Origin of the sequence: Thermococcus aciditolerans (assembly GCF_008152015.1) — an archaeon.
In the GTDB taxonomy this organism is placed as follows: Archaea; Methanobacteriota_B; Thermococci; order Thermococcales; family Thermococcaceae; genus Thermococcus; species Thermococcus celericrescens.
The window spans coordinates 1-110,831 of record NZ_CP041932.1 but is presented as its reverse complement, the minus strand read 5'-3'; the positions used below and the strand labels follow the sequence as shown (position 1 = coordinate 110,831).

113 protein-coding genes, 3 tRNA genes, 1 pseudogene and 1 CRISPR repeat array (1 of these 118 running past the window's edge) are annotated in these 110,831 nt (G+C 56.1%); of the genes and pseudogenes, 59 read left to right on the top strand and 58 right to left on the bottom strand.

Annotated features, from left to right (window positions below):
- The 3 genes in view from FPV09_RS00575 to FPV09_RS00565 are tightly spaced (each overlapping or abutting the next) and all read right to left on the bottom strand, a layout consistent with a single transcriptional unit that may run on beyond the window.
- Positions 1-736, bottom strand: partial view of a hypothetical protein gene (locus FPV09_RS00575; RefSeq protein WP_148881975.1) — the 5' portion only. It extends 722 nt beyond the left edge of the window; 736 of the gene's 1,458 nt are visible here — the first part of the coding sequence; its start codon is at positions 734-736; its stop codon lies beyond the left edge, outside the window.
- Complete coding sequence (locus FPV09_RS00570) at positions 708-1,793, bottom strand: DUF1611 domain-containing protein (RefSeq protein ID WP_148883569.1); 1,086 nt, start codon at positions 1,791-1,793, stop codon at positions 708-710. Before FPV09_RS00570 ends, FPV09_RS00575 begins: the two co-directional genes overlap by 29 nt.
- The gene (locus FPV09_RS00565) at positions 1,702-2,757 is read right to left on the bottom strand and encodes a pyridoxal-phosphate dependent enzyme (RefSeq protein ID WP_148881974.1); all 1,056 of its coding nucleotides are present in this window, start codon (positions 2,755-2,757) and stop codon (positions 1,702-1,704) included. The genes FPV09_RS00570 and FPV09_RS00565 overlap by 92 nt, the downstream gene beginning before the upstream one ends.
- A 210-nt stretch (positions 2,758-2,967) precedes the next feature.
- On the opposite strand from FPV09_RS00565, the gene FPV09_RS11880 reads away from it, so the two are divergent.
- Together FPV09_RS11880 and FPV09_RS00560 are read left to right on the top strand one after the other, a co-directional pair.
- Entirely contained in the window at positions 2,968-3,129 is a 162-nt protein-coding gene (locus FPV09_RS11880) for a hypothetical protein (RefSeq protein ID WP_168194702.1), read from the top strand.
- Between the two features lie 131 nt (positions 3,130-3,260).
- Positions 3,261-4,397, top strand: coding sequence for an iron-containing alcohol dehydrogenase (locus tag FPV09_RS00560; protein ID WP_148883568.1), 1,137 nt, complete (start codon positions 3,261-3,263; stop codon positions 4,395-4,397).
- A gap of 9 nt (positions 4,398-4,406) precedes the next feature.
- Here FPV09_RS00560 and FPV09_RS00555 read toward each other — a convergent pair whose 3' ends face one another.
- Positions 4,407-5,885, bottom strand: a complete 1,479-nt coding sequence (locus tag FPV09_RS00555; RefSeq protein WP_148883567.1) for an MFS transporter — start codon at positions 5,883-5,885, stop codon at positions 4,407-4,409.
- Between the two features lie 84 nt (positions 5,886-5,969).
- On the opposite strand from FPV09_RS00555, the gene FPV09_RS00550 reads away from it, so the two are divergent.
- Positions 5,970-8,738, top strand: coding sequence for a DEAD/DEAH box helicase (locus tag FPV09_RS00550; RefSeq protein WP_148881973.1), 2,769 nt, complete (start codon positions 5,970-5,972; stop codon positions 8,736-8,738).
- Between the two features lie 59 nt (positions 8,739-8,797).
- Here FPV09_RS00550 and FPV09_RS00545 read toward each other — a convergent pair whose 3' ends face one another.
- A complete protein-coding gene (locus tag FPV09_RS00545; RefSeq protein ID WP_148883566.1) occupies positions 8,798-9,853 on the bottom strand; it encodes a M20/M25/M40 family metallo-hydrolase in 1,056 nt (351 codons plus the stop codon).
- Positions 9,854-10,002: 149 nt separating this feature from the next.
- Between FPV09_RS00545 and FPV09_RS00540 the strand changes: the two genes are divergently transcribed.
- From FPV09_RS00540 to FPV09_RS00525, 4 genes are read left to right on the top strand one after another with little or no spacing between them, the layout of a single operon-like run.
- Entirely contained in the window at positions 10,003-10,722 is a 720-nt protein-coding gene (locus tag FPV09_RS00540) for an MBL fold metallo-hydrolase (protein ID WP_148881972.1), read from the top strand.
- Complete coding sequence (locus FPV09_RS00535) at positions 10,722-10,985, top strand: DUF504 domain-containing protein (RefSeq protein WP_148881971.1); 264 nt, start codon at positions 10,722-10,724, stop codon at positions 10,983-10,985. The genes FPV09_RS00540 and FPV09_RS00535 overlap by 1 nt, the downstream gene beginning before the upstream one ends.
- Entirely contained in the window at positions 10,978-11,736 is a 759-nt protein-coding gene (locus FPV09_RS00530; RefSeq protein WP_148881970.1) for a YchF/TatD family DNA exonuclease, read from the top strand. Before FPV09_RS00535 ends, FPV09_RS00530 begins: the two co-directional genes overlap by 8 nt.
- A gap of 9 nt (positions 11,737-11,745) precedes the next feature.
- Entirely contained in the window at positions 11,746-12,042 is a 297-nt protein-coding gene (locus tag FPV09_RS00525) for a DUF3216 domain-containing protein (RefSeq protein ID WP_058937829.1), read from the top strand.
- A 705-nt stretch (positions 12,043-12,747) separates the two neighbouring features.
- On the opposite strand, the gene FPV09_RS00520 is transcribed toward FPV09_RS00525, so the two are convergent.
- Positions 12,748-14,301, bottom strand: a complete 1,554-nt coding sequence (locus FPV09_RS00520) for a dihydropteroate synthase-like protein (protein WP_148881969.1) — start codon at positions 14,299-14,301, stop codon at positions 12,748-12,750.
- An 87-nt stretch (positions 14,302-14,388) separates the two neighbouring features.
- On the opposite strand from FPV09_RS00520, the gene FPV09_RS00515 reads away from it, so the two are divergent.
- The 5 genes from FPV09_RS00515 to FPV09_RS00495 are packed head-to-tail and all read left to right on the top strand — an operon-like array spanning position 14,389 to position 22,097.
- Positions 14,389-16,059 (top strand): ATP-binding protein, encoded by a 1,671-nt coding sequence (locus tag FPV09_RS00515; RefSeq protein ID WP_148881968.1) that lies wholly within the window; start codon positions 14,389-14,391, stop codon positions 16,057-16,059.
- Positions 16,060-16,074: 15 nt separating this feature from the next.
- Positions 16,075-17,481 (top strand): metallophosphoesterase family protein, encoded by a 1,407-nt coding sequence (locus tag FPV09_RS00510; RefSeq protein WP_148881967.1) that lies wholly within the window; start codon positions 16,075-16,077, stop codon positions 17,479-17,481.
- Positions 17,478-20,141, top strand: a complete 2,664-nt coding sequence (rad50, locus tag FPV09_RS00505; protein WP_148881966.1) for a DNA double-strand break repair ATPase Rad50 — start codon at positions 17,478-17,480, stop codon at positions 20,139-20,141. Before FPV09_RS00510 ends, rad50 begins: the two co-directional genes overlap by 4 nt.
- On the top strand, positions 20,128-21,378 hold the full coding sequence (locus FPV09_RS00500; RefSeq protein ID WP_148881965.1) for a DNA double-strand break repair nuclease NurA: 1,251 nt from the start codon (positions 20,128-20,130) through the stop codon (positions 21,376-21,378). Before rad50 ends, FPV09_RS00500 begins: the two co-directional genes overlap by 14 nt.
- 5 nt (positions 21,379-21,383) lie before the next feature.
- Positions 21,384-22,097: a DUF72 domain-containing protein gene (locus tag FPV09_RS00495; protein WP_148881964.1), complete on the top strand. Its 714-nt coding sequence runs from the start codon at positions 21,384-21,386 to the stop codon at positions 22,095-22,097.
- A 63-nt stretch (positions 22,098-22,160) separates the two neighbouring features.
- On the opposite strand, the gene gyaR is transcribed toward FPV09_RS00495, so the two are convergent.
- Both gyaR and minD read right to left on the bottom strand, forming a co-directional pair.
- Entirely contained in the window at positions 22,161-23,165 is a 1,005-nt protein-coding gene (gene gyaR, locus FPV09_RS00490) for a glyoxylate reductase (RefSeq protein WP_148881963.1), read from the bottom strand.
- A 49-nt stretch (positions 23,166-23,214) separates the two neighbouring features.
- Positions 23,215-23,952 carry a cell division ATPase MinD gene (gene minD / locus FPV09_RS00485; protein WP_058938923.1) on the bottom strand — a complete coding sequence of 246 codons (738 nt, stop codon included), beginning with the start codon at positions 23,950-23,952 and terminating at the stop codon, positions 23,215-23,217.
- An 82-nt stretch (positions 23,953-24,034) separates the two neighbouring features.
- On the opposite strand from minD, the gene FPV09_RS00480 reads away from it, so the two are divergent.
- From FPV09_RS00480 to FPV09_RS00470, 3 genes are all read left to right on the top strand, one after another.
- A complete protein-coding gene (locus tag FPV09_RS00480; protein ID WP_148881962.1) occupies positions 24,035-25,843 on the top strand; it encodes a PINc/VapC family ATPase in 1,809 nt (602 codons plus the stop codon).
- A 46-nt stretch (positions 25,844-25,889) separates the two neighbouring features.
- Positions 25,890-26,123: a hypothetical protein gene (locus FPV09_RS00475; RefSeq protein WP_148881961.1), complete on the top strand. Its 234-nt coding sequence runs from the start codon at positions 25,890-25,892 to the stop codon at positions 26,121-26,123.
- A 103-nt stretch (positions 26,124-26,226) separates the two neighbouring features.
- On the top strand, positions 26,227-26,787 hold the full coding sequence (locus FPV09_RS00470) for a Maf-like protein (protein WP_148881960.1): 561 nt from the start codon (positions 26,227-26,229) through the stop codon (positions 26,785-26,787).
- A 455-nt stretch (positions 26,788-27,242) separates the two neighbouring features.
- Positions 27,243-28,697: direct repeats of the CRISPR family, unit length 30 nt; unit sequence GTTGCAATAAGACTCTGGGAGAATTGAAAG.
- Positions 28,698-28,919: 222 nt separating this feature from the next.
- Here FPV09_RS00470 and FPV09_RS00465 read toward each other — a convergent pair.
- Entirely contained in the window at positions 28,920-29,576 is a 657-nt protein-coding gene (locus FPV09_RS00465) for a PHP domain-containing protein (protein WP_148881959.1), read from the bottom strand.
- Between the two features lie 121 nt (positions 29,577-29,697).
- On the opposite strand from FPV09_RS00465, the gene FPV09_RS00460 reads away from it, so the two are divergent.
- The 6 genes from FPV09_RS00460 (at position 29,698) to FPV09_RS00435 (ending at position 36,460) form a co-directional block, all read left to right on the top strand.
- Positions 29,698-30,129: a cobalamin B12-binding domain-containing protein gene (locus FPV09_RS00460; protein ID WP_148883565.1), complete on the top strand. Its 432-nt coding sequence runs from the start codon at positions 29,698-29,700 to the stop codon at positions 30,127-30,129.
- A 47-nt stretch (positions 30,130-30,176) separates the two neighbouring features.
- The gene (gene meaB / locus FPV09_RS00455) at positions 30,177-31,136 is read left to right on the top strand and encodes a methylmalonyl Co-A mutase-associated GTPase MeaB (RefSeq protein ID WP_148883564.1); all 960 of its coding nucleotides are present in this window, start codon (positions 30,177-30,179) and stop codon (positions 31,134-31,136) included.
- Positions 31,133-31,534 (top strand): methylmalonyl-CoA epimerase, encoded by a 402-nt coding sequence (mce, locus tag FPV09_RS00450; protein WP_058938916.1) that lies wholly within the window; start codon positions 31,133-31,135, stop codon positions 31,532-31,534. The genes meaB and mce overlap by 4 nt, the downstream gene beginning before the upstream one ends.
- Before the next feature lie 174 nt (positions 31,535-31,708).
- Positions 31,709-32,134, top strand: a complete 426-nt coding sequence (locus FPV09_RS00445; RefSeq protein ID WP_058938915.1) for a DUF835 domain-containing protein — start codon at positions 31,709-31,711, stop codon at positions 32,132-32,134.
- 97 nt (positions 32,135-32,231) lie between these two features.
- Positions 32,232-35,798, top strand: a complete 3,567-nt coding sequence (gene smc, locus FPV09_RS00440; RefSeq protein WP_148881958.1) for a chromosome segregation protein SMC — start codon at positions 32,232-32,234, stop codon at positions 35,796-35,798.
- Between the two features lie 5 nt (positions 35,799-35,803).
- Positions 35,804-36,460, top strand: a complete 657-nt coding sequence (locus tag FPV09_RS00435) for a segregation and condensation protein A (RefSeq protein WP_148881957.1) — start codon at positions 35,804-35,806, stop codon at positions 36,458-36,460.
- Between the two features lie 256 nt (positions 36,461-36,716).
- On the opposite strand, the gene FPV09_RS00430 is transcribed toward FPV09_RS00435, so the two are convergent.
- On the bottom strand, positions 36,717-37,148 hold the full coding sequence (locus FPV09_RS00430; protein ID WP_148881956.1) for a hypothetical protein: 432 nt from the start codon (positions 37,146-37,148) through the stop codon (positions 36,717-36,719).
- Positions 37,149-37,271: 123 nt separating this feature from the next.
- Between FPV09_RS00430 and FPV09_RS00425 the strand changes: the two genes are divergently transcribed.
- Positions 37,272-37,700, top strand: coding sequence for a DUF5658 family protein (locus FPV09_RS00425; protein ID WP_210411140.1), 429 nt, complete (start codon positions 37,272-37,274; stop codon positions 37,698-37,700).
- A gap of 3 nt (positions 37,701-37,703) precedes the next feature.
- Positions 37,704-40,049 carry a DEAD/DEAH box helicase gene (locus tag FPV09_RS00420; RefSeq protein WP_148881955.1) on the top strand — a complete coding sequence of 782 codons (2,346 nt, stop codon included), beginning with the start codon at positions 37,704-37,706 and terminating at the stop codon, positions 40,047-40,049.
- A 97-nt stretch (positions 40,050-40,146) separates the two neighbouring features.
- Here FPV09_RS00420 and FPV09_RS00415 read toward each other — a convergent pair whose 3' ends face one another.
- Together FPV09_RS00415 and FPV09_RS00410 are read right to left on the bottom strand one after the other, a co-directional pair.
- Positions 40,147-40,725, bottom strand: coding sequence for a potassium channel family protein (locus tag FPV09_RS00415; protein WP_148881954.1), 579 nt, complete (start codon positions 40,723-40,725; stop codon positions 40,147-40,149).
- Positions 40,718-41,326 (bottom strand): potassium channel family protein, encoded by a 609-nt coding sequence (locus tag FPV09_RS00410; protein WP_058938909.1) that lies wholly within the window; start codon positions 41,324-41,326, stop codon positions 40,718-40,720. The genes FPV09_RS00415 and FPV09_RS00410 overlap by 8 nt, the downstream gene beginning before the upstream one ends.
- A 123-nt stretch (positions 41,327-41,449) precedes the next feature.
- Here FPV09_RS00410 and FPV09_RS00405 point away from each other — a divergent pair, with 123 nt between their 5' ends.
- The 4 genes from FPV09_RS00405 to FPV09_RS00390 all read left to right on the top strand — a co-directional run bounded on the left by FPV09_RS00405 (position 41,450) and on the right by FPV09_RS00390 (position 45,671).
- Positions 41,450-42,643, top strand: a complete 1,194-nt coding sequence (locus FPV09_RS00405; protein ID WP_148883563.1) for a magnesium transporter — start codon at positions 41,450-41,452, stop codon at positions 42,641-42,643.
- Complete coding sequence (locus FPV09_RS00400) at positions 42,644-43,411, top strand: sugar phosphate isomerase/epimerase family protein (protein ID WP_148881953.1); 768 nt, start codon at positions 42,644-42,646, stop codon at positions 43,409-43,411.
- A 103-nt stretch (positions 43,412-43,514) separates the two neighbouring features.
- Positions 43,515-44,933 carry an acetate--CoA ligase family protein gene (locus FPV09_RS00395; RefSeq protein ID WP_148881952.1) on the top strand — a complete coding sequence of 473 codons (1,419 nt, stop codon included), beginning with the start codon at positions 43,515-43,517 and terminating at the stop codon, positions 44,931-44,933.
- Positions 44,934-44,960: 27 nt separating this feature from the next.
- Positions 44,961-45,671 carry an acetate--CoA ligase family protein gene (locus FPV09_RS00390; protein WP_058938905.1) on the top strand — a complete coding sequence of 237 codons (711 nt, stop codon included), beginning with the start codon at positions 44,961-44,963 and terminating at the stop codon, positions 45,669-45,671.
- A 23-nt stretch (positions 45,672-45,694) separates the two neighbouring features.
- On the opposite strand, the gene FPV09_RS00385 is transcribed toward FPV09_RS00390, so the two are convergent.
- The 8 genes from FPV09_RS00385 to FPV09_RS00350 form a co-directional block, all read right to left on the bottom strand.
- On the bottom strand, positions 45,695-46,819 hold the full coding sequence (locus tag FPV09_RS00385) for an MFS transporter (RefSeq protein WP_168194701.1): 1,125 nt from the start codon (positions 46,817-46,819) through the stop codon (positions 45,695-45,697).
- Between the two features lie 37 nt (positions 46,820-46,856).
- Positions 46,857-47,198, bottom strand: a complete 342-nt coding sequence (locus FPV09_RS00380; protein WP_148881950.1) for a hypothetical protein — start codon at positions 47,196-47,198, stop codon at positions 46,857-46,859.
- Positions 47,195-48,013, bottom strand: a complete 819-nt coding sequence (locus tag FPV09_RS00375; RefSeq protein ID WP_148881949.1) for a cysteine synthase family protein — start codon at positions 48,011-48,013, stop codon at positions 47,195-47,197. The genes FPV09_RS00380 and FPV09_RS00375 overlap by 4 nt, the downstream gene beginning before the upstream one ends.
- 160 nt (positions 48,014-48,173) lie before the next feature.
- The gene (locus FPV09_RS00370) at positions 48,174-48,764 is read right to left on the bottom strand and encodes an adenine nucleotide alpha hydrolase family protein (protein ID WP_148881948.1); all 591 of its coding nucleotides are present in this window, start codon (positions 48,762-48,764) and stop codon (positions 48,174-48,176) included.
- Between the two features lie 42 nt (positions 48,765-48,806).
- Positions 48,807-49,361 (bottom strand): DUF998 domain-containing protein, encoded by a 555-nt coding sequence (locus FPV09_RS00365; RefSeq protein WP_148881947.1) that lies wholly within the window; start codon positions 49,359-49,361, stop codon positions 48,807-48,809.
- Positions 49,362-49,370: 9 nt separating this feature from the next.
- On the bottom strand, positions 49,371-50,516 hold the full coding sequence (gene thiI / locus FPV09_RS00360) for a tRNA uracil 4-sulfurtransferase ThiI (RefSeq protein WP_148881946.1): 1,146 nt from the start codon (positions 50,514-50,516) through the stop codon (positions 49,371-49,373).
- 4 nt (positions 50,517-50,520) lie between these two features.
- A complete protein-coding gene (locus FPV09_RS00355) occupies positions 50,521-50,847 on the bottom strand; it encodes a hypothetical protein (protein ID WP_014013658.1) in 327 nt (108 codons plus the stop codon).
- 44 nt (positions 50,848-50,891) lie between these two features.
- Complete coding sequence (locus FPV09_RS00350) at positions 50,892-51,500, bottom strand: nitroreductase family protein (protein ID WP_148881945.1); 609 nt, start codon at positions 51,498-51,500, stop codon at positions 50,892-50,894.
- Positions 51,501-51,595: 95 nt separating this feature from the next.
- On the opposite strand from FPV09_RS00350, the gene FPV09_RS00345 reads away from it, so the two are divergent.
- The 3 genes from FPV09_RS00345 to FPV09_RS00335 all read left to right on the top strand — a co-directional run bounded on the left by FPV09_RS00345 (position 51,596) and on the right by FPV09_RS00335 (position 55,158).
- On the top strand, positions 51,596-52,309 hold the full coding sequence (locus FPV09_RS00345; RefSeq protein WP_148881944.1) for a maleate cis-trans isomerase family protein: 714 nt from the start codon (positions 51,596-51,598) through the stop codon (positions 52,307-52,309).
- A gap of 85 nt (positions 52,310-52,394) precedes the next feature.
- Positions 52,395-53,774, top strand: coding sequence for an ADP-specific phosphofructokinase (gene pfkC / locus FPV09_RS00340; protein ID WP_210411138.1), 1,380 nt, complete (start codon positions 52,395-52,397; stop codon positions 53,772-53,774).
- Positions 53,775-53,841: 67 nt separating this feature from the next.
- Positions 53,842-55,158 (top strand): ATP-binding protein, encoded by a 1,317-nt coding sequence (locus tag FPV09_RS00335; protein ID WP_246112276.1) that lies wholly within the window; start codon positions 53,842-53,844, stop codon positions 55,156-55,158.
- Here the strand turns inward: FPV09_RS00335 and xerA are convergent.
- Entirely contained in the window at positions 55,109-55,951 is an 843-nt protein-coding gene (xerA, locus tag FPV09_RS00330; RefSeq protein ID WP_148881943.1) for a site-specific tyrosine recombinase/integron integrase, read from the bottom strand. The two genes, FPV09_RS00335 and xerA, sit on opposite strands and share 50 nt — an antisense overlap.
- A gap of 1 nt (position 55,952) precedes the next feature.
- The gene (locus FPV09_RS00325; RefSeq protein WP_148883560.1) at positions 55,953-56,849 is read right to left on the bottom strand and encodes a toprim domain-containing protein; all 897 of its coding nucleotides are present in this window, start codon (positions 56,847-56,849) and stop codon (positions 55,953-55,955) included.
- 96 nt (positions 56,850-56,945) lie between these two features.
- On the opposite strand from FPV09_RS00325, the gene FPV09_RS12105 reads away from it, so the two are divergent.
- On the top strand, positions 56,946-57,128 hold the full coding sequence (locus FPV09_RS12105) for a hypothetical protein (RefSeq protein WP_148881942.1): 183 nt from the start codon (positions 56,946-56,948) through the stop codon (positions 57,126-57,128).
- Positions 57,129-57,180: 52 nt separating this feature from the next.
- On the top strand, positions 57,181-57,381 hold the full coding sequence (locus FPV09_RS12100) for a glycosyltransferase (protein WP_148881941.1): 201 nt from the start codon (positions 57,181-57,183) through the stop codon (positions 57,379-57,381).
- Here the strand turns inward: FPV09_RS12100 and sfsA are convergent.
- A complete protein-coding gene (sfsA, locus tag FPV09_RS00310; protein ID WP_148881940.1) occupies positions 57,314-58,018 on the bottom strand; it encodes a DNA/RNA nuclease SfsA in 705 nt (234 codons plus the stop codon). The two genes, FPV09_RS12100 and sfsA, sit on opposite strands and share 68 nt — an antisense overlap.
- A gap of 109 nt (positions 58,019-58,127) precedes the next feature.
- On the opposite strand from sfsA, the gene FPV09_RS00305 reads away from it, so the two are divergent.
- Positions 58,128-59,174 carry a M42 family metallopeptidase gene (locus tag FPV09_RS00305; protein ID WP_148881939.1) on the top strand — a complete coding sequence of 349 codons (1,047 nt, stop codon included), beginning with the start codon at positions 58,128-58,130 and terminating at the stop codon, positions 59,172-59,174.
- A 196-nt stretch (positions 59,175-59,370) separates the two neighbouring features.
- On the opposite strand, the gene FPV09_RS00300 is transcribed toward FPV09_RS00305, so the two are convergent.
- Positions 59,371-59,721, bottom strand: coding sequence for a hypothetical protein (locus FPV09_RS00300; RefSeq protein ID WP_148883559.1), 351 nt, complete (start codon positions 59,719-59,721; stop codon positions 59,371-59,373).
- A 49-nt stretch (positions 59,722-59,770) separates the two neighbouring features.
- Between FPV09_RS00300 and FPV09_RS00295 the strand changes: the two genes are divergently transcribed.
- Positions 59,771-61,678: a helicase C-terminal domain-containing protein gene (locus FPV09_RS00295; RefSeq protein ID WP_148881938.1), complete on the top strand. Its 1,908-nt coding sequence runs from the start codon at positions 59,771-59,773 to the stop codon at positions 61,676-61,678.
- Here FPV09_RS00295 and FPV09_RS00290 read toward each other — a convergent pair.
- From FPV09_RS00290 to FPV09_RS00280, 3 genes are all read right to left on the bottom strand, one after another.
- Positions 61,671-62,033, bottom strand: a complete 363-nt coding sequence (locus FPV09_RS00290) for a hypothetical protein (RefSeq protein WP_148883558.1) — start codon at positions 62,031-62,033, stop codon at positions 61,671-61,673. The genes FPV09_RS00295 and FPV09_RS00290 overlap by 8 nt on opposite strands.
- Before the next feature lie 154 nt (positions 62,034-62,187).
- Positions 62,188-62,275 (bottom strand) — tRNA-Leu (locus tag FPV09_RS00285).
- Positions 62,276-62,319: 44 nt separating this feature from the next.
- Positions 62,320-63,066 carry a DUF835 domain-containing protein gene (locus FPV09_RS00280; RefSeq protein ID WP_148881937.1) on the bottom strand — a complete coding sequence of 249 codons (747 nt, stop codon included), beginning with the start codon at positions 63,064-63,066 and terminating at the stop codon, positions 62,320-62,322.
- A gap of 112 nt (positions 63,067-63,178) precedes the next feature.
- On the opposite strand from FPV09_RS00280, the gene FPV09_RS00275 reads away from it, so the two are divergent.
- A tRNA-Lys gene (locus FPV09_RS00275) sits at positions 63,179-63,256 on the top strand.
- 69 nt (positions 63,257-63,325) lie between these two features.
- A complete protein-coding gene (locus FPV09_RS00270) occupies positions 63,326-64,618 on the top strand; it encodes a DEAD/DEAH box helicase (protein WP_148881936.1) in 1,293 nt (430 codons plus the stop codon).
- 384 nt (positions 64,619-65,002) lie between these two features.
- Here FPV09_RS00270 and FPV09_RS00265 read toward each other — a convergent pair.
- Positions 65,003-65,079: transfer RNA gene (locus tag FPV09_RS00265), tRNA-Val, on the bottom strand.
- A gap of 50 nt (positions 65,080-65,129) precedes the next feature.
- On the opposite strand from FPV09_RS00265, the gene FPV09_RS00260 reads away from it, so the two are divergent.
- Positions 65,130-65,846: a hypothetical protein gene (locus FPV09_RS00260; RefSeq protein WP_246112275.1), complete on the top strand. Its 717-nt coding sequence runs from the start codon at positions 65,130-65,132 to the stop codon at positions 65,844-65,846.
- Between the two features lie 41 nt (positions 65,847-65,887).
- Here the strand turns inward: FPV09_RS00260 and tgtA are convergent, their stop codons facing one another.
- From tgtA to FPV09_RS00240, 4 genes are all read right to left on the bottom strand, one after another.
- A complete protein-coding gene (gene tgtA, locus FPV09_RS00255) occupies positions 65,888-67,627 on the bottom strand; it encodes a tRNA guanosine(15) transglycosylase TgtA (protein ID WP_148881935.1) in 1,740 nt (579 codons plus the stop codon).
- A 41-nt stretch (positions 67,628-67,668) separates the two neighbouring features.
- Positions 67,669-68,577, bottom strand: a complete 909-nt coding sequence (locus FPV09_RS00250) for an inorganic phosphate transporter (protein ID WP_148883556.1) — start codon at positions 68,575-68,577, stop codon at positions 67,669-67,671.
- Between the two features lie 92 nt (positions 68,578-68,669).
- Positions 68,670-69,719, bottom strand: coding sequence for a glycosyltransferase (locus FPV09_RS00245; protein WP_148881934.1), 1,050 nt, complete (start codon positions 69,717-69,719; stop codon positions 68,670-68,672).
- A gap of 112 nt (positions 69,720-69,831) precedes the next feature.
- On the bottom strand, positions 69,832-70,533 hold the full coding sequence (locus FPV09_RS00240; RefSeq protein WP_148881933.1) for an RAD55 family ATPase: 702 nt from the start codon (positions 70,531-70,533) through the stop codon (positions 69,832-69,834).
- Positions 70,534-70,647: 114 nt separating this feature from the next.
- On the opposite strand from FPV09_RS00240, the gene FPV09_RS00235 reads away from it, so the two are divergent.
- Both FPV09_RS00235 and FPV09_RS00230 read left to right on the top strand, forming a co-directional pair.
- On the top strand, positions 70,648-70,944 hold the full coding sequence (locus FPV09_RS00235; RefSeq protein WP_148881932.1) for a hypothetical protein: 297 nt from the start codon (positions 70,648-70,650) through the stop codon (positions 70,942-70,944).
- Positions 70,945-70,999: 55 nt separating this feature from the next.
- The gene (locus FPV09_RS00230) at positions 71,000-71,932 is read left to right on the top strand and encodes an SDR family oxidoreductase (protein WP_148881931.1); all 933 of its coding nucleotides are present in this window, start codon (positions 71,000-71,002) and stop codon (positions 71,930-71,932) included.
- Here the strand turns inward: FPV09_RS00230 and FPV09_RS00225 are convergent.
- Together FPV09_RS00225 and pfdA are read right to left on the bottom strand one after the other, a co-directional pair.
- Positions 71,907-73,592, bottom strand: coding sequence for a DUF2341 domain-containing protein (locus FPV09_RS00225; RefSeq protein ID WP_148881930.1), 1,686 nt, complete (start codon positions 73,590-73,592; stop codon positions 71,907-71,909). The two genes, FPV09_RS00230 and FPV09_RS00225, sit on opposite strands and share 26 nt — an antisense overlap.
- Before the next feature lie 88 nt (positions 73,593-73,680).
- Positions 73,681-74,124 carry a prefoldin subunit alpha gene (gene pfdA / locus FPV09_RS00220; RefSeq protein WP_148881929.1) on the bottom strand — a complete coding sequence of 148 codons (444 nt, stop codon included), beginning with the start codon at positions 74,122-74,124 and terminating at the stop codon, positions 73,681-73,683.
- Positions 74,125-74,412: 288 nt separating this feature from the next.
- On the opposite strand from pfdA, the gene FPV09_RS00215 reads away from it, so the two are divergent.
- From FPV09_RS00215 to FPV09_RS00210, 3 genes are all read left to right on the top strand, one after another.
- Positions 74,413-75,123 carry a TIGR02253 family HAD-type hydrolase gene (locus FPV09_RS00215; RefSeq protein WP_148883555.1) on the top strand — a complete coding sequence of 237 codons (711 nt, stop codon included), beginning with the start codon at positions 74,413-74,415 and terminating at the stop codon, positions 75,121-75,123.
- Positions 75,124-75,376: 253 nt separating this feature from the next.
- The gene (locus FPV09_RS11875; RefSeq protein WP_157065422.1) at positions 75,377-75,547 is read left to right on the top strand and encodes a hypothetical protein; all 171 of its coding nucleotides are present in this window, start codon (positions 75,377-75,379) and stop codon (positions 75,545-75,547) included.
- A complete protein-coding gene (locus FPV09_RS00210) occupies positions 75,544-76,548 on the top strand; it encodes a transposase (protein ID WP_246112274.1) in 1,005 nt (334 codons plus the stop codon). The genes FPV09_RS11875 and FPV09_RS00210 overlap by 4 nt, the downstream gene beginning before the upstream one ends.
- Before the next feature lie 89 nt (positions 76,549-76,637).
- Here FPV09_RS00210 and pgsA read toward each other — a convergent pair whose 3' ends face one another.
- The 3 genes from pgsA to FPV09_RS00195 are packed head-to-tail and all read right to left on the bottom strand — an operon-like array spanning position 76,638 to position 79,354.
- On the bottom strand, positions 76,638-77,204 hold the full coding sequence (gene pgsA / locus FPV09_RS00205; RefSeq protein WP_148881927.1) for an archaetidylinositol phosphate synthase: 567 nt from the start codon (positions 77,202-77,204) through the stop codon (positions 76,638-76,640).
- Positions 77,205-77,213: 9 nt separating this feature from the next.
- Positions 77,214-77,750: a tRNA (cytidine(56)-2'-O)-methyltransferase gene (locus FPV09_RS00200; RefSeq protein ID WP_148881926.1), complete on the bottom strand. Its 537-nt coding sequence runs from the start codon at positions 77,748-77,750 to the stop codon at positions 77,214-77,216.
- Positions 77,747-79,354 (bottom strand): transglutaminase-like domain-containing protein, encoded by a 1,608-nt coding sequence (locus FPV09_RS00195; protein WP_148881925.1) that lies wholly within the window; start codon positions 79,352-79,354, stop codon positions 77,747-77,749. The genes FPV09_RS00200 and FPV09_RS00195 overlap by 4 nt, the downstream gene beginning before the upstream one ends.
- 51 nt (positions 79,355-79,405) lie before the next feature.
- On the opposite strand from FPV09_RS00195, the gene FPV09_RS00190 reads away from it, so the two are divergent.
- From FPV09_RS00190 to FPV09_RS00180, 3 genes are read left to right on the top strand one after another with little or no spacing between them, the layout of a single operon-like run.
- Positions 79,406-80,185: an SAM hydrolase/SAM-dependent halogenase family protein gene (locus FPV09_RS00190; protein ID WP_148883554.1), complete on the top strand. Its 780-nt coding sequence runs from the start codon at positions 79,406-79,408 to the stop codon at positions 80,183-80,185.
- Complete coding sequence (locus FPV09_RS00185; RefSeq protein ID WP_014013529.1) at positions 80,186-80,752, top strand: nicotinamide-nucleotide adenylyltransferase; 567 nt, start codon at positions 80,186-80,188, stop codon at positions 80,750-80,752.
- 9 nt (positions 80,753-80,761) lie between these two features.
- On the top strand, positions 80,762-81,517 hold the full coding sequence (locus tag FPV09_RS00180) for a nucleotidyltransferase domain-containing protein (protein ID WP_148881924.1): 756 nt from the start codon (positions 80,762-80,764) through the stop codon (positions 81,515-81,517).
- On the opposite strand, the gene FPV09_RS00175 is transcribed toward FPV09_RS00180, so the two are convergent.
- The 6 genes from FPV09_RS00175 to FPV09_RS00150 all read right to left on the bottom strand — a co-directional run bounded on the left by FPV09_RS00175 (position 81,501) and on the right by FPV09_RS00150 (position 87,533).
- Complete coding sequence (locus FPV09_RS00175) at positions 81,501-82,694, bottom strand: MFS transporter (RefSeq protein ID WP_148881923.1); 1,194 nt, start codon at positions 82,692-82,694, stop codon at positions 81,501-81,503. The two genes, FPV09_RS00180 and FPV09_RS00175, sit on opposite strands and share 17 nt — an antisense overlap.
- 229 nt (positions 82,695-82,923) lie before the next feature.
- Positions 82,924-83,544 carry a GNAT family N-acetyltransferase gene (locus tag FPV09_RS00170; protein ID WP_148881922.1) on the bottom strand — a complete coding sequence of 207 codons (621 nt, stop codon included), beginning with the start codon at positions 83,542-83,544 and terminating at the stop codon, positions 82,924-82,926.
- Positions 83,545-83,557: 13 nt separating this feature from the next.
- Positions 83,558-84,583 carry an aminopeptidase gene (locus FPV09_RS00165; protein WP_148881921.1) on the bottom strand — a complete coding sequence of 342 codons (1,026 nt, stop codon included), beginning with the start codon at positions 84,581-84,583 and terminating at the stop codon, positions 83,558-83,560.
- A gap of 10 nt (positions 84,584-84,593) precedes the next feature.
- Entirely contained in the window at positions 84,594-85,412 is an 819-nt protein-coding gene (locus tag FPV09_RS00160; RefSeq protein ID WP_148881920.1) for a GNAT family N-acetyltransferase, read from the bottom strand.
- Positions 85,413-85,445: 33 nt separating this feature from the next.
- A complete protein-coding gene (locus tag FPV09_RS00155) occupies positions 85,446-86,318 on the bottom strand; it encodes a hypothetical protein (protein ID WP_148881919.1) in 873 nt (290 codons plus the stop codon).
- A 45-nt stretch (positions 86,319-86,363) separates the two neighbouring features.
- A complete protein-coding gene (locus FPV09_RS00150; RefSeq protein WP_168194700.1) occupies positions 86,364-87,533 on the bottom strand; it encodes an MFS transporter in 1,170 nt (389 codons plus the stop codon).
- A 61-nt stretch (positions 87,534-87,594) separates the two neighbouring features.
- On the opposite strand from FPV09_RS00150, the gene FPV09_RS00145 reads away from it, so the two are divergent.
- Genes FPV09_RS00145 through FPV09_RS00130 form a run of 4 tightly spaced genes read left to right on the top strand, consistent with a single transcriptional unit; the run spans position 87,595 to position 89,383 of the window.
- Entirely contained in the window at positions 87,595-88,206 is a 612-nt protein-coding gene (locus tag FPV09_RS00145; protein WP_148883552.1) for a class I SAM-dependent methyltransferase, read from the top strand.
- Between the two features lie 25 nt (positions 88,207-88,231).
- Positions 88,232-88,672 (top strand): winged helix-turn-helix domain-containing protein, encoded by a 441-nt coding sequence (locus tag FPV09_RS00140; RefSeq protein WP_058937800.1) that lies wholly within the window; start codon positions 88,232-88,234, stop codon positions 88,670-88,672.
- A gap of 10 nt (positions 88,673-88,682) precedes the next feature.
- Positions 88,683-89,171, top strand: a complete 489-nt coding sequence (locus FPV09_RS00135; protein WP_058937801.1) for a hypothetical protein — start codon at positions 88,683-88,685, stop codon at positions 89,169-89,171.
- A 2-nt stretch (positions 89,172-89,173) separates the two neighbouring features.
- The gene (locus FPV09_RS00130; protein ID WP_394343827.1) at positions 89,174-89,383 is read left to right on the top strand and encodes a hypothetical protein; all 210 of its coding nucleotides are present in this window, start codon (positions 89,174-89,176) and stop codon (positions 89,381-89,383) included.
- Between the two features lie 13 nt (positions 89,384-89,396).
- Here the strand turns inward: FPV09_RS00130 and FPV09_RS00125 are convergent, their stop codons facing one another.
- The 3 genes from FPV09_RS00125 to FPV09_RS00115 form a co-directional block, all read right to left on the bottom strand.
- Positions 89,397-91,289, bottom strand: a complete 1,893-nt coding sequence (locus FPV09_RS00125; protein ID WP_148881917.1) for a hypothetical protein — start codon at positions 91,287-91,289, stop codon at positions 89,397-89,399.
- A gap of 156 nt (positions 91,290-91,445) precedes the next feature.
- Positions 91,446-92,012 (bottom strand): GNAT family N-acetyltransferase, encoded by a 567-nt coding sequence (locus FPV09_RS00120; RefSeq protein WP_148881916.1) that lies wholly within the window; start codon positions 92,010-92,012, stop codon positions 91,446-91,448.
- 9 nt (positions 92,013-92,021) lie between these two features.
- Positions 92,022-92,681 (bottom strand): hypothetical protein, encoded by a 660-nt coding sequence (locus FPV09_RS00115; protein ID WP_148881915.1) that lies wholly within the window; start codon positions 92,679-92,681, stop codon positions 92,022-92,024.
- 123 nt (positions 92,682-92,804) lie between these two features.
- Here FPV09_RS00115 and FPV09_RS00110 point away from each other — a divergent pair, with 123 nt between their 5' ends.
- Positions 92,805-93,683, top strand: coding sequence for a M23 family metallopeptidase (locus FPV09_RS00110; protein ID WP_148881914.1), 879 nt, complete (start codon positions 92,805-92,807; stop codon positions 93,681-93,683).
- On the opposite strand, the gene FPV09_RS00105 is transcribed toward FPV09_RS00110, so the two are convergent.
- Together FPV09_RS00105 and FPV09_RS00100 are read right to left on the bottom strand one after the other, a co-directional pair.
- Positions 93,618-94,586, bottom strand: coding sequence for a hypothetical protein (locus FPV09_RS00105; protein WP_148881913.1), 969 nt, complete (start codon positions 94,584-94,586; stop codon positions 93,618-93,620). The genes FPV09_RS00110 and FPV09_RS00105 overlap by 66 nt on opposite strands.
- A 4-nt stretch (positions 94,587-94,590) precedes the next feature.
- Positions 94,591-95,154 (bottom strand): flavodoxin family protein, encoded by a 564-nt coding sequence (locus FPV09_RS00100; RefSeq protein WP_148881912.1) that lies wholly within the window; start codon positions 95,152-95,154, stop codon positions 94,591-94,593.
- Positions 95,155-95,224: 70 nt separating this feature from the next.
- Here FPV09_RS00100 and FPV09_RS00095 point away from each other — a divergent pair, with 70 nt between their 5' ends.
- Genes FPV09_RS00095 through FPV09_RS00080 form a run of 4 tightly spaced genes read left to right on the top strand, consistent with a single transcriptional unit; the run spans position 95,225 to position 99,052 of the window.
- A complete protein-coding gene (locus FPV09_RS00095) occupies positions 95,225-96,553 on the top strand; it encodes a TldD/PmbA family protein (RefSeq protein ID WP_246112354.1) in 1,329 nt (442 codons plus the stop codon).
- Positions 96,554-97,759, top strand: a complete 1,206-nt coding sequence (locus tag FPV09_RS00090; RefSeq protein ID WP_148881910.1) for a TldD/PmbA family protein — start codon at positions 96,554-96,556, stop codon at positions 97,757-97,759.
- Positions 97,756-98,403, top strand: coding sequence for a class I SAM-dependent methyltransferase (locus FPV09_RS00085; protein WP_148881909.1), 648 nt, complete (start codon positions 97,756-97,758; stop codon positions 98,401-98,403). Before FPV09_RS00090 ends, FPV09_RS00085 begins: the two co-directional genes overlap by 4 nt.
- On the top strand, positions 98,372-99,052 hold the full coding sequence (locus FPV09_RS00080) for a carbon-nitrogen hydrolase family protein (RefSeq protein ID WP_148881908.1): 681 nt from the start codon (positions 98,372-98,374) through the stop codon (positions 99,050-99,052). Before FPV09_RS00085 ends, FPV09_RS00080 begins: the two co-directional genes overlap by 32 nt.
- Before the next feature lie 3 nt (positions 99,053-99,055).
- Here the strand turns inward: FPV09_RS00080 and FPV09_RS00075 are convergent, their stop codons facing one another.
- Positions 99,056-99,787, bottom strand: a complete 732-nt coding sequence (locus FPV09_RS00075) for a DUF2202 domain-containing protein (protein ID WP_148881907.1) — start codon at positions 99,785-99,787, stop codon at positions 99,056-99,058.
- Positions 99,788-100,021: 234 nt separating this feature from the next.
- On the opposite strand from FPV09_RS00075, the gene FPV09_RS00070 reads away from it, so the two are divergent.
- Complete coding sequence (locus tag FPV09_RS00070; protein ID WP_148881906.1) at positions 100,022-100,474, top strand: protein-tyrosine phosphatase family protein; 453 nt, start codon at positions 100,022-100,024, stop codon at positions 100,472-100,474.
- Here the strand turns inward: FPV09_RS00070 and FPV09_RS00065 are convergent.
- Positions 100,461-101,024: a nitroreductase family protein gene (locus tag FPV09_RS00065; protein WP_148881905.1), complete on the bottom strand. Its 564-nt coding sequence runs from the start codon at positions 101,022-101,024 to the stop codon at positions 100,461-100,463. The two genes, FPV09_RS00070 and FPV09_RS00065, sit on opposite strands and share 14 nt — an antisense overlap.
- Positions 101,025-101,065: 41 nt before the next feature.
- A pseudogene (locus tag FPV09_RS00060) lies at positions 101,066-101,674 on the bottom strand (MBL fold metallo-hydrolase); the annotation flags it as partial.
- Positions 101,675-101,732: 58 nt separating this feature from the next.
- Here FPV09_RS00060 and FPV09_RS00055 point away from each other — a divergent pair.
- Positions 101,733-102,197 (top strand): Mut7-C RNAse domain-containing protein, encoded by a 465-nt coding sequence (locus FPV09_RS00055; protein ID WP_148881904.1) that lies wholly within the window; start codon positions 101,733-101,735, stop codon positions 102,195-102,197.
- Here FPV09_RS00055 and FPV09_RS00050 read toward each other — a convergent pair.
- The 5 genes from FPV09_RS00050 to FPV09_RS00030 are packed head-to-tail and all read right to left on the bottom strand — an operon-like array spanning position 102,194 to position 107,636.
- The gene (locus tag FPV09_RS00050) at positions 102,194-103,183 is read right to left on the bottom strand and encodes an ABC transporter ATP-binding protein (RefSeq protein WP_148881903.1); all 990 of its coding nucleotides are present in this window, start codon (positions 103,181-103,183) and stop codon (positions 102,194-102,196) included. The two genes, FPV09_RS00055 and FPV09_RS00050, sit on opposite strands and share 4 nt — an antisense overlap.
- Entirely contained in the window at positions 103,180-104,151 is a 972-nt protein-coding gene (locus FPV09_RS00045; protein ID WP_148881902.1) for an ABC transporter ATP-binding protein, read from the bottom strand. The genes FPV09_RS00050 and FPV09_RS00045 overlap by 4 nt, the downstream gene beginning before the upstream one ends.
- Before the next feature lie 5 nt (positions 104,152-104,156).
- Positions 104,157-105,005, bottom strand: coding sequence for an ABC transporter permease (locus tag FPV09_RS00040; protein WP_148881901.1), 849 nt, complete (start codon positions 105,003-105,005; stop codon positions 104,157-104,159).
- Positions 105,006-105,015: 10 nt separating this feature from the next.
- On the bottom strand, positions 105,016-106,035 hold the full coding sequence (locus FPV09_RS00035; protein WP_210411136.1) for an ABC transporter permease: 1,020 nt from the start codon (positions 106,033-106,035) through the stop codon (positions 105,016-105,018).
- A 47-nt stretch (positions 106,036-106,082) separates the two neighbouring features.
- Positions 106,083-107,636: an ABC transporter substrate-binding protein gene (locus FPV09_RS00030; protein ID WP_148881900.1), complete on the bottom strand. Its 1,554-nt coding sequence runs from the start codon at positions 107,634-107,636 to the stop codon at positions 106,083-106,085.
- 130 nt (positions 107,637-107,766) lie between these two features.
- Here FPV09_RS00030 and FPV09_RS00025 point away from each other — a divergent pair, with 130 nt between their 5' ends.
- Positions 107,767-108,474 carry a 6-hydroxymethylpterin diphosphokinase MptE-like protein gene (locus tag FPV09_RS00025; RefSeq protein WP_148881899.1) on the top strand — a complete coding sequence of 236 codons (708 nt, stop codon included), beginning with the start codon at positions 107,767-107,769 and terminating at the stop codon, positions 108,472-108,474.
- Here FPV09_RS00025 and FPV09_RS00020 read toward each other — a convergent pair.
- Positions 108,458-109,285 carry a hypothetical protein gene (locus FPV09_RS00020; protein ID WP_148881898.1) on the bottom strand — a complete coding sequence of 276 codons (828 nt, stop codon included), beginning with the start codon at positions 109,283-109,285 and terminating at the stop codon, positions 108,458-108,460. The genes FPV09_RS00025 and FPV09_RS00020 overlap by 17 nt on opposite strands.
- A gap of 62 nt (positions 109,286-109,347) precedes the next feature.
- Between FPV09_RS00020 and FPV09_RS00015 the strand changes: the two genes are divergently transcribed.
- Together FPV09_RS00015 and mobB are read left to right on the top strand one after the other, a co-directional pair.
- Complete coding sequence (locus tag FPV09_RS00015) at positions 109,348-109,563, top strand: LSm family protein (RefSeq protein WP_058937822.1); 216 nt, start codon at positions 109,348-109,350, stop codon at positions 109,561-109,563.
- A 9-nt stretch (positions 109,564-109,572) separates the two neighbouring features.
- Complete coding sequence (mobB, locus tag FPV09_RS00010) at positions 109,573-110,307, top strand: molybdopterin-guanine dinucleotide biosynthesis protein B (protein WP_148881897.1); 735 nt, start codon at positions 109,573-109,575, stop codon at positions 110,305-110,307.
- Here the strand turns inward: mobB and FPV09_RS00005 are convergent.
- Positions 110,304-110,831: a M67 family metallopeptidase gene (locus tag FPV09_RS00005; RefSeq protein WP_148881896.1), complete on the bottom strand. Its 528-nt coding sequence runs from the start codon at positions 110,829-110,831 to the stop codon at positions 110,304-110,306. The genes mobB and FPV09_RS00005 overlap by 4 nt on opposite strands.

Below are 110,831 nucleotides of genomic sequence, written 5' to 3'. Positions count from 1 at the left end.
CGTAGCCCTCGAAGAAGAAAAGCCGTACAGGATATACCTCAGCCTTCCTCCTCCCGACGCCTTGGAGGATTCCCATGTTGCGCTCGATGAAGGAGTAGAGCCTGTCCGCGTTTCCCCAGACCCTCTTGGTATTCGGTTCGTTTTCCCGGAACCATCTGTACGCCGGAATCGCCACGTGCCAGTGGGGACCTGCCTCGTTGTAGAACGATGGATAAACCTCGCAACCGAGCTCTTTCATCAGGCCGTAGGTGAGCAGGCTCTCCTTCCCACCGCTGAGCATGACTGCGCAGCGCGAATAGTCGGGCTCGAAGTGGACCTCTTCCTCCTCCACACCTTCGGGAACGAGGTTTGCCATGGGCTCGGCCATCTCGGGCTTTATTTCCTTCGGAACGAACTCCAGTTTTAAGAACTCGCTTGGATTAGCTATCCTGTTGACGAAGATATCCCTCGCGGTGATTTCCATGGCGTCCCTGAAGAACCTTAAATCCCTCGGGTCGAGGGTGAATTCAAATCTTATCTCGGGTGTGAAGAGGCCATAGTTTATTGCAGGGACAATGCTCATGAGCTTGGCAAAGGCCTCGACCTTTGGAATCCTTTCCTGATAGGTGTGGATCAATCTGTAACTCCTCTCTTCCCCATCGATGCCGAGAATATAGCGCGCTGAAACGCGCCTCGCCGAGATTCTCGGGCGCTCGATTGCAATGTAGTCAAAGCACTTCAGCTCTGGAAGGCTCACTGACGCTCACCTCCGCCCGGGAGAGGGAAGTTATGAGGCGTGCTATATCCGCGACGCCCTGAACGAGGGGCACGCGCGTCATTATGCCAGTCTCAGCCTCGAGCTTCCTCGCCCACTCGATCGATTCTTCCTCAGTCAACCCCTCGGAGTTTATCGTTATCGCGACGGGCTTCCTTCCGCTGAGGAGCTCTATCAGCTGGACGTAGGTTTCGAGGGGCGGAATCCGGTACTGGGGGAAGTCGTCGAAGGATTCTCTAGCCGGGGCGTGCTGGAGAACTATGAAGTCGGGTCTGGCAGCGGCTATGAGGTCGAAACCACCCGGGAAGGCAGGATGGAGGAGCGAGCCCTCGCCGTGGGTTACTATGACGTCCGGCTTCTCCTCGATCCACGCGCGGTAGAAGACGTCCTCTATAGCGCCAGGAACGAAGTCGTCTATTATGGAGTCGGTCACTATCGCGTACCTGAAGCCCTGCATCCAGCCGGTCTGGCCCATCGCTATGAACTCGCTCTTCAGGCCAAGGCTCTTGAAGGCCTCGTGGAGCATAATCGCGACGGTTCTCTTGCCTATCGCGGCGTCGGTTCCGAGGACGGCGACCTTGATGGCCTTGACCTCCTCGATTTTGCCAGTGAAGGGAATCCGCGTGTTGTAGAAAATCTTGCGGACGTCGATTATCTCGACGCCGTAGCGCCTTGCCAGATGCCTCAGGTAGGGGTCGTCACTGAGGAAGTCATGTAGCCCGTTGACCACACCGAGGCCGTTCTTTATGGCCCCCATCACAATCTTTTTGTAGCTCTCGGGGAGCTTTCCGCCAGGGGTTGCGACGCCTATGATGAGCCACTTGGCAGTTGGATTCTCCGAGAGGGCTTCGTCAAGGGTCGCGTAGATTGGGATTCCCCTTCTCCTCCCGTCGAGAACCTCTCCGGCGTCAAGGCTGGCCAGAGTTGAGTCTATGAGACCCACTATCCTAAACCTCTTGGAATAGCGCACGAGCCCGTGTGCCGTCTTCCCATCGGAGGTCAGATAACGCCCCTCGGTAAGGACGAGTGCCTCTTCCACTATCAACACCTCCGGTAAGCAGGAGCACAAACTTTCCTTTCCTGATCCCAAACTTCACGACAAACTTGACGAGGCCGGCTAGGGTGAGGGCCGAGGCGGGCATGGTTTTCAATCCCGTCGTTAGGTGGAGAACCTCGGAGCACCTCAGGGCGGTGTCATCCGCAAAGCCAAAGACGTAGCCGTTCGAGTTCATCACCGCCAGTAGGGCCGCATCGCGGTCGAAGGAACGCCCCGAAACGAGGGGTTCATTCAGCGCGGTCTCCGCGAAGTCTTCGTTTGAATCGCCGTGGAACCTTCTGAGAACCTCGTTGCCAAAGGCAGTTGTAACACCAATCATCCTCGGTCTGGCTCCACGCTCTTTGAAGCCTTCCCAGAGGCCGGCGAGGGTGGTGCCGTTGCCGAGGGAAACGAAGACCGCATCCGGCTGTACTCTTTTGAGTATCTGTTCCGCCAGCAGGGAATAGGCCGTGAAGTCCACATCGCGTTTGCTTCCGGGATTGGCGTCGTAGACGTTCATCTCAACGGCAAAGCGCCTGCTGGCCTCGACGGCATCCTCGTAAATACCTGAGACCATGATGACCTCGGCGCCGAGAGTCCTCATCTCGGGGAGCCTCTCGAGGGTATAGCCTTCAGGGACGAAAATGTACGCCCTTAGGCCAAAGAGGCGGGCGTAGTGGGCTATCGCGACTCCGTAGTTCCCGCAGGTGCCGACGGTTATTCCGGAGAAGCCTTCCTCGCGAGCCCTCTTCGCGTGGGCCATTGCCAGCCTGTCTTTGTGGGTTCCCGTCGGGTTTATTCCCTCGTACTCAATGTGGATTTCCTTGATTCCGAGGAACTCCTCAAGAAGGGGTGCTCTAAAGAGCCTTCCGAGGCCGCCGGGGGCATCACCTGCCTCCGATTCTCCGGCTAAAGATTCCGTTTTTTTCTTATACTCCCCTGTTGGGGCCGCTTTAAAGGCTTCCATGGCCATGCTCCTCCGAAATCTATGGGAAAGCACCATTGGGTTGGCTAAGGGTATATAAACCTTTCTCCCAGGTAAGGCCGTTTTTCTCGCCTAACTATTTTATCATTCGGTAAAATTTTTAGACAGCCGAATAATTGCCGTGAAAATTGAAAAGAAAAGTTTTTAAGCCCTTTTTCCGGCTATAATCCGCCCTGAAAGGGGGTGGCCCAGATGTATCCGCCCAAGAAGAAGGTCCCGCCAAAGGTTGAGGTCGAGGAAGAGGAAGAAGATTTCGACCCCCTCGATGAGGTGGAGGAGGCCTACGAGGACTTTGACGAATATGATGAAGAGTGGGAAGACGAGGAGGAGTGGGACTGGGACGACGAAGATTGATGTCCCTCCCCATTTATTTTAACACATATTTTTGCCACTTCCTCCAGCAGATGGCCACAGAATTGCATTCTTCAGCAGTCCACTCAGCTAACGTTAAAAGCCCTCCCGCCCAACCTTCATCGGTGGTGGAGATGTTCTGGCTGAAGACAAAACTCATTGAGGGCGAGGGCTCCCTTGGAAAGCTCTCCAAGGAAGTAAGGGGGCACGAGCGCGTTCTTATCCTGGCCTCCCGTTCGATGAAGAGGCACGGCTTCCTGAGCGAGGCCGAGGACTACGTGAAGGAGGCCGGCGCGGAGGTCTTCTCGATAGCCGGTCTTCCGGCGGAACCTAGCGTCGAGGTCATAGAGGAGTTCCTGCCCAAGGTGCGGGAGTTCGAGCCCGACCTTCTCGTGTCCATGGGAGGGGGCAGTGTCATCGACACGACTAAGGCTTTGAAGGTCTTCTACGATGCCCCGGAGCTGAACTTCGAGGAGATAGCCTTCATAGACAGGTTTTCGAGACCAAAGCCGGTTCCGAAGCTGAGGACGAGGCTCATAGCGATACCATCAACCAGCGGAGCGGGAAGCGAGGTTTCCGGGGCGAGCGTTCTGAAGAAGGGCGGAGTCAAATACAACATAGTCACTCCGGAGATAGCGCCCGATGTAGCCATCCTCGACCCCCGGCTGCCGAGGACGATGCCCGCTGAAGTGGCGCGGAACTCGGGCCTTGACGTCCTCGTTCATGGAATAGAGGCATACACAACGAAGGTCGCCAACCCCTTCAGCGACGCCATGGCGATTAAGGCCATAAAGACCGTTTACAGGTGGCTTCCGCTCTCCGTCAGGGGCGACGAGGAGGCGAGGGCGAGGATTCACTACGCGGCGACGATGGCTGGGATAGCCTTTCTCAACGCGCGCCTCGGCCTCTGCCACGCGATGAGCCACAAAGCGGCGTGGATTGGTCCACATGGACTTCTCAACGCGATATTCCTTCCCTACGTGATGGAGTTCAACGCCGAGAGGAGCGACTACGCGAGGAAGCGCTACGCGGAGATAGCCAGGGAGCTGGGCTTCCAGACGGCGAAGGACCTTATCGAAGTTGTGGGGGAGCTCAACGAGATGCTCGGCGTTCCGAGGCTGAGCGAACTGGTCGATGAGAAGACCTTCGTCGAGAGGGTCGAAGAGATGGCCGAAAAAGCATACCGCGACGGACTTGTGGCATTCAATCCAGTCGAGCCAAAGCCGGAGGAGATAAGGGAGCTCTACCTAAGAGCCTACAGGGGAGAATGAAAAAAGAAATCAGCCGACGGTTATTTCCCTTTCTCCCTCGTTCTCCACCTCGTGTATCTTTCCGCCCTTCATGACCTCGACGATGGCTAAGCTAAGCAGGGCGAGGAAGAGGTAGACGAGCGCCGAAGTGCCGAAGAGCACCTCGTAGGCCTTCTCCGTCGGTATCTTGATCGGCACGGGAACCTGGGGAATGTGCACGAGTATGTAGTAGGTGCTCATGACGGTTCCCGCTATGGCCGGTCCCCAGGTCGAGCCGAAGTTCCGGAACAGGCTGTTCGCTCCGGTCGCCACTCCCATGACCCTCGGAGGAACCGAGAACACCAGCACGTTGATGAAGGAGACGTTCATGAGGGTTATTCCGGCCCCGACGACCGTTATGAGGGCCACGAACTGGGTGAGGGAGAGCTGGGTGGCGTACTGGGAGAGCAGAGCCAGGCCTGCACTTGCTGTCAGGGCACCGGTTATGGCTAAAGGCTTCGCACCTATCCTGGGCATCAGTTTGCCGGCCAGGGGAGCTACGACCAGCATCGCAAGGGCCATAGGCGTCATGAGCAGGCCGCTTTCGAGTATTGTCTTGCCGAAGCCGTAGGGCGGCTTCATCTGGAAGATGTAGGTGTTCGCCTGGCTCATCATGGATATTCCAAAGGCCGCGAACATTATGCCGAGGTTCACTATGGCGGGATTTCTGGAGGATATTATGTCAAGCGGAATCAACGGGTTGTCCGCTCTCCTCTCCCAGAGGTAGAGCGCGATGATTCCGATGATTGATACTCCGAAGAGCACAAGCGTCTGCTCCGCCCTCCAGCCGACGTTCGGGGCGCGCGTTACGGCGACGAGAGCTGGCACGACCGCCCAGACTAGGAAGAGCGCCCCCGGCCAGTCGAGCTTTCCGGGGTTCACGTAGCGGCTCTCGCGGAGAACCCTCCAGGCAAGGATGAACATGAAGACTGCAAAAGGTGCCGCTGAATGATACGTCCAGCGCCATCCGAAGTTCTGGGTTACGTACGCGCCAAGGGGAAGCGCGATAACCATACCGACGCCAAACATGGCGCTTATCATCCCCTGAACCTGCGGCACCATCTCGGGCGGGAATTCCTCACGGACGAGGCTGAATGCGAGGGGGAATATGGCCATTCCGAGGCCCTGGATTCCGCGGGAAACGAGAAGCCAGTGAAAGCTCGGTGCAAAGCCGTTGAGCACAACTCCCAGCGTGTAGAAGCCCAGAGCGACCAAAAACATCTTCTTCTTGCCGTACATGTCGCCGAGCTTGCCGAATATGGCCGCGCTCACCGTCCCGACGAGGAGGTAGATGGTCAGCACCCAGCTGACGTCGTTGGGGTTTATTCCAAACTCTCTCTGGATCGTCGGCAGTGCCGGAGTCAGCATCGCCTCTGTGTACATGACGAGCAGTGGGAGAATGATCACGACGAGCATCGCCCTCTTGGCGTAGGCCATGTCGTAGGCTCCGTTCTTCCTCGCGGCTTCCATTGCTATCACCGATGTATCGGACGATATATCGCTTATAAATCTAACGGTGGTTGGGCTTATAAACCACCCCGCTCATTTTTCATCATGCACCCCCTCCTAAGAAAGGTCATCAGGGAGCGCTTCGAAAGGCTCAACGAGGTCCAGACAGGGGCATTCCGCGAGGTTAGTTCGGGGAAGAGCGTTCTGGTCATCGCTCCAACCGGCTCGGGGAAAACCGAAGCGGCCGTTCTGCCCGTCTTCAATGAAATCCTTGAAGAGGGACTTAAACCGATTTCCGCCCTCTACATCGCACCGCTCAAGGCCCTCAACAGGGATCTGCTTGAGAGGCTGGAATGGTGGGGAAAGAAACTTGGAATAACCGTCGAGGTCAGACACGGCGACACCTCAGCCTACAGGAAGGCGAAGCAGACGAGGAATCCCCCTCAGATGCTCATCATAACCCCCGAAACCCTCGGCGTGATTCTGACGGTTAAATCCCTCAGAAAGCACCTCGAAAACGTGAGGTTCATCATCGTCGATGAGATATCCGAGCTGGTCGATAACAAGCGCGGTGCGCAGCTGCTCCTCGGCCTTGAGCGTTTGGCCGAGATTGCAGACTTCAGAAGGATAGGCATGACAGCAACGGTCGGCAACGAGGAGGAAGTGAGGGAATGGTTAGGGGCAGACGTCATAGTGAAGCCGAGCTGGAGGAAGAACTACCGCTTCCATGTTCTCTATCCGAGGCCCGGCGAGAAGGACATGAAGCTCGCCAGGGAGCTGAGCCTTTCCCCTGAGATAGCGGCGAGGCTGAGGCTTCTCTGGGAGATAGTTGAGGAGCACGGGAAGGCGCTCATATTCACCAACACGCGCCAGTTCGCGGAAATCTTGGCCCACCGCCTCAAGGCCTGGGGGAAGCCGGTCGAAGTTCACCACGGCTCGCTTTCGAGGGAGGCACGCATTAAAGCGGAGAGGGCCCTTAAGGAGGGCAGGATCAAGGCCCTAATCTGCACGTCCTCAATGGAGCTGGGCATAGACATAGGCGACGTTGATGTTGTTATTCAGTACATGAGCCCCCGCCAGGTGAACAGGCTCGTCCAGCGCGTCGGTCGGGCCAAGCACCGGATAGGGGAGGTGAGCGAGGGATACATCATAACTTCCAACGTCGAGGACTACCTCCAGAGCCTCGTCATAGCGAAGCACGCCCTCGAAGGCCGCTTTGAGGCGGTCGAGCCGATGGGCGGCCTTGATGTTCTGGCCCACTTCGTTGTCGGCCTGCTCGTCGAGTATAGGAGACTCCCGCGCGAGAGGCCCTACGAGATAGCGAAACGGGCGTATGTTTACCGGGATTTGAGCTGGGAGGACTACCTCGATGTTCTGGCGGTTCTCGAAGATGCTCGGCTGATAGGCTACGACGAGGAAAGCGGCCTGCTCTACCTGAGGAGGGGAGCCTTCCAGTACTACTACGAGAACCTCTCGACGATTCCCGATGAGGTTTCGTGGAGGGTTTTCGACGCCGGAAGCGGGCACGTCATAGGCAGACTCGACGAGAGGTTCGTGATGGACCTGGAGGAGGGCATGGACTTCGTCATGAACGGGCGGAGCTGGATTGTGCTTAAAATCGATGACGAGGCGAGGCTTTTGAAGGTCCGTGAGAGCAAGAGCCTTGAGAGCGCCATACCGAGCTGGGAAGGCGAAATGATTCCCGTTCCATTCAGCGTTGCCCTTGACATAGGCAGGCTGAAGAGGGAGTTGGCTTTTGACTTCAAGAAGGCGAAGGGGCTTTTGGAGGGGGTTGAGTTCAGCGAGGAGGAGCTGAGGAGGGCTTTCGACGAGATCAAAGATGAGTCCTTCTCAACCGACCGCGATATCGTCGTCGAGAGCACGCCCAAGGCACTTGTCATACACGCCGATTTTGGAAACCGGGCCAACGAGGCTCTCGGAAGGCTGGTTCACTCGTTCCTGATTCTGCGCTACGGAAGGGTTTTCTCGGTTCGCTCCCAAGCCCACGCGATAGTCTTCAAAACGCCCTTCCAGCTGAACCCGGAGGAGGTGAAGGGCTACCTCTACGGGGAGCCGGAAAGCCTGGAGTTCATAGTCTCTCGCGCTCTGAGGGATTCACACGCATACCGCTGGCGCATGCTGAACGTGGCGAAGCGGTTTGGGGCTTTGAGGAGGGACGCCAAGATAAGGAGAATCGAGAGGCTCTTCGAGGGTACGGTGGTGGAGAGGGAAACCCTGAGCGAGCTGTACCACGACAAGGTGGACGTGAGAAAGGGAGAACTCGTCCTTGAGATGCTCAAGAGGGGTACGATGAGGGTGAAGACCGAGCTTAGGAGGGAACCCTCGACTTTGGCCAAGCTCAACATGACCGTCGGCGGCGAGTTCCTGCTCTCCGGCGTTCTGGAGAGGGACGAGATACTGGAGCTGTTCAGGAAGAGACTTCTTGAGCACGAGGTCGTTCTGGTCTGCACCAACTGCGGCTGGCACTCGAAGACGAGGGTGATTAGACTGCAGAACGTGGAGCTGAGGCAGTGCCCGCGCTGCGGCTCGAAGATGCTCGCCGTTGCTCACCCAATAGATGCGGAGGAGTTTCTCCCGGTCTTGGAGAAGGTTCGCCATGGAAAGCCGCTGGAGCGGAAGGAGGAGAGAACCTACAGGAAGCTGCTGAAGGCCGCCGACCTCGTGGATTCCTACGGGTTCGAGGCGGTCTTGGCTCTGGCCAGCTACGGAACGGGGCCGGACACGGCGGCAAGAATTTTAGCCCAGTACAAAGGAGATGGCCTGCTCGTCGCCCTAATGGAACGGGAGCGGCAGTTCATAAGGACGAGGCGCTTCTGGGTGGATAAGAAGGAGGAGAAGGAGAGCGAGGAATAGCCCCCAACCAGTAACTGGTGGGGGTCCTCCCTAAAAAGGTTGGCGAGAAAAAGAAAGGCTTACTCGCCCTTCCCGTAAATCTCGTTCAGTGCCTTCAGAAACTCGCTGGCGGTAACGACGTCCCTAACATCGATGTGCTCGTTCTTGGTGTGCGATATGTCGAGGTTGCCCGGGCCGAAGACTATGGTTCTGGTGCCGTTGTACATGAAGTTTATGGCGTCGGTCCAGCTCCTCATTCCGCCGAACTCGTCTATGTCGGTAACGTCCATCGCTTTCTTCGCCAGCTGGACAATCTCCTCGTCGGGTTCAAGCTCGTAGCCGTCCCATATCTCGGTGTATTCGTACTTCAGAGTGTACTCGTCGAATATTGGGTCGAGCAGGTCGAGTATGTCCTCGACTTCCTGGTCCGGCAGGAGCCTCGCCTCAAGCCGGCCGCGGCAGAGGGCAGGGATGAGGTACACAGGGTTGTCGCAGACGAGCTCCTGGATGCCGATGTGGGGATCGAAGTACTTGCCCTTGGCATTGAAGGGCTCGAGCTTCTTCATCTCCTCCAGCATCTTGTAGGTCTCCTCTATGGCGTTGATGCCGCTCTCGGGGCAGGCCCCGTGGGCCTCCTTGCCGTCAACTTCAAAGTAGGCCTCGATGTTGCCGGCGTGGGCAACGTGGACTTCCAGATCGGTCGGCTCCAGAACGACGGCCATCTTGGGCTTGTAGCGCTCCATGAAGAGGGCACTTCCGCGGCCGCCGTGCTCCTCGTCGCTGACGAAGACGATGCCGACGTTGAGTTCCTTCCCTTCCCTGCGGAGGTTCTCGAGCATGAGGAGTATAGCTGCCGCTCCGCCCTTGATGTCGCTCGCTCCGGTTCCGTAGACGATGTTGCCCCTCACGAAGGGCTCCGCGCGAATTGGTATCGTGTCGATGTGAACCTCGTAGAAGAGCTCGGCCTCGGGGTTGACGACGAGGTCGATGATCTGCCCGTCGCTCTCGATATGGACGTCGTAGTCCAGTTTGTGGAGGAACTCCATTATGTGGAGCATTATCCTGTCTTCCTCTCCAGAGGGGGAGGGTATCTTCAAAAGCTGAAGGAGTATCTCCTTCGCGCGCTCGGTTTTCATTTGGGTCACCTAATTCAACCTCCGCGGTTGAGTTTATAAACATCCCCCGCGTAAGTCGATAGGGCGATGAAGAGTTTGACCCCTCCCGACGGGGTTTGCCCTCCGTATGAGGAGGCGGTCCTCCTCGAGCCCCTTTTGGAGGTGAAAGCGTGAGGATAAGCTCCATCGAGGAGTTCCCGAGGGAGCTGGTGCCTGTTGAGATTCCTCCCCACACCACGATGCTGAGGGGTATAGGTTGGGACTCAAACGTCTACCTGGTGAGGGACGGAAGGGAGGCCCTCATAGTGGACACCGGCACCGGCGTTAACTGGCACGTCTACGCCGAAATCTGGGAGAGGGAAGGCCTCCTCAACGGCGTTGAGAGGGTCACGATATTCAACACCCACGAGCACTTCGACCATGTGGGCGGGAACGGGGTACTGAAGGGATGGCTTGAAGGGAAAGGGATCGAGGTGCTCTTCGCCGCCCATGAAACCACAGCAAAAACGGTGGAGAAGGGGGACGACTACGTGATTCTGGCCTATTCCTACGGGAGGAGGTTCGAACCGCAGAAAGTTGACCTCCACCTGAGGGAGGGCGATGCACTCAAAGTCGGCTCCCTGGAGCTTGAGCTGATCCACACGCCCGGCCACACGGCGGGAAGTTCGTGCCTTTACCTGGACGATGGGGAGACGAGGGTAATGTTCACAGGGGACACTGTCTTCAACGGCACGGTTGGCAGGACGGATTTGCCGACCGGAGACGGCTGGGCACTCAGGGAGAGCCTCGAAAGGCTCAGGGATTACGACGTTGACTTCGGCCTCCCTGGACACGGCTGGGTCATAAAGGACTGGGGAGAGAACATCGACGAAATCCTGGGGTGGCTCTGATGCGGAAGGGCTCCGTGAAGGAGGTTCTGGCGAAGCTCAAGTACGACCCCAGGGAGGACGAGGGGGAATACTACGTCATCATAGAGCACCGCGGTGCCTACGGCGATGTCAAGAAAATCCCCGTCGAGATGATAGAGCTCGGTCACGGCTACTTCTTTGTCGGGGACGCCCAGATACCGTACCACCGCATCCTGAGGGTCGTTAGAAAAGATGGGAAGGTAATATGGGAGACCAGAAAGGACAGGAGGGGAGAGAGTGATTGATGCCCACGCCCACTTCGAGTTTTACAAAAAGGACGCACCGAGGATCATAGAGGAGTGTCGGAAGGATCTCGCCGCTGTGGTGGACTCAATCACCGAGTACAGGAAAGCCCACGTCTGGAAGAGCTGGGAGATGCTGAAGCCGTACTTCGGTTTCATCGTTCCCACACTGGGGTACCATCCGAACGAGGCGCGGCGTGGCAATTGGGAGAAGGTGAAGCGGGTTGAGGAGTTCATACTGGACCACAGGGACGAGATAGTGGCGATAGGGGAGATAGGGCTCGACTACCACTACGCGGAAAACGAAAGGCAGCGGGAGAACCAGAGGGCGATATTCAAGCACTTCCTTGAGCTGGCCCTCGAACTGGGGCTTCCCGTGGTGATACACGCCCGCGAGGCCGAAAGGGAGGCCTTTGAGATGGTTCAGCGCGCGGGCGTTAGGGCGTACTTCCACTCCTTCGCGGGAAGCGTTGAGCTGGCGGGGGAGATAGTAGAGAACGAACACCCCATAGGGATAAACACGGGGATAGTTTTCATCCCGGAAGTCAGGGCAGCTGCAGAGGCCCTTGAAATCGAAAATATACTGGTGGAAACGGACGCTCCCTACATGAGTCCCATCAAGGGGGAGAGAAACAGGCCGTGCAACGTCCGCGTTGCCATTGAAGAGGTGGCAAAGCTTAAGGGGCTGGGGTTCGAGGAAGTCGAGAGGGTCACCGAGAGGAACGCGGTGAGGTTCTTCAATTTGAAGCTGTGAGGTGATGGTATGACGATCGATATACCCGAGGTGGCGGAGGTCAGAAGCCTGCTGGAAGAGCTTGGGGAGGGGGCGCTAATAGCGAGGCTCGATTCGTTCGTGGCCCTCAACGAGGGGCTGGAGAGCAAGAAGGGCGAGGACTTCATAAAAGTCTCGATACTCGGCTTCCTGGAGGGCATAACCACAACCCTGATGATGAAATATCCCGGTGACGAGCGCGTGGCGAGGCTCCACGAGCGGGTGCGGGCCAGACGGGCGGAGCTGGATGAGCTCTTCAGGAAGCCGGCGATGCGGAACCTCCAGTGATTCGCTTTCCGTTCTTGCCCCGATGTTTTCTAAACCCGGTTTCAGGTTCGGCCCAAGCCCATTTTACAGAACTCAAAAACTCCTCTCGAAAAATCGGTTCGCCCATAGGGTCGGCGGGTTGGCATCGTCACACGACGAGTACTGTTCTCAAAGCATAGCTGGTTCTGAAACGAGATAAAGACCGCCAGAGTTACCAAGAAGGGCAAGATTCTGTTTCCAAAGCATAAGCTTGTTCTGAAGCTGTCCATTTTTTCGCCCTTTTGGACAATGGAAGGAAGAACGAACTATTATATAAATTTTGTCCCCCGAAAGGCCTTGGAAGAAGAGGATTCTGGGGACGTCTTTGGAACCACAGGGCATTGTAAAACTACCGTTGAAGGCCTCTTAAAGCCCCAACCCCAGAAAACACACAGGATAAACCGTGGAATTCGTGACTGGAGAAAGTCAGAAAAGGGTTTTGGAAAAACGGTCCAATTAGGGATTTTTACTGCACCGCACTCCCCGAAAAACCATCCAAAAGTCAGAAGAACCGGCCAGAGGAGCCCATTCAACTGCCCTCTGAAAACAAGTTTAAAATGCTTTTTGGGTTCAATCCGAGGCCAACAAGGCTCCTCCCCCGTCGAGTTCCCTCGTGGTTCTTTTGTCAAAAGTGTGCATGTAAATACACTTTTATGTAACGATCGTCCATAAAAGAGATGGGTAAAGTTATACAAATTTGTTCCAGTAGAAGTCGGGGAAAAGCTCAACCTCCTGAACGTAGCTCCTCCTCAGTTTCAACGCCGTATAGGCCCTCTCAAGCTCCCGGCCGAGATAGAACGCATGCCTCGGGCTTATCTCAAAGCGCTCAAGAACCGTGTCGATTATCGCGTTCGGTTCGTCGCCGACTATCGTAAGAACGGCCTCGGTTCCCCGGTGGGCGTTCACCCAGATTTTACCTTCCTCGACCCAGACGCGAAAGTAGATGGGTTCAAGTTCAACGGGCCTCTTCTCTGCCTCGACCACCTCTCCAGTCGGTTCAAACCGCCAGGCCGCTGCCCTCTTCTCCTTCAGGAGAAGCAGGTCGAAGCCCAGATCCTTTGGCATCTCAAAGAGGTTCATGTCGATTGCTCTCCTCAGCTCCCTCACAGAACCCCTGGCTTTGGCGCTCGTCTCGGTCGTGAGGAGGAGGTTTATTGAGAGTTCCTTAGAGATTCCGGCAAGGAGGGCGTTCATTCCGACGCTGTCGGCATCGTAGAGTTCAACCACGTTGCCAACGCCGGCCAAAAGAACGTCGTCTGGATTCCTCTCGCGGTAGAGCTGGAAGGCCGTGACTGAGCGCGCCAGATGGGGGACGTGCTCAAGGATTAAGTCGGGAATTACCGTTCCGTAGCCCAAATCGAGGGCCTTCTCCTTGAGGTTTTCCAGGAATTCGACCCTCTCAGCCGGTTTGGCCGGGAAAAAGCCCTTCCTCTGGTTGGTCGGGATTAAAACGACGGGCTTTTCCGTTACAAGCTCCTCAATGTTGCCCTCATCAACGCTCAGGAATAGGTCCGCATAATCAAGGGCTCTCTCGAGCTCCTTCGCGTTGAGGGAGTCGAAGCTTATCGGGACGTCGAAGCCCTCTCTCTTCAGCCTCTCGCGGACTTCTGGAATCAGATCAATGAAATCCAGGTTTGTCTCGCCGGCGACCATGCCAATGTCGATTATATCCGCCCCCTCCCGGAGGTAGTAGAAGGCTTTCTCAACCACACCATCAAGGCCGAGCCTTGGGGCATCCACCACTTCCCCCAGAATCCTCACCGGAAAGTCCCTTCCCGCGGGAAGGTTGCCAATTAGGACGTTCCACGGCCTTTTGAGGGCTTTCTCGATGTAGTGCCGATTCCCCGTTTTGTTCCTGATGTCTTCAACCCTCTTGAGGGCATCGAAGGAGAAGAGCTCGTCAGCCGGAACCCCCTTGCTGAGCTTGAAGCCCTTGCCCAGGGCTTTAAGCGTCTGGGGAAGGTCCATCGCGTTCCTCGGGCCCTTGAAGGCGGGGATTCCGAGTTCGTCCTCGATAAGTCGGGCTGAACCTCGAACGAGGCCAGGGATTAGGATTAGGTCGTAATCCTCACTCTTTATACCGGCCTTTTTTAGATAGCCCGCTATCATCTCGGGAGTCAGGAAGGCGGCAACGCTGACCGGCGTAACGAAGACGTCGCAGCCTTCTCCGTACTTCCTCACGAGGGGTTCCGCGAGCCTGCCCGTAACCAGGAGAATCCTTTCATAGGGGATTTCGCTCATGTTACCAGATAGCACTCGGGGCCTTTTAGGGTTTTGGCCGGCGAAAGGTTTTTGTTCATCCCTCTCCAATCAACTCAGGGTGGTAATATGGTCGGAAACGGTGCCGTTGGAATAGTTTTTGGCGAATCAAGCACGGATCACTTCACGTTCATAGTGAACCCGAGGAACGAGCTGCCCCGCTTCGGGGAATTTCTGGTCGTTAAAAACCGGGACGGTGACGAGGTTTTAGCACTTCTGAAGTCGATTAGAAACATAAACTGGCTGATGGAAGCAGGCAGGGGAAGCTACGATTACGTTGAGAAGACAGTGAACGTATTCTCAAAGGGCGTCCTGGACAAGAGCGAGGCGATCCTGGCGACGGCGAAGGTTCTCGGTGTGCTGAGGAGGCACGACGGTGAGTTTCTGACGAAGCCCGCCCCGAACCGCGTCCCGATAAAGCCAGGCGAGAAGGTCTACCTGGCGAGGGACGAGGACCTCCAGAAAATCTTCTCGGAAGGGCACATACGTCTCGGCAGGCTCATCGCGAGGGAGAACATAGAGGTGGGGCTGGACGCTAACAAACTCGTTTCGAGGCACTTCGCGGTCTTGGCCGTCACTGGTGCAGGAAAGTCCAACACGATAGCGGTTCTCACGAAGGAGCTGGTGAGCAACGTCAACGCCACGGTTGTTATTCTCGACCCCCACGGGGAATACCGGAGGCTGAGCTGGCCCGGCGCGCGCGTGCACCCGATAAAGGCCACGATAGATCCTGGGAGGATAAGGCTCAGCGAGTTCGCCACACTGCTCGGGATAGCTGAAAACGCCAGTCTGCAGAGACGCTTCCTGGGACTGGTTTACAGGACGGTCAGGGAGGAGATGCGGAGGAAAGGACAGGTCGTCGGCGGAATTGCCTTCATCCACGAGATGGAGGACAAGATAGAGGAGTGGATAAGGGTTTACGAGAACACCGACGACAAGATCATCCACTACTACGACGAGAAGGGCATAGAGACGCCGAGGAAAATACAGTCAAGGGACATAGAGGCCCTCATAAGGCTGAAGGACTACCTCAGCGAGCTCAGGGCCAATTTCGGCGAGTTCATAAGCCCCGTCAACGTGCTGAGCGAGATAAGGCCGGGGATGGTGAACGTTATAGACCTCAGCGGAATGGAAGAGGAGCAGATGATAACGCTGGCGAGCTTCGTCCTCCGCGGAATCCTCAAGAACAGGATAGACTACGTTAAGGGCGTCAGAACCAACGACAGGGCCCTCGTCAGGGAGGTTTCCGAGAGGTATCCAGCTTTAACGAGGCCCGTGCTGATCATAGTGGAGGAGGCACACATATTCGCGCCGAGGGGAGAGAAGAACCCCGCAACTCTGTGGCTCGGCAAGATAGCGCGCGAGGGCAGGAAGTTCGGCGTGGGCCTCGGAATAGTGTCGCAGAGGCCGAAGAAGCTGGACGACGACATACTCAGCCAGACGAACACCAAGATAATCCTCAAGCTCGTCGAGCCGAACGACCAGCGCTACGTCCAGCAGGCGAGCGAGCAGATAAGCGAGGATCTGCTGAGCGACATTGCCTCCCTCGGCGTTGGCGAGGCCGTCCTAGTGGGTTACGCGATAACGATCCCGGCGATGGTGAAGATATACAGCTTCGAGAGGGACATGAACGGCCACTACGGCGGCGGGGACATAGACATCGTCGGCGAGTGGCTCGCGGGGAGGGACGAGGAAGAGGAGATAACCGAGGAGGAGGCCATAGAGGCCCTCCCGCTGTGAAGTCGGTGATGAGCCATGAAGTTCGCGCACATCGCTGACGTCCACCTCGGCAGGGAGCAGTTCAACCAGCCCTTCCGCTACGACGACTACCTCAAGGTCTTCAGGGAGTCCATCGAGAAGGCCGTGAAAGCCAGGGTGGACTTCATACTCATCGCCGGCGACCTCTTCCACGTGAGCCGGCCGTCCCCAAGGACGATACGCGACGCGGTTGAGGTCCTTGAGCTCCCGAGGCGGAAGGGAATCCCGGTCTTCGCGATAGAGGGCAACCACGACAAGACCATAAGGGAAACCTCAGTCTTCGACCTCCTTGAGCATCTCGGGCTGATATACACCGTCGGGCTGAAGAGGGAGCCAAGGGAGGGTGAGTTCCAGAGGAGCAGGAAAATAAGTGAAAACCGCTACCTCGTCTGGGGACAGGTCGGGGACGTTGAAATCCACGGCCTCAGGCACAACACCCGCTGGCAGCTCATAAGGCAGGACGGCGCTGTAAACGTTCTCAAGGCACTCTTCAAGGGAAAGAAGGGCATCCTGATGCTCCACCAGGCGGTCGATTACCTCGCAAAGGACACGCCCTACCAGGACGCCTTTGACCTGAAGCTCAACGAGCTTCCCGACGGCTTTTCCTACTACGCCCTCGGCCACATCCACGTGAGGAGGATAGCCGAGACTGGCCAGACGGGCCTGAGCGGGCCTCTGGTCTATCCGGGCTCGCTGGAGAGGACGGAGGTAAGGGAGGCGAGCCATATAATCCGCTATTCTCTGAGGGACAAAAAGCCGAAGGTAATGGAGAGCAGAGAGGGGCCGAAGGGGTTCTACATCGTCGAGGACTTTCAGCCGGAGTTCGTAGAAGTCGATGCGAGGCCGTTCTACTCGATCAGGGTGGAGGGGGATAGCAAGTCCCAGCTCAGGAAGAGGGTTGAGGAGGCCGCCTCGCTCGTCCCGAAGGACGCGATAGCGGTTATAACGCTCGAAGGGACGATTAAGGGCGGGGTGAGCCTGGCCGAGTTCAACGACCTCCTTAAAGATTCGGGGATAAGGTACTACACCTTCAGGAGCAGGGTTGTCGGGGAGACGGTGCTTTCCAAGGAGAGGCTGAGCGAAGAGGAGCTGTTCACAGAATGGGAGAGGGAGCTCCTACTGAACCTGAGGGTCTCCCCGAAGGAGTTCTCCGAGGGGCTCACCGAGTTCGTCTCCTGGCTGATTGGGAGGTACGAGAAGGGAATCCCTGAAAAAGCTCGGAAAGTTCTGGAGACTGAAAGGAAGGAAGGGCCCGGGGAAAAGGTGTCTGAGAGCACCGCCAAGCCAGAGAAGCCCAAACCGGAAAAAGATCGGGAAAAAGAGCCCCCCAAGAAACCCAAACCCGTTTCTAAACCCAAAAACCCATCGAGCCTCGACGCGTGGCTCAGGAGGGGTGGGCAATGAGGATAAGGAGGATAAAGATCAGGAACTTCAGGGCACACGAGATGAGCGAAGTGGAGTTCAGCGACGGCATAAACCTGCTGATAGGCCAGAACGGCGCCGGCAAAAGCTCGATCCTCGAGGCGATTTTCGCGGCCCTCTACATGGGGCACCCGAGCTTCCCGAGGGGCTACCTTCAGGCAAACACCCGCGTCGGCTCGACAGGGGGACTGGGATTAACACTGGAGTTCGAGCACAACGGAAAGAGCTACAGAATCGTCAGGGACTCCAAGAAGAGCGAGCTCCTTGAGGACAGGGAAACGATAGCGGAGAAGAGCTCCGACGTGGCGCGCTGGGTCGAGAGGAACGTCTACCCGATCCAGGTATTCACCAACGCGCTCTACATAAGGCAGGGTGAGATAGAGGGTATAATCACGAACCGCGAGGTAATGGAAAAGGTTCTGCGCAAGGTTCTGGGCATAGAGGACTACGAGAACGCCGAGAGGAACGCGGCGGACGTGATAAGGGAACTCAAGCGGAGGAGGGACTACCTCAGGAAGCTCATCGAGAGAAAGGCCGAGGTGGAGGAGAACCTCCGCGAGGCTCAGGGGCGCTTCTCCGAGACGCTGAGGAGGATAAGCGAGCTCCGGAAGAGAGTTGGAGAACTCGAAGGTGCCTTCAGGAAAGCGGAGGAGGATTACTCGCGCCTCAAGGCCCTGAAGAGTGAGCTTGAGGGGCTGGAGAAGAGGAGGGCAGTCCTGGAGCAGAGGATAAAGGCAGAAAAAGGTAGAATAGAGGATTACAGGGCCCAGATCGAGGAAGTGAAGAGAGAGATAGGAGAACTTGAGGAGAAACTCGCACGCCTCAGAGAGCTCGAGCCCCTCGAAAAGGAGTACCTGAAGCTGAAGTCGCTCCTCTCCCTCAAGGACGAGCTATCAAAGCTTGAAACCGCCGAAGCAAGACTGGCGGAGAAGAGAAAGGCCCTCGAAGAGAGAGCTGCCAGGATCGATGAGGTCTCTGCAAAGATAGCGGAGCTCGAAGGGGAGGAAAAGTCCCTCCGCGAGACCTACGAGGAGCTGAAGAGGAAGAACGGCCTCTACCAGCGCGCCCTCCAGAGGAAGGCCGAGGCGGAGAGGTATCTGAAAGAACTCGAGCGGGCAGGGGTCACCCCCGAGAGCCTGGAAAAGGAGCTAAAAGCTGTCGAGAACGCCAAAGAGGAGCTTGAGAACCTCCGCAAGGAAGTGACCGGGATAAGGGAGGAGATCGCGACTCTCAAAGGACTGAAGGAAAGCCTAACCGAGAACCTCTCGAAGCTGGAAGGCGCCAGGGTCTGCCCGCTGTGCAAGAGGCCCATCGAGGAGCACGACGAGGAGGAGATACGGGCAGAGTACGACGCCGAGATAACCTCCATCGAGAAGAAGCTGAATAGGCTATCAAAGAAGCTCAAAAAGCTCAATGAACGGGAAATCGAGCTCAAGGGAGTTATCAAGAGGGAGTCAAAGCTCATAATGCTGAAGAAGACGGCGGACCTCCTGAGGGAGGTCGAGGAGAAGCTGGCGAAGTACGACCTGGAGGAACTCGAGAAGGCCGCGGAGGAGTTTGAAAAGGCCAAGGCAAGGCTCATCGAGATAAAGAAGGAGCTGAGGTACCTCAGAGAGGAGCTTGAGGAGCTTGAGAAAGCAAAAGACGAGCTGGGGAGGATAGAGAAAAAGCTCCAGGAGATAGGCAGGGAAACGAGGAGGATAATGGAAAGGCTGGAGAACGAGGGCTTCGGCTCGTTCGAGGCTGTCGAGGAAAGGATGAAGGAGCTCGAGCCAGCCTACCGCGAGTACCTCTCGCTCAAGGACGTCCCGGTCCAGCTTGAGAGGACGAAGAAGAAGCTCTCCCTCCTGGAGAGGAGGCTCGATGAGAGCATCGAGGCCCTCAGAAAACTGGAGGGGGAGTTCAGGGAGCTGGGGGCGGAGATGGAAAAACTCTCGCGGGAGTTCTCGGAGGAAGCCTACGCCGAGGCCGAGAAGAGGTACATGGCGACCGCGAGGGAACTTGAGAAAGCCAGGGCGGAGCTCAAGGGCGCTGAAGAGCTGAGGGACGAGGTAATGAAGCTCCTCGACGAGCTGAAGGCAAAGAGGAAGGAGATAGAAGGGGCCGAAAAGGAGCTGGAGACCGTCGAGAAGGCTATGGCAGACATGACCGCGTTCAAGGAGAAGGTGGCGAGGCTCAAGGCCGAGGAGGAACTCAGGGGGCTCGAGGAGGTACAGAAGCTCGCCGGCGAGACCTTCTCGGAGATGACGGAGGGCAAGTACCAGGGGATAAAGCTCAAACGCGAGAAGAAGTTCGGAAAGGAGCGGATAGAGCTGAAGGTGCTCTACGCCGGCAACGAGGTCGGTCTGGAATTCCTGAGCGGTGGGGAGAGAATAGCGCTCGGACTGGCCTTCCGCCTGGCGCTCTCGCTCTACAAGGTGGGGAACCTTGAGCTTCTGATCCTGGACGAGCCCACGCCCTTCCTGGATGAGGAGCGCAGGAAGAAGCTCGTGGAGATAATATCGAGCCAGCTGAGGAAGATACCGCAGGTCATAATCGTTTCCCACGACGAGGAGCTGAAGGACGCGGCGGACTACGTGATAAGGGTCCTGAACGTCGGCGGCAAGAGCCGCGTGGAGGTGGAGAGCATTGGAGCGTATTAGCGATGTTCATATCAAGGAGATCAGGAACTTTCTCCTCAGGAGCCTCAGGGACGTCGAGAGGCTGAGAAGCGCAGTGGCGAAACACTTCTCCTGGAAGCCCCTGCCCGCTCCAAGGGGTGGGAACGTTTACGCGATCGATGGCAGCAGAATGATGAAGCGCCTCAGCGGGGCGATAATCTACGCCGTTTCGGCCTCTGCGATAGGTGAGAGGCTCTACTACTGGAACGATATCGGCATGGTCTTTCCCTACAAGAACGTCGAGGAGAGGGTCAGGATTCATATGGACATTCTGGAGAAGAGAATGGGCGCGATGATGCTCGAACTCGGCGCCGATCTGGTGCTCATGGACGGCACGATAAGCAGCGCCATAATCACACCTCCCACTTACGCATCTTCGACGACGAGGGAACTCTACAGCCGGCACGGAAAGCAGCTCCTCGAAGCGGCCCTGGAGTTCCTTGACTTCCTCGACGAACAGTGGGTTGAGTGGAGGGAGGAGCTGGAGAAAACCGGCGTGCTCAACGGTTTTTCCCTTCCCTCAAGGGGTTGGAACGGGGAGGAGATATTCTCAATGCTTATGAAAAGGGGTGCGAGGAGTATAAGGGAGAGCTTCTGGTGGGTCAACGACAAGGAGGATCTTATAGTCCTCTTCGAGTACCTAGAGTACCTCCACGCACTGGACAGGCTCCTCGGGGGCAGGATAGCGGCGGTAGCTAAGACCTTCTACAAGTCCGACGTCGTTAAGACGGTCAGGGAGAGGGAGAAGGAGAAGCTCAAGGGAGCGCCGATGATAGTCGATACCCCCGTTGTGGCTTCGCTTTCGGACGAGAGCGGCTACCTGGAGTTCAGGTACCTCGAAAAGCCCAAGGAGGCCTTTCCAAAGCTGGTCGTCGATTTGATGCACCACGGAAAGCTCCAGAGCCTCAAGGAAATCCTCATCATGAAGGACGGTAAGATACTCGGAGCCCGGATAAGACCGGCATACGTCCGCTTCGCCGAAAGGGGGCTGATATACCTTCTTGAGGTACCAGAAAGGCAGGACTTCGAGGGAACCCTTGCAAATATCCTCTCCGTCGCAGAGGATGAATACGTCATCCCACTGGAGTACGCCCACCACTCAGTGGTCATCAAAAAGCAGGAGTTCGACGCATACGTGAGCGCGGTGCTGAGCGCGCTGGTGGGAGAGGATGAACGGTTCCTGAGCTTCCTGCGCTACGGGAGGGAGCCGCTGGAGTGAGGGAGATGATACGGGTCGGAACATGCGGCTTCTGCGAGGGCCACGCGAAGTACTACCGCGACTTCGACGCGATAGAGGTGCAGCAAACCTTCTATCGAATTTTAAGGGAACAAACCCTCGAACGCTGGCGGAAGGAAGCTCCAGGGGGCTTCACCTTTGCCATCAAGGCCTTCCAGGGCGTGACGCACCCGCCGAACAGCCCGACGTGGCGCAGGAGCAACGTAAAGCCGGGCAGGGAAGTCGGCCTGCTCAGGCCAACGAGCGAGGTGCTCCACTTCTGGCGTTTGACGCTGAGGGAGGCCGAGATTTTAGGGGCACGTTTTATTTTAATCCAGTTGCCGAGGAGCTTCAGGGAGAGCGAGGAGAGCTTCGCCAACGCGGAGAAGTTCTTTGCGAGGATAGACAGAGGGGGCTTCGAAATAGCTGTTGAGCTCCGCGGCTGGAGCGAGAAGGGAATTAAGCGCTTCGTCAGGGAGTTCGACGTTATAGACGTTACCGACCCGCTCGTGAGGATTCCTCTCCATAACGGGGAGACGAACTACTACCGCCTGCACGGCCGCTACGAGAACGGGAGGATAATCTACAGACACTCCTACGGCGACGGGGAGCTGCAGAAGATAAGGGAAAGGGTTCTCGGCTGGAACCGCGGGGAGGGCTTCGTCTTCTTCAACAACTCGGACATGTGCAGGGACGCGAGGAGGTTCAAGGCCCTCATTTAGGCTCAGCCACGGGTCCAGCTCATCACGGATCAGACGAGGGTGTCGTCCTCATCGCCGGTCGGCTCACTCAAACCCCGGTTCCTTAACTTTCATGACCTCCCGGTTGACCAGCGTGGGCGGAACCTCACCGTTTTTGAAGGCTATGAGGTTCCTGGCCACGAGCTCGGCCATGCCTTCTCTGGCACCATGGGTGGCGCTACCTATGTGAGGGGCCAGAACCACGTTGTCGAGGCTGAAGAGCTCCTCGTGGTAGTACGGCTCCTCCTCGTAGACGTCCAAGCCTGCACCGGCTATCCAGCCCTCCTTGAGCGCCTTTACGAGCGCCTCCGTGTCGACGACCTTGCCCCTCGCTATGTTGACGAGTATCGCGGTGGGCTTCATGAGCTTAAGCTCCCGTTCGCCTATCATGCGGTGGGTCTCCTTCGTCAGCGGGACGGCCAGAACCACGAAGTCGCTCTCGCGCAGGAGCTCGTCGAGGGGCCTGAACTCCGCGTTGAGTTCCTTTTCTACCTCCGGCTTCCTCGCTCTTGAGCTGTAGAGTATCCTCATCCCGAAGCCCCCGGCGCGCCTTGCTATCGCCTGGCCGATTCTCCCGAAGCCGACTATGCCGATGGTCTTTCCGTAAACGTCGTGGCCCAGCAGCATCCTCGGGTGCCAGGCTATACCGCGCTTTTTCCATTCGCCTGAGCGGATGAACCCGTCCGCCTCTATGAGCCTCCTTGCGGCGGCGAGCAGAAGCGTCCAGGCGAAGTCAGCGGTGGCGTTGGTGAGGACGTCGGGGGTATTGGTGACGTATATCCCGCGCCTCGTTGCCTCCTCAACGTCTATGTTGTCGTAGCCGACCGCGTAGTTCGCCACTATCCTCAACCTGGGGGCGCTGTCAAAGACTTCAGCGTCCATCCTCTCGCTCAGCATGGTAACGAGGGCGTCCACGTCGCGAACCTTCTTGAGCAGGACTTCCCTCGGAATCTCGTGCTCGTCCTCCCAGACCTCGACCTCAAAGTGCTCCCTCAGGAGTTCGATGCCGTTTTCGGGAATTGCACGGGTGATGAAGACCTTCGGCCTCACAATCTCACCTCCGCATGGAATTCAGCGAGTTTGAAATGGAACGGATAAATCACACCATCACTTTTGCCTTGAGACCGGCTATCCTGGTTATCCTCTCCGCCAGCTCCATAAATGCCCGGGCACCGGCAGAGTTCGGCCTGTACTCGACGACGGGAATGCCCTCAAGCGTCGCCTCTCTTACCGGTGGGTCCTCCGGGATAACCGCCAGCAGGGGAATCTCCATGACCTCCTCCGCTACGTCGGGCGGGATGTCGTTATCGCTCCTGCCGTAGCGGTTGAGCACGAAGCCCAGAACCACGAGGCCGGCTTTTTTGAGAACCATCCCCACCTTCATCGTGTCCGTGATGCAGGATATCTCGGGGTTCGTGACGAGCAGAACCTCCTCCCCGCTCATCATGGCGTTCATGGCGTCCATCTGGAGCCCCGCGGGGGAGTCGATTATCACGAAGTCAAAACTCTTTTTGAGGGGTTTTATGGTTTCGGGAAGCTTCCTTGGGTCCGCCCGGATGACGTGCTCCCAGTCTATAGAGGCGGGAATAACGTGGACGTTCTCGTAGGTCGTGGCGTATATGGCGTTGTTTATATCCGTCCTGCCGGAGAGGACGTCATGGATCGTCGTGTAAGCGTCATCTATTCCCATAACCAGGCTTAGATTGGCCATGGTTAAATCCGCATCAACGGCACAGACCTTGTATCCCATTTTACCAAGTGCTATGGAGAGATTCGCGGTCGTGGTGGTTTTTCCGGTGCCCCCCTTGCCGGAGGCTATTGAGATAAGCCTTCCCATCGTCCCACCCATCCTATTTTCGGCTAAACCTTTATGAACCTTTAGCCGCAGAGGACGTTGAGAGAGAAAAGGGGTGGGAGAGATGAAAGTATTCGTTGCAGATACGAGCGTTATCGTCGATGGCAGGCTCACGCAGTTCCTTTCGTCGTTTGGCGAGAAGGTCAAGGTTGTCATTCCCGAAGCCGTCATCGCCGAGATAGAGCACCAGGCAAACGAGGGAAAGGCCATAGGCCACGTGGGCCTCGAAGAGCTCAAAAAACTCCGCGAGATGGCGGACAGTGACAGAATCCTCCTCGAGTTCTACGGCGAGAGGCCCGAGCTCTGGCAGATACGGAGGGCGAAGTCCGGCGAGATAGACAGCATGGTTCGTGAGGCCGCACAGGCCCTCGGAGCGACGCTCATCACGGGCGACAGGGTTCAGAGGGACGTGGCCATCGCCAAGGGCATAGACGTGGTCTATCTGACCGCGAAGAAGGAGGTACAGCACCGCCTCGAGGACTTCTTCGATGAGACCACAATGAGCGTTCACCTCAAGGGCGGCATGAGGCCGTTCGCAAAGAAGGGTCGGCCCGGCGAATGGAGGCTCGTGCCCGTCCGCGATGAGGTTCTGAGCGATGGGGAGCTTGAGGAGATAGCGGACGACATAGTGGAGAGGGCTAGGCGCGACCCCGAGAGCTTCATAGAGCTCGACGAACCGGGCGCCACCGTCGTCCAGCTCCGCAACTACAGGATAGTCATCGCCAAGCCGCCCTTTGCGGACAGGATAGAGATAACGGCAGTCAGACCCGTCAGGAAGCTGAGCATCGAGGAGTACGAGCTCAGTGAAAAGCTCCTGGAGAGGCTGGCGGACAAGGCGGAGGGCATACTCATAGCGGGAGCGCCGGGTGAGGGCAAGACGACCTTTGCCCAGGCCCTGGCGGAATGGTACGCGGGCATGGGTAAGATAGTGAAGACCATGGAAAAGCCCCGCGATCTCCAGGTGGGCGAGGAAATCACCCAGTATACGGCCCTGAGCGGCAGGATGGAGCTGACCGGCGATATACTGCTCCTCGTCAGGCCGGACTACACGATATTCGACGAGATGAGGAAGACGAGCGACTTTAAGATCTACGCCGACCTCAGGCTCGCCGGCGTCGGGATGGTCGGTGTCGTCCACGCAACGAAGCCGATAGACGCTGTCCAGAGGTTCATCGGAAGGGTCGAGCTGGGAATGATTCCCCAGATAGTTGACACGGTCCTGTTCATCAAGGCAGGAAGGGTCGCGAAGGTTCTCACGCTGGAGTACCTCGTCAAGGTGCCGAGCGGCATGAGGGAGGAGGACCTCGCCAGGCCCGTCATCGAGGTCCGCGACTTTGAGACCGGCGAGCTCGAGTACGAGATATACACCTACGGCGAGGAGATAAGCGTCGTCCCGGTGAAAAAGGAGGAGAAGGCCCCCGCACTAAAACTCGCGGAGAAGAGGCTCAAGCAGGAGATAAAGAAGTTCCTGCCCGATGTCTATGCGGAGGTCGAGATAGTCAGTCCCCACAAGGCGGTGATCTATGCGGACGAGTTCGACATCCCCGCAATAATCGGAAAGAAGGGCAAGAGAATCACCGAGCTGGAGAAGAGGATAGGGATAAGCATCGACGTCAAGAGCTTCACCGAGCGCGAGGAAGCCAAGCCCAAGGAGAAGCTCCCCGTGGAGATCGAAGAGAAAAAGAAAACCATAGTCCTCCGCGTCTCGCCGGACTACGCGAAGAGGCCGCTCAAGTTCTACGGCGGGGAGCAGTACGTCTTTACAGCAACGCCGAGCAAGAAAGGGCTTGTGAAGGTCAGCAAGAGCACGCCCATAGGCAAGGAACTCAAGAGGCTCCTTGAGGCGGGGATACCCATCTGGGCGACCGCCTGAGTAAACTTTTTATAGTTTGCTTTCTTCTTTTCCATGGTGGTAAGCAGTGGGGGAGAGGTACGACCCCCTTGAAACGCTCGGTGCCGTTTTGAGCGCCCTTGGGCTGGCGGGTATTCTGATAACAGAGGGCCGTGCCCTGGGGCTTGGTCTCCTCGTCATCGCCTTTGGCACCGTCGTCTGGAAAATGGGGGAGATGAGGAGGGAGTTCAACGAGAAGCTCGAATCCCTGAGGACGGAGCTGGAATCCATAAAAGGCCGGGAGGATGCCGTCGATGGCTGATATCTCCACCCGGGGGCGAGATAAAGGCGCTGGAGAGAAAGGTTGAGGGGATGGAGTGAACCCGTCTCGCAAGATTTTTTAACCCTTTCCGGAAGGGAATACCATGCTGGTTCTGGCATCTGCTTCACCGAGGCGGCGGGAGATACTCGCCAGGTTCATACGGGAGTTCGAGGTTATTCCGAGCAATGCGAGCGAGGAGTGCAGCATAGAAAACCCCGCCGAGTACGCGCTCGAGCTGGCGAGGAGGAAAGCCAGGGAAGTGCACGGCCGCGTGGGCGGAACCGTCATAGGCGCCGACACCGTCGTCAGCATAGACGGCCACATCCTCGGCAAACCCGGGAGCAGGAAGGAGGCCTTTGAGATGCTCAGGCTCCTCAGCGGGAGGGTCCACAGGGTCACGACGGGCTACTGCATAATCCACGAGGGCCGGGAGATTTCGGGGGTTGCCGTTACGGAGGTCAAGTTCCGCGAGCTGGACGACGATATCATCGGGGCGTACATCGACACCGGAGAGCCGATGGACAAGGCAGGGGCCTACGGCATACAGGGGAAGGCGGGCCTCTTCGTCGAGTGGATCCGCGGGGACTACTACAACGTCGTCGGCTTCCCGCTTGAGATAATCTGGAAGCTGAGGGAGCTGGGATTTGAGGTCCTATCACGTTGAGGTTTCGCTGTTCTAAGTTTTCTCCGCCATAACTGCTGGAATTTCTGAAAGTTCTTTTCTCCATCCCATGGAAGGCGATTGTTTGGGGCCAAGAACTGTACCCACAGGTTACCATTATCCAACGGCATTATAACGAAATTTTTTCGGAAATTGGAACACAGGCAGCACGGGGGCGGGAACATGCATAGCTCCACCATAATCCGGTCTTTTCTGATTTGTGGATGGTTTGTTTGCCCATTTTAAATTCCAAGCCCTTTGAAGCCAGGGGAAATCCCGTGCACATCTTTGTTCGCCCAAGGATTGCGGCCGTTCCGCCCATCCAATGGCTCCGGGGACTCCTCGGACTGCCAGAATTGAACGCCTGCCGCGGTTCCCCTGGCGGGGATTTCCAGAAAGACTTAAATATTGGAAGCCCCTCAAAGCTTTACTGGGCGAAACTGGGAAAATTCTCGCCTGTTGCAATAAGACTCTGGGAGAATTGAAAGACGTTGCTCATTGGTTCAGCAGTTTACATTGGACTTAGTTGCAATAAGACTCTGGGAGAATTGAAAGCCCTTCTCCTGTAGCAATGTCCAGTCGAACTCAAACGTTGCAATAAGACTCTGGGAGAATTGAAAGCCCTTCTCCTGTAGCAATGTCCAGTCGAACTCAAACGTTGCAATAAGACTCTGGGAGAATTGAAAGGTAATAAAGATACACAGTACGCAAGCGAAGGATCTAGAGTTGCAATAAGACTCTGGGAGAATTGAAAGTCAAGCGGCCGGGTTGGTAACCTGGGCGATACCTATGGTTGCAATAAGACTCTGGGAGAATTGAAAGTCGCCGCCCTCCCCTAAAGCCTGCTTGCGGCGCTTCATGTTGCAATAAGACTCTGGGAGAATTGAAAGAGGTCCTAGAGGTCATGAAGAGTCTAATCGATAAGGGTTGCAATAAGACTCTGGGAGAATTGAAAGTATATAATTCTTACTCCGACGGCAGGAAATGCCATATCGTTGCAATAAGACTCTGGGAGAATTGAAAGCACTACATGAGGAGCTGATGAAGAGGAGAAAGCAGGCGTTGCAATAAGACTCTGGGAGAATTGAAAGATGAGGACTGGCCCGAGCCCAATGGCCCACAGCTTTGGTTGCAATAAGACTCTGGGAGAATTGAAAGCGCTATCGGGGGCATAGAAGAGCACGAGGCCGTCCGTGTTGCAATAAGACTCTGGGAGAATTGAAAGTCATTCCGACCACCTCCGTGTTTTTGAGGGCGGATCTGTTGCAATAAGACTCTGGGAGAATTGAAAGTCATTCCGACCACCTCCGTGTTTTTGAGGGCGGATCTGTTGCAATAAGACTCTGGGAGAATTGAAAGTCATTCCGACCACCTCCGTGTTTTTGAGGGCGGATCTCTATGTCCCCGCCCTCAAGTTGCAATAAGACTCTGGGAGAATTGAAAGTCATATAAATCCACGCCGCGAACTTCTCCAACTGCTGTGTTGCAATAAGACTCTGGGAGAATTGAAAGAGCCTTTTCTAAGCCGAGTTCAACCGCTTCAGCTTTGGTTGCAATAAGACTCTGGGAGAATTGAAAGATTTCGAACCTGGACAAGCTGAAAAGCACAATGTACCGTTGCAATAAGACTCTGGGAGAATTGAAAGTCGAGCATAGCAATCACCAAAGCATATAGTCAAAAAAGTTGCAATAAGACTCTGGGAGAATTGAAAGTACTACGGTGGTTCTAATGGGGAAGCGCACGACGGTGTTGCAATAAGACTCTGGGAGAATTGAAAGTCCGCGAGGAAATAGAGTTCAGCGGGCTGGACTCTGAGTTGCAATAAGACTCTGGGAGAATTGAAAGCAAGCGTGTCATACTTAAACTCAATCACGCGGGCTGGGTTGCAATAAGACTCTGGGAGAATTGAAAGGAGCAGCGCACGGGGAGAAGGAGCGCTTCAGGCCTTGTTACAATAAGACTCTAAGCGAGACTTCATGAGAAAAGCTGATCTGAAACTCAATGGAAGTTTGAGGGGGTGTGGGGGACGGAACGTCCCCCCAGACAATAAGACTCCCAGAGAACCAACGGCTTCGTCTCGCTTTTTCAGGTTGCCGGTGTCACAGGCAGGAAATCCAGTCCAAAAGGCGACGTCTCACAGGAACTCTCCGAACAGCAGGTCTTCCCTCGCCCCGCCCACCTTCTTGAATATCCTCTCGCTCCAAGAAACGCCGCCCACCTCCCTCGGTGAGTGGGCATCGCTCGCGAAGGTGAGCTTTATCCCGCGCCTTATGCATTCACGGATGAAGTCGATGTCCGGTACCCGGTAGCGGGAGCTTATCTCAAAGGCCTTGCCCCTCGCCTCCGCCAGATCGAGTATTTCCTCCAGCTCGTCGGCGGACGGGAAGCCGATGTAGGGGAAGCTGGCTCCGAAGTGGCCGATGATGTCAACGTTGTCGTCTTCGAGGGCGAGCTTCACCAGTTCCACGTATTCCTCCGGCCTATCGAGCCACTCGTGGACGCTCGCTATCACGTAGTCAAGCTTCTCCGCCATGAAGTCCGGGACATCGACGCCCCCTGCAGTTATGTTGCCCTCCACCCCGGCCAGAATCGTCAGCTCCGCGTCCTCGCCCCAGTACCTGACCTCCCTGATGTAGCGGCCGAGGGTTCCGGGTTCGAAGTAGTGGCTATGGTCGGTTATCCCGAGCAGCGCCAGCCCCCTCGCCTCCGCCGCGGCCACGCTGTCGGCTATTGATCCCGTGCCGTCTGAGTAGGCGGTGTGGGTGTGGGCATCGTGGAGAAACTTGAGCATGCTCTATCCTCTCGTGGGGACGTTATAAAGCCTTCTGGACAAAATATCCAACGTAAAGCTTAACCTTGAGTTTTGACAATCTTTAAATACCGCGGGAAACAAAAGTGGGGCGGTGGTGAAAATGGTCGAGCGCTCCAAGGTTAGGGTTCTCGTTGCGAAGCCGGGACTTGACGGTCACGACAGGGGGGCCAAGGTCGTCGCCAGGGCCCTGCGCGATGCCGGTTTTGAGGTCATCTACACTGGAATCAGGCAGACCCCCGAGCAGATAGCCGAGAGCGTTGTTCAGGAGGACGTTGATGTCCTTGGAATAAGCATCCTCTCCGGGGCCCACATGGTTCTCATACCGAAGATACTCAGGCTCCTCGAAGAGCGCGGCCTGAAGATCAACGAGGACGTTCTCGTTATAGCCGGTGGAATAATCCCGCCCGACGACGCGGAACAGCTCGAAAATATGGGTGTAGCTAGGGTTTTTGGCCCCGGCAGTCCGATTGAGGATATAATCGGCTTCATAGACGAGAACGCGCCGAAGCTGAAGAAATTCAGGGAGAACTGAGCAAACTTTATAATTTCTTACCTGGATAATTTGTCCTAGTGGTGGCGATGTTAGACGGTCTCATAGAGAGGATGCTCACCGGCGACAAGCGCGCCACTGCGCGCCTCATAACCCTCGTTGAAAACGATGAGGAAAAGGCGAGGGAGATAATCTCGAAAATCTATCCCCACACGGGCAACGCCTACATCGTTGGCATCACCGGCCCGCCCGGAGCCGGAAAGTCCACCCTTCTGGATAAACTCATCCGCGTTGCGAGGGAGGAAGGCAAGGTCGTCGGCGTTATAGCTATAGACCCCACCTCACCCTTCACCGGCGGCGCCCTTCTCGGAGACAGGATAAGGATGCAGAGGCATTCGACTGACCCGGGCGTCTTCATCAGGAGTATGGCGACGCGCGGCTCCCTCGGGGGCCTTGCCAAGGCCACGGCCGATGCCATCAAGGTCCTCGATGCCTACGGCTGTGATGTGATCTTTGTGGAGACCGTCGGCGTCGGCCAGATTGAGATCGACATCGTTAAGACCGCCGATACGGTCGTCCTCGTCACGGTCCCGGGTCTGGGCGACGACATACAGGCAATAAAGGCCGGACTCATGGAAATAGCCGACGTATTCGTCATCAACAAGGCCGACAAGGAGGGGGCCGATGCCACGTACTTCGAGCTCAACATGATGCTTGACCTTGAGAAGGAGCGCTGGGAGAGACGGGGCTGGCGGCCGCGGATCGTGGAGACGGTCGCGACGACCATGCGGGGAATACGCGACCTCTGGAATGCGATCAGCGAACACAGGGAGTTCCTTGAGAGGAGCGGGGAGATAGAGCGGAAGAGGCAGTTCAGGGCCGAGGAGGAAGTCAAGACGATAGTCTCGGGGAGGATATCAAGGATAGTGGGGGAGAAGCTCGGCGAGGAAGAGATTTCGTCTTTGATAGGGATGGTTGTGAGGCGCGAGATCGACCCGTACTCTGCCGCGGATAGGATACTCGAAAAAGCCCTGGGGGTGAAGGTATGATAAAGAAGATAGACCACGTTGGTATAGCCGTTAAGAACCTGGAAGAGGCCATCAAAGTCTGGGAGGGCCTCGGTCTCAAGGTGGAGGAGATCGAGGAGGTGCCCGACCAGAAGGTGAGGACCGCGATAATCCACGTCGGCGAGAGCAGGATTGAGCTCCTCGAGCCGACCGCTGAGGACTCGCCTATAGCCAAGTTCATCGCCAAGCGCGGTGAGGGAATACACCACATAGCCCTGGGTGTTGATGACATCGAGGGACAGCTTGAGAAGCTCAAGGGGGAGGGTTACAGGCTGATCGATGAACAGCCCAGGATTGGGGCTGGAGGTGCAAGGATAGCCTTCGTTCACCCGAAGGCCGTAACCGGTGTGCTTCTCGAACTGTGTGAGAGAAAAGAGTAATAAAGGAACCCACCCGGTTTTGAGGTCCCTACCCCCTTTTCCCTTTAACCCAATGAGTCGTGTATTTGTCTGTTCAATCTCACGCAGTAACGTTTATAAGCGGATTAACAAACTTACTGTGCCCCGTAATATGATGTGGATAAAATCGAGTGAATCCGTACGAAGTGATGACTTATGCGGTTTAGGGGGCGACCCCTTAAGAAAGACTCAAGGATACTGGATTATCGGCGTCTCGACGAGATTCTGAAGAAAAACCCCAACAAAGGAAAGATTCTCATAACCCGGAGGCCCCCCTTTGAGGTCAGCCGTCCCAACGTCTATCTGATGTGGATCACCAAAGTCTCCCACCCTAACGCAGTATCCCCTTCGAAGCTTCATGCCATCGAGCAGATGGTGTGGGAGCAACTCCAGGATGAGGACGTGGACGTCATTCTAGACGCCATAGAGTACCTCATGATAGAGAACGGGGTCGAGCCGACGCTCAGGTTCGTCAGCAAGCTTCGGGACATGACCCTTCTCACGAACTCCGAGTTTTACGTCACCGTCAGCGACGGCCTCGACAGCAGGGTTCTGAACATCCTCCGCAGGATAGTCGAGTGAGCACGCAGCCGAGTACTCCTCGCCCCAAGGGACGGGGCTTTCAAAAGGAGTAAAGTTATATAACCTTCTTTGCCATTCTCCCGTTTAGGTGTAGGGCATGCCGTACATTGAGAAGATTGAAATGAAAGGCTTCAAATCTTACGGTAACAGGAAAGTCGTCGTTCCGCTTTCCAAAGGATTCACAGCGATCGTCGGTGCCAACGGTTCTGGAAAGAGCAACATCGGCGACGCCGTGCTCTTCGTTCTCGGTGGCCTGTCCGCCAAGGCGATGCGTGCCACGAGGATAAGCGACCTCATATTCGCAGGCACCAAGACGGAAGCGCCGGCAAAGTACGCTGAGGTTGCCATGTATTTCAACAACGAGGACAGGGGATTTCCCATCGACGAGGACGAGGTCGTTATAAAGCGGCGCGTCTATCCCGACGGCAGGAGCACCTACTGGCTCAACGGCAGGAGGAGCAGCAGAAGCGACATCCTCGACGTCCTCAGCGCGGCGATGATTTCACCGGAAGGCTACAACCTTGTTCTGCAGGGAGACATTACCAAGTTCATCAAGATGAGTCCCACCGAGAGGAGGATGCTCATAGACGAAATTTCCGGCATAGCGGAGTACGATGCCAAGAAGGAGAAGGCCCTGAAGGAGCTCAAGCAGGCTGAGGAGAACCTCGCGAGGGTCGATCTGCTCATCCGCGAGGTCAAAACCCAGCTTGACAAGCTTGAGAAGGAGAGAAACGACGCGCTCCGCTACCTTGACCTCAAGGACCGCGTCGAGAGGGCGAAGGTCACGCTCCTCCTCGGCGAGATAAGAAAGCTCGAGTCCCTGATAGAGGAGAGCAACCTGCGCGACAAGGAGATAGAGGCGGAGATAGCCGCCATGGAGGCCCGCCTCACGGATATCGCCAGGGAGATCGTGGCAAGGGAGAAGGAGCTTAACGCGGTTGAGAGGGAGCTCGAGGAAAAGAGCGAGGACGGCATCCTTGAGGTAACCAGAAAGATAAGCGAGGTCAAGTCCAAGATAGAGATGGCCGGAAAGAACATCGAGCTGGCCAGGAAGGAAATCGAGGACGGCCAGCACCGCCTTGCCAAGGCAAAGGAGGAGCTCAAGAAGGTTTCCGAGGAAATAGAGAAGAGCAGAAATACCATAAGCCGCTGGAGCAAGAGACGCGAGAAGCTCATGGCGGAAATAAAGGAGAAGGAAGTCATCAAGAACGAGCTGGTTGTTAAACTGGGCGAGATAGACAGGGATTTTGCCATCGCGAAGCAGGACTTTGACCGCGTGGTCGAGGAGCTGGAGGAGGCCAAAAAGGAGCTCTACATGAAGGAGAGCGATATCAAGAAGTTCGAGGAGGAAATAGAGCGCGCAAAGGGCAGGATAGCCCAGAACAACGCCAGAAGGATTTCCCTCAAGGCCCAGATTGAAGAGGCCAGAAGGTCTCTGGAGGCGAAGCGCTCCGAGCTCGGCGAGATTGACGGGAAGATGTCAAAGGCCGAGACGAGGCTAAAGAAGGCCGAGAAGGAGCTGGAGGAGAAGAGCAGAAAGCTCAAGAAGATCGAGGGTGAACTCTCGAAAGCCAGGGAGGAGCTTATCAAAGCCGAGGCGCAGCGCGAGGTCCGCGGGAACCGTGCTATAGAATTCCTCAAGGCCCAGAACATCCCGGGCCTCTACGGCTCCCTCGGTGAGCTGATCACCGTTCGCGATGAGAGCTACGCCCTGGCCGTCGAGGTCGCCCTCGGTGGAAGCTACGACCACGTCGTTGTTGAGGACGACCGCGTTGCCGAGAGGGCCATAAAGCTGCTTAAGGAGAAGAAGCTCGGTAGACTGACTTTTCTCCCGCTCAACAAGATAAAGCCGCGCTCCATGAAGGGGGAGCCCGCCCTCGGGGTTCCGGCCCTGGACGTCGTTCAGTACGACCCGCGCTTCAGAAACGCGGTGGCCCATGCCCTCGGGGACACGCTGATAGTGAACGACATGGATGAGGCCAGGGCCGTCGGCATAGGGAAGGTCCGCATGGTGACCCTCGGAGGGGAACTCCTCGAGCGGAGCGGGGCGATAACCGGTGGTCACTACAGACCCAGGGGCAAGCTCGGGGTCAACGTGGATGAGATACGGAAGCGTGTTGAGAAGCTGGAGCGCGAGAAAGAGGCTCTGGAATCGGCCGTTAACGCCCTCAGGGTTGAGGTCAAGGGTCTTCAGAACGAGCTCTTTGAACTCCGCATGAAGAGGAGTGAGCTGAGCAAGGATCTCCAGGTGACCCAGCGTGAGATGGATCGCCTCCTTGCGGAGGACAGGGCCCTCGGGGAGGAAATCAGAGAGAACGAGGCCCACATAGAGGCCCTGGAAAAGAAGATCCATGATACTCGGGGCGAGATGGCAAAGCTCCGCGGCAGGATTGAGCGGCTGGAGAAGAAGAGGACGAAGCTGAAGAAGGCCCTGGAGAACCCGGAGGCCAGGGAACTGAACCAGAAGATCAGGGAGGTCGAGGCCGAGATAAGCAAGCTCCGCGAGGAGCTCGGCAAGGTCGAGAGCAAACTGGAGGGCCTCGACGTCAGAATAAACGAGGAGCTGCTCCCGAGGAGGGCGGATCTGGAGGAGGAGATAGAGGGCCTGATCAACAGGATAAACGCTCTCAAGGCCAACATCGAGGAGAACGAGAGGGCCATAACCGACTTTGAGGCCGAGCTGGAGGAGCTCAAAAAGGCGGAGGAGAACGTCAAGGATGAGCTCAAGGAGCTCCGTGAGAGACGCGAGAGGCTCAGGAACGAGATCATCGACCTCCGCGCCGAGAAGGACGAGCTGAGCTCCAAGCTTCAGGAGCTCCGCATAGAGGCCAACACGCTCAAGATAAAGCTGGCCCAGTACGAGGCAACCCTCGGGGAGAAGAGGGATGAGCTGAGGCACTACGACTCCAGGCTCATCAAGAGCATCAAGGAGGTTCCTCTGGAGCTCGACGCCCTGAGCGAGCAGATAGAGAAAATGGAGGAGGAGATACGCGCCCTCGAACCGGTCAACATGAAGGCCATTGAGGACTTCGAGGTCGTGGAAAGGCGCTACCTCGAGCTGAAGAGCAAGCGCGAGCAGGTCATTGCCGAGAAGGAGAGTATAGAAGAGTTCATCGAGGAGATAGAGGGACAGAAGAAACAGGTCTTCCTCCAGACCCTTGGGGAGATAGCCAAGAACTTCTCCGAGCTCTTCGCCAAGCTCTCCCCGGGAGGAAGCGCCAGGCTTATCCTTGAGAACGAGGACGATCCCTTCGCGGGTGGTCTTGAAATCGAGGCCAAGCCTGCCGGAAAGGACGTTAAACGCATAGAGGCCATGAGCGGTGGAGAGAAGGCTTTAACTGCTCTGGCATTCGTGTTCGCCATCCAGCGCTACAAACCGGCGCCGTTCTATCTCTTCGATGAAATCGATGCCCACCTGGACGATGCCAACGTCAAGCGCGTTGCCGACCTCATCAAGGAGGCCTCCCAAAACAGCCAGTTCATAGTCGTTACCCTCAGGGACGTCATGATGGCCAACGCGGACAAGATAATAGGCGTCAGCATGAGAAAGGGCGTCTCGCGCGTCGTTGCCCTCAGCCTCGAGAAGGCCATGAAGATACTGGAGGAGGCAAGGAAGAGGAGTGAGGCCGAGCACGCGGAGATGTTCGGCCATCTGAGCGGGTGATAACCATGGAATCGCGCCGTGAGGAGGAGATAACGCCCGTTGACATTCTCCTCCAGCTCGTCACCATGGGGAAGGTTGACCCCTGGAACATCGACATCGTCGACCTTACCGAGAAGTACATCGAGAGACTCAGGGAGATGAAGGAGCTCGACCTCCGCGTCTCCGCCAGGGCCATCCTCGCCGCATCCATACTCGTCAGGATGAAGAGCGAGGCCCTGCTCTACGGCGACGAGGAGGAAGAGGAGGAGCACGAGGAGAAGCTCCACGTTGATGTCGAGCCGCTGGCCCCGCCCCTCCGCAGGGTGGAGCGCTACTACACCTTCGACGACCTCCTGGATGCCCTCATGGATGCCCTTGAGGAGGCGGAGAAGAGAAAGCCGCGGAAGAAAAAGAAGGTCGAGATAGAGGAGGAGGTCTTCGTCGTCGATGACTTCCGCGTTGACATCGAGAAGCACGTCTATCGGCTCCACGAGATAGTCGTGGACATGTACAGGGAGACCAAGGAACCCATAAACTTCTGGGACCTTGTCTTCGACCCGACGCCGAAGATAATAGCCAGAACCTTCCTCTACCTCCTGTTTCTCTCCAACATGGGGAAGGTGGACCTCATTCAGGAGGAGCCCTTCGGGGAGATATTCGTCGTGCCCGTGGGTGTTTCGTAGGTGGTACTCGACGAAACGTTTGAGTTCTTTTGTTTTGCGTAATTTTTAAATAGTTTTGGGCCTTATTTTTGGGTGGTGTGGCAGTCCTCGATATGTGGGGTTGTTAAGCCTGAATGAGGACTGTCGAAACTCCTGAAGATGTGGGGAGTCACCGTTCCCCCCGAAAGCCACCCAATGAAGACGAGAGGGTGGAAGGTTAGCCGTAACAAGGCTTACAAGCCCTACACAAGTCACGGCTAACCAGAACGGAGAGCGCCTAGTCCGCGCATTCCCTCTCGCTTTTCTTCGCCGGCCGCAGGGTTATCGCAAGCAGCGGCGGGGCGCGGCCTATGTAAAGGCTCCTCTTCTCCCTGTTGATATAGAAGCAGTACTCGCCGTCCGGGACGGACTCGAGAAACTTTCTGGGGATGGTTTCTCTGGCGGTTCTCCCGTCGAGAAAAACGCACTCATAGGCTCTAGAGATGCCCCCAACGCGCTCTTTTATTTCCTCAAGTGGAAGTCTCTCGCAGTCGAGCCTGGAGCAGACCAGACTCTTTCTCCCATCCGTGAAGATTACGATCCTCTCGTTTACATCGATCCTCCTCGAGCGGTCCAGGAAGGCCCACAGCTGGGGGTAGAATCTCTCGGATTTCCTGTTCTTTGCCAGCCTCTTGATCAGCCTTTCCCTTGCGTGTCTCGTGAGGAGCATGGTGATCGATGGGGCGAGCGGCTTAAATCCTTTGCCTGTTCCCAGTGTACGTACCTATGTTTGTACACATGTAGGTTCTGACTACGGAGTAAAGTATTTAAAGGGAACGACGTAGATAACAGTGTGGTGAAGGGGATGCGAGGCAAAGTGTACGCAGGATTTTTTGTGGCGTTTTCGGTTCTTGATATGCTTACAACCTGGTTTGGCGTGAGTAGAGGGTTCTCCGAGGCAAATCCTGTCATAGCCCAGAGGATCTCAGACCCCGCCCTTTTCTTCGGAAGCTTTGCCCTCTTCACGGCCCTGGGTGTTGCCCTGATCCTTGCATCCTCCGCCTTAACAGGCATCTCCAGTGTTTTCGGATACTTCCCCGCGGTCTTTGTGCTTCTTAAAGCCGCTCCCGCGGTCAACAACCTCTACCTGCTATTCGGCTTTGGATTCCTGATACCGTTCGTTCCAGTGCTTCTTCTCGCGGCAATGCTCATTGCTAGGTCCGAAAAGCCCGCATCCACCCGGGACGTCAGGAAAGCTTTTATTCGCTCCCTCCAAGCTTAAACTATGTACCTTCGCCGAGACCTCATCGAGCCCCGCGTTTACCAGGAGGTAATCTACGCCCGCTGTAAAGAGACCAGCTGCCTCGTCGTTCTCCCGACGGGGCTGGGAAAGACGCTGATAGCGATGCTCATAGCCGATTACCGGCTCTCCAGGTACGGCGGTAAGGTCCTCATGCTCGCGCCAACCAAACCCCTGGCCATCCAGCACGCCGAGAGCTTTAGGCGCCTCTTCAATCTCCCCCAGGAAAGAATAAACGTCCTCACCGGAGAACTCTCCCCCGAAAAGCGCAGACGGGTGTGGGAGGAGAGCGTGATCATCACCGCCACCCCCCAGACCGTCGAGAACGACATCCTCACGGGCAGGATTTCGCTGGAGGACGTTTCCCTTCTGGTAATCGACGAGGCCCACAGGGCTGTTGGCGGTTACTCGTACGTTTTCATCGCCAGGGAGTACCTCAAAACCGCCAGGCACCCGCTGGTTCTCGGCTTGACCGCATCCCCAGGGAGCGACGCCGATAAGATCCGCGAGATAGTGGAAAACCTCGGCATCGAACACGTCGAGGTGAGAACCGAGGCTTCCCCCGACGTTAAACCCTACGTCCAGAGCATTGCCTTTGAGTGGGTGAAGGTCGAGCTGCCCGAGATATACAAGGAGGTTAGAAAACTCCTCCGCGAGATGCTGAAGGAGAGTCTCAAGCCCCTCGCCCAGTTCAAGCTCGTCTCGACTTATTCCCCCGACATCTCAAAGAGGGAAGTGCTTCAGGCGGGGTCAAAGATCAATCAGGAGGTCGCGAGGGGCAACTATGAGATCGGCCGCCTCAGACTCCACCAGGCCAAGGCCGTCAAGCTCCAGCACGCGATCGAGCTCCTCGAGACTCAGGGGCTGACCGCCCTGCGCACCTACCTCAGGAAGCTTCGGGAGGATAAGCGGGCGAAGTCGAGCAAGCAGCTCATGGAAGACCCGCGCATGAGAAAGGTGGTTTACCTCCTCGTTCAGGCAAAGGAGAGCGGGGTAGACCATCCGAAGATGGAGCGGCTGAAGGAGCTCGTCAAAAGGCAGCTCGAAAGAAAGCCGGACTCCAAGGTAATCGTCTTCACCAACTACCGAGACACAGGGAGGAGAATAGTGGAGGAACTGGAGGCGATGGGGATCGCGGCCGAGAGGTTCATCGGCCAGGCGAGCAGGGGGAAGGACAAAGGGATGAGCCAGAAGAAGCAGAAGGAAGTCCTCGACCGCTTCTCCCGCGCTGAGTTCAACGTCCTCGTCGCTACAAGCGTTGGCGAGGAAGGACTGGACGTTCCCGAGGTGGACCTGGTCGTTTTCTACGAGCCGGTGCCTTCGGCCATACGGAGCATCCAGAGGCGCGGCAGGACCGGCAGGCATAGACCGGGGAAGGTTGTAATCCTGATGGCCCGGGGGACGAGGGACGAGGCCTACTACTGGAGCTCGAAGCGAAAGGAGAAGGGGATGTTCGATGCCATAAGGGCCATAGCGAGGGAGCTTGAAAGGGCCCGCCCCAGGGGGCGGTCGGAACCTGCTGAAATCGTTGAAAAAACACCGGAGCGTGCCGGGATGAGCAGGGGGAAGATAACTTCCCTTGATGCGTTTCTGAAGCCGAAGGGGGTCCAGAAAACCGAGGAGAAATCCGGGGCTTCCGAAAAGCCTCCGAGGAACCCCGTTTTCGTAAAGAAACCGAAGGGTATAGTGATCTACGCCGACAGCCGCGAGCTGAGGAGCGGGGTGCCGAAGCACCTCCGCGAGCTTGGCGCCGAGGTTGAGGTCAGGACGCTCGACGTTGCCGACTACGTGGTGAGTGAGGACGTCGGCATAGAGCGCAAGAGCGCCAACGACTTCATCCAGTCAATCATCGACGGCAGACTCTTCGACCAAGTTGAGAGGCTCAAGAGGGCCTACGAAAAGCCGGTCATAATCATTGAGGGAGGCCTCTACGGGGTAAGGAACGTACACCCCAACGCGATTCGCGGGGCGATAGCGGCGGTGACCCTCGACTGGGGGGTGCCCATTCTTTTCTCCTCAGGAATCGAGGAGACGGCACAGTTCATATACCTGATGGCAAAGCGCGAGCAGGAGGAGAGGAAGAAGGAGGTCCGCCTCAGGAGCGAGAAGAAGGCCCTAACCCTTGCGGAGAGGCAGCGCCTGATAGTCGAGGGCCTGCCCAACGTCTCGGCAACACTCGCCAAGCGCCTCCTCACGCACTTTGGCAACGTTGAACGCGTTTTCACTGCAACGGAGGAGGAGCTGAAGGAGGTCGAGGGAATAGGTCCGAAGAAGGCGAGGGAGATAAGGAAGGTGATAACCGCACCCTACGTAGGGGAGGATAAAATTTAAGTTCCCGTTGGAATTACAAGACAACGCCCCCGGAAACCGCGGGGAGGGAGCGTCTTGGCGAGCCGTGACCTCCCTTCGCTCCCCGGGGGCACAACCACTACTCCTCCTCTTCCACTTCCTCGCCGGCGAGCTTCCTCAGCTTGTCGAGGTCGGAGCCGACGGCGATGAGAACGTCGCCCTCCTTAATAACGTCGTTCCTTCCGGGGTTGTAGATGTACCGGCTCCCGCGCTTTATGGCGAGTATCCTCGTGCCTATCTTGCTCGGAAGCTTGAGCTGGGCGAGGGTCTTGCCATGGAGAACGGAGCCCTCGTGGATAACCACCCTTCCGAGCTCCTCCTCCGTGTCCTCCATTATCCTCAGAATTATCGGGTGGGGCTCCACATCGCGCAGGATTAGGTCGGATATCTTGTAGGCCGCGTCGCTTATCTGCTCGTTTATCTCCGCCATGTCTATGACGCTGAGAAGCTTCACCGGGTCCTCCTCACTCTTGGCGAGCCTCAGGGCAAGTTTCTTGACCTTCAGGGTGAGCTCGTCCATGCGCTCTTCAAGCAGGTAAACCTCCTCCGCGATGTCTTCGCTCTTGTACATGACGGAGGAGAACGCCAGGTCAACCATCAGGGACGAGAGGTCCTTCATCTCGATGAGGCAGTTTCTGATCTCCTCAAGCTCACTCATTGGACATCACCTTGATGTTGCCCCGGGCTATCTCCTTGAGGTAGTCCACCGAGGTGTTCGTCCCGCGCCCGATGAGAATGTCGCCGGGGAATATCTTGAAGTCCCCGTCGGGGTCGAAAATCCAGCGTTTGCCCCTCCTCACCGCCACTATCCAGACGCCGGTGTTGGCCGCGAGGTCCAGCTCCTCCAGCGTTTTTCCGACGAGTATAGACTCGGCCGAGACAAAAATCTTGCCGATTATCTCCTCGCTGCCGAGAATAGCCTCGGTTATGACGGGGTGGAGCTCGACGCCGTCGATGACCATTTTCGCGAGGTCCGCCGCCGCGTTGGACATGTCGTCTATGGCGTGCGCCATGTGGAGGATGGACGTTATCTGCTCCGCCTCCTTCGGCCTCCGTGCGGCAAGAACCGCATGGACCATGAGGTGGTAGTTGAGCAGATCGAGGTACTCCTCGAGTTCGAGCACCTCCTCGGCCATCTCCTCCTCGTTGAAGAGTATGGAGGAGTAGGCCAGGTCAACCATCAGCTCGGCGGTGTTCTTCATCTCGACGAATATGTCCTTGACGTTTTTAGGAACCTCGATTTCGTCCCACTCTTCCACCCGGCTCTCACCGATGGGGGAAAGGGGGGAAATCTTATATCTTTTTCTCTCGAAACAGCCTCGCTTCGAAAAGTTTAATACCCGCGAAGGTCAACGTTTACGGGGTGAGAGCGATGGAGAGTGATGGCAGTGATCGGCGGAGAGGTCAGGGAGGAGCTGAAGGGAAAGATCAAGGAAGCCTACAGGGTTACGCTGCCGTCCCTGTTCACCTCCCAGATATTCGGCCTATTCGGCGGCACGTTTCTGGGTAAGTACTTCGAGACCATAAGGATCCAGTTCCCGGGCCTCCTGGTGGTTCTGCCGGGCATAATGGGCCTCCGCGGGAACGTTTTCGGCTCGATGGCATCGCGCTTCTCCACGATGCTTTACCTCGGTGACCTTGAACCCTCCATGAGGGATAAGAAGGTTCTCAAGGAGATAGTCCTGAGAATGCTCATCTCGCTCATCCCGATAGTCCTGCTGTGGGTTATAGGCGTTGCCACGGGGGTAAAGAAGAACGCCTTCGACGTTCTCCTCATAGTCGTTACCTCGACGATACTCGTGTCCTTTATCCTTGGCTACTTCACCTCATTCGTCACGATATTCTCCTTCAGGCGCGGCACCGACCCGGACAGCGTTGCGGCCCCGCTGGTCGCTTCAATGGGCGATTTCCTGACGGTTCCCTCGCTGGTGCTGTTCATCCTCCTCATAGAACGCTCACCGGAGGGATTCAGGCTCTTCAACTACGCGGTGCTGGTTCTATTCGCCGTCGTGGCCGCGGTAAGCCGGATCAGAAAAGCGGAGTTCATCGAGCTCAAGCAGGTCTTTATAACGATAACCGGACTGGCGCTCCTCTCGACGGTATCGGGTTCAATACTCGCCAGGTTCAGCGAGATAATCCAGGCGTCGGTTATACTGAGCTTCATATACCCAGCGATACTTAGTTCATTTGGTAACTACGGCTCCATAATAGCCGCGAAAACCTCGACAAAGCTCCACCTCGGTGAGATAGAGAGCTTCATCTGCTGGAAGCCCCTCACAGACATCCTGGCGCTCTTCACGACGGCGCCGGTCATCGGAACGACGAAGCTCCTCATAGGCATCGCTCTGGTGAAGCTGACGACCGGGATGGCGGTTCCGAGCTCCGCCTGGATCATAGTTCTCACGTACCCCTTCATGGCCCTGTTCATCATGCTCTACTCGTACACGGTCTCGTACTTCCTCTTTCAGAAGAACATAGACCCCGACCACGTGGCAATACCGCTCATCTCGAACAACAGCGATATATTCGGCACGATCTACGTCGTGCTCATGGCTAAGTTGATGGTGGGTGGTTGAATGATAGGTCTCTCCATGACGGCCTATCCCGGAAGGGACCTTCTTGAATTTGAGAGATGGGTGGGCAGGGCGAAAAAGCTGGGCTTTGATTTCGTTGAGATTCTGAGCGAATGGCCCCACTACCTGACGAGGGACAACTACCGCCTCTTTGCCGAGGTTCTTGACGGCTGGAGCATGAAGAGAACCGTTCATGCGCCGTTCAGCGACGTCAACATAGGCTCTTTCAACGACAGGCTGAGGAGAACATCGCTGGAGGTAATCCGCGAGGCCCTCGAACTGGCGGCCGAGCTCGACGCCCTCTCCGTCACGATACACCCAGGCCACTGCTCTCCGGTCAGCGTGAAGAACCGGAGGAAGTACCTAGAGATACACCGGGAATCCCTGAGGAAAATCGCCGAATGGGGATTCGAGTACGGAGTCAGGGTCGGCGTCGAGAACATGCCGCGCTTCGTAATCCTCGATGCCCAGACGTGCGAGAGGCTGTGGGAGATACTCGGTGACGTCGAGATAGGGGTGACCTTCGACGTTGGACACCTAAACACTACAACTGGAAAGTTCGAGCGCTTTCTGAATGTCCTGGGGAACAGAATAGTTCACGTTCACCTCCACGACAACCGCGGCGAGAGGGACGAGCACCTGGCCCTGGGCGATGGCATCGTCCCGTGGGTCAGAGTGCTTCCAAAGCTCCCGAGGGTGACGTGGGCCCTTGAAGTCGGCGACATCGAATCTGCCAGGAGAAGCCTCGAATTTTTGAGAAATCTGCATTGATGGACGTTTCAGTTCATTGGCGTCCTATTTTTACAAAACGCAACTCTTTTATACATTTAAACTGAAGTTCTTGCGAGAAGCAGTTTCTGGCGGAGGGATACCAATGGTGGAAAAGATAGTTGAGGAAATGAGGCCCTTCTTCGACCCGAAGGCGGTCGCTATCATCGGTGCAACCAACAAGAAGGGTAAAGTTGGAAACGTCATCTTTGAGAACTTCAAGATGAACAAGGAGCGCGGGGTCTTCAAGGGCAACATATACCCGGTGAACCCCAAGCTCGACGAGATAGAGGGCTACAAAGTCTACAAGAGCGTCGAAGAGCTTCCGGAGGACACTGACCTGGCAGTCATCTCGATTCCCGCCCCGTTCGTCCCGGACACCATGAGGCAGGTAGCGAAGAAGGGAATAAAGTCCGCCATCATCATCACCGGCGGCTTCGGTGAGCTCGGTGAGGAAGGAAAGAAGCTGGAGCGCGAGATTCTTGAGATAGCCAGGGAGAACGGAATAAGGATCATCGGCCCGAACTGTGTCGGCGTCTACGTTCCGGACACCGGCGTTGACACCGTTTTCCTGCCGGAGAGCAAGATGGACAGGCCGAAGAGCGGCCCGATAGCCTTCGTCAGCCAGAGCGGTGCCTTCGCGGCTGCGATGCTCGACTGGGCCGCGATGGCTGGGATAGGAATCGGCAAGATGGTTAGCTACGGCAACAAGCTCGACGTTGACGACGCCGACCTTATGGACTACTTCATCCACGATGAGGGTATAAACGTCGTCACCTTCTACATCGAGGGCGTCAAGGAGGGTAGGAAGTTCATAGAGGCTGCCAAGAGGATAACCCAGGTCAAGCCGGTTATAGCCCTCAAGAGCGGAAGGACCGAGTACGGTGCCAAGGCCGCCTCTTCTCACACCGGTTCACTCGCCGGTGCCGACACGATTTACGATGCAGTCTTCAAGCAGACCGGCGTCATCCGCGCCGAGGACTTCGAGCACATGTTCGACCTCGCGAAGGCCTTCGCTGCGCTCAAGGACAAGCTCCCGAAGGGGGCCAGGATAGGAATAATCACCGACGGTGGTGGAGCGGGAGTCATGGCCAGCGATGCCGTTGCCAAGTTCGGCCTCAAGATGGCCGACCTCAGCGAGGAGACCCTCAAGTACCTGAAGGAGAACTTCCCGCCGCACGCGGTGGCAGGAAACCCGACTGACGTCGTCGGTGACACCGACGCCGAGAGGTACAGAATCGCCATCGAGGGCTTCGTGAACGACCCCAACGTTGACGCTATCCTCGTCATAGTCCTCTTCCAGGTCCCGCTCCTCGAGGAGGAGAAGATAATCGACATCCTAGCCGAGTACCAGAAGAAGAGCGACAAGCCGATCGTTGCGGTGGCGATGGGCGGTAAGAAGACCGACCACTACGCCAGAATCCTCGAGGACAAGGGAGTTCCCGTTTACCCGACCCCCGAGAGGGGTGTCCGCGCCCTGGCGGGCCTTGTTAAGTACGCTGAATACCTCAGGAGGGGGGCCTGACCCCCCCAATCTTCCGGTGGTGGTATCATGAAGGAGGAAGCCCTTAAAGTTATTGAAGAGGTTTTGAAGTCCGGAAGGACTTCGCTCGTTGAGTACGAGGCAAAGCAGGTTCTCAAAGCCTACGGCCTCCCGGTTCCAGAGGAAAAGCTCGCCAAGACCCTGGACGAGGCACTCAAGTACGCCGAGGAAATCGGCTATCCCGTTGCCATGAAGCTGATGTCCCCGCAGATTCTCCACAAGAGCGACGCTAAGGTCGTCCTTCTCAACATCAAGACTCCAGAGGAGCTGAAGGAGAAGTGGGAGCTCATCCACGAGAACGCGCGCAAATACCGCCCGGACGCTGAAATTCTGGGTGTTCTCGTGGCCCCGATGCTCAAGGTCGGGAGGGAGATCATCATAGGCGTCACCGAAGACCCGCAGTTCGGCCACGCCCTCATGTTCGGTCTCGGTGGAATCTTCGTCGAGGTTCTCAAGGACGTCACCTTCCGCATAGTGCCCATAACCGAGCGCGACGCCAGGAAGATGATAAGGGACATAAAGAGCTACCCGATTCTCGCAGGGGCCCGCGGCGAGGAGCCGGCGGACATAGACGCAATAGTCAACCTCCTCCTCAAGGTCAGCGAGCTCGTCAACGACCTCGACGACTACATCAAGGAGATGGACCTCAACCCCGTCTTCGTCTACGAGAAGGGCAAGGGTGCCGTCGTCGTTGACGCCAGGATAATCCTGAAGGGCTGATTTCCCTTTTTCTCCTACCATTTTCAACGGTTGATTCCCCGCGAGAAACCTCTGTTGGCCCGCAGGAGAAAAACCGCCAATGCCCCCAATCCAAACACTCCCACGAAGAGAAATCCGGTTCTAAACCCGAGGAATCCTATCAAAACCGGCCCCAGCGCCTGGCCGATGTCCTTTACGCTCTCTAAAAAGCCTAATGCCGTTCCACGGAGCTTCGAGACTTCCGTGGCCAGGGGCCTCGTTGAGGCCTCACTTATCGAGGCGCCCACCGAGAAGACCACCGCACCCAGAACCACCAGAGGAAGGGAATCCGAGAGGGCAAGCATGAACATCGCCAGGCCCACCATGGTCATGCCCGCCACTATCGGCTTCGTCCTGCCAATCCTATCGCTGAGATAGCCCGCGTAGGGTTTAACGACCGCCATTATGGCGATTTCCACCGTCAGTATCAGCCCGGAGAGCCAGGCCTTGTCCTGGAGGTAGTAGAAGAGAGGCAGGAAGGTTTCTATGCCTTGATAAGCCATGTACACGGCCGCGTCCAGGAGGCCGATTAGGAGGAGCTCCCCACTGAACGTGAACTCAAACCTCTTGAGCTCGCCCCCTGTCTCGGGGAACCTGAAGGTGAGGGCAAAAACCACCAGCCCCGTCAGTGAGCAGAGGACGAAGACCAAGGAAAAGCCAAGGAAGTATATGATGCTTCCCGCGAGGACGGGGGCAAGGGCGCGGCCTACGAGGGTTGACGAGCTCAGGAAACCCATGAAGGTGCCCTTCCCCTCCGGATAGAGGTCGCTGACCAGGGCGAAGGACACCGGGACGAAAATGGCCGTCGCAACGCCGTAGTAAACCCTGACGAGGGCGAGGGTCAAAGCGTCGCCCGCGAGGAAGTACAGCAACGGGGCGCTGAGAAAAACGAAGCCGCTCATCTTGAGGAGCCTCTTCCGTCCGTAAACGTCGCTGAGAAGGCCCGACGCGAAGTTTATGAAGATGCCTGTCACCGTAGAGGCGGCAGCCACGAGGCCGATTTCTCCCTTTCCGAGCCCGATGCTCTGGGCGTAGAGGGGAAGGGTCGGGGACTTGCCCATGGTGGAACCTAGGATCGCGAAGAATCCCGCGATAAGGATGAGATAGAGGGCCTTGGAGTTGGTTCTCACTCCCCGCATCCCCAGTCGTTGACGAGAGACAACTCACTCATTCCCCCGCGCCGGCTTCAGGCTCCTCCCCATCCTCTTCCAGGGTCACCTCTTTGATGTAGCCTAGGATGTCGTGGAGTATGAAGAAGCTTATCGCGGCATCGATCGCTGAAAAGAGGTTGCCGGCGATAAGGAACAGCAGGGCGAAGAAAAACTCGATGGCCGAGTAGATGAGCGCCACCTTTACCGCGGTTCTGTTCTCCGCTCCCACACCGTATGCAAGGACCAAGCTCAGGAGGGCAAAGGCCAGGTAAACCAGGGACCCCCATGAATAGGCGTAATACAGCAGCAGTACTCCATTGATTGAAAGAAGGAGAGTGGCAAGGGCAAGTCGCTTCATGTCATCCCCAGATAGCTCTCAAATACCTCGACGTATTTAAACCCATCGTCGGGGAATATGAGAACGTACGTCCCCTCGCCTAGCTCTCCGGCAACTTTCTCATAGCCCTTAACAACGGCACCGGAGCTGAGGCCTATGAGAAGGCCGTCACTTCTGGCAACGCGGATGGCTCCTTCGATGGCCTCTTTTCTCGCTATCTCCACGACTCTGTCTATCTCAACCTGGAAGTACCACTTGGGCCTTGTCTCAAGCCTCTTGATGCCGGGTATCTTCTCACCCTTCGCCGGAACGACGCCGATAACCTGCGTGTCGTAGCGCTCCTTGAAGTAGCTCGCTATGCCGGCTATGTGTCCGGAAGTTCCGATGCCGGCTATTATGACGTCGGGCGTTTTCCCTATGCTCCTCAGCTGTTCCTCGATCTCTCTGGCGGTGAAGCGGTAGTGGGCGTCGAAGTTGTCGTCGTTCTCGAACTGGTTGAGGTTCATCGCACCGGCTTTTCTGGCTTCTTCCTGCACAAAGCGCACCATCGTCGGGTCTATCGTCTCGAAGTCCGTCATAACGACCTCTGCACCGAGAACCCTCAGGAGAATCTGCGTCGCCCTGGGTGTTGGCTTCGGCAGGTAGGCTCTGAACTCGATGCCAAAAACGTTGCTTAAAGCGGCCAGAGAAATCCCAACGTTGCCGGAAGTGGCCTCAAAAAGGGCCGTGCCGTTGATGTCCCCACGCTCCAGGGCCTTCATAAGCATGTTAAAAACAGCCCTGTCCTTTATGCTCCTGCTGAACGGGTTAAAGAACTCTAGCTTGGCAAAATACATCCCCCCTCTCGGCTGAGAGTTTGACCAGGGGGGTCGGCTTGTACTTCTCGAACAGTTCGAGGGTGCTGTTAAACACGTTCATTTGCCATCACCGAAAACGGGTGAGAGAAGGGCTTTAAAAACTTTCCTAAAACGAACAGTTGTGGACAAAATTGGGTAATCAGAGCACCCCTTCCCTCACGAGCCTTCCCTTTATCCTCTCGAACTCACCGAGCGAGCCCCTGACAACAGGATACCTCGGCACGAAGGGGCACGGCTCCTCCTGCTCGATGCTTATCGCAAACGTCCCTATCTCCTTGGCGATTCTAACTATCTCCTCCTTGTCCAGGCCTATGAGCGGCCGCAGAATCGGAAGGTCGCTCGCGGTGCTTATGATGAGCAGGTTGTCGAGGGTCTGCGAGGCGACCTGGCCGAGGCTGTCCCCGGTGATTATCGCTTTCGCCCCTACCAGGTGCCCTATCCTGCAGGCTTTCCTCAGCATCGTCCACTTGCAGAAGAGGCACGTCCACTTTCCCTTTCCAATCTCCACCAGCTTCGAAAAAACCGGTGCCTGTTCCTCGTAGGCATCTACTATGACCGGCTCATTCAGCTTTCCGTACTTTCCGAGAACCTCGCAGAGCTCAAAAACCTTGGACTCCTTCGTACCGCTCTGTCTGAAGTGAACGGGGGTCACTTCAAAGCCCTTTCTAAGCATGAGGTAGATCGCCACCGGCGAGTCAATGCCTGAACTTAAGAGCGCCACTGCCTTCATGATTGAGGAAAGCGGGGAAGAATATATGAAGCTTTCCTCAACTCAGAGTTTGAAACCCTTGAGCCGGAGCAGGCCGATGTAGGTGAACCACGCAAGTATCGTGGCGGCGCCAACCAGCTCTGGAATCGCGAGCCCCTTAAAGACCCCAGCCTTCACGAGGTAGAGCATCAGGACGAAGGTGAGAACCGCCAGAACGCTCCAGGCGTAGCCGGCCGAAAGTCCGTTTCTCCCGAGCTTCAGGCCGATGATCGCTATATCCGCCAGGGCCAGAACGTAGAAGAAGACCGCCGCCGGGGCGTGCGGCGCGTACTCCTCGGGAAAAACTCCAACGAGGAACAGGAGAACCATCGCGAGGGGCATCAGGTAGGCGAGACCACGCCTGAGGGCCCCGATGGAGGCAATGAAGCCGATGACCGCGAAGACCATCAGAAAGCCGTTGAAGTAGTAGTTCACTGGATTCCGTATTGAGCCCATGTCGCTCAGGGCGTTTCCCTTGAAGGAGAACCATGGGTTCTGGCTCACAACGATGAGCAGTCCCACGATAAAGATAATGGGGAGGAAGAGGCTGATGTACGCGGACAGCTTGGCAAAGTCCATAGAACCACCTCAGCACTGCCTTTTCCGGGGTTCCTCTCCAAAGACCGCCCTGTAGAGTTTCCTGAACTCCTCCCAAGAGCCCCTTATAACCGGATGCTTTGGTATGAATGGAATCTCGTCCTCCGGCAGGGTTGAGAGCTCGAAGGTTCCTATCTCCTTTGCTATCCTGACGATTTCCTCCTTGTCGAGCCCCACGAGCGGACGGTATATCGGCAGGTCCGTCGCCTGGCTGACTATGTACATGTTCTCAAGGGTCTGCGAAGCGACCTGTCCAAGGGAATCACCCATGACGATGCCCTTCGCCCCGAACTCCCTCGCTATTCTATCCGCGTGCCTCACCATCATGTACTTGCAGAAGACGCAGGTGTACTTCTCCTTCTTCATCTCGCGCAGCTTCTCAAGGATTCTCTCGCGCTCTTTGGGCTTGACGACTATCAACTCACCCTTTCCGCCGTAGCCGTACCGCCTAAGCTGGTTCCATATCCTCCTGACCTTCTCAAGGGTTTTCTCACCCATGTAGATGTGGACGGGAATAACCTCAACGCCGCGCTTCATCATGAGGAAAGCGGCAACCGGCGAATCTATACCGCCGCTGAGCAGTGCCACCACCTTGCCCTGGGTGCCAATCGGCAGGCCGCCCCAGGAGTAGATTTTATCAACGAAGACGTAGGCTTTACCCTCCATCAGCTCGACGCCGACCTCGATGTCGTAGTTGTGGAGGTCAACCTCGCTCTCCTCTTTCTCAAGGATGTACTCACCGACCTTAGCCTGAACCTCGGGGCTCTTGAGCGGAAACTCCTTCGTTATCCTCCTGGCGGTGACCCTGAAGCGGGGCCTTTCAAGGCCGAGCTCCCTCTTCTTCCTTCTGAAGAGCTTCAGGGCCGTCCGGTTAATCTTATCCAGCTCGGCGTCAATTTCCATCGCAGGGGAGAGCGACACTATGCCAAAGACTCGCCCAAGAACGTCAACGGCCTCCCTCGCTTTATTCGTCTTCACGAGAATCCTTCCATGCTTTGCCTCGACCTTTTTGAACTCAATCCCCTCGCTCACCAGTGCCTCGCGGATGTTGTTCATGAGTATGCTCTCGAACCATCTCCTGGTCTGCCGGGATTTGGTTCCTATCTCACCGTATCTGACGATCACCACGTTGAACATAGAATCACCCCACCGTACCCGGGAACTTGATGATTATCTCCACGTACTTCTGTATGCCCTCGTAGAGGAGCAAGGAAACTAGATATGAGGACAGCAGGATGAGCTCGTTCATCTCAAAGATGTGCGCCGCTATGGCCTTGGCCCTGGGCGTCGCATCGACTATCGTGCTCATGTACTTCCTCTTGAGGGAGTGGTTGACCAGGATGAACCCGATGAGCAGGGCGACGCCGATCAGGCCCCACGTCTGGCCCAGCGCGAGCATCAGGAAAAGCGTCGAGGCCACTATTATCCAGCCGCCTATGACCCCGAGCAGTATCACGAACTCTATCATCGTCCCACCGGAGGTTGGTAAGGTGGGGGGAATAAAAAGGTAACTCAGACGAACCTGAGCACCTCGTCGATGCTTTTTCTCCGTCTTCTAGGCCGTGTCTCCTCCCGCGGATAGCCGACCGGGATGACCCCAACGAGATAGTGGTTCCCGTCGAGGCCCGCAAGCTCCCTGACTTCCTCCTCTATGCCCTGAAAATTCGTAACGCCTATGTAGACCGTTCCGAGGCCGAGCTCAACGGCCTTGAGCATGAGGTTCTGGATGGCCATCGCCGCGCTTTCCACACTCCAGATGAACTCAGGCTCGTCGAACTCGCGCCTCTTGAGGAAGCGGACGCGCCTGTCAATGAAGACCGCCACGTAAACCGGTGCACGGTACATCCCGCTTTCGTACATGCGTTTCTTGAGCTTCTCTATCTTCTCATCGGGCAGGTTCACGGCGCGGTAGTATCTGATCATGCCCTCCGCTATGAGGTTGTAGAGCCTCTCCCTCGCGTTTTCACTCCTGAAAATCACGAACTTCCAGTTCTCCAGACCGCTCGCGGTCGGTGCCCTCACCGCGGCCTCCACAAGCGCTCTAACGTGCTCCTCAGGGACGTTCTTCTCCTCAAAATACCTCACGGAAGTCCTGTTCAATATCGCGTCGTCGAGCTCCACGCTATCACCCCCAGGGATTTCTCGCCGACCTTAATCAGCCTTTCCGAAACCAAAGGTTTAAGAGAACTCCGGAGTAATCTCCAAGAGGTGAAAGCATGTACGGATGGAGAGGCAGGCTTGGTCTTATCGTTCCATCATCGAACACTACCATGGAGATGGAGCTTCACTCCGCGCTCCCGGAGGGTGTCTCCCTTCACACGGCGAGGGTTCCGCTGAAGAACGTCACGGAGGAAGAACTGGTCAAGATGAATGCCATGGCCGTTGAGAGCGCCAGGCTTCTGCGTGACGCGGGCGTTGAGCTTATTCTCTACGGCTGCACGAGCGGCTCCTTCATCGGGGGGAAGGACTACGAAAAGGAGATCGAGGCGAACGTCGAGGAGGAGGTAAACGTCCCCGTGGTCAGCACGAGTACGGCCGTTGTCGAGGCCCTCAGGATACTCGATGCCCAGGCGGTACTCGTGATAACCCCATACACGGACGAGATAAACGCGCGGGAGAGGGAGTTCCTCGAGGCCAATGAGTTCGAGGTCCTTGACATCAGGGGGCTGGGAATAGAGGACAACACCCAGATTGGAAAGCTCGAACCCCACGAGGCCTACCGTCTCGCCAAGGCGAGCTTCATGGACGAGGCCGATGCGATTTTCATCAGCTGCACCAACCTCAGAACCTTCGAGATAATCGAAGTTCTCGAGGAGGACCTCGGCGTCCCGGTCGTTACGAGCAACCAGGCATCGCTGTGGCTGGCCCTCCGCCAGATGGACGTTATGGAGCGGATCCCCGGGTTAGGGAAGCTATTCCTCGATTTCTGACCCTCTTCTTTCCACCCCTTCATTCCGAAATCCTTTTAAGAACTCCCCCACATTTCTTAGGTGTTAGTCACTGAGGGTGATACATATGGGGCTCCTGGACGAGGCAAGGAAGCTTTCGGTATACACGGCCTACAACACGAACGTCGATGCGATAACCTTTCTGAAAGGGGAGATAGTGCAGAGGCTCATAGACGAGTTTGGGGCCGAGGCGGTCAGGAAAAGGATGGACGATTATCCCAGAGAGATAAACGAGCCCTTGGACTTCGTTGCCAGGCTGGTACACGCCCTCAAGACAGGCAAGCCGATGGCAGTGCCCCTTGTCAACGAGGAGCTCCACACGTGGTTCGACTCCCACTTCAAATACGACGTTGAGAGGATGGGCGGTCAGGCCGGAATCATAGCCAATCTCCTGGCCAATCTCGACTTCAGCAGGGTTGTAGTCTACACCCCACACCTTGCGAGAAAGCAGGCCGAGATGTTCGTGGACAAGCCGAACTTGCTTTATCCTGTGGTGGAGAACGGGGGGCTGACCTTCAAGCACCCCCGCGAGGCATACAGGGAGGGCGACCCGATAAAGGTGAACCGCATTTTTGAATTCCGCGCCGGAACAACCTTCAGGCTCGGGAATGAGACGATACGGGTTCCCTTCTCTGGCAGGTTCATAGTCTCCGCCCGCTTCGAGAGCATAAGGATTTACACCGAGCCCGAGCTGAAGCGGTTCTTGCCAGAGATAGGCCTTCAGGCTGACGGGGCAATCCTCTCTGGCTACCAGGGGATAAAGCTCCGCTATTCAGACGGCAAGGACGCGAACCACTACCTCAGAGAGGCCAAAAAGGACATACTCCTGCTCAAGCGGGAGAAGGACGTTAAGGTTCACCTCGAGTTCGCCTCGATACAGAACCGCGAGCTCAGGAAGAAGGTTATCTACAACCTCTTCCCCCTCGTTGACAGCGTCGGCATGGACGAGGCCGAGATAGCCCACGTCCTCAACACCCTCGGCTACTCCAAGCTCTCCGACAGGATTTTTACCTACAACCGCATTGAGGACACGGTTCTCGGCGGAAAAATCCTCATAGATGAGATGAACCTCGAGGTGCTCCAGATACACACGATTTACTACATCATGTACATCACCCACGCGGACAACCCGCTGAGCGAGGACGAGCTGAGGAGCAGTCTTGAGCTCGCAACAACCCTGGCCGCTGCTCGCGCCTCCCTTGGGGAAATCCGCTCGCCCGAGGACTTCAAGGTGGGCACCAGCGTACCGTACAACGAGCGCGGAGAGTACGTCAAACTGCGCTTCGAGGAGGCGAAGAGGCGCTTGAGAACCAGGGAGTACAAGGTCGTCATAATCCCGACGAGGCTCGTCAAGAACCCGGTCTCAACGGTCGGCCTGGGCGACACCATCTCTGCGGGGGCCTTCACGTGCTACCTCGCGATGCTGAGGAAGAAGGGGGAGCTTTGAATATCCAATTTTTTGGTACGGTATGGCGTACCAAATCTTTATAAATATTGGTATCCCATACTGTACCATGGAGCCAGACGACATCAAACGCTACATCCGCCTTTTCCATGAGAGGGATTTGCCAAAAGTTGTGGAGAGGGAGCTAAAGCCTTCCCTGAATCCGGGGAAGGCAACGGTAATAATTGGCCCAAGGCGCTCCGGGAAGACGTACCTCCTCTATTCGATGGTTGGGGAGGAAAGGGAACGCTACGTTTACCTGAACTTTGAGAACCCGCTCCTGTTCGGGATAACTGGACGGGACTTTCCGGGAATTGTTGATGCCTACTTTGACCTCTATCCGGAGAACGTTGGGAGAGAGGTCTTCTTCCTTCTTGACGAGATTCAAAATGTTCCCGACTGGGAAATCGGTGTAAGGTATTTGCTTGATGAGGATTTCATGGTTGCGGTTACGGGTTCGTCCTCGCGGCTGCTCTCGAGGGAGGTCGCGACCCAGCTGAGAGGACGCGGGATTTCGTACACCCTCCTTCCCCTCTCGTTCATGGAGTTCCTCCGATTCAAGGGGGTGGACTTTAAAAAGCGCGACCTCTACGGCAGAAAGGTGCACACGATAAAAAAACTTCTGGAGGAGTACCTAAAATACGGCGCCTTTCCAGAGGTGGCCCTGCTCGGCGATAAGGTCAGAATCCTCGAAGAATACCTTTCGGTGATGATAACGAAGGACGTCGTAGAGAGGCACGGGATAAGGAACGTGGCCCTTATTGAGGCCCTTGTCAAGCTTCTGCTTTCGAACTACGCGAAGTACACCTCGTACAGCTCAATTCACCGCTTCCTTAAGTCCGAGTTCGGAACATCAAAAACGACGGTCCTTGAGTACCTCAGAGCCCTTGAGGACTCGTTCTTCGTCTTCTTCCTTCCGAAGTTTGCCCGCTCCGAAAAAGAGTCCCTCCGAGCCCCCAAGAAGGTTTACCTCGTTGATACCGGCCTGGCCCTTTTCTCAAGGAAAGACCCCGCAAGGGATATGGAAAATGCCGTGTTCCTTGAGCTTCTCAGAAGGAAGCACTATCTGAACCCGCTTCTCAACGTTCACTACTACGGAGGTTCCGGTGAGAAGGAAGTTGATTTCGTCGTCTCAGAGTCGGGGAGGGTTGTGGAACTGATTCAGGTGACCCTGAGCCTTAATGATGCACGGGAGCGGGAGCTGTCTGCCCTATCCATGGCCGGTAGAAATCTTGGCTGCGAGAACCTCACGGTTGTGACGCTTGGGGAAGAGGAAATCATTGAAAGGGACGGCCTCAGAATAAACGTCCTTCCCCTCTGGAAGTTCCTGCTGGGGCTCACTCCATCAGCCCCTCTATCAGCCTCGCCTTCTCCTGCGCCTTCCTGAGATGTTCGACGGTAACCTTGGTGTAAATCTGCGTCGTTGAGAGGTTCGAGTGGCCGAGGAGCTCCTGAATGGCCCTTATATCGACGCCGTTTTCGAGCATGTGAGTCGCGAAGCTGTGGCGGAGCTTGTGGGGCGTGACATCAACGCCGGCCCTGACGCCGTAGCGCTTCAGGAGGTACCACACGGTTTTGGTGGAGAGCCTGTCCTTTTCCCTGCGCCTGTCCTCAACGATTAGGTACTCGCTGTCGTCGGAGCGCGTTTCGAGGTATGCCCGTATCTCCCTCGCAAGGAACTCCGGGATGGGTATGACGCGGTCCTTGGCACCCTTGCCGCCCCGAACCACGATGGTGGAGCGCTCCAGGTCAACGTCGCGCCTCTTGAGGTTACACAGCTCGCTGACGCGCAGACCGGCGCCGTAGAGGAGGAGAACTATAAGCCTATCGCGCTTTTTTGTCGGCGGAATAACCGAGAGAAGCCTCTTAACCTCATCGCGCGTCAGAGCCTTCGGAAGACTCCTGGGAACCTTTGGGGGCTTGAGCTTCTCAGCCTCTTCATCGTAGCCCTCGAAGCGGAAGTAGGAGCGCAGGGCCTGAACCACGAGGTTGAGGCTCCTGTTGGAGTAGCCTTCCTTTCTAAGCCTCGCGAGAAAACGGAGGGCGGAGCGGGCGTTTGGGGAGCCGCCCCACTCCAGATACCGGCGCACGTAGTAGGAGTACATCCTAATCGTGTTCGGACTCTTCCCCTCGAGGTCGAGGTATGTCTCGTACTCCTCCATCAGCTCAGGGACTTCCATCTCACAGCCCCTTCAGAAGCCCCTCAATGTCCTCGGGCTTTACTTCGGCGTTCTCAACGACCTCCGGCTCGCTTCGCTTGGGCTCGAGGGTTTTCGGGGGCTCTTCAACCGGTGGCTTGGGCGGCTTGGGAAGCTCCTCTTTTATACTCAGGCTTAGGTAGACCGTCTTCAGCAGTTCCTCCACGAGTTCCTTCTCTTCGGCGAAGATGTAGCCCTGTCCGACTATCACCTTACCCGCCAGGCCGAGCTTCTTCACGGCCAGGGCTATGACCCCCTCGTCCGGAACCGGCTCCGCAGGGAAGAGAGACTTCCAGGCATCATCTATTCTGCGGGGTCTGCTCTTTTTCTCCAGCAGTTCTCTCAATCCCTCGTTCTCGTTTCTAACCCTAACATATTCGGCGTGAAGCTCCTCATACTTTTCCTGGAGCTCCCCATGCTCCTTTTCAAGGTTCTCGTATTCCTGAGCCAGCAGGTCGTACTGTCCCTTCACATCCAGCAGCTGTTTCCTCAGCTCCACGTATCCGGGGAGAAGCTGGAGGGTCTTCAACCCCGCCCGGACGAGGGTGTTCTTGAGCTCCTTCCTGACGAGCTCAACGTCAACGTGCTCGAGATCGTGGCCGAGGGGGAGCTTCATCCTTTCAACGTGCCCGACCATCTCCCCCAGCTCGCTGAAGAGCCTCTCGGCCAGGTCCCTTCCGACCCTGTCGGCGTCGGTCGCTATGATGAGAAGATCAGCGCCCGCGGCGGCGCTCTTCGCTATCTCAACGTTGGTCGTCGGGATTATCGCGGAAATCGTGATGTTGTACTCGCTTCCCAAAGCCAAGCCCTGAAGGGCCTTACTTACAACCTCAACGTCGCTCGCACCTTCCACGAGGATTCTAACATCGACTATGGCCATATACATCACCTGACTTTCTCTCCCCCTTCGGGTTTAAAACGCTTCCGCGTTGAGGGCAGGTTTATAAGACGTTGGTATGTACACTACAGAAGGGAAATGGATATAAACCCACCTCCCCCCGGCGATACGGTAATCGCAGCGGCACATGCCATATTCGCCTTCGCCGTAATCGTCATCTATCCAATATTCGTCTACTACATAGTTCTCACAATCGCAGGTCTGAGGTACAACTCCAAGTTCAGACAGCCTCCGATTCCAAAGGATCTGCCGCCGTTATGATAATGATAACCGCCAGAAACGAGGGCTGGTTATACGGAGTACCCTGCTGGCGATGGCAAACCTCGACTACCTGAAGGATAAACTTGAGATTCTCCTCCTGGACGACGGCTCCACGGACGACACGGTGAGGATAGCCGAGGAGGTTGCGCCAAGAAGGTGTGGTACAAGACTCCACGAACGGCGGTTTAGAGCTCGATCTCAAGGCTCGGCCTCTCAAGAACGACCCTCCCATCGGGCAGGAGAGAGATGCTGAGCGCGTGGATTTCAACGCCCTCCTTCCAGGCCTCTTTAAGGAGCCTCGCTATCTCCGGATCGCCCCTCTCGTAGGGCCTGAACTTCTCAACGCCCGGCATCGCGCCGATGAAGAAAATCATGGCCCTCTTTCCTGCCCTCGACAGCTCTATAAGCTCCCTGATGTGTTTCTGCCCCCTGACGCTTGGACAGTCTGGGTACATCGCGTAATCCCCTTTTTCACCTCCGCGCAGGACGGCGCTCTTCATCTCGGCGTAGACCTCACCCTCCGGGCACTCGAAGAGGTAATCAAGGCGCGATTTGCCGACCGTGATTTCCTTCCGCTTTAGCCGGCAGTTCTCCAGCCATGGTATCAAACCAAGCTCCACCGCCCGCTCGAAGGCTTTGGCCTGGGTTCGCGTGTCTATCACCGCCCCCCTTTCATCAAAATCCTCAAAGGCGACCAGAAAGAAGTCCGTCTTTCCGCCGGTCTTGGGCGTGCAGAAGGCTTTCCTGCCCGGAACCATGAACTCCTCCAATCGACCCGTGTTGGTTACTAGGGCTCTCCTCTCCTCACCATCAACCTCGACCAGCGCCACGAAGCGGTTGAGCCTTTTGCGGAAGATGCAGGGGACTACGTTAAGCCTAAGCAACTCCATGTGGGATGTTCCTCCCCGAAGCTAAAAAGTCTTTGGGATGGCACCTAAAACCTTAAATATCCCTGACATGAGCATTTAGATGGAAATCTAAACGAAAGGGGTGGTTGTGATGGTTGACTACGAACTTCTCAAAAAGATTATAGAGGCGCCGGGTGTTTCCGGCTACGAGTTCCTCGGCGTCAGGGACGTTGTTATCGAGGCTTTCAAGCCCTACGTCGACGAGATAACCGTCGACAAGCTCGGAAACGTTATCGCCCACAAGAAGGGCAAGGGCCCGAAGGTCATGCTCGCCGGACACATGGACCAGATCGGCCTCATGGTGACCCACATCGAGAAGAACGGCTTCCTCCGCGTTGCACCGGTTGGCGGTGTTGACCCAAGGACGCTCATCGCCCAGCGCTTCAAGGTCTGGGTCGGCCCGAACGAGTTCGTCTATGGCGTCGGTGGAAGCGTTCCGCCGCACATCCAGAAGCCAGAGCAGAGGAACAAGGCCCCAACCTGGGACGAGGTCTTCATAGACATAGGCGCCGAGAGCAAGGAAGAGGCCGAGGAGATGGGAGTTAAGATAGGCACCGTCATCACCTGGGACGGAAGGCTTGAGAGGCTCGGCAAGCACAGGCTTGTCAGCATCGCCCACGACGACAGGATAGCGGTTTACATCCTCGTCGAGGCCGCGAGGCAGCTGGCCGAGACCGATGCTGATGTCTACTTCGTCGCCACCGTCCAGGAGGAGGTCGGTCTCCGCGGTGCGAAGGTCTCGTCCTTCGGCATAGACCCCGACTACGGCTTCGCCCTCGATGTCACCATAGCCGCCGACGTTCCTGGAACTCCTGAGCACAAGCAGATAAGCCAGCTCGGAAAGGGCGTCGCGATTAAGATAATGGACCGCTCCGTCATCTGCCACCCGACAATCGTCCGCTGGATGGAAGAGATAGCCAAGAAGCACGAGATTCCCTACCAGTGGGACATCCTCACCGGCGGTGGAACCGACGCGGGAGCGATACACCTCAACAAGGCCGGCGTCCCGAGCGGCGGAATAAGCATTCCGGCTCGCTACATCCACTCCAACACGGAAGTCGTTGACGAGCGCGACGTCGATGCAGCCGTTAAGCTGACCGTCAAGGTTCTTGAGGAGATTCCGGAGCTGAAGCTCTGAGCTTTCCTCCGTTTTTTCATCGTTTTCCATCGCCAACTTTAAAAACTCGTTCGAGTACATTCTGGGGACAAATGTACAAGGGTGCGCCCCATGGAATCAAGGACGGCAGAGGTGCCCTTCTCGGCAGGGTGGGAGGCGCTTGTGGGGGCAGAGGATTTTGAGGGGATAGATGCGAGGGAAGAGTACGTCATCAGGATCAGGGAGTAGCCCCTTCGCTTTCTTCCGTCTCCGAGGTCCTTTCGGAGGGCTCCTCGGGGGAGCCGGCTTCGGCCTCTGGATTCGAGCTTCTGGAAACCACGGGGATCACAGGCTCACTGGCGGCTTCCTCCCTCCTAGCGAGCTCTTTCTCGAACTTGTTCCACTCGTACCAGAAGAACAGAATCCCAAGAATCACTCCGATGAGGATGAACGGGGATCTGGAGGGCAACGGGAGTCCACGGTGCCACCGGTAGAGCAGGTAGTTCTGATAGAGGAACAGGTATCCCAGCCACGTCACCACGAGGGCCTCGACAGTGTATTCAATGAGCCTGCTCGTCTTTTCGTCCATTACTGTCACCTTGGGAAAAGTTAAAAGCGAGCCGTTAAAACTCTTTCCCATGACCGACTACTTTCCATACGAAAACCTGCGACCGAACCAGCGCGATTTCATAGAACTGGTCTCAAAGGCAGTTGAAAACGGAGAAAACGTCATCATCGAGGCGCCCACAGGATTCGGAAAGACCGTGAGCGTTCTGGCTGGAGTACTCCCCCACGCCAAGGAAATGGGCTACAAGGTGCTCTACCTGGCCAGAACCCACAGGCAGATGGACAGGGTCATAGAGGAGCTGAAGGCGATAAGCAGGAAGAGCCCCGTTTCCGGCGTTGAGCTCAGGAGCAGGAAGGACCTCTGCCTGCACACGTACCTCACCCAGTTCACGAGCGACGCCTACACCGCCATGGTCGTCTGCAAGAACCTCAAGAAGATGGGCAAGTGCGAGTTCTACGAGAATGAAAAGAAGAAAAAGGCGGAGTTCGACGAGCTGGTGCGCTTCTTCCTCGGAGAGCCGAGTCACCCCGCGGAGATACTCGACTACTCGCAGACCCTGGAGCTGTGCCCCTACGATTTAACCAAGAGGATAGCGGAGAAGGCGGACGTGATAGTCGCCAGCTACCTCTATCTCCTCAGCCCCACCATACGGGAGAACTTCATAAGCTCCCTGGACCTCGATTACTCCGACCTCATAGTCGTCTTTGACGAGGCCCACAACCTTCCGGATCAGGCGATTTCAGCACTCAGCGATAAAATAAGCATAAACACAATCAACAGGGCAATAAAAGAGGCCGACGAGTACAACGAGCACGAGATAGCAAACTTCCTGAGCATCCTAGGCAGGGGGCTGGAGATACTGTTCCAGGAAAAACTGGCGGGCAGGGACGTCCAGGAGACCGCCATACAGCCTGAGCTGGTGTTCTCTCACGTTGTCGATGTCCTTGGATTGGACACGAGATGGCTCGTCAAGACACTCAACGACATGGTGGCGGTCGGGGATTCGATAAGGGAGGACAGGATAGAAAAGGGCAAACCTCCTCGCTCTTACATTGGGCGCGTCGGCGAGTTCCTTCTCCTGTGGCTCTCTCTCATCGGGAGGGAGGACTACCTGTTCCTCCTGAGCAGGGACAGGGGGCTGAGCCTCGAGCTCGTTGCCCTCGATCCATCCAAGGCCCTGGGCTTCATAAAGGATGTCCAGAGCGCGATATTCATGTCCGGAACGCTCACCCCGCTTGAGGCCTTCCGCGATGTCATGGGCGTGGAAAACGCCCGCCTGAAGAAGTTCCCGAGGATGGTAAAGCGCGAGAACGCCCAGGTTCTGGTGGCCAAAGACGTCTCGACGAGGGGCGATGAGCGCTCGCTCCAGGTTTACAGGAAGATGGTGGACTACATAGTGGAAGCGGCAAGGATAATCCCGAAGAACGTCGGGGTTTTCGCGGCATCCTACGAGGTTCTCCAGGGTCTTCTATCGGCGAACCTCCAGGTTAGGCTGGAGGAGACGGGAAAAGCAGTCTTCATCGAGAAGCAGGGTGTCTCTTCGGCTGAGAACGACCTCATGGTCGCCCAGTTCAAGGCCCACGCGAGGGGCAACGGGGCAGTCCTGCTCGGCGTGATGGGCGGCAGGAACAGCGAGGGACAGGACTACAGCGGGGACGAAATGAACGGTGTGGTGCTCGTCGGAATCCCTTACGCGAGGCCAACGCCGAGGGTTCAGGCCAGGATAAGGTACTTCGAACGCAAGTTCCCGGAGAAGGGCAGGTACTACGGCTACTACCTGCCGGCCCACAGAAAGCTCGTCCAGGCTGCGGGAAGGGTGCACCGTTCGGCGGAGGAGAAGGGTTCAATAGTGGTCCTCGACTACCGCCTGCTCTGGAGAGGGATAAAGAAAGACCTGCCGGACTGGATGGTGGAAACGGTGAGACCCGTTGATCTGGGAAGAATGCGGCTCTACCTCAAGAGGTTCTGGGCTACCTAACTGTGAACTCCCTCTCCACCCTAATTTTGGCGCCCTTCACGTACGCAAACTTAACGACCTTGTAGCGTCCGGGAGGCAGATCGACGGGGATGCGCTGTTCGATGGTCTCGCCGGGAATTAAAACAATCCTCCGGTTCAAAAAAACTATTTCCGGATCCAGCTTCTGCCAAAATCCGATGTACTCATACAGCTCAATCTCATTGTCAATCTCAACCTTCACAGTGTTCGGGTTGGATACCCAGAGAACCAGTTCCCCTTTGCGCGGTTTAACCTCGATGTCCAGCTCAACCTCTAGGGGAGTTCCAACGGTTATGACGCCCACACTGTCCTTACTGGGGATTTTTATTATCTTCATCGCCACTAAATGATGTGTTTCTAACGATAAATGTTTCGGTACACACAAATTTTGACACACATTCTCAGGAGTTCTTTCTGCAGTACAACCTGAAACAACCGTGTTAACACTTAAACTCCAGGTGAAGATTCTCCAGAACCAGAAAAGCGCCGTTTGGTGCGGGGGCGGGGATTTGAACCCCGGAACCCCTACGGGACGGGACCCTCAATCCCGCGCCTTTGACCAGGCTTGGCAACCCCCGCGTCGCCAAACTATAAGGCTCGGGGAGCCTTTATAAAGTTTACGGTCACATGGGGAGCTTTCTGAACTCCCTCTCAAGCAGGGTTACCATCTTTTCGCCCAGCGTCTCGGGGGAAGCGATTATAACCAGCCCAGCACCTTTAGTCAGCAGTATATCCTTCATGTGGAGAACAAAGCGCAGAACAGCCTCCTCCCCATTGTGCAGCACAAGATAATCCACACTGTCCAGTATAACAAAGGTATCCCTGTCAACGCTCGTTGTTACCGCATGGAGAAGCGGTGCGAGGGCAGTGGGAGACACCACATTCGATCCCCCAACGTTGCTGATCCAGATGTAGGAGGCACCACAGCGCATGTATACCTCCGGGAGGCGGGTAACGCCGAGAATTTTCTTGCCGGAGAGGAGGCGTAAAACCGAGGCAACCGACATCGATCTTACGAGGTACGGCCCGGGTGAGATGATGGACGTGCCGTCAAAAACAACGTGGGGCTCGACGTGTGTTGCAATTGCCCGCCTCGTGGTGATGGAACACACCATGACAATGCCCATACCGAGGGCAACTAGGACGTCGTCCAGAATCTTCAGAAACTCCGAGGATACTACATCATTAAGCACGTTGACCCCATAACCCAGCAGAAGTAGCAGGCTTCCGAAGACAAGGGCACGAAAAACGCCCTCACCAAGGGTGTCTCTGATAACCCTCCGTACAGCCATGAAGGAGTAAATCGCCCCCATCACCGCAACAAATGCCACAACCTCTGCCGCAAGTTTCACATATTCGTAAGTGATCATCGTTTCAACATGAGGGTCAGGGTTTATATCCTTTTCGCGAGGGTAAGATGTGGCTTTTGAAGCCCTACCGAAAAATTTATAAAGCCACCTCCCGTCTATGGTTTCGGGTTGAGGGCCGGTAGCTCAGCATGGTTAGAGCGCGGGACTCTTAATCCCGTGGTCGGGGGTTCGAATCCCCCCCGGCCCGCCAGACCGCGTTTCTTCTCGACGCGTTCCGTTTGAGAAGGGATGCGTTTGAGTAACGTAAGGAGTTAGGAAAATGAGTTTTGAAAGCTTAGGCTTATCGGAGGCCACGTTAGTGGCCGTCAGGCAGAAGGGCTTCTCAAGTCCGACGGATATTCAAAGGGAGGTAATCCCGCGCCTTCTATCTGGCGACGTCGATATAATCGGCCAGTCCCAGACAGGGACGGGAAAAACAGCAGCATTTGCGCTCCCGATAATCGAGGCGATCGATCCGAAGATAAGGGCCGTTCAGGCGATAATCCTCACGCCCACGAGGGAGCTTGCCCTCCAGGTGGCGGATGAAATCAAGAGCCTCCGCGGGAGGAAGAGGGTTTACGTTTACGCCGTCTACGGCGGCCAGCCGATAGGACCGCAGATAAGGGCCCTTGAGCGGGGGACTCATGTCGTAGTTGGAACCCCTGGCAGAGTTCTCGACCACATAAGGCGCGGAACCCTCGACCTGAGCGGGGTGAAGTTCTTCATCCTCGATGAGGCCGACAGGATGCTCGACATGGGATTCATAGACGATATAGGGGCGATTTTCAGGGAGACGCCGAGAAAGAAGCGTGTGCTGATGTTCTCCGCTACGATGCCGCCGGAGATAAAGAGGCTCGCGAGGCGCTACATGGGTGACTACGAGGTGGTAAGCGTCAGCAGCGACGAGCTCGTCCCGGAGATGGTGGATCAGGAGTACATAGAGGTTGTCCCGGCGAGGAAGCTCACGATGCTCAGGAAGATACTCGACGGCACCGGGGACTTCTACGGGATAGTCTTCTGCGCCACCAAGAGGGAAACCCGGGAGCTCAGTGAGAAGCTCAGGAGGGCTGGCTACAGCGCCGAGGCACTCAACGGCGACATGAGCCAGGCCGCACGTGAGAGAACTTTCTGGCGCTTCAAGACCAAAAAAACCAGGGTTCTCGTTGCGACTGACGTCGCCGCCAGGGGCCTCGATGTGCAGGACATAAACTACGTCGTGAACTACTCCCTGCCCATGACGGCCGAGGACTACGTCCACAGGATAGGCAGAACCGGCAGGATGGGAAAGAAAGGAAAGGCGATGACCTTCATAATGCCCGGCGAGTTCAGGAGGCTCCGCTACATCGCCCAGACTGCGGGTGTTGAGATACGCAAGTCCGAGCTGAGCGAGGAAATTCCGCGCGAGTACCGCGAGAGGTATGAGAGGGAGAACCAGAGGAACCACGGTTCAAGAGGCTACTCCAGAAACTCGGGCCGCTCGAGGAGCTACGGCAGGGACGGAAGGAGCAAGAAGGGTGGAAGAAGCAGAAGGAGAAACTACTCCGACGGCTACTCCCACGATTACCGCTATTGAGTAGCCAGGTAGATGGTGACGACCAGGTCGTTGCCCTCTATCTCAACCCATATTCAGACCGCACCGCTCTTCTTAAAGCCCCCTCAATTTTGTGAGGATTGAAAGTACAGGAAACTTTGCCCTGCAAAGTTTGATCAAAATATCCCTTTTTGTCAAATTAGCTGGAGCCTAAAGCGTGCACATTAAAATCGCCCGTATGATGAAGGTTTAGCTTTAAAACAGGATGTTAAACAGGTTTCACTTTTTATTCTGGCGTTCTTTGACGCCTTGAGAGAGTGAAACGCTGTGGAACCGTTAATTGAAGAGTAAACCCACTTGAGAATCAAGCACGTCAGAATTGCACGCACTCTTTCCGTCAACGCTTTGCGAAGCAAAGGGTTGTTATGGTGGGCCCGCGGGGATTCGAACCCCGGACCTCCACCTTGTAAGGGTGGCGTCATAACCATCTAGACCACGGGCCCACCCACCTTCGGGAACGCTGGAAAATTTATAACGTTTTCGCATTACTATCTTGGGGATTGGCATGGATAGGATTAAACTCCTCGCGGGTCTCTCGGCGGGTCTCATTCTAATCGCAACGGGAGCAACTTGGGCCATCACGAGAGACATCAACACGACCATCGTAATCCTCACGCTTGCATCGACCCTTGCCACGGTGATGATGGCGGTGACAATCTACGAACTTGACATAGCGCTGAAGGAACTTAACTTCGAAGCAGTCAGCGAGGTTTACGAAATGATGGACGAGAACCTCAAGAAAAACATAAGCAAAATCAAACGATGGCACGCGGAGGACCTCCAAGCGGGACGGATTTCTGGCGGAGTGCTTGTTGGTCCTGCAAGGGACGATTTCCTAAAAGATGAAGAAAAGGTAAAAGCAGTAAGCGACGCAAGCAGAGTTCTCAACCGCGTCGGTTACTTCATCTACCGCGACTTCGTTGGAGACTGGTTCATTCAGGAGCAGTACGCGGGTTTAATCTTGGAATCCTTCTTAGCAATGAGACCGTATCTCAAGGCTCTACGGGACAGCAGGGAGTGCGAAGGCAACGAGGAGTGTGAAAACGGCCCCTGGTTCCTGAGGCGTTTTTATCTCCTTCTCGTCGTGATTAGCTACCAATACTTGTGCAAGAACTTCAATAAAAACTGTGAGAAGGTCTTTGAGAAGTACAAGGAGTCCGTAGGGAAACCAGTTCCTTCAAAATGGCTCGCCGATGATGTCAAAAGCTGACTGAAAAAGAAGGGATACAAAGAGTATCTGAAGGAAAATGCTTAACCGACTCCCCTTCTCACCTTCACCGCCAGACCGCTCTCAAAGACCTTCATCTCCTCGCTGTTGAGCAGTGTTTGGCCCGTCGCGAGAAGCTCATCGCGCTCGTTCACCACCAAAACCTCGTCGTAGGGCCTTATCTCCGGATCGGCGTCCACCACAAACTTGGCGAAGACGTTTTTTCCACGCTTCGCGAACGGCTCCGCATCTGAATTGACCACTACCCTCATCCTCGGGAACGACAGAACCTCGTGGAGTCTCCTGGCGCCCTCGATGCCAAGGGTTAAGAGACCGTCCTCAGCCCTGAAGGTCGCGAGGTGCTTGCCCTTCGCTTTAACCTGCCTTGGCATGCCCGTCTTCCTTGAAAGCTCGACGAATGCATCTCTGAACGCCTCGCCGGCCCCTTCGCCGAACTGGTACTCGGCTATGGCCATGATGTAGCTCCTCGCCTCTCCTTTGGTGGGCTTGGTTATGGTGAAGTCCTCCTCGCCCTCGCTCTGGGCGAAGGGGTAGCTGAGGCTGAGGTACCTCGGAATCTCGCCGAAGATTGGGTGGTTCACTCTCTCCGGGAACTTCTTGGCGACCCTTTCAGCTCTCTCTTTAGCGCGCTGGACTATTGGCCAGCTCATCGCTTCCTCGCTGACCTTGAAGAAGGCGCTCGCCTTGGTTACCGGCTCGTTCTCCTCAAGGTAATCCCTGTACTCCAGCAGTCTCTTGTAGGCGGCGAACATCTTCGGGTGACTCCTCGCTCTCTCATCGACGAGCTCCCAGAGTGTTCCCTCCTTTATCGCCTGCTTGACCCTGTTGAGCTCCTCGCGGATTACCCAGAGGTTGTGCAGAGCCAGAAGCCTCGTCCTCTCTTCCTTCGGCATCTCGCGGAGTTCCTGAGGCGTGTAGCGTGAGCACACCGGGCAGGAGCACGGGAAGTACTCCAGCTCTTCAAGCCTCTTGGTGCCTTCGGGCGTCAGGTAGCGGTCGTCCTTGGCGTAGAGGGCGTAGCTCGCCGAGTCGAAGAGGTCAATCCCCATCGCCACAGCCAGGGCGAAAATCATTGGGTGACCGGCACCGAACAGGTGAACCGGCCTGTCCGGCCTTAAACCGAGCTTTGAAGCTATCACCACGTCCACCAGGTCTCTGTAGCGGTAGCTCTCCATCAGCGGGACGACTGCTCCGACCGGGTGAATCTCGAAGTTCATCTCGCTGAGCTTTTTAGCGGCGTAGGTTCTCAGGTCCGGATAGGTGGAGCCCTGGACTGCCGCGTTCATCGCAATGTTCTTGACTTCCTCGGCTTCCTTCGCCCTCTCCAGCGTTATCCTGAGGTCTTCCTCGGCCTTTTCTCTCGGAGCATCCGGTGGAGTTGGGATGTCGAGGAACGTGCCTATGTCGACGCCTGTCCTTTCCTGAAACTCGATTATCTCCCTGTTCGTAACGTCCACGCCGCCGTAGCGCATGAGCTGGAAAGAGCCGGAATCGACCTCGATGATACCGTCGTAGTCGAGAAGCCTGTGGATTCCCACATCGAGGGCTTTCTCTCTGAGTTCGGGCGTCTTGTAGATGATGTAGGAGTTGGTGATCACCATTCCAAAGCCCATTTCCTTGAGTTCCTTCGGCGTCACTATCAGCTGCTTCGGGTTGATGACCGGCATTATGGCGGGGGTCTCTATCGTTTTTCCGTTAACGGTCAGCTTTCCTATTCTTCCAGCGGCGTCTCTCGCCTTGATCTCAAACTTGAACTCGACCATCTCTCAACACCGCTAAGCCCTTCGGTGGGGGGTTTAAAAGCCTAAGCCAAAAACGTGATGAGAACGTAGGATATCGCACCCGCGAAAACCGGGGCTATTATCCAGCCCTTCACGATCCCCATGAGGAGTTTAAGGTTCACATGCTCGCCCTTGTAGAGGCCCAGACCACTTATGGCCCCAACTATGGCCTGACCCGAGCTGACCGGCAGGCCTATTAGGTTGGCCGCGCTGACGGCCAAAGATGCTCCAAACTGACTTGAAAAGGCAGAAGTTGGCCCAAGAGGGGAGATGTCCCTCCCGACCGTCATCATCACGTCGTAGCTGAAGGTCAGCGCCCCCAGGGTAAGGATGAGTGCTAGAATAAGCTTAAACGGACCGTCCACGCCGAGACCTTCCATCAGTCCGGCCACGTTCGAAAGCTCGTTGGCGCCGAGGTTGAAGGCTGAAAAGGCCGCCGCCGTGAAGACAAGCCATTTCTGAGTCAGTTCAAGGTTCCGCAGACACTTTATCCTTCTCAGCAGGGGCTTGTAGAGCCTGTAGACCGCCACCGCAAAGAGCGCAGCCACGATTGGTGAGAGAACCCACGCCGATGCTATCCTGCCGACCGTCCCCCAGTCAACCGGCAGCCCGAGGGCGAGGGAAGCCCCCACGAGACCGCCTATTATGGACTGGGTCGTTGAGATAGGCCTTCCCCAGAGGCTCGCGAGGGTTACGGCAGAGGCCGCGCTGAAGAGGACGAGACCGACCTCACCCGCGGACATGCCCTCGGCGAGCCCGGAAACCGTTCCGGAAACGCCAGAACCTCCAAGAAAAACGCCCAGAGTTGTGAATACCCCTATGAGGAGCACGGCTCTTTTGAAGCCGAGCACGCCCGAGCCAACGGCGGTTCCAACGGCCTTTGCACTGTCGTTTGCGCCTATCGCCCACGCCATGAAGAGCGCCGTTATCATCGTCATCACTATATTCTATTTGTTGGCCCATAATCTATATAGTCTATGTAGTACGGAAGTGAGCACTTAAAAGGGTTTCGCCCCGTATTGCCTCATGCCCCCCTGAGGAGCACCGAGAGATAGCCGTAGATGTGGAGAGTCAGGTAAAATACCGCCCAGAACCAGATTATAAGGGGAAACAGGAGCGCGTTTATCAGCCTTCCACCCTCGAAGAGGGTAGGCAGGAGCATCGTGAAGGTCTCGAAGAACCACCAGAGGGCGAAGAGTTCAAACTGACCTGTGATAAGGAGAAGCGGCGGGACGATCACATCGAAAAACGCCACGACGTCCGAAAGGAGCAGAAAGGCCAAATCCTTCGTGAAGCCTCCCCCAAGGTTCTTTAGGTCTCCAAGGAACCAGCGCTTCCTCTGGCGCCAGAGGACGGCAAGGCTCTTCGGCATTTTTGTCCACACCCTCGCGCGAGGGGCGTAGACGACTTTTCCAAACTCTTTAACAGCCTTCGTCGTGGCGTAGTCCTCAACGATGTCCTCGACGAAGCCACCGATCCTCTCAATGGCCTCCCTGCGGAAGGCCGCTATCGGACCGGGAGCGAGGCTCAGGTCGTCCAGCTCTTTCGCTCTGCGGAACATCGCTATCCTGAGGTGCTCCGTGTCCTGCGCCATCTCAAGGAAAGAGCCTCCTGCGACGCGAACCTGGCCGCCGACTCCGAGGACTTCATCAGAGTGGAAGCGCCTCACCAGCTCCTTAACTGCATCGGGTTCGAGATAGCTGTCGGCGTCGGTCGTTACTATAACCTCGCCGGAAGCCTTCGAGAGGCCGAAGTTCAGGGCCCTGGCTTTTCCACCGTGCTCCATCCGATATACCTTCAGCATGGGACTCTTGACCGAGGAGGCAACCTCAAAGGTGTTATCCTCACTCCCATCGTCGACCACTATGACCTCAAAGTCCGGGTAATCTTGAGCGAGCGCTGATCTGACGGCCTTGAGAACGTGCTCCCCCTCGTTGTAAGCCGGGATGAGTATCGAGACCTTAGGCAGCCATTGTCCGGTTCGATACTCCGTGAAAAGGTGGAGTAGGTAATTAACGAAGAAGTATCCATCCCAGAGGAAGATGACAACAAGACAGAGGAGGAGCGGGTTCATGACGGATGAATCGAGCGAAGGCTTTTAACTTTTCTCACTCCACGTGATGGCTGACATTTTTCTGATCTGACCTCCTCTCCGCACTGAAGGACGAGGCTTGAGGAGAAAAATGTCAGGGCAATGGGAGAACGTGGTCGTGGTACACAACAATTCCACTGTCAGTTATCTTGTACGGCCGGATGGTGCCATCAAAGGCGCTACCGCGGAACTTTGTTATCCTGATGCCGCGGGCGAGCTTTCCCTGCATCTCAAACATTTTGAGCTCAATAACCCCGTTGACCAAGTACTCCTCAACATCCGTCCTCTGAAGTTCCGATGTCAGGATTACGGTGGTTTTTAACCTCCCCACCGCTTTGACAAAAGTAAGAAACGACCTCCTGTACTCGATATCATCTTTCGTAGCCACCTTGAGCATGGTTATAGGATCAATGACAACCCTGTGGTAGTATCTCTGTTTGAACTGTTCCTTTATGGCAGTCAGCATCTTGTCCATGCCCTCCGCAAAGGACTCGAAGAAGTTTTCCATGAGAACGTACCTCTCCGCGGTTGGGGTGGCGTCTATTATTGTAAAGTGAAGGTCGGCGAGGTTAAAGCCAAACTTCATCATATCCATCTTAAGGTTCTCAGCGGGTTCTTCCAATGTAACATACAGTACGTTTTCACCGTTATCTATCCCCGCCATTGCAAAGTGCATCGCAAGGGTGGTCTTGCCGGTACCAGGGGCCCCCTTAATAAGGTACGTTCTGCCCGGGATAAGACCCCCGTTCAGCATGAAGTCCAATCCAGGAATTCCCGTGGAAACCCGCTCATCCATGGTTCCCGTTCCCCTAATTATGTTGTGGCGGAAAGGGTATATAAGAATCTTTCGAGACTGTCCAAAAAATTTCCTGCGTAACCTTAAAGTACCATTAAAGCCCTAAAATAATCCGTGATCATCATGAAGGAGGAGAAGGAATTCCGGCTTGTGCTGGAGGGAGGAAACCTCAAAATAGTTAACTGTAAGACCCAAGAGACCGTGTGCAGCTTCACCATTGACGAGCTGGCGGAGATGATCGAGTTCCGCTATGCAACCCCTTGGAATAAGAGCAAAGACATTCTGGAAAAGCTGACATACGTTCTGAGGGACATCGAAGATGCATATAAATCTTCCAAGGATGTATTCCCCAATAAAGAGGACATCATGAGGGAGGTAAAGCTGAGGATGCATGGATCGCGGAAGGAGTGAACTGCCAGGAGATAAAAATTTATGAACTCCAGCGTTATTTTTCACAGGTGAGCCTATGAGAAACAAGCTTGTCGTCATCACGGGAGGAGCGGGCTTCATCGGCTCCCACATCGCCTGGGAGCTTGTCAAGGACAATGAGGTGGTTATAATAGACAACCTCTACACCGGGAAGGAGGAGAACGTGCCCCCGGGTGCGAAGCTTGTGAAGGCCGATATCCGGGATTACAGCGCCGTTGCGGAACTGATAAGCCACGCGGACTACATCTTCCACGAGGCGGCCCAGGTGAGCGTCGTCGAGAGCGTCAGAGACCCGGTTTTCACGGAGGAAGTTAACGTTATGGGCACCCTGAACATTTTAAAGGCACTCTTGGAGGGGCACGGGAAGCTGATTTTCGCGTCCTCCGCGGCGGTCTACGGGGACAACCCGAACCTGCCCCTGAGGGAGACTGAGAGGCCGAAACCCCTTTCCCCGTACGGTGTGACCAAGGCGACCGCCGAGGAGTATCTCCGGGTTTTTCACGAGCTGTACGGCCTGCCAGTCGTTGCGCTGCGCTACTTCAACGTCTTCGGACCGAGGCAGAGCGCCAACCAGTACGCGGGCGTTATAAGCATCTTCATCAACCGCGCCCTGAAGAACGAGCCGCTCGTTATCTTCGGAGACGGCAAACAGACGAGGGACTTCATTTACGTGAAGGACGTCGTTAAGGCGAATATACTCGCCGCCGAAAGCCGGAGGAGCAACGGGCGGGTGTTCAACGTTGCAACCGGAAAGCAGACGACCATCCTCGAGCTGGCGATGAAGGTAATCGAGATAACCGACGCCAACAGCTCCGTACTCTTCGACAAGCCCAGACCGGGTGACATAAGGCACAGTCTAGCGGATATAAGCGGGATTAGGAGTCTTGGCTTCGAGCCGGAGTGGAGCCTTGAGGAAGGGCTGAAGAAAACGGTGGAGTGGTACTCTAAGAACCACCCTGTGGGGGAGTGACCAACTCCCGGATTCTTTTTTCAAGCAGATTTTGCTCGTATCTTTCAATCATAGAGGATGTTAAATTGAGCCCCACCAAATTCCATTTGTCATTGAAATAGGGAGTTACGGAAAGGGTTTTCTGTGAAATCTGCTGGGAAGGCAATTCAGGGGGGATCGTGGGGAGAGAGGCAATGTTAACAGATTTCGAGCTGGAGACTGTTATGGAAGATGTTGCTTGGGGAGGTTGAGGGTTAAAGGTAAGGTGATAGTAGAAATTCCCCAGATCCCATGTGGGCTCTGGATTAACGTACTTCCTAACGAAGAGGTAATCAATCAACAGGGGGCCCCCGCTATACTGGCCAAATCCAACTGAACCATACTGGCCTGGGAGAACGTTGTAATAGGCCATTGAATTCCCGTTCTGATAAATGGCAATGGCATCCCCGAGGGAGAACATATCAATAAAACTCCACCGCCCCACAGTGTACCGTGAACCGGAAATTCCGTAGTTCCAGGACACACTGTTTTTATCTAGCTGTGGAGAGTTGACGTTGAACTGAGCCTCTCCATTCAGAGGAATCCGAGTGAACCAGTAAGCGTTACCAATTCCCTCACCGTACCCTTCTCCAGACGGCAGTATCCAGGGAAGGAAAAAAGAACCCAGGGAAATCTGAATGTCTCCAAACAGAGATGAGATAACATCATAGGGATTCGTCATATCATCCGGCCCCAGAGAGACTACAGCTTCGACATGGTATGGTGCAGGGAATTGACGCTTCGTCCAAATCCACTGCCCCGGATAGAGTGACAGAACGCCGTTTGAAGGAGGGGAAACACCACCCCGGGAATTCCAGTTGGAGAGGTCGTTAAAGTCATCGTAAAGCAGGAAAACTTTGTCTGGATCGTTGTGATCAACGCACGGGTTTCCGGAGCCGCCGTAGTTGATGTATATCTCCGTCCGGGAATTAGCAGGAATGTTGGTCACATTCAGCCAGAACCATGCCGATGAGCCTTGCGAATTAGCCTCTTGACTCTCCATCCAGTAATACAAACAATCTCCCGAGGCGTTAGTGAAATAGACAGTGTCCCAGTTGAAGTTGGGATCTGAAATCCCGAGCCCAACAGGAATCGTATACCAATTCAGCGGAACATTGCTTCCAGTTATAATCATGGCCTGGGAATATTTTTCGTCATAGGTACCCAATCCGACCTTTTGAAGATCCACAAAGATTGGTTTACCCGCATCGTAGGCATAATCCCTTGAGAGCACAACCACTCTGGTTTTTGACACATCAACCCAAGAGGCGGGCACCTGTGATACGCTGACGTTAAATGCAGTTCCCCCAGGAAGACCCCCCTGCGGCACAACAAACGTACCATCAGAAATACGCTGGTCGGAGGAATTATACAGCACAACCGTAACTTCAGAGCCCTCTGGCAGATCCCCCCCAAGAATCAACTCCACATGTACCACATCACCCAGCGGGTTATACGGATTGTATCTCCCGTTAGTGGTCCAGAGGGCGTACCTTCCCTCACGGACAGGACTCACGAGGTAGTTTGAGCCAGCCCCAATCTCCTGAGCGCTGATGTTAATCCCAGGCACGGCTAATCCAAACGTTCCGAGAATTATGATTAAAACCAGCGCAGTTGAAGCCGTTCTGATCCTTGTTAGCATCTTAAAAACAGCTATGGACGGAAAAGTTTAAAATATTATCCCCCGGGTTTCGGTTTCCACCCTGAAAAGGAGGAAGAAAGAATCTCAATCACTTCCTTACGCTGAAGCTCATGGCCTGCCTCTGCTGAAGCTCCTGCGCCTTCTGGGCGAGCTCTCCCAGCTGCCCCTCCAGCTTTCTGAGAGCCTCCTGGGTCTTGGCTATCGCCTCGTCGTACTCCCTGATGCGCGCGTCCAGATACGCTATCGCGTCGTCGAGGTTCTTCTCGATGGCGTAGCCGGCGCCGACGCTGACTATCGCGTTCTCCTTGTCGTCTATGTGAGCCTTCAGGAAGGAGCCAGCCCCGATCGGCACCAGTATCTCCGGCTTCTCCTCTTCGACCTTCTTGAGTTCCTCCAGCGTCTCCTTGACCGCCTGGAACTCGTTCCTCCCCAGGGTGAGCAGTTCAAGGTTCTGGGCCAGGAGCTGCGCCTGGGCCTGAAGGAGCTGGTACTCGTAAGCGAGCCTTTCAAGCTGCTCGTTCATCTCGGCCATTTCACACCACCGGGGAGACTACGCGGGGAGGCTTTTAAGGTTTAGGTCAGATTTACTTTTTCCTGAAGAGCAGGAACCATTCGATGACCCTAACGTGCAACATGGGAGACACCCAACGTGGGTGGTGATGCCCTGTAGTTCGGCCCCCCGTAAAAATTGCCGAGAGCCAAAAATTTTCAAACATTTCCTTGTTCAAACAGCAAATTTTGGAAAACTTCTCAACAGAACTTGTCGTTCTGTCGGGCAAGGGTTTTAACGTCCGCCCCCAAACCCCCTCCGGTGGTTGTGATGCTCAGGGCGGTCTTCTTCGATTTCGTGGGCACGCTCATAACGAAGGAGGGCGAAAACGTTACCCATCAGAACATCATGAGGGAGGTCCTCAGAAAGGCCGGGAGGGAGGACCTCGACTACGTGAGGCTCTGGGAGGAGTACGAGGCCGAAAGCTCCGCCATGTTCAAGGAGCTCGCCGGCAAGCCCTACGTCAAAATCCGGGACGTTGATACCGAGGCCATGCGGAAGGTGGCCGAGCACTACGGCTTTTTGGTTCCCGACGACTTCTGGGAGATAAGCATCGCCATGCACGGGCGCTTCGGAGAGCTCTTCCCCGATGCAGTTGAAACGATTAAGGCTCTCAAAGACCTCGGCCTCCACGTCGGAATCATAACAGACTCAGACAACGACTACATCGAGGCCCATCTTAAGGCCCTCGGAATCTACGACCTATTCGACTCCATAACAACCAGCGAGGATGCCGGCTTCTACAAGCCCCACGAGGGGCCCTTCAGGCTCGCGCTTGAAAGGGCCGACGTTGAAGCGGGCGTGGCGCTCTACGTCGGCGACAACCCCGCCAAAGACTGTGTTGGGGCGAAAAACGTTGGAATGTCCAGCGTCCTCCTCGACCCGAATGGGGCAAAGAGAGAACTGTGGGGCAACTGCGACTTCGTGGTTTCAAAGCTGAGCGAGGTCGTTGAAATCGTGAAGGGCCTGATGGAAAAATGAGGGGTCCGCAACGGGGTCTTCTCCATGTGTGTTTTTGTGTGCTCACATGGAGGTTCATCCCCCGAGTTACTGTGAGTGCCCGGACTTAGACCGCCTCGCCCACGCTCCTTCTCTTCCAGCATACTACGGCGGAACGGGTCGCCCGAACACCCTCAGGGTTCAGCCAGCCCTCCACCTCGCCTAACTCACCGACTTCATCGGGCTGGCATCACGACCAAAAACCATTTAAGTAAACAGGTATTTAAGTATTTTGGTGAATACAATGGGCGTCATAACCGTGAAAATCCCAGACGAGTTAGAAGTCAAATTCCGAAAGAAAATCCTCGATGTTTACGGCGTCAAAAAAGGAGCCCTCGGAATGGCCATAACGGAGGCTATCGAGTTATGGCTCGAAAAACACGAAAAATCCGCCGAGCAGAAGTGAATTACATAACCATTAAAACAAAACTCGAACCAGAAAAGCAGGAAGACTACCTAAAACTCACCCTCCTGACGGAAAAATTCAAAAAGGCCGTCGAACTGGCTATAAGACTCCAGCTCAGGGGCATTAAAAAGAGTGAAGGCGTGAAGGAAGTCTCTCGACTGGTTCTCAACAACTGGTGGTATTCTGACAGTGCGTGGGATTACGCCAAAATGCTGTTGAAAGGGGCAAGGCAAAACGGCGGGAATCCAAGGCATATTCACCCGAAGTCGAAATTCCTCATCAGCAAACCAAAGGAGAACGAGAAAGGGAACCGGAACGTGAAGATTGAGGGGTTGAAGGTTAGAATCCGCTCGAATGGTGAATGGCTGAACTTTAAGATGAAAACCGCCGAGAAGTTTCTTCCAGTTATTTTCGATGCTCAAAAGTTCAAATACGGTGCTCAAGTTGTTCTAAGGGATGGAAAAGTTTACCTGCACGTTCAGGTGCCCTTTGAGATTTATCTCAGGAACTACGGGAGGACAAGCAGTGGAAAACTTTACGCTGGTTTTGATTTGAACTCGGACAGGGTGAATATGGCAATTCTCGACGAGAATGGTGCTATTAGGGACGTTAGGGTTAAGCACTTTCCAGAGGTTAATTCTCCGGGGTTTCCGAGGAAGAAGGCGAGGGATTTGAGGTGGAAGGCTCTCGCTCGCCTGCTGGATTATGCGTTTTATCACGGCGTTGGGGTTGTGTTCTTCGAGGATTTGGGAAGGATTAAGAGAAAGAATGGGAAGGCTACGAGTTCGAGGAGGGGGAATCGGAAGGCGTCGAATTTCGCCAAGAAGGAACTTCTTGAGCACGGGGTTGTTATGGCGTTGAAGAGAGGTTTTGAGGTCTATCTGGTTAATCCCGCCGGTTCTTCAAAATTGGGACGAGAACTTGCTCAAGGGTTGGGTTTGGACGTTCATTCCGCCTCAGCCTTCGTGATTGGCTGGCGGGGAGTTAATTTACTGGAATAATAAAAAAGAACGGCAAGGGTCAGCAACGGCAGGGCTCTTCATTGCCCCTGCGGCTCGCCTAGCGAAATTCTCGTCATCCCCCTTCTTTTTCACTCCTTGAGCCTCTGGTAGGCTGCGTAAAGCCTCTGGAGAACGGTTATCCACGCCAGAACCGCAACTGCGTAGACACCGTACTCAACGTAGCCAAAGAGTGCGGTGATGATTATTATCAATAGCCGCTCGGCCCTCTCGGCTATTCCAACGGCCAGCCTTCCGGAGCCTGCCAGCTCGGCTCTGCACCGCTCGTAGCTCACCAGGTAGCTCCCCATGAAAGCTATGAACGCAACGCGCCAGTCCACGAGGTTTCCGAGGGCTATTCCGAAGAGAACCGCTCCGTCGCTTATCCTGTCGAAGGTGGAGTCGAGGAAGGCTCCAAAGCGGCTCGTCTTCCCTGTGAGCCTCGCGAGCGTTCCGTCGAGGGCATCTATAAGCGAGCCGAAGAGCAGAACAAGGGCCGCTATGACCTGCTCGCCCCGGTAGAAGAAGTACGCGCCGGCGAGGCTTATCAGCAGGCCGAGGACGGTTATCGTGTTCGGCGTAACGCCTGCCCTCGCGAGGGGCCGGACGATGGCTTCAAGGTAACCCCTGACGTTTTCGCGGTAGTTATTGAGCACCATCCGCAACCCTCACTCAAGCTCGATGATCCTCTTTCCCCTCTCCTGGGGGATTATCTTCAGCTTGGCGTTCTGGAACTCCTTCCTCAGCCCCTCTCCTTCCAGGAGCCTGTCCAGGAAGACTGCCAGAGCGGCGACCTCGCTGTGCGGCTGGTTCCCCACGCTGACGTTGTAGTCTGCCATTTCGTAGACCTCCCTGGGCACCTTCTCGGCGCCGACGACGACGAGCACGTCCCTGCCTTCCTTCAGTTCTTCCAGGATTTGGGGCATCGCGTCGTCGATATGGATTCCATACATCGTGAGGTGGACTATCACGCCTCCATTCTCCTTCCAGTCCCTCAGGATTCTCTTCCAGCTGGGGTCGAAGGCTATCTCAAAGGGTCCTCCCCAGCGCCTCACGACGTCCTCGACGCTGTCCCTTACATGCTCGTCCACTTCGGCCGCGATGATGATTCTATCCGCCCCGAAGGCCCTCGCCGTCAGGGCCACGTGGGTCGTTATCCTCTTATCCCTCTCGGGTCTGTGTCCAAGGCGAAGGACGGTTATCATCCCACATCACCCGCGAATATTTTCCAGTAGCGCGTGAAATCGTCGCTCCACTCCATGTCCCTGTAAAACTCGTACATGGCTTTTATGCTTTGCTCCATCTTGCCCACACTGTATTTCTCCACCACCAGGTTCAATTCATCGTCGCTGGGGGCAGACGAGAGGATGAAGAGCGCGTAAAGCCTCTCATTTTCGTTGAGGTTGTTGACCAGCATCATCAGCTTCGAGCGCAGTTCCGGCTTCAGCCTTCCGCTCACAACGCTTATGAGCCTGTCCTCGAGGTTTGCAATGAAGTCCCCCGTAACGTCAACGTGCTCATGACCGCTGAGCTCCGTCGGGCTCTGGGCCACCATCCTGTAGCCGTTCTCGGTTATTATCTGGTACAGTCTTGGGAAGTACGGACTGGCCAGGTACTCCTCGAGGGAGCCTATGAAGCCGTGCTCTATGTCCACGACGTACCAGCCGTCCGCGGTGTAGAACTCCGTCACGGGCCTCCGTGTGCAGTCCGTCCCGTTGTAGAGCGTTACGATCCTCGCGGGGATGTCTATGGAGCGCAGCATTGCAGTCGTGAGTATCTGGCCCTCCGCGTAGCTCAGCCTGTCCTGAAGGAGTATCTTCTCCGGCTCAAGGGTGGAGGTCGTGTCTCCGAAGGAGTAGGTGCGCATCATCCAGTCATAAATGGCCCTCGCAGCGGCTGGCTCGGAACTGGCGTTCCCGATTATCCTGAGGGCGAGATTCCTGAGCTCTGCCCTGTTGAAGGAGGGCGTTGAGTTGTAGCGCTCGGACCAGTAGCCGTCAACGAGGTATCCATCAGTTATCCAGTGATATTTGAGTTCATATGCGTCCCTAAGCGTCCCGCTGTCCGCGTTCCAGGGCGTCCAAGTCACCTCCAGGGGTACGCTTTCGATGACGCTCTTCTCAGAGCCGCCTATTCTGTACCGAAGCATCGCCGAGATGTATCCTTTCCGGTATGCGTACGGAGCCTTCACGGTGTACCTGAGGGTTATCTTCCCGTTCTCGTTGATGCCCTCCGGAAGCGCGTCTGCGCTCATCACCTTCATTCCATCGAGGAGGTCGAGCCGGATGTCCAGCAGGTCGATCGGAGCCTCCAGCTTGTTCTTTATTGTGACCGTTATCGTGGAAGTCTCACCGCCATGGAGGGTCTCGGGTCCGCTTATCCCTAGCCCTATCTCGTCCGAGGGTGCCGCCCCTCTGGAAACGAACACCCTGAACTGACCATAGAAGCCTGTCCAGGTTCGCTTAAGCTCATCGGTCAGCTCAAGGGAGAGCTTGAGGTTGTAGTAGCCAGGTATAGCAGGAGCCTTGAGTATCCAGACCAGCTGGGCAGAGTGGCCCACGGGCAGAACGTCGGGGAACTTTGGTTCCTGGAGTATCTGGAAGCCCTCGTCGCCCAGGACGAGCGTCGCCCCTGTCAGACCCACCTTCCCGGTGTTGTTAACGAACACGATGACGTGGAGCGTTCCGTCGGGCGTGACGACCGTTCTGTCAACCGAGAACCTAACCTCCGCCGGCGGCTTGAAGAGGCATCCCGAGACCACCACTATGAGAATGAGGAGAGGAACCAGGATGGCTTTTCTCATTTTCATCTTCCAAACCCTTTAAAGCCCACAACCGTTAATAAGTTTTAGGTGGTGGCGATGATAACCCTGACGACAGACTTCGGGCTTGGCGGCCCCTACGTGGGCGAGATGAAGGTTGCCATGCTCAGGGTCAATCCCAACGCGCGGCTCATTGACGTTACCCACTCGATAAGGAGGCACTCCATCGTTGAGGGCTCTTTCGTCATGGAGCAGGTGGTGAAGTACTCCCCGGAGGGGACCGTTCACGTCGGTGTTATTGACCCCGGGGTCGGAACCTCCCGCAGGGCCGTTATCATCGAGGGGGAGCAGTTTCTCGTTGTTCCCGACAACGGACTCGCAACCCTTCCGATGAAACACATCAAACCCCGGAGAGCCTACGAGATAGATTTCAAGAGGATAAGGCGCTTTACGGGCTGGAGGATAAGCTCTACCTTCCACGGCAGGGATGTGTTCGGTCCCGCCGGGGCGCTCCTCGAGGCCGGCATTGAGCCCGGCCAGATAGGAACTGAAATTCCCCTGGAAAGCCTCGTCAGACTCAACGTGGAGCCGCGGCGCGAAGGAGACGGCTGGCTGCTCACGGTACTCTCCATTGACGACTTTGGCAACGTGATCCTCAACCTCGAGAACTATGGGACGCTGAGGGCGGTAGAGCTTCCCGACTTGGGGGTCAGGGTTTCCTACCTCGACACCTACGGTCAGGTGAAGCCCGGCGAACTGCTTGCACTTCCCGGAAGTCACGACTACCTCGAGATAGCCGTCAATCAGGGGAGCGCGGCGGAAAGGCTCGGTCTGAAGGTCGGGGATGAGGTGAGGGTGAAGTTGATTGGAGGTGATTGAATGGTCAAGCGCGGCCTCTTCGTCGGCCGGTTCCAGCCGGTTCACAACGGACATATAAAGGCACTTGAATTCGTTTTTTCACAGGTTGATGAGGTGATACTGGGCATCGGAAGCGCCCAGGCGAGCCATACGCTGAAGAACCCCTTCACGACGAGCGAGAGGATGGAGATGCTCATCAGGGCGCTGAACGAGACGCACCTGGCGGACAAGCGCTACTACCTGATTCCCCTCCCTGACATCAACTTCAACGCCATATGGGCGACCTATGTAGTGAGCATGGTTCCGCGCTTTGACGTCGTCTTCACCGGCAACTCGCTCGTTGCACAGCTCTTCAGAGAGAAAGGCTACGAGGTCATCGTCCAGCCGATGTTCAGGAAGGACATCCTCTCGGCGACCGAGATACGGAAGCGCATGGTCGAGGGGCAGCCCTGGGAGGAGCTCGTGCCCAAGAGCGTGGCCGAGTTCATCAGGGAGATAAAGGGCTGCGAAAGGATAAAGATGCTCGCGACCAACCTTGAGAAGAACGAGAAGGAGCTACAGGCGCCGATTAGGATTCCGGAGTTCTGAGGTGATGTTATGAGGGACTGGAAGCAGGCGCTTGAGAAGTTCATAGGCGAGTGGAGGGAAAAGGATTTCGTCGAGGCCGCCCTGCTGACGGGAAGCTACGCGGTTGGGCTGGAAACCGAGCGCTCCGATGTGGACGTTTACATAATCCTCTCCGACGACGTGGACTGGAGGGAAAGGGGAAACGTTGTTGTGGATGGGATTTTAATCGAATACTTCGTAAACCCCGCGAGGCAGATAAGGCGGTACTTTGAGAAGGAACTTTCTCAAAACAGTAGAAGCACGGCGAGGATTGTCACCATTGGGAAGGTTCTCTTCGACAAAACCGGGATAACTGAAACACTCAAAATGGAAGCCCGGGAGTACATGGAGACGCCGTTTGAAAGACCAGACGAGACCTGGGTCGAGGTGGCCAAGTATTCCCTCTGGGACGCCCTCGACAGCCTGAAGGACGCCGAGGAGAGGAGCGACCCCAGCTATGCCCACATTTACCACCTGACACTCCACAGGGCCCTTGAGGTCTACTCGAAGTTTTTGGGTTTGGAGGTTCCCCCTGCGAGCAAAGTTTACAGACTCTTCAACGACGAGACATTCAGAAGAGCCTACCTCTTCCCAGATTTCCCTGACGGGAGGTTCGTAGAACTTTTCCTTCGAGCCTTGGAGGAGGTTAAAACTGAAAACCTTGAAGCCATCATAGCTCACGTCTTCGATGAAATGGGCGGTTTTGACATCGATGGCTGGCGGCTGAGGACTAGGGTTGAGGTTTAGACGCCGGTGCTCCTGCCGCCCTGGATTTGTAGAGCCACATGAACAGGGCTCCCGTTACCAAAAACAGCACCAGACTCGCCGCGTACGGCAGCGTTGCGTGGATGCTCGCTAAAGCACCAGCTATGAAGGGGGTAACTAGACCAATAAGCCTGTTGTAGCTCGATATCGCCGCGTGGAACTCACTGGCCCGCTCCTTTGGGATGAGTGAGAACTGCCAGGAGCGGTAGAAGGGGAACCAGAGGGTGTTTCCGAAGTCGCCGAGGGCATACACCGCCAGCGCCAGCCAGAATGGCGGTGAGAGCGCCATGACCAGCGCGTAGACCGCGTTGATAAGCATCCCGAGGCCGATGACCTGAAAGCCCTTCCCCTTTGGAACCCTCTCGCTGGCGTATGTGCCGATTATGGAAGCTATGCTGCTCGCACAGGCTATGAGCGTTACCTCGAAGACTGTTTTGTGGAGCACGAAGACGACATAGTTGATGAGCACCAGCTCCGGGGCGAGCGCCCAGGCGAGCGTTAGTAAGGCCTCGAAGGCGAGGAGAACCTTGAACTCCCCAACCTTAAACGTGAAGCCCTCGGGCGTTATCCTCTCCTCTCTGCCGACTGAGGGGAGAAAGAACCAGATGTAGGCTACCGTAACGGCGGAGAAGAGGCCGAAGAATAGGAACGCCCAGCGGTAGTTCTCCGCGCCGGGATAGAGGTAGCCGAAGATGTAGCCGAGAACCGGGAAGGTTATCAGTCTTGCTATCTCCGGCAAACGGAGATGCCAGGCGAATATCTCCTCGTACCTGTCCTCTGGATAGATTATCTGCTCGTACGCGCGGTAGAGGGGGTAAAGCACGGTTGATAGCTTCTCCACGGTTCTTCCGGCGAAGAGTGCAACTGGAGCCATGGCACCTTTGGCGAGGCCGTAGAGAACGTAGGCGATACCGTCGAGGATGTCTATCGCGATGAGGCCCTTCTTGATGTCCCAGCGGTTGAACAGCCTGCCGAAGAGGTACGTTAAGGGAATCGCGATGATGTTGACGGCCGTGAAGAACGCCCCGACCTCAAGGACGGAGTAGCCGACCTTCATCATGTAGAGGGGGAACAGTATCCAGACTATCAGGCCGGGAGCGATAAGCGTGTGGTAGAGCATGTAGGCCTTGGCTTCCCTCGGAATCTCACTCCAGCGCATCTGAAACCCCGTTCATATTACGATCGAAATTTTTAAACGTTTCCCAAGCATTTAGGTAAATGCCGTTGTCTACGAAAGGAGACTCAACAGAGAGATTGTGGAAGTCATTGAGTGTCTTGCTGGAAAATCGGAAAAAGATTATTCCTTCAGGTCTAGATGAACGATTGGAAGATTTTAGAGGGAGAAGGCTTTAGGAAAATCGGTAGGGTTGAATGGATGGAGAAGGTTTTCACTTAAGCCACTCTTTTAATGCCCGGTTCACCATCCTTAAGAATTCTTCTTTAGTCCCTCCCTTTCTGTAGAACTCATCTAACAGCTCCATGAAGCGCCTCTCCTCCTCGGTGAACTTCTCGCCCTTCCAGCGGAAGATTCTGAACCTCTCGCCAAGAAGCTCGACGGCGTGAAAGGCCGTGCGCCCCGAGGGCTTGAGATCCTTCACGAGCTCGATGGTGTTTATCGTGCCGTAGCCAAGCCTCTTCCAGAAGGCTACCGCGTCCTTGTCCTGGGGGAGAACGTAGAGATAGAGGGCGTCGTCGTGCTCCTTCACCTCCTCCTCAGCCCTCTCAACGAGTGCCCTCCCGATGCTCCTGCCCCGAAACTCCGGCCTGACGAAGAGCTCCTCAATCCAGAAGCAGCCTTCGCGCGAGGAGAGCCGTATGAAGCCCGCTGGTTCTCTTTCGTAAGCGAGAAAGATAACGTCGCCACGCCTGAAATAGCTCTCCGCTTCCTTCCTATAACTTTCCTCCTCGTCCGGCTTCCATCCCTGCTTCCCTCTGAGCTCACGGAAGAATTCGATGTAGAGCTCCTGGAAATCCGGAAGGTGTTCCTCATCGAGGCGAACTATCTCCATCTTCCTGTCCCTCCTACAGTCTAAGCGTCCCCTCTTCCATCAGGGGCTCCCCGTCCACGAGCACAGTAGGGTTCATGACAACGAAGTCGATGTGGATTTTCGACTCGTTTGCTCCCCCGAGGTGCAGGTTGTGGCCGACCGCCACGTGGACCGTCCCAAGGGCCTTCTCATCGAAAATCCTGAGGCCGAGGGGCTTTATCCCTGGGTTCAGCCCTATTCCGAACTCCGCTATAACATTCCCTCCAGGCGTTTCAATCCTCCCCCTGAGCTCATCGGCCTTTTCACTCCCTATGGAGATGACCTTACCTCTATGAAACTCCAGCTCCAGACCCTCGTGGGGAAGGACGAGCCGCCCTGAGGCGGAGCTCTCTATGGGGGCTATGTAAACCTCCCCCGCTGGAATCTCGACCTCGCACTCCCTACGCTTCAACCGACAGTCGCGGAGCGTCCCGTCTTCAAGGCCTGGCTTTCTCCCCTCAACGCTGAACCTCAGATGTGTGCCGTTTTCGTCTGTTATAAGAACATCCTTCGCCCCATTGAGTCTCTCTGCCACAATAAGCCCGAGCTCGCGCATCCGAACATAGTCCACGTCCACTGCGGAGATGAACTCTAGGAGGTATTCACTGGGCTTTATCCCGTCCTCCTCAAGCCACACCGGCGGGGGAAGGTTCACGAGGAGCGTCGGCACCTTCTCCTCCTGCAGGAGGCCATATATAGAGTCCCAGAAGGAGAAGACCTTCTCCTGAACGTTCTCGGATAGATCATCGACGGCCGTGTACTGGGAGAGCCATATCACGACGTCAGCTTTCCCGAGGATGCCGGCAACGCTTTCTGAAGGCTTTTCTGGAAAATCAGATATCAGCGAGTCGTCGAAACTCCAGAGGAACGGGAGCGCGCCAACGCGGATGGCCTCCTCAGCCAGCAGGCTGGCGAAGTTCCTGTTGTGTGCCCCGTGGATTATCAGCACCGATTCACCTGTCCTAACAAGCGCCGAGTCCTTGATTATGCACCCGGCGGCGCTCCTGAGACTGTTCTCCATCTCAAACACCTCAGATCAACTTCTTCCTGAACACCAGAACGTCCGGCTCTCTGAAGTCGGCCCAGTTCTTAAATCCGAGCTCTTTAAGGGGTTCTATCAAATCTTTCCTCTCCTCGGGGAGCATTATATCAATGCTGTCGTAGCCAATCCTCTTTGCCTCAAAGCTTGTAGCTGGGAGGAGCGACCCAATGGCTTCGATCGAAAGCTTAAAAGGTGAAAACGTAGGGTCGTTCTCGCTCATCGGTGGATACAGAAACTTGAAACCACGGTATTCTCTAATCTCGGCTTTTTCTTTTAACCATTCTCTGCTCTGCCTACAGTTGTGCAGGAACTTCCAGCCATATGGGATATAACGATATTCCATCTCATCGGAGGGTTTTATCTCAGCCCTCTCGGGCGTGTCTTCTGGGACAGGAGGCCTTTGAATGTAGTAGAAGCGTGCAACAACCTTAAATCCGTCCCTCTTTGCCATTGCTATGCTCTCGCGGTTGAGGAAGTATGTCGCGAACTCAAGGGCTTCAATCTTCCCCTCGCGGGCGAGCCTCTCGCCCAGTTCAAGCATAAAGCCGTGGAGCTTCCTCCCGTAGCCCCTACCTCTATAATCCGGGTGAACCCTCAGTCCCTCCAGCCAGCCGACCTTTCCCGGGAGAAGCGTCAGCTTCGCCGTGCCGATTACCTTTCCATCAACCTCCAACACGTAGAAGTGGCCGTCTCTAAGCCACTCGTCAAAGACCCTCGCCAGGTAGTCCTCGCCGCCCCAGGTCAGCCTTGCAATCTCCTCGATGGATGGTCTGTCCTCCGGCTTTGCATCTCGGATGAGCGGTTCCATGATATCACCCAAGTTTATTAGCTCCGTCTCAATTTATGGGTTTGGGAATGTCAGGTTAAACATCAGCCCACCGGTCAGATTGAGGATGTCCCTCTTTAGCCCCTGAGCGGTAGCATTGTACGGGGCGAGCTTCTCGATGGTATCCAACGTTCTCAGCTCGTCCTCTTTTTCGCAACCCCCTTCGAATGGCCGGGTAATTTCAAGCCGTCTTAATACCCCCGTTTTCCCATCGACTTCACCGATGATGAACCAGCATAGGGAGAGGTTTTCGGCCAAGATACACTCCATCTCAGAGTCGAACCAGGTTTCGTTATCAGAAAGCAGTTCAACGGGGTGTCTGCATGTTTTTAGGATTCTGTGGTTGGATATTCCCAAGGAAGTCGTTACGTTTCGGTACAGCCTGTTGTACGCCCGCATAACCTCCATGTCCGCGGTGTCAGCGGAGACCCCAATGACCTCTCCAGTGGTGTGGTTGACCTTGTACCGTATCCATGGAAAGCCCCTCACCGGAGTGCCGTTCGGGTAGTACGCCGTGATTTGGACGTAGACGATGCTCCGCTCGGTTTGCCCATAGGGGTAGTACCACACCCAAAAGACGCCTTCCCTGGGGTCGTAGCTCGCCTCGAAGCTCCACGTGGAGATGCTGTCCACCGTCAGGGAGGCGTTTCCGAGCCTTTCCATTATGTCCGGCCGCGTTTTTTGGAGGTATTCCCTCGCTGCGTAGATGTCCCGCCCGTACTCGCTCCAGAGGATGTGACTGTACTGCTCGTGCTGGTTCTTGAACCCCTCAACGTCTCTTCTCAGCTCTCCAATTTCGAGGCGCATCTGAACCATCTGGACGATTAAGATGAAAATTATGACGAAGGGAATGATTGCTTTGAGGTTGTCATCCATGTCGCATCCCATACTACTAACGTTTCAAGGTTTATAACTTTACCTTTGACTGTGGTGTCATGTCCGAGCTCCCCGTGACTTAAACAGCGTAAACACGAGCAGCACCGACGCCAGAAACGCGGCAGATGCCGCGATGATTGAAGTTCTTAGAACGTCCTCCCCTCTTTCTATCAGCCACGCAAAAGTTAATTGCGACAGCGGAATCACCAGCGTCGCGAGGGCGTCGAAAACCCCTTTCACGGTTCCGAGGCTCTCCAGAGGGATGAACTTCTGCATCAGGCTGTCGAAGGAGACGTTGAGGAGTTCCCTACCAAAGCCCAGCAGAAAGACCGCAGGGAACAGCGCTATCACCGCCGGAACGCCGACGATGAGGAGCGCGATGCTCTGGAGGAGCATTCCCGCAACCAGCGGCCGCTTTAGGCCAGCCCGCCTTCTATGGGCCAAGTAGGTCAGCCCTACCACCGCCACGAGGCTTCCGGCCGTCGTGAGCCCCTGAAGGATGCCGTAGAGAACCTTACCTTTTGCGAGTTCCCTCAGGGAGGCGAAGACGAATATCCTGAAGGAGCCGAGGGCGAAGTTGAAGAGCAGCACCGAGGCGAGGATTCCAACCACGAGCCCCCTGCTGATTTGCAACCGCTGCTCTTCCCTGGTCTCAGCCGTCCCTTCGCGCTTCACCTCGACGTTCAGGTAGGGAAGGAGCGTGAGCGCACCGATTAGAAGAAGAATCGCGTCGAGGAACATTGCCCCGATTCCGAAGCGATACGCTAAGAATCCGGCCAGTGGAAACGCCACCAGGGAGACCCCGTTCCCCACAGTTGCCAGCGCCGCGTTCAGCCCCTGAAGCTCAGACTCGTCAAGGGTCATCGAGGCTACCAACGAGAATCCGTAGTAGCGGTGGAGTATATCCAGCGCAGAGATACCCGAGACTATGAGGTAGAAGGCCCAGACGTTCGAGGAGAACGGGATTATAAGAACTGCAAGGGCTGCCTGGAGAATGAGTGCGAGAAAAGCGAGTCTGACTTTTTTGGTCGTCCTGTCGAGGGTTTTCCCGAGGATTGGAGGAAGGATGACCCATGGTAGGTGAGTGAAGAGCGCAAAACCCCCGATGCTCACCAGCGAGCCGGTTGTATCCAGCAGACTCCAGGGTAGGGCGACGCTCTCGATTGCATCCCCGATGATTCTAAAGGATGATGTGAGCATATGCAGGCGGTAGAGGGTTCGCTTCACGGAGTGAGGTTGAAGAGAGGGTTTAAAAAAATTATGAATCAAAATTCATGCGGTGTTCAAAATGGAAAAGTGGGACTTTGATGGTTGGGCCGAGAGCTACGATGAGGACGTAACAAAGGAGGACTGGATACACAGGGACTACTGGAAGGTTCTCAAACTTGTTGCTGGGCAGGCTGAGGGAGCCGTTGTCGACATCGGGTGCGGTACAGGTAGCATACTGCGCTTTCTCAGGTCGGAAAACTACGTCGGCGTTGAGCCCTCAGAGGGGATGAGAAAGAAGTTTCAGGAGAAGCACGGCTTTGAGCCGCTGGATGGCCATTTCCTAAGCGTGCCCATTCCCCCGGAGAGTGCTGACACCGTAATAACGACCTACGCCTTTCACCACGTGCCGGATGAGGAAAAGGAGGACGCGATAAAGGAGATGCTCCGCATTCTGAAACCTGGCGGGAGAATCGTCATCGCCGATGTGATGTTTGAGTCAGAGGAGGAAAAGATGAGAATCGGGGAGGAGGACGGTCTAAAGGAGGAGATAGAGGACGAGTACTTCGCCACCGTTGACATGCTGCGGAAAATCTGCACAAAACTGGGGCTGGAATGCCGGTTTGAGCGGGTGAATCGCTACGTCTGGATTGTGAAAATTCGAAAAGTGCTCACCTCTGACCGGAAAGACTAAATGATTGACCACCCTATGGACAATCATGCCCGACGAAGACCTTGCCAGGGAAGTTCAGGAGCTCAAAAAAGCCCTTGAGGAGCTCAGGGAGAGCTTCGCCGTCGTTTCCCAGATGGCGCAGGCTTATCTGAGGCTCATCAACATATACGCCCAGTACGGTGGGCTCAGCATAGACCTAGTCGTTCCGGAGGTCAGGAGCGACCCGATAGCGCGTGAAATCGTCCGGATTCTCTTCGACCTGAAGAGGGCCAACGTGAGTCAGATAGCGCGGGAGCTGAAGGGGAGGCGCGGAAAGGCCTCGCGGAACACCGTTAGGGCGAAGCTGGCCGAGCTGAGGGAGATGGGCATCGTTGTCGAGGCTCCCGGCGAGAGGGGGAAGGTCTACGCCCTTTCCCGCGAAGTGGTCAAAAAGTGGCTCGAAATGATCGGAATGCCAATTAGGCTTGACCACACTAATGATTATTGAGGTGGTTGATATGGTGGATGAAAAGGTAGGAACCCCGAAGAAACTGGAGGAGCTCCTCGACGAGCTGGTCGAGGGGATAAGGAACGCCCAGAGTGTGGAGGAGGTAGAGGTTCTCAAGAAGAAGGCAGAGGTTGTGGAAGACCTCATCGAGGCCTACGAGGGCGACAAGGATCTCGACAAGATACCGGCCCTCATGGAGAAGGTCGGTGACATGATGGAGGACATCCTCAAACCGCTCAAGGAGCTCCTTAACGAGCTCTACAGCCCGGAAAGGGTTCAGACGATGGGCAGGAGCGTGGCCGAGTTCTACAAGAACCTGACCGAGGCCGGCATGGACAAGGATGCCGCCCTTGAGCTGACGAAGGAGTATATGGACGCGATAAACCCCGGAAAGAAGCTCATGGAGATGCTCGCCAACTTTGGAAGAGGAGGTTTCGGCAACATAACGATCCACGGCGGTCCGCAGGGTCCCGAGGGGAAAGAGCAAAAGGAGGAGTGAGATTGAGGGGCCTCCTTCACTTTTTTCTTCGACTGCCCGTGATAGCGTTCAGGATGGCGGGCATGGTCAGGATAACGAACCGGGCGAAGCGCGGCTTTAAACGGGCGCTTCTGGATGGAGGTCTTCCGACCGACGTCGTCGATGAGCTGGTGGGGGACTTTGACCCGTCCGCGCCGCTCCGGGAGACGCTTTTCAGGTTTTCCAGGAAATAGCCGCCTCCCCCACTCACTCCCACATTGCCCTGGCGGAGATTTTAACACTCGACTTGTCCCCGTAGAGCAGTATCAGGACGTCCATATCACCGTAGGTGGAAACCTCAATGTAAACCGCTTTCCCGCTTTTCTCGAAGAGGTCGTTGGCCACCAGGTGTCTCCTTTCATCGTGGGATGGAAGCTCGACGTAGTCCCTCTCTGCCCATCCCGTTTCAAGGAACGCTTTCTTTAGCTGAAGATAGACCTCCCGGCCGAGGCCGTAGGGGTAGAACAGCACCGCGGCCCTTGCGCCTCCGGGAGAGGTGTTCCCCTCCAGCTTGTAGATGTATCCGTCGAACTCCAGTCCCTCCTCTGCGGTCCAGTTCCATGGCTTCACATCGTTCCTCAGTTTGCCAAAGGAGAGCAATTCGCCGGGACTGGCTCCGCCCGTGCCGACCACGTGCCAGAAGAAATCGCTGGTCGAGTATCTGGGCTTCTTGACGACGATCGCGAGGTAGTGGTTGTAGCGGTACTGGACGAACACCGTTAGGGTGTCTGAATCTCGGGCGAAGGTTCTCGCGTAGGGCTCCCTTCCGTCGTCGGTTCTCTCCCAGCCCTCGGCCAGGAGCTTTTTGGTCAGCTCGTCGAGCGCGGTGAGGTAGGCTGTGGCGTTTGGATAAACGAGGAGCATGAACTCAACGTCGCCGGTTCTGCCCGTGTACCAGGCCGCCGCAGGGACTTCGGGAATATCGACGAAGCCGGTCGTGATGTTGAAGTCCTTCCTGAGGTCATCGAGGACCATCGATATTACCGTTCCCGGCCTCACGCCCCTTCCGCTGGCCGGCCGGAAGGTTCCCCTCGGCAGTCCGTTCCCTTCCGTGAGGAGGCTTGCCGTCGGGTCGTCCCACTCCCACAGTTCCCGGACGGTTTCCTTAATCTCGCTCTCGTCTCCGAAGAGCAGAGTCAGCCTTTCCATTCCCGCCACATCGACCAGTTCAATGTAGACTCCGGAGCCGTTGGCCTCGAAGTAGTCGCTCGCCACGAGATGTCCCACCGGATCCCGGGTGTTGGTGTTGATATACTCCTCCTCGACCCAGCTGTTCCTAAGGAAAGCCTCCTTGAGCTGGAGGTAAACCTCCCTCCCCTCACGGGGCCGGTAAACAAGGAAAACTGCACTCACGTTGGTTCCCTCAACGGTTCCCTCCAGGGCGTCCAAGTAGCCGGAGAACCTCAAACCCCTCTCCTCGCTCCAGTTGCCCTCGGCCACTTTGACCGGCAGGAAGAGGCCGAGAACCTTGCCGGGGTTGGGTCCAATCGTGATGATGCTCCACGCGAATCTGGAGAGGCGTTCTGTTCTTTCTTCCGCGCTCCCTCCAGCGGTCCTCGCCACGAACAGGACATAGAAGTAGCGCTCGTAGGTGTAGAATGCCGTGTAAGTCTCGTTTCCCCTCTCCCAGAGGGTTCCTCCCCCACCAGCTGGCTGAAAGCCGTTCTCCCTCAGGAGTTCCACCACGTGCTTCATGGCTTCTTTGACCGCCGTTGAATTGGGGTAGGCAAAGAGGCCGAACTCGGTGTCGTTCGCCGTTCCGGTAAAGCTTGAGAGGCTCCTCGGGGGTCGGGGTATGTTCACGGGACTCTCTGTAACGTTGTATTTCTCTGAAACCCTGGAGACCACGTCGAGAACTGCGTACTCTGGAGAATACGAGAACCAATCCGGCGGCTTCGGCCTGAACGTTCCCGTGGGGAACGTGGCTTTTGCTCCCTCCAGCGGGAACGTGTTTTCGGAGATATGTTCGTCCACGCCTTCGTGGGCCGTCTCAATCACCGGGCTTTCTGTTTTCTCCTCCCGGGGACTGTTGATGCACCCATTGGACACTGTGATCAGAACTATAAGGATCAGTGAAACAATAAGTTTGATGCGCCTCATAGGGAACCCCGGATATTTGTTGGATTTTAAATTATAAGTACTTTTCCCTCGCAAGTTGTTCCCAATTAGCACCCACCGAGGTCCCTCCTGAACCTCCCGTAAATCAGCTCGTCAATGTATCGCCCGTCGCTCCAGATGTGCTCTCTGAAGTGGATCTCACCCACCTTGCCGTCCAGCTGATCCAGTTGAAGCCTGCCACTCTTCCTTCATTATGTCATAGAACAATACATCAACGTACCCGTCCGGCGTCCACGCATGTTTCCTTAACTTTCCCATCAGCTTGAAGCCGTTCTTCTCAAGAACCCTTATTGAGGCAACGTTATTCTCATAGGTTCTCGCAAAGACCTTGCGCAGATTCATGTAGCGAAAGCAGTACTTTAAGGTTAGTTTTACTGCCTCACTTGCATAGCCCTGATTCCAATACTCTTTTCCGATAAAATACCCTATTTCCGCCGTTCCGTTCCTGAAGTCTATTCTGCTCACGATGACTGTCCCAACGATTTTGCCCTCCTCATTGAGTATTGCAAAGGCCCTTTTGGTTAGCTTTTTAGTTGTCAGATTCTCGTACCACCTCATCCACTCTTCAAGCGTCGAAACATCCGAGGGGTCGGCGAGAGTTTTGGCAATCTCCCTGTCATTGCTCCATTCCCAGATTTTTTGAATGTCTTCTCGGAGGATTACGCCCAGCGAAACCTTTTCGCCCTTCAGGATTATCGGGCGCATGTAACCACCTCACAGGGCCATGCTAACAAGCCATATGAAAATCGGAACTTTAAGGCTTCTGGTCTTTTGGGTAGCATTATAGATCAAGAACGCGAAGACAGTCATGTATACCGCGAGGAGGAGCGCTTCGATTGGCGGCATGACTATGACGTTGAGGGCGTGAGCAGAACCCCAGAGGACGGTGGGCAAGAGAACGGCGAACCTTTCGTTGCCCAGCTTCAATGCCCCCCTATACAGGAGGTTCACCGCGAGGATTTCGAGTGTGTAGTAAACGTACTCCGAAGCCAGCGAGGCGAGGGCAAGCCATGTGCTCTGGGAAATCCCGAGGTGGTAGTGAAACTCCCGGAGAATCTGAGGCGAGTAGCTTTTAAGGTAGTAGGCTACCTCAACTAAGAGAACCGCAAAGACAACGAGCAGTGAAAGTCTCAGCTCCCTTGTCCCAAAGCTTCCCCTAGTTAGGTCTCCAAAACTTAGACCGAGCCACCTGAGAAGGGCAATCACGGCCAAGAGCCTCAGGCAGTTTATCGTCCACACCTTTGAGAGGTACACCGATGAGCTCTGGGAAATCCAGGAACCGGTTATCGATTTAAAAACCCATGCCACCCCAAGCTCAATGCCCCATACGACGAAGATGAACCAAACGAGAGCAAAGGTGATGAGTTTCCTCAACTCACTCCCTCCTTGCCCTGAGCTTCAGCTTTATCCATTGCCTTTCGTTCAGCTCGTTTTTTGGGATAAAAACTTAAAAACGTTTTTCCGATATTTCCTAAAAACATCCCATCGGTGACGCTGATGGGGAAAATCGCGGAAAAGCTCCAGTACATCGGGTTTTTGGGATTGTTGGGCCTCATATACAGGCCGCTTACCCTCTTCTTTCTCTTCTTTCTCGCCCCAGGGGTTGCGACGCTCTTTGAACTCCTACTCGATAGGAATAACCGGAGAGAACACTGGATTGAGCTTCAGATACTGTTGATTTCCCTGCTCAATCCATTCATTCTCTATCAGACGCTTTGTCATTCCTTCGGCCAGCTTTCGGCCATGAGGAGGAAATCTCCTTTACCTGAGGAGTATTCGCAGAAAACGGAATTTCGCCTGCCATTTGAGGGCTTCTGGACGGCGGAAAACGGCGGAATAACGAAGGAAGAATCTCATTCGTGGGAGGTAATCAACCAGCGCTACGCCTACGACTTTCTTGTGAAGGACGAAAGTGGAAAGACGCACCGGGGGAGCGGAGAAAGCCTCGAAGACTACTACGCCTATGGAAAACCCATCCTGGCCCCTGCCGATGGCATCGTGGTAGATGTTAGGGATGGCGTCCCCGACAACCCTCCAGGGAGGATACTGTGGTCAATTAGGGATTTCCGTGGCAACTTCGTTCTGATAAAGCACGACGAAGGGGAATACAGCTTTTTAACTCACCTGAAAAACGGAAGCGTTCGAGTGAAGCCGGGGCAGAGGGTGAAAAGGGGCGAAATTATAGGCCTGTGCGGTAACTCCGGGTTCTCAACCGAGCCGCACCTCCACTTTCACGTTCAGGATAGCCCCAACTTCTTTTCCGCCGTTGGTTTGCCCGTGAAGTTCATCAGGTTTTACAGGAAGGAGGACTCAAAGGTTGTCTACATCGAGCGGGACTACATCAGGAAGGGCTGGGTCGTTGCCCCTGCGGAGTAAACACGCCACCATTTCTTTCCCTTTCACACCGAGCGCGACACCCTCTCCTAGAACCTCGATCCAGCCGTTCTCCCAGAGCTCCCTTATCCTCGACTCTTCCCCGGAAATCTCGACCAGGAAGGCCTTTCCTTCAAGCTCGCCCCCAACGAGGAGCTTATCGCCAATTGGCAGCAGTGAGGTGGCGCTTCCCTCCCCAAGGGTTGTATCGGCATTACCAACGCGAACCCAGAAGTTCCCCCCGCGGTAGCCGGCTAAGACGAGCTTTCCGTTCCAGCGGCATGCCGTCAGCGCTATTCCCTCGGCAAGAACCTCCTCACGGGAGGGCTCGCCGTCTCTGCTGAACTCGAAGGATTTGACCTCCCAGCGCCCATCCTTAACGCTCCCGATGAGCCTCAGACCGTTTCCCTCCGGAAGCAGGGCCGTGAAGACGGCATCGTTCCAGCTTCCGAAGTCCTTCAGCCAGAGGAGCTCCCCCTCGGGGGCAACCTTCCCGAGAAAGAACCCCTTATCGCCCGGTCTTCCGGTTTCGCCTGCGATGAAGAACCCATCCCCTGCGGGGAGGATTGAATAGACCGCCCCATTGTTTCTGACGTTGAGCTTCCTCTCCCAGAGGACGTTTAATCTTTCATCGAGCCTCGCGACGTAGGCCTTCCAGCCCTCGCCGCCGTCCGGTGTCGCAACACCTTCAACCGCCCCGCCAATCAGATAGCCGTCGTTGAGATTGAGCGCGCTGTGTCCCTCCCAGTCGTTCTCCCCAGCTAAAAAGCGGGTTTCAATGATTTCCTCTCCGTTAATCCTTGCCAGCATTATCCTGTAGTTCCTCCCGTCGTGGACGCTCCCGACGACGAGGTCTTTAGCCATGGCAACCGGAACCGTTTCAACGCCGAAGAAGTAGGTTCTCATGGCCTTACCCCCTTTGAAGTATCCTCCCGACGAACCTTTCAAGTCTGGCCCGGACTTCCGGGTGCTCTGTGAGGTTTCCCCGGAGGGAACCTCCGCCATACTCGTTCGAGGACAGCAGAACTGCCTCCGGCCAGCTCTCGCCACCGGTCAGCCCGTACAGCACCTCGTGGAGCGCCATATCCCCACCGGAGCTGGTGTTCCCGATGAGTATGAAGTTCAGCTTCTCTTCGAATGCCTTCCATTCCTCGTAGCTCTTGAAAACGGCCTGGCCCCTCTCGGAGAAGGCCCTGTAGAGGCCGGAGGCGTGGCCGCCGTAGGTTGGGACGGCGAATATCAGAACGTCAGCCTTCATTGCCTTCCCGTAGAGCGCCGGCACGTCGTCGTTTATGGGACAGTTCCCGGTGAAGCACTCGTATTCACAGTGGCTGCAGGGCCTTATCTCCAGGTCATAGGCCTCTACCAGCTCCCCCTCGTGGCCTTTTTCCTCAAACTTCTGAAGGCAGAACCTGAGGATTCGGGCGCAGTTGCCGCCCTTCCTGGCGCTGAACGCAACTCCAATGACCTTCATTGTATCCCCAGTGTTACGACTCCAAATGGTTTTTAAGGATTACTCTTGATTTGGAATTCAGGTGTTGGCAGTGGAGGTAGAGAAGGCCGTTGAACTCGCACTCTCACTCGGCGCGGAGTACGCGGAAGTGCGGTGCGAGGAGCTTCTCAGGGCGGAAATCACAGCCTCAGAGAGAGTTGATGTTTCTGCCCGCTCCACTGGGGGATTCGGGGTTAGAGTCCTCGTGAACGGTTCCTGGGGCTTCGCCTCCGTGAACTCCCGGGAAGACCTTGGGTGGGCCGTCGAGAAAGCGGTAAGGCTTGCGCGGATTGGGGAAGGCAGGGTGAGGCTCGCGAAGGTCGGGCCAGTACGCGACCGGGTGAAAAGCAAGATGAAAATCAAGCCCTCCGAGGTATCGCTCGACGAGAAGGTGGAGGCCGTCAAGGAACTCCTAAACGCCCTCCCAGAAGCCTCAAGAAAGGTCGTCAAATACTCCGACTTCTCCGGCTTTAAACGGCTTGTCACGAGCGAGGGGACTGAAATTGAATGGGAGCTGGAGGGGATTTCGTTTGAGGTCGATTTGGCTGTCTCTTCAAACGGACGGAGCGCATGGCTCTTCGAGCTCACTGGCTCGGTTGAGAGAGGGTTTGAAGCCGTTGAGGATATAACCGGGAAGATACTCGGTGGAATAAAGGGACAGCTCGACTGTTTCCTGAGAGGGAGGCGGCCGAAGCTCCGTGATGTCCCAGTGCTTCTCTCGCCCTACTTCGCGGGGATGATTGCCCACGAGGCTTTAGGACACCTCGCGGAGGCCGACGAGTTGCCAAACACGCCCCTGGCGGGGAAGCTCGGAGAGAGGGTTGCCCCGGACCTCGTGAGCCTGAGCGACGGGAACGTCGAGGACGGCCACGGAAACGACCGCTACGATGACGAAGGTGTTCCAGTTAGGAAGGTCGAAATCCTGAAGGACGGGGTTTTCAGCGAGCCCCTCGTGGACAGGGAGAGGGCCTTTGAGCTCGGCGTGGAGCCGAACGGCCGCGCGAGGGCCGAGAGTTACGCCTTCGAGCCCATGGTGAGGATGAGGAACACCTACTTCGAGCCCGGCGACTGGACGTTCGAGGAGCTCCTGGCTGAGGTGAGGCGGGGCTACTACCTCGTCCGTCCCGGGCCTGGACAGACCGGATTAGACTCGTCTTTCACTGTCGGAATTCTTGAAGGTTACACCATCGAGAACGGTGAGGTTGCCGGGCCAATATTCGGTGCCACCGCCAGCGGAAGGGCCCTGGATGCACTCCCCGGAATCCGGGGCCTCGGTAAGGAGCTCGACTTCGAGAACTCCTACTGCGGGAAAGGCCAAGTGGTAAGGGTGAGCATGGGCGGGCCGCACGTTCTCTTCGAGAGAGGAATAATGGTGGTGTGAATGGAGCGCGAAGTTTATTGGTTCAGGGGGAAGAGCCTCGGCCTTTCGCTGGAGGGAAGCGTTAAGCCCTTCGCGCGGGTTCGGGAGTTCACCGCGGTCAGGTTCGTTGAGGACGGCAGGGTTGGCTGTGCACTCGCCGAAGGAAGGAACGAGGAGAAGGCAATCAAACTTGCCCGGGAGCTCCTGCGCTTTTCGAAGGATGAAAGTTACTCCCTTCCCCCTGGATCCAGGGTGCGCTGGGAGAGGACGTTTGAGGCCGATGTTGAGGACTCGGCCGAGGAACTCTCCTCGCTGGCGGATGATGTGAGGAAAAGGGGGCTTTCGCTCTCTGGAACCGTTGAGTTCATAACCCGGTGCCTCTCCATTGAGAGCACCGCGGGGGCAGACGTCGAAGGGACCTACTCTCTTATGAAGGTTGAGCTTGAAATAGCCAGCAACGTTCCGTTCTCGCTCTCGACCGGCTCCGCCGCGAGAACTGAGGTTGGAAAGCTCATTAATCCCTACCTCCGCCTTGTGGAGGGCCTTGGGGAGACGGAGCCCCCGAAGGGAGAGGCTGAGGTCATCATAGCACCGACGCCGCTTTACGCCCTTCTCATTTCACCCATCCTCTGGAAGTTCCGGGGGAGCACGGCGGTGAAAGCGCCGGGAATGGAGGCGAAAGAAGGAGAAATCCTGGCCTCGCCTCTCGTGACGGTTCTCGACGACCCGATCGATAAGGGCTCGCTCCGCTACGTGAAGGCAGACGACGAGGGAGTCAAAGCGGGGAAAAACGTTCTCATTGAGGAAGGCGTTGCTAAAGGACTCCTCTGGGACAGCTACACGGCTTGGAGGGCCGGGAGGAAGAGCACGGGCAACGGAATAAGGATAGGCGAGAGGGTTTTCGATGGCCCGCACAACCTGACGCTCGCCCCCGGAAGGAAGGGCCTCGATGGGCTTATAGGTGAAGTCGAGAAGGGATTTTTGGTCCTCGGCGTCAGGGGCGCGAACGCACTTGATCCGACGACGGGGGACTTCTCGGTGGTCGCTACTCCTGCCCTCGTAATCGAGCGCGGCGAAACCGTCGGCTTCTCCCGCTTTGAACTCAAGGGGAACGTCTGGGAACTGCTCAAAAACACCACCGGAGTTGGAAGCGAGCTCGCGAGAATCTGGCTCGACGAAGGGCTCTCGCTGTCCCTACCCTTCCTGAGGACGGAGGTGGTTGTGTGAGAGAAACCCTGGATAACTTCCACTTCAAAGTCCTCGAAGCTTTCAGGAAGGCCGGCGGCACGGAGGAGGAACTCAAGTGGCTCACCGGTTCGGCACTGGCTTTGTTTCCTGCCCACAGGGAAGAGATCCGGCTGAGGCTCAGAACCATGGAGGAGATCCTAAGGAGGGCCAGGGGGAGAATTCTTGAGGTCGGCTCCGGTTCCGGACTGCTTGCCCTCGCGCTCTCCGAGAAGGGAACCGTCATCGGAGTCGAAAAGAGGGCCGACTTCTTTCCCTTCCTTCGGGAGCTTGAGAACGGACGGCTGGTCTTCATCCGGACGGACTTCCTCAGCGACGACGTTAGGCGGGACTTTGACACCGTGGTCTTCTCCTACATCCTCCACGACCTTGAACCGGAGTCGTTCATAAAACGGGCCGCTGAAGTTCTCTCGCCCGGTGGCAGAGTCCTCGTCGGCGACTTCGACCTTAATGGGTTGAGAGAAAAGATAAAGGAGCTCACCGGGCTTTATGGGCTCCTCGTGAGTGAGGAGCTCATCCTCGGACGGGTAACGAGTCACGGCAGGGAGTGCGATGCGTTCCTGCTCGTTCTCAAAAAACACGGGAGGTCAGAAAATGAGGGTTGCCCTGGTTCCCATGCACGTTGAGGTTGGAAACTTCGAGGCCAACTGGATGGAGTTTGAGAAGCGCTTTGAGGAGGCCCTGAAACATGACCCGGACTTCGTTGTCTTCCCGGAGTACTGTTTGACTGGCTTTAATGAGTGGGACTTCAGTGGGGCGAAGCTTTACGACGAAATAGTGGAGAGGGTGAGCCGGCTTGCCAGGGAGGCGGGCGTTTACATAGTCTTTGGACTCCTCGAACCATACAAAAACTGCGTCTACAATTCAGCTTTGCTGATCGGCAGGAACGGGGAAATCCTGCTGAAGCACCGCAAGTTCCAGGAGCCGATGAAGTTCTGCACCGGCAACACCGTGAAAACAGCTCAAACGGAGTTCGGCAAAGTCGCGATAATCATCTGCGGCGACCTCTACAACAAGAGGATAGCAAAGTGGATTAGACGGAAAAGGCCAGATTACGTCTTCATGCCAATGGATCGCTCACCGTGGGGTGAGTTCAACCTCGCGGAGGAAGTGGATGACATGGGCAGGCGAGTTGCCATCCTTGGAGTCAGAACGTTCATCGTAAACAGCTTTGGCCACTGGGACAGCTTCGGCGGCGCGTGGTTCTTTGACAGAGACGGAACCCTGCTTGCAGAGAGCAAGAGGGATGAACTGCTGGTATGGGAAGAAAAATAGGGATCAAGGCTTGCCGCCCATGCCTCCGCCGGTCTCCATCGGGCTGCTGATTATCGCCTCGTACTCGTCCTTGGGGAGAACCTGCGGCTCGTAGGTCACTCCCCTATTTTTCAGCTGGTCCACAAACGACCTGAGGTGGTTTCTACTTCCCATCATGAGGTTCTCATAGACGGTTATGATGTCCACCTTGTTCGTCCGGGAAAGCCATTCCTGGAGGTCTTTTATGTCGGTTTCCTCTATGAGAGCGCCGACCTTGAGTGCATCGACTTCGCTCTTCATGCCCATCTCTATGAGCTGGTCGTAGAGCTTCTGAAGCTCCTCGTTCTGGAACTCGCCGATGCCCTCACTGGCGGTCGGGTCGGTTAGATTGTACTTCTTAAGAAGCATCCTTACAGACTCGACGTGGGTTGTCTCGCTCTTGGCGATATTGCTGAATATGGGAAGTCCCCACTTCTCATACAGTTTGGTGTAAACGTCATGGGCCAGCTTTTCCTCTTCAACCATGTAGATGAGCCCCTCTTTTTCCGCGTCCGTTAGTGGTTCCGCCGGAAGGGAGTCTATGTACGACTGCAGGTCCTGGGTGTTCACGTCCCCGCTTGAATCCGCAACGAGTGGGACCGTGTTGGTCTGCGTGGGTGTGGTCGTCTCGGTTGTGGTCTGGGACGATGTACACCCGGCCGCTAGAACTCCGAGGAGAATAACCCCCATAAGGAAGAGTGTGCTGAGTTTTTTCATGTTTCCACCCCCGCCCAGGGTTCCCCGGGCATGCAGTTTAATTTACTCGGCGTTACTTAAATATGTTTCGGTTTTCCATTGAGAATGTAGCCTTTCGTTGCGAGTTGAGTTGAAATGGGCCGCCGTTGGATGTACTCCATCGATGCTCTGAACGGTGAAACCTGTGCTTGATTGGACGCTGGTCGGCAAGTTTCTTGAACCCTTCTTTGAAATGGTGTCGTGGGGGTGGATGCTGTGTGGCCCTCGGCGAGGTTCATCGATGAGAGCGTGGCCTTCTCCAGGATGCCAACTGCAAACGAGCTGGATGCGGTTTCGGAGACATTCGACGCGATAGTTGTCCTGGTTGAGGAGCACGAGCTGCCCTATTCGCTCGGCGAGTGGGAAAAGAGGGGTGTCGAGGTGCTCCACAGCCCGATAGAGGACTTCGCGGCACCGAGCTTGAGCCAGCTCCTCGAAATCCTCCGCTGGATTGAGGCGAGGGTTGAGGAGGGCAAAAAGGTTCTGATTCACTGCATGGGCGGCCTCGGGAGGAGCGGAACGGTTGCTGTTGCATGGGTGATGTACTCCAAGGGGCTCCCCCTGAGGGAAGCCCTGAAAATGGTTCGTAGGATACGGCCCGGCGCGGTTGAGGTGGAGGAGCAGATGGGGGTTCTGAAGGAGCTGGAAAGGCTCCTCAGAAGCCGTTGAAGCTCACCACCTCTTCGAGCCTTCTCCTCTCGTACTTCGGCTTCGGGTCTGCAGGATAGCCAACTGGCAGTATCGTCTGGAGCTTGTAGTTCGGGGGAGCGTTCAACAGCTCCTCCACGGGCTTCGGGTTCGGAGGGGTGTACGTCACGGTGCCGAGGCCGAGCTCCTCGAGCGCAAGGAGAAGGTAGCCGACCGCTATCCAGGTTGATTGGAGCCAGTATGGGGCCTTGGTGTGTCCAAAGACGAGTATCAAATAAGGTGCCTCGCTGAGGAAGGGCTTCTCCGGTTTGAAGCCCTTGGCGTTCAGCCAGGCCATCAGGTCACCCTTCGTCCTTGAGTAGAACTTCTCCTCTTCCTCCTCGCAGAGTTCCCTTATCTTCCCCTTGAGCCAGTCGTCGTCCACAACCACGAACTTCCAGGGCTGGGCGTTCATACCGCTTGGCGCTTCCTTTGCCGCCTTGATGGCCTTCATCACGTCCTCCTTCGGGGGCCTCTCCGGGAGAAACTGCCTCACGGTCTTTCTCCTCTTCGCCAGCTCAAGAACGCGCATGGCATCACCGGTTTCTTTTGGGCGGAAACGGATAAAAACGTTTAGACGTAGAACACCATGCCATCGTAGGCTACCAGGACTTTGTTTTTCCACCTCTTCCTCACGTACTCCGTCAGCTTGAGGAAGGGCAGGTTCTTGTGGGAGATGTGGCTGAGAACGGTTCTCTCTGCAAGCTTAAGCCCTATCTCAGCCGCCTCGTCAACGTTGTTGTGATAGGGGTCGTCGGTCCCTGGGGGATAGGTCGCGTCAACTATCGCCAGCCTGAGCGGGGCCTTCCCCTTGAGGAACTCCCACGTCTCCTCTGGGAGGCCTTTAGTATCGTAGAGGAGAGCAATGCTCTTTCCGTTCTCCTCGATGAGATAGCCGAGGGTTTCGACCTGATGGTTTAGCCGGAAGGCGGTGATTTTGAGGGTGTCGAGCTCGATAACGTCGCCCGGTTTCACGACCTTCGGCTGGAGGTTCTTGGGCTCACGGAGGATTAGAGCATCGGCGTGTCCCTCCGGCGCGTAGAGCGGCGTTTCCATCGCCATCCAGCGGAGTTTGTAGAGGCCGTATATGTGGTCGTGGTGTCAGTGGGTGAGGAAAATCGCCTCCAGCGGAACGTTCAGGAAGTCCCTTATGTCGGTTCCAACATCGAAGAGAACGGCTTTCACCTATTTCATGGCTGTGAAATAGTTCCCTTATAAGGATTGCCGCCAACTCCGGAACATGAGGTTCATAGCGGACATGATGCTCGGCCGGCTCGCGAGGTGGCTCCGGCTGTACGGCTACGACACGCTCTACGGGGTGGAGGATGACGATGAGATACTCCGGGTTGCCCTAGCTGAGAACCGGGTTCTTCTGACCAGGGACTCGGGCCTCGCAAAGAGGGCTGAGAAACTCGGGGTTGAATCAATCCTGCTGAACTCGAACTCTCTTGAGGGGCAGGTCGAGGAACTCAGGCGTTTTGGTGTGGAATTCAGGGAGCTTTTTCCGGCCAACGCACGCTGCCCCAAATGCAACGGACTGATAAGGCCCGCCTCGAAGGAAGAGGTTAAGGAGAGAGTCCCGGAGAGCGTTTACGAGCGCTATGACGAGTTCTACGTCTGCGAGAATTGCGGTCAAATCTACTGGCCGGGAAGGCAGTGGAGAGAGATGCTGAAAATAGACCGGAAATTAAGAAAAGAAAGCTAGTGAAGCGGGTGGTGGCAGGCAACGAAGTGGTTGTGGCCTATCTCCACCAGCTCCGGCTCGTGGGCTATGCAGGTCTCGCTCGAGAACGGGCACCTTGGATGGAAGCGGCATCCCCTCGGCGGGTTGGCGGCGTTGGGAACTTCTCCGGTTATCTTGAGCTTCTTCTCCTTCTTCCTGCGTGCTATTGATGGAACCGCCTGGATGAGGGCCATCGTGTACGGGTGGGCGGGGTTCTTCAGAACTTCATCGGTTGGGCCGATCTCGACTATCTTGCCGAGGTACATCACCGCTATCCTGTCCGCTATGAGCTTGCCGACCGCTATGTCGTGGGTTATGAAGAGCTGGCTGAGGTTGTACTCCTCCCTGAAGGACTCGAGAAGTTCGAGGATTGAGGCACGCATCGAGACGTCTATCATCGAGACCGCTTCGTCCGCCACAACGAACTCCGGCTTCAGGACCATCGCCCTCGCTATCACAACGCGCTGCCTCTGGCCGCCGCTCAGGTGGTGGGGATAGCGGTCGTAGAACTCATCCTCCGGGGTCAGTCCAACGCGCTTCAGCATCTTGAGGGCTATCTCCTTCGCCTCCTCCTTCTCGGCTATCCCATGGACGAGGAGCGGATGGGCTATCGCATCGCCGATCTTCATCCTGGGGCTTAGGCTGGCGTAGGGGTCCTGGAAGATTATCTGCATTCTCCGCCTGAAGGGCCTCATCTCCTCGCGGGAGAGTTCCGTTATATCCGTCCCGTCGAAGATTATCTTGCCGTCCGTGGGTTCTATAAGCCTCAAAACGGTCCTTCCGGCGGTCGTTTTACCGCAGCCGCTCTCGCCGATGAGCGCCAGAACCTCTCCTCTGTCTATCTCGAAACTGATGCCGTCGACGGCCTTGACGTAGCGCGGCGGCTCCTTCCTGAGAACCTCCAGGATGTTCCTCCTGATAGGGAAGTACTTCTTCAGGTTCTCAACGCGAAGCAGTGGCTCGCTCATTCCCCCGCACCCCCATAGAGATGGCAGGCCACAAAGTGGCCCTTCTCGTACTCTATCATCCCGGGCTCGACCGCGTCGCAGAGGCCCTTGAGCGTCGAGCGCTCCTTGAAAACCGGGCACCTTGGATGGAACCGGCAGCCCTTGGGCGGGTTCCTCAGGTCGGGTGGGTATCCCGGAATCGCCCTGACCTCGCTCTCCTTCCAGAGGTCTGGAACCGCCTCAATGAGCGCCTTCGTGTACGGATGGAGCGGGTTCTCGACTATCTGCTCGACGGTTCCGAACTCGACGAGCTTCCCCGCGTACATGACGGCTATCTTGTCGCTCCTCTCGGCTGCAAGCGAGATGTCGTGGGTAACGAAGTAGATGCTCGTTCCCTCGGCCTTGAGGGCGTCTATGAGGTCCATTATGGAGTCCTGCACGATAACATCCAAAGCAGTCGTCGGTTCGTCCGCGATGAGGAGCTTCGGGTTGAAGGCCATCGCCATCGCTATGCTTATCCTCTGCCTCTGGCCGCCGCTGAGCTGGTGGGGATAGTAGTCGAGCCTGTCGGGCGGAAGGTTGACCTTCTCGAGGAGCTCCTTCGCCCTCTCCCTCGCCTCATCCTCCGGGACGCCGTGGACGGTCATGACCTCGACCATCTGGTCACCGGCTTTCCGGAGGGGGTCGAGGCTGGTCATGGGGTCCTGGAATATCATGCTGATATCCTTTCCGCGGATCTTCCTCAGCTCCTCCTTGCCCACCTTCAGCAGGTCCTTTCCCTCGAAGATGACTTCGCCCGAGACTATCTTCCCCGGCGACGGGACGATGTTCATTATCGCGTGCGCGACCGTGGATTTTCCGCTTCCGCTCTCCCCAACGAAGGTGACCCACTCTCCCCTGCCTATGCTGAACGTCACGTTCTCGGCCCCTTTGACGACCCCCGCAAGGGTGTAGTAGTAGATGCTAAGGTTTTTGACTTCCAGCAGCATTCACATCACCTCGTTCCAAGGGAGAGCCTCTCGCTGAGGGCCTCTCCTATCAGCGCGAAGGCCATGGCCAGGAGCATTATCATTATTCCCGGGAAGAAGACCAGCCACCAGTAACCGTCGAGCAGGAACGGCTGGCCGACGCGCAGGTCGTATCCCCAGTCGGGCGTCGGCGGCGTTACCGACAGTCCCAGGAAGCTCAGGCCGGCCTCCGTTAGTATGGCATCGGCGACGCTGAGTGTGAAGACTACCAGTATGGTTGGTGCGAGGTTGGGCAGGATGTACTTGAACATGACCTCCTTGTCCCTCGCGCCTATCGCGTGAGCCGCTTCAACGAAGAGCTGGCCGGTGAAGCTGAGGGTCTGCCCGCGAACCATCCTGAAGTAGGTCGGCACGTAGACGAAGCTTATCGCTATGGCGGTATTTATCGGACTCGGGCCCAGAACCACCGCGATGACCATCGCGAGGATCAAAGCAGGGAACGCGTAGATGCTGTCCATTATCACGCTCAGCGTTCTGTCGATTTTTCCACCGTGGTAACCGGAGAGCAGTCCGAGGGGAATTCCTATCGCCATCGAGAGCAGCGTCGCTATGAATACGACGTAGAGGACGACCCTTGAGCCCCAGACTATCCTCGAGAACATGTCCTGGCCGAGTCTGTTGGTTCCCATGAGGTGGTCCGGGCTGGGTGGGGCGAAGACGTCGTCACTGCTCTGAGTCGGGTCGTAGGGGGCTATCCAGGGGGCGAAGACCGCCATTATGACCACTATGAGGACGATGATTATGCCGAAGATGAGCATGCCCCTGCCGGGCTTCTTCCCGAAGACGAACTCGGTAAGTTTTCCTGCTATCTCCATCTTGACCACCTCAGTACTTCACCCTCGGGTCGAGCAGCGCGTAGACTATGTCCACTATGAGGCTGATGATGCCGACGAAGAAGGCAAAGAATATCACCGCACCCTGGATGGCGTTGTAGTCGCGGTAGTCTATTCTGTCCACGAGGAACGTTCCCATTCCCGGCCAGCTGAAGGTCGTCTCGGTAAGAACCGCACCGCCGAGGAGTATGGCGAACTGGAGTCCCATGAGGGTAACGACGGGTATGAAGGCGTTCTTCAGCGCGTACCACATGACCTTTCTGTCGGCAACACCCCTCGCGTGGTAGGCCCTTATGAAGTCCTGGCTGAGGACGTCAACCATGTTGTTCCTCACCAGCCTCGTGTACGCTCCGCTGAGGACTATTCCGAGGGTGAGCGCCGGCAGGATCAGATGCCTTACCGAGCTCACCAGCGCGTCCCAGTTTCCGGTAATGATGCTGTCCAGGACGTAGAGGCCGGTTACCGTGTGGAGGTTAACCCCCGGGTCGAGCCTGCCCGAAGTGGGCAGCCAGTGCAGGTGGATTCCGAAGAGGTACTGGAGCATCATACCGAACCAGGGTATGAAGAGCGTGTAGGCGATTATGCTGTAGACCCTCATCGCCGTGTCAGTCTTCGTCCCCTTCCGGGTGGCCCCTATCACTCCGGTAAGGAGGCCCAGGAGCACGCTGACGGTGAAGGCCCAGAGGGCGAGCTCAAGCGTTGCCGGGAAGCGCTGGGCTATGTAGTCCCACACAGGTTTTCCCATCGGGAACGCCAGCGTAACTCCGAAATCGCCGTGGAGGACGCCCTTGAGGTAGTCGAAGTACTGGACGTAGAGGGGCTTGTCGAGCCCCGCCATCTGCATGAGGTGCTCCAGCTGCTCCGGGGGAATGTTCTTCGTTCCGACGACGGCCATAACCGGGTTTCCGGGAAGGATTCTCAGGAAGAAGAACACGAGGGTGTAGAGAATGAGGATCGTCGGAATTATCATGAGCGCCCTGATTATTATGTACTGACCGAGTCCCCTGGCCACGTTATCACCCCTTCTTAATTGAGACAAAAAGGAGTGAAAGAAGGAAATCACTCCTTGTAGAGGGTCGAGTAGCGGAATATCATGTCCGGGCCTATGGTCACTCCCTTGACGTTCTTCTGGGTCACCACGAAGAGTTTGCCCTGTATCAGCGGTATGTATGGAACGTCCTGGGCAAGTATGTCCTGGACCTGCTCGTAGAGCTTCGTCCTCTCGTTCTGGTCGCTGAGCCTCTGGGCCTGGCTCAGGAGGTCGTCCATCGTCGGGTTGGAGTATCCGGTTCCGGCCCACTTGTTGGCGCCGCTCTTGAGGAACGGGGTGGTGTAGTCATCGGGGTCGAGGTAGTCGGGATACCAGCCGAGCAGGTAGACCTGCATCTGGCCGTTCCTGGCGTAGTCGGTGTAGGTTCCCCATTCGGCGCTCTTGATGGTGACCTTTATCATTCCGGTCTTCTCCCACTGCTCCTTGAGCATCTGGGCAAGGTCGGCCTCGGTGTCGCCGTAGTGGGTCGGCGTGTACCAGAGCTGTATTTCCAGCGGGTTGCTCTCGGAGTAGCCGGCCTCACTGAGGAGCCCCTTGGCCTTCTCTATGTTGCCGTCGCCGTAGGCGGTCTTGAAGACGTCCTTGTGGCTCCACATCCCGTTCGGAACCAGGCTGTAGAGGGGCTCAACGGTCCCCATGAAGACCTTCTGGGCTATCTCGGGCCTGTCAACGGCCGCCGCGAGCGCCTGCCTGACCTTGACGTTGCTCGTCGGGTCGTTCTCGGTGTTGAGACAGATGTAGCGGATGAATCCGCCAGGAACCTCTATGACGTTGAAGTTCTCATCCTTCTTCAGGCTGTCTATGTCGCTAGGCCTGAGCGTCCTCCAGGCGATGTCTATCTCGCCGTTCTGGAGGGCGAGGCGCATTGTCGAGGCGTCGCGGTAGAACTTGATGATTATCTTTTCAGTCTTGGGCTTCTCGCCGTAGTAGTTCGGGTTGGCCTCGAGAACGAGCTCCTCATCGCGCACCCACTTGGTTATCTTGTAGGGGCCCGCACCGCCGGCGGTCTGGTCGCTCTGTATCTGGTCGGGGGCGTAGTCCGGGTGGACCGGGAAGTACGGCGGGGTCGTGAGGAGGGCCAGGAAGTATGCGGTTGGCTGCTTGAGGTAGAAAACAACCGTGTAGTCGTCCGTCGCCTCCACCTTGTCCACGAAGTCCGTAACGAGCCAGGACGGGTCGCCCTGGATGGTCATTACCCTCTCGATGCTCCTGACAACATCCTGGGCCTTCAGGGGAGTTCCGTCCGCGAATTTAAGGTCCTTCCTCAGGTGGAAGGTCCAAACGGTCGAGTCCTCGTTGACCTCCCAGCTCTCGGCTAAAGCCGGCTCGATTTCGAGGGTTCCCGGCTTGTATTTTACCAGGCCCTCCATGACGTTGTTGAGAACCTCCCAGGTGTAGAAGTCGTAGGCGTTCGAGGGGTCAAGGTCAGTCACCTTGTCCGTAACGCCCATCACTATCGTCGCTGTCTCTTCCTCTCCGCCACCGCCGCTTATACAGCCGCTGGCCACTGCAGAAAAAACCACCAAAACCACCAGAGCCAATGTCGCGTACTGTCGCCTCATAATGTGTCACCGGTGGATATTTACGGACATCCATGCATTTAAATCTTTCGCAGTGCTCATTATCGGACCGACGAAGTCCATACATGAACCAAGGGCAAAGTTGATATATGCCCCACCCCCATCCCCTTCCATGGACTGGGAAGACTGGAAGCCCCTCTACCTCCGCATCGTTCGGGAGATGGGGTACCCGATTGAGGGGGACAGAAGGGCCGCTCGAATCCTCAGGGCGCTCCTCCTCGAGGGAGATGAATACATCCTGCGGGACGAGCTGGCGGCCGTCGTCGGGAGAAAGGCCTACGTCTTCGGCTGCGGGCCCAGCCTGGAGGATGCTCTCCAGGAGTTTGATTTCTCCGATGGGACGTTGATAGTCGCCGATGGGGCAACTTCTGCACTCCTAGAGCACGATATGGTGCCCGACATCATCGTCTCCGACCTTGACGGCAGAATTCCCGACCTGAAGCTGGCGAACGACCGGGGAGCATTCATGGCCGTTCATGCCCACGGGGACAACGTGGATAAACTGACCGCCTACGTGCCGCTCTTCTCAAGGGTTCTGGGGACGACCCAGACGGAACCGCTGGACATCGTCTACAACTTCGGTGGCTTTACCGACGGCGACAGGGCCGCTTTTCTGGCCGAGGAGCTGGGCGCGAGGGAGATAGTTCTGGTCGGCTTCGACTTCGGCGAGACCGTGGGGAGGTGGAGCAAGCCCGGGTTGAGGGAGCACGCCCCGATATGGGAGAGCAAAAGGAAGAAGTTCGAGTTTGCAGAGGAACTGCTGAAATGGCTGGAGAAGAATGGGAAGGCGAGGATCGAGTACCTCAGACCAGGTCCCTGAGCTTCTTGACCTTTCCAGCTTTTATCTCGACGTAGCCGGCCCTCTTGAGGAAGCGGAGAACCTCCTCGACGGCCCTCGGGGAGTAGTTGATGACGAGGGTTCCCTTCTCAGTGGGTATCGAGATGGGCGAGGCCCTCATGAACGCCTTGACCAGGTCTTCCTCCGGAACCTTCTCGTTGCCGAGGGACTTGAGTATCTCCCCTGAGAGGATCGAGCGGCCTATCAGCGCGAAGTAGACCCTCAGGAGGTAGTCCTCCGGGAAGTAGCGCGATGCGATCTTTCCGAGGGTGTTTATCTTGGCTATGTCCAGCTCGAGTATCTCGAACTCGTACTCCATGGTGAGGTCGGTGAAGGCGAACTGCTTGGCTATCCTCTCGGCGCTCTCCGGGCTGTGGACGAGGTTGAAGGGGAACTTGAACTCGAAGCGGAGCTTCGTGACGTCAATGCCTTTCCTCAGCTTGATGACGCCGTCGCTGTAGTCTATGGCGCCGTTCCTCGTGAGCTGGTCGAGGAGCTCGGCAACCCAGGGGCCCTCCTGAAGGAGGGTCTCGAACCTCTCGCCGACCTTGATGTGCTCCAGTATGTGGTTGAGGCTCTCCCTGAAGGAGACGAATCCCTCCCTGAGGGCCTCCCTGTCGGCCCCCTCTATGACGTCTATCTGCGCGCTTATCTCCTCAAGAGTCCCCTCGAGCAGGTATCCCACGAACGCCTCGTATCCGAGTCTCTCATGAAGCTCGAACTTGATGCCTTCTCTTCTAAGGTCTTCCAAAAACGATTTCTTCACGGATTCACTCTTCGTAACGAACCTCATTCTATCACCGAACCGGAAACGGTTAAAAGCCTTATAGGTTTTTGGTTTCTGGAGGTGAGCGCATGGGCGAGAAGCAGTACCTGCTCGACAGAACCCTAGAGGCCTGGAAGGGAAAGAGGGTTGCCCTGGCTGTTAGCAACGAGCACTCCTTCACCGGAATCCTGGATGACTTCGATGAGGAGGTCATACTCCTGAGGGACGTGGTGGACATAGCCGGGAACAAGGCCAAGGCCCTCGTGGTGAAGATAGACGACCTCAACTGGATAATGCTCCTGTGAGGGATTGGGATGAGGGGCATTGCCTTCGTTGGCTTCAAGAAGAGCGGGAAAACGACGACGATTGAGGCCGTCGCGAGGGTCCTCAAGGAGAGAGGTTACCGCGTTGCCATAGCCAAGAGCATGCACGTCGACTTCGACAGGGAGGGGAGCGATACGTGGCGCTTCTCAAAGGTCGCCGATGCCGTCCTTGTCAGGGCGAACGATACCGATGCCCTCCTCTTCAACGCCAAGGACATCAACGCGCTGTTCTCAATGGTCTCGGCGGACTTCCTCCTGCTCGAGGGATTTAAATCGGTTCAGCACGTTCCCAAGATAATATGCGCGAGGAACGAGGAGGACGTGAGGGAGCTCAACGACGGCCTTGCCGTAGCGGTGAGCGGAGTTATAGCCTCGGCGGGTGCGGATGGGGTTGAGGGCCTTCCTGTCATAGACGCTACCAAAGAGCCGGAGAAGCTCGCGGATTTGGTGGAGAAGAGAGCCTTCATGCTCCCCAACATAGACTGCGGCCTCTGCGGCTTTGAGTGCGCCGAGATGGCGAGGATGATAGTGAGGGGCGAGAAGACGACCAAGGACTGTGTGGTTCTGAGTCAGAAACCGAAGGTGACCGTTAGAATAGACGGCCAGGTCCTGCCGATGAAGGACTGGGTGCAGGAGCTGGTGGAGAAGACCATCAAAGGCATGCTCTCGGCGATGAAGGGCTACCGCGAGGGGAGAAGGATAGAGATCGTGATTAGGGAGGACTAATCAAGTTCCCTCTGTGCGTGGGCTTCGATTCTCAATTCTTCGAGTTCTTTCTCTGTTCCTCCTCCGTTGAACATCCCCCTCCTCACGCTCTTGGCGAGTTCCTCTATATCCCCCCTAACAGAGTCAACTTCGTCCTCAACCTCCACCGCTTCAACCTTCCCCTCCTTCAGAATCCACGCTCTAACCTCGCCCTTCGACGTAACTATCAGCCAGACGACCGGCCAGAGCCTCATGCCCTTCAAGTCCCTGCCGCTCGGTCTCGGCGGGCACTTTAGGTGGGAATGGAATATGCCGACCACCCCAAGGCCCCTCTCCTCGGCCCCGTCTATGGCCTTCACCATCTCGAGCGGCTCCATCTCAAAGGCGGTGGGCGAGTTCAACCTGTTGGGGATGAAGCGAATTTCTTCGACGATGAAGTCATTCCCTTCTCGCCTCCCGAAGAGGAAGCCACATACCTCAACAGCACTCCTTTCTGTCATTTTGATGATCTCCTTTAAATCATCCTGTCGAATTACCAGCCTCAT

Coding starts and splice junctions, on each gene's coding strand:
- FPV09_RS00525 (WP_058937829.1), top strand. CDS start 11,746: ATGACGATCGATATACCCGAGGTGGCGGAGGTCAGAAGCCTGCTGGAA.
- pfkC (WP_210411138.1), top strand. CDS start 52,395: ATGGGGCTCCTGGACGAGGCAAGGAAGCTTTCGGTATACACGGCCTAC.
- FPV09_RS00110 (WP_148881914.1), top strand. CDS start 92,805: ATGGGGAAAATCGCGGAAAAGCTCCAGTACATCGGGTTTTTGGGATTG.
- FPV09_RS00365 (WP_148881947.1), bottom strand. CDS start 49,361: ATGGACTTTGCCAAGCTGTCCGCGTACATCAGCCTCTTCCTCCCCATT.
- FPV09_RS00355 (WP_014013658.1), bottom strand. CDS start 50,847: ATGATAGAGTTCGTGATACTGCTCGGGGTCATAGGCGGCTGGATAATA.
- FPV09_RS00295 (WP_148881938.1), top strand. CDS start 59,771: ATGACCGACTACTTTCCATACGAAAACCTGCGACCGAACCAGCGCGAT.
- FPV09_RS00025 (WP_148881899.1), top strand. CDS start 107,767: ATGGACTGGGAAGACTGGAAGCCCCTCTACCTCCGCATCGTTCGGGAG.
- FPV09_RS00120 (WP_148881916.1), bottom strand. CDS start 92,012: ATGCGCCCGATAATCCTGAAGGGCGAAAAGGTTTCGCTGGGCGTAATC.
- FPV09_RS00390 (WP_058938905.1), top strand. CDS start 44,961: ATGAAGGAGGAAGCCCTTAAAGTTATTGAAGAGGTTTTGAAGTCCGGA.
- FPV09_RS00280 (WP_148881937.1), bottom strand. CDS start 63,066: ATGATCACTTACGAATATGTGAAACTTGCGGCAGAGGTTGTGGCATTT.
- FPV09_RS00375 (WP_148881949.1), bottom strand. CDS start 48,013: ATGTATTTTGCCAAGCTAGAGTTCTTTAACCCGTTCAGCAGGAGCATA.
- FPV09_RS00050 (WP_148881903.1), bottom strand. CDS start 103,183: ATGAGCGAGCCACTGCTTCGCGTTGAGAACCTGAAGAAGTACTTCCCT.
- FPV09_RS00290 (WP_148883558.1), bottom strand. CDS start 62,033: ATGAAGATAATAAAAATCCCCAGTAAGGACAGTGTGGGCGTCATAACC.
- FPV09_RS00335 (WP_246112276.1), top strand. CDS start 53,842: ATGGAGCCAGACGACATCAAACGCTACATCCGCCTTTTCCATGAGAGG.
- FPV09_RS00270 (WP_148881936.1), top strand. CDS start 63,326: ATGAGTTTTGAAAGCTTAGGCTTATCGGAGGCCACGTTAGTGGCCGTC.
- FPV09_RS00395 (WP_148881952.1), top strand. CDS start 43,515: ATGGTGGAAAAGATAGTTGAGGAAATGAGGCCCTTCTTCGACCCGAAG.
- FPV09_RS00325 (WP_148883560.1), bottom strand. CDS start 56,849: ATGGCCATAGTCGATGTTAGAATCCTCGTGGAAGGTGCGAGCGACGTT.
- FPV09_RS00225 (WP_148881930.1), bottom strand. CDS start 73,592: ATGCTAACAAGGATCAGAACGGCTTCAACTGCGCTGGTTTTAATCATA.
- meaB (WP_148883564.1), top strand. CDS start 30,177: ATGTTAGACGGTCTCATAGAGAGGATGCTCACCGGCGACAAGCGCGCC.
- FPV09_RS00040 (WP_148881901.1), bottom strand. CDS start 105,005: ATGGAGATAGCAGGAAAACTTACCGAGTTCGTCTTCGGGAAGAAGCCC.
- FPV09_RS00560 (WP_148883568.1), top strand. CDS start 3,261: ATGTTCTGGCTGAAGACAAAACTCATTGAGGGCGAGGGCTCCCTTGGA.
- FPV09_RS00020 (WP_148881898.1), bottom strand. CDS start 109,285: ATGAGGTTCGTTACGAAGAGTGAATCCGTGAAGAAATCGTTTTTGGAA.
- FPV09_RS00105 (WP_148881913.1), bottom strand. CDS start 94,586: ATGAGAACCTACTTCTTCGGCGTTGAAACGGTTCCGGTTGCCATGGCT.
- FPV09_RS00075 (WP_148881907.1), bottom strand. CDS start 99,787: ATGAAAAAACTCAGCACACTCTTCCTTATGGGGGTTATTCTCCTCGGA.
- tgtA (WP_148881935.1), bottom strand. CDS start 67,627: ATGGTCGAGTTCAAGTTTGAGATCAAGGCGAGAGACGCCGCTGGAAGA.
- rad50 (WP_148881966.1), top strand. CDS start 17,478: ATGAGGATAAGGAGGATAAAGATCAGGAACTTCAGGGCACACGAGATG.
- FPV09_RS00550 (WP_148881973.1), top strand. CDS start 5,970: ATGCACCCCCTCCTAAGAAAGGTCATCAGGGAGCGCTTCGAAAGGCTC.
- FPV09_RS00005 (WP_148881896.1), bottom strand. CDS start 110,831: ATGAGGCTGGTAATTCGACAGGATGATTTAAAGGAGATCATCAAAATG.
- FPV09_RS00185 (WP_014013529.1), top strand. CDS start 80,186: ATGGTCAAGCGCGGCCTCTTCGTCGGCCGGTTCCAGCCGGTTCACAAC.
- FPV09_RS00445 (WP_058938915.1), top strand. CDS start 31,709: ATGCGGTTTAGGGGGCGACCCCTTAAGAAAGACTCAAGGATACTGGAT.
- thiI (WP_148881946.1), bottom strand. CDS start 50,516: ATGTTCAACGTGGTGATCGTCAGATACGGTGAGATAGGAACCAAATCC.
- FPV09_RS00165 (WP_148881921.1), bottom strand. CDS start 84,583: ATGGAGAACAGTCTCAGGAGCGCCGCCGGGTGCATAATCAAGGACTCG.
- FPV09_RS00430 (WP_148881956.1), bottom strand. CDS start 37,148: ATGCTCCTCACGAGACACGCAAGGGAAAGGCTGATCAAGAGGCTGGCA.
- FPV09_RS00200 (WP_148881926.1), bottom strand. CDS start 77,750: ATGATAACCGTCCTTCGCCTTGGACACAGACCCGAGAGGGATAAGAGG.
- FPV09_RS00465 (WP_148881959.1), bottom strand. CDS start 29,576: ATGCTCAAGTTTCTCCACGATGCCCACACCCACACCGCCTACTCAGAC.
- FPV09_RS00125 (WP_148881917.1), bottom strand. CDS start 91,289: ATGAGGCGCATCAAACTTATTGTTTCACTGATCCTTATAGTTCTGATC.
- FPV09_RS00520 (WP_148881969.1), bottom strand. CDS start 14,301: ATGAGCGAAATCCCCTATGAAAGGATTCTCCTGGTTACGGGCAGGCTC.
- FPV09_RS00250 (WP_148883556.1), bottom strand. CDS start 68,577: ATGATAACGGCGCTCTTCATGGCGTGGGCGATAGGCGCAAACGACAGT.
- FPV09_RS00140 (WP_058937800.1), top strand. CDS start 88,232: ATGCCCGACGAAGACCTTGCCAGGGAAGTTCAGGAGCTCAAAAAAGCC.
- FPV09_RS11880 (WP_168194702.1), top strand. CDS start 2,968: ATGTATCCGCCCAAGAAGAAGGTCCCGCCAAAGGTTGAGGTCGAGGAA.
- FPV09_RS00480 (WP_148881962.1), top strand. CDS start 24,035: ATGAAAGTATTCGTTGCAGATACGAGCGTTATCGTCGATGGCAGGCTC.
- FPV09_RS00030 (WP_148881900.1), bottom strand. CDS start 107,636: ATGAGGCGACAGTACGCGACATTGGCTCTGGTGGTTTTGGTGGTTTTT.
- FPV09_RS00460 (WP_148883565.1), top strand. CDS start 29,698: ATGGTCGAGCGCTCCAAGGTTAGGGTTCTCGTTGCGAAGCCGGGACTT.
- FPV09_RS00055 (WP_148881904.1), top strand. CDS start 101,733: ATGAGGTTCATAGCGGACATGATGCTCGGCCGGCTCGCGAGGTGGCTC.
- FPV09_RS00160 (WP_148881920.1), bottom strand. CDS start 85,412: ATGGAACCGCTCATCCGAGATGCAAAGCCGGAGGACAGACCATCCATC.
- FPV09_RS00535 (WP_148881971.1), top strand. CDS start 10,722: ATGCGGAAGGGCTCCGTGAAGGAGGTTCTGGCGAAGCTCAAGTACGAC.
- FPV09_RS00510 (WP_148881967.1), top strand. CDS start 16,075: ATGAAGTTCGCGCACATCGCTGACGTCCACCTCGGCAGGGAGCAGTTC.
- FPV09_RS00495 (WP_148881964.1), top strand. CDS start 21,384: ATGATACGGGTCGGAACATGCGGCTTCTGCGAGGGCCACGCGAAGTAC.
- FPV09_RS12100 (WP_148881941.1), top strand. CDS start 57,181: ATGGCAAACCTCGACTACCTGAAGGATAAACTTGAGATTCTCCTCCTG.
- FPV09_RS00555 (WP_148883567.1), bottom strand. CDS start 5,885: ATGGAAGCCGCGAGGAAGAACGGAGCCTACGACATGGCCTACGCCAAG.
- FPV09_RS00245 (WP_148881934.1), bottom strand. CDS start 69,719: ATGAACCCGCTCCTCCTCTGTCTTGTTGTCATCTTCCTCTGGGATGGA.
- FPV09_RS00145 (WP_148883552.1), top strand. CDS start 87,595: ATGGAAAAGTGGGACTTTGATGGTTGGGCCGAGAGCTACGATGAGGAC.
- xerA (WP_148881943.1), bottom strand. CDS start 55,951: ATGGAAGTCCCTGAGCTGATGGAGGAGTACGAGACATACCTCGACCTC.
- pfdA (WP_148881929.1), bottom strand. CDS start 74,124: ATGGCCGAGATGAACGAGCAGCTTGAAAGGCTCGCTTACGAGTACCAG.
- FPV09_RS00380 (WP_148881950.1), bottom strand. CDS start 47,198: ATGAAGCGACTTGCCCTTGCCACTCTCCTTCTTTCAATCAATGGAGTA.
- FPV09_RS00065 (WP_148881905.1), bottom strand. CDS start 101,024: ATGCGCGTTCTTGAGCTGGCGAAGAGGAGAAAGACCGTGAGGCAGTTT.
- FPV09_RS00300 (WP_148883559.1), bottom strand. CDS start 59,721: ATGGACGAAAAGACGAGCAGGCTCATTGAATACACTGTCGAGGCCCTC.
- FPV09_RS00370 (WP_148881948.1), bottom strand. CDS start 48,764: ATGAAGGCAGTGGCGCTCTTAAGTTCAGGCATTGACTCGCCGGTGGCG.
- FPV09_RS00190 (WP_148883554.1), top strand. CDS start 79,406: ATGATAACCCTGACGACAGACTTCGGGCTTGGCGGCCCCTACGTGGGC.
- FPV09_RS00400 (WP_148881953.1), top strand. CDS start 42,644: ATGATAGGTCTCTCCATGACGGCCTATCCCGGAAGGGACCTTCTTGAA.
- FPV09_RS00080 (WP_148881908.1), top strand. CDS start 98,372: ATGAGGGTTGCCCTGGTTCCCATGCACGTTGAGGTTGGAAACTTCGAG.
- FPV09_RS00470 (WP_148881960.1), top strand. CDS start 26,227: ATGCTGGTTCTGGCATCTGCTTCACCGAGGCGGCGGGAGATACTCGCC.
- FPV09_RS00195 (WP_148881925.1), bottom strand. CDS start 79,354: ATGAAAATGAGAAAAGCCATCCTGGTTCCTCTCCTCATTCTCATAGTG.
- FPV09_RS00175 (WP_148881923.1), bottom strand. CDS start 82,694: ATGCGCTGGAGTGAGATTCCGAGGGAAGCCAAGGCCTACATGCTCTAC.
- pgsA (WP_148881927.1), bottom strand. CDS start 77,204: ATGGTGCTCAATAACTACCGCGAAAACGTCAGGGGTTACCTTGAAGCC.
- FPV09_RS00100 (WP_148881912.1), bottom strand. CDS start 95,154: ATGAAGGTCATTGGAGTTGCGTTCAGCGCCAGGAAGGGCGGCAACTGC.
- FPV09_RS00240 (WP_148881933.1), bottom strand. CDS start 70,533: ATGGATGAGCGGGTTTCCACGGGAATTCCTGGATTGGACTTCATGCTG.
- FPV09_RS00565 (WP_148881974.1), bottom strand. CDS start 2,757: ATGGAAGCCTTTAAAGCGGCCCCAACAGGGGAGTATAAGAAAAAAACG.
- sfsA (WP_148881940.1), bottom strand. CDS start 58,018: ATGGAGTTGCTTAGGCTTAACGTAGTCCCCTGCATCTTCCGCAAAAGG.
- FPV09_RS00090 (WP_148881910.1), top strand. CDS start 96,554: ATGGAGCGCGAAGTTTATTGGTTCAGGGGGAAGAGCCTCGGCCTTTCG.
- FPV09_RS00045 (WP_148881902.1), bottom strand. CDS start 104,151: ATGCTGCTGGAAGTCAAAAACCTTAGCATCTACTACTACACCCTTGCG.
- FPV09_RS00180 (WP_148881924.1), top strand. CDS start 80,762: ATGAGGGACTGGAAGCAGGCGCTTGAGAAGTTCATAGGCGAGTGGAGG.
- FPV09_RS00345 (WP_148881944.1), top strand. CDS start 51,596: ATGTACGGATGGAGAGGCAGGCTTGGTCTTATCGTTCCATCATCGAAC.
- FPV09_RS00215 (WP_148883555.1), top strand. CDS start 74,413: ATGCTCAGGGCGGTCTTCTTCGATTTCGTGGGCACGCTCATAACGAAG.
- FPV09_RS12105 (WP_148881942.1), top strand. CDS start 56,946: ATGGATATAAACCCACCTCCCCCCGGCGATACGGTAATCGCAGCGGCA.
- FPV09_RS00230 (WP_148881931.1), top strand. CDS start 71,000: ATGAGAAACAAGCTTGTCGTCATCACGGGAGGAGCGGGCTTCATCGGC.
- FPV09_RS00155 (WP_148881919.1), bottom strand. CDS start 86,318: ATGGGATGCGACATGGATGACAACCTCAAAGCAATCATTCCCTTCGTC.
- FPV09_RS00135 (WP_058937801.1), top strand. CDS start 88,683: ATGGTGGATGAAAAGGTAGGAACCCCGAAGAAACTGGAGGAGCTCCTC.
- FPV09_RS00170 (WP_148881922.1), bottom strand. CDS start 83,544: ATGGAGATAGTTCGCCTCGATGAGGAACACCTTCCGGATTTCCAGGAG.
- FPV09_RS00405 (WP_148883563.1), top strand. CDS start 41,450: ATGGCAGTGATCGGCGGAGAGGTCAGGGAGGAGCTGAAGGGAAAGATC.
- FPV09_RS00435 (WP_148881957.1), top strand. CDS start 35,804: ATGGAATCGCGCCGTGAGGAGGAGATAACGCCCGTTGACATTCTCCTC.
- FPV09_RS00515 (WP_148881968.1), top strand. CDS start 14,389: ATGGTCGGAAACGGTGCCGTTGGAATAGTTTTTGGCGAATCAAGCACG.
- mobB (WP_148881897.1), top strand. CDS start 109,573: ATGAGGGGCATTGCCTTCGTTGGCTTCAAGAAGAGCGGGAAAACGACG.
- mce (WP_058938916.1), top strand. CDS start 31,133: ATGATAAAGAAGATAGACCACGTTGGTATAGCCGTTAAGAACCTGGAA.
- FPV09_RS00545 (WP_148883566.1), bottom strand. CDS start 9,853: ATGAAAACCGAGCGCGCGAAGGAGATACTCCTTCAGCTTTTGAAGATA.
- FPV09_RS00420 (WP_148881955.1), top strand. CDS start 37,704: ATGTACCTTCGCCGAGACCTCATCGAGCCCCGCGTTTACCAGGAGGTA.
- FPV09_RS00015 (WP_058937822.1), top strand. CDS start 109,348: ATGGGCGAGAAGCAGTACCTGCTCGACAGAACCCTAGAGGCCTGGAAG.
- minD (WP_058938923.1), bottom strand. CDS start 23,952: ATGGGAAGGCTTATCTCAATAGCCTCCGGCAAGGGGGGCACCGGAAAA.
- FPV09_RS00305 (WP_148881939.1), top strand. CDS start 58,128: ATGGTTGACTACGAACTTCTCAAAAAGATTATAGAGGCGCCGGGTGTT.
- FPV09_RS00415 (WP_148881954.1), bottom strand. CDS start 40,725: ATGAGTGAGCTTGAGGAGATCAGAAACTGCCTCATCGAGATGAAGGAC.
- smc (WP_148881958.1), top strand. CDS start 32,232: ATGCCGTACATTGAGAAGATTGAAATGAAAGGCTTCAAATCTTACGGT.